This window comes from Rhizobium sp. AB2/73 (assembly GCF_020871915.1).
GTDB classification, from domain to species: domain Bacteria; phylum Pseudomonadota; class Alphaproteobacteria; order Rhizobiales; family Rhizobiaceae; genus Rhizobium; species Rhizobium dioscoreae.
In genome coordinates this window covers 1-111,520 of sequence record NZ_CP067075.1, presented here as the reverse complement: position 1 = coordinate 111,520, position 111,520 = coordinate 1, and the positions used below count along the sequence as shown (strand labels likewise).

The following is a 111,520-nucleotide window of genomic DNA, read 5'->3' as shown; positions in this document are numbered from 1 at the left end:
CCTGCTGGCGGTGCGCGATGGCGTCGCCACTTTCTACCACGTGAAGGTGTCGACTCTCTCGGCGCAGCTGAGTCATCTATTCAATCAGGGCGTGAACGCTGTCGAATTGATGCGGCTGGAGCCGCAGGCGGTCGACAAGCTGGAGGCGCTGGTCCGCGACCTGATGGCGGGGGGCGATCCAGATGCACTTGTTGTCCTTGTACGGGAACGCAAGTACCGCATCGTCTTTGGCATCGTCACCCGGAAGGACCCTGCCGGCAGGTCCCTGAACCTGCCGCTGTTCTCCCGTATCAGCCTGATGCGCGGGATGAAGGCGCTGCAGCTCATGGATGTGCCGGCTAGCGTCATTTTCATCGCGGACCAAGCTGTTGCCGCCGAGGGCCGGAAGAAGAAACGGAAGAAGAAGGAAGTGCTCGAGAAGCCGCGGGAAATGCAGGCCGAAGCGGCAGAGTAGTCGGGCATGCTCGCGGACCGAAAGGCATTTCCGAAGGATCGCGGCATGCCTGAAACCCAGAGCCGGACGCGCTCTGCTTTCGCGTCGTTCGGCGGGCCGCACGTTCTCTCCATGGTCACAGAGGTCGCCACCCGTGCGTTGAGGGCTGTATGGCTGTCTGCAATTGCGGGATTGTCAGTGCGAATCCGTTCAAGACCTTCCCCCCTCTCGGTACATCGAGCGTGAATGTCTCTTTAACGGACAGGACGATATCTACCCTTTCGACGTGAGCCGGAATATACCAGTAGCCCGGCGAGTTGGAGCCCGCGTATATCCCGTCGCGCGGTTTTCAGGCTGACCTCCCAGATGGCCATGATCTCCTTTGCGCCATAGCGGTCGCCGTCAACGATACGCTCAAGAAACCAGTGCTGACGTTCATTGAGATCCACGGGTTCAGTGTCATGTTTAGGGTCACGATCAGGGCCATTTTCAGGGTCACTTTCCCGTACATCCTTTGTGAGCGCGCTGAAGGCCGCTTCTCCGGCAGCATAGGCTTCCCGCGCAGCGGCACGGACAGGACGATCACTTGCCGACGACAATGGATTGGAAGCCGGGCCCTCGATCAGCCCCAGAACAAATGCGCGGATGACGGGGGAGGAGACCATAAGTCGTAAGAAAAACAATGTGTCCGGAGCATGTTGTGCCGACAGCCAGTGCTTGACCGTCCGCTCGCTCGCGTTTGTCTGGTTCATCATTTGCTTGATCGCCCGATGGGTGTCGCCATGCTCCTTGCGCAGCAGATCGGCGATAGTCCGGGCCAACATGTCGCGGCCGCCCAAAACCCCCTTCCACACCGGCAGCTTCCTGCCCGTTTTCGGCAACATCTTCCGCTCCTTCGTCAGCTAGACTTGCAATATCGCGGGAGGCGGCAGAGATGTTGTCGTGCGCTGGGGCGGTCAGTTGCCCGGACCGATCCGGCAGGAACGAGGAAAGGGCGAAGCGTGGCGAACCGGGAGACCTACGACAGAGAACTATCGTCAGCGCAGCCGGCGCGTCCTGTTCGCGCTGCCGAATACGTCCGCATGTCGACCGATCATCAGAAATATTCGACGGAAAACCAAGCCGACGCGATCCGCCAGTATGCCGAAGCTCGTGGAATCGAAATCATCAGAACCTATGCCGATGCAGGAAAGAGTGGCCTAAAGATCGAGGGGCGTGACGCGCTCCGCCAACTGATCGAGGACGTGCAGGCTGGAGATACGGACTTCACCATCGTCCTTGTCTACGACGTCAGCCGATGGGGACGGTTCCAGGACGCTGACGAAAGCGCCTATTACGAATATATTTGCCGGCGTGCCGGCATAGCGGTCCAGTATTGCGCCGAGCAGTTCGAAAACGACGGCAGCCCGGTGTCGACGATCGTCAAGGGTGTGAAACGGGCGATGGCCGGCGAATACAGCCGCGAGCTATCGACAAAGGTATTCGCTGGACAGGGACGGTTAATCGAAAAGGGTTTTCGCCAGGGCGGGCCTGCTGGCTTCGGTCTGCGACGTACCCTCATTGATGAACACGGTGCTGTCAAAGGGGTCCTGCAGCGCGGCGAGCACAAGAGCATTCAGACCGATCGCGTCATTCTGACACCCGGCCCGGTCGAGGAAGTAAACCTGGTTCGCGAGGTCTACCGGGCCTTTGTCCACCACGGAAAGACTGAGAGCCAGATTGCAGTAGATCTCAATGCACGAGGTGTCCTGACTGACCTTGGCCGCTTATGGACCAGAGGAACTGTCCACCAGGTCTTGATCAACGAGAAATATGCCGGCGACAATGTCTGGAACCGCCGCTCGTTCAAGCTGAAGAAAAAGCGTGTCCGGAACGATCCCGACATGTGGATCAGGGCGGAGGGAGCTTTCGAGCCTGTCGTCGCACGCGAGCTTTTCGAGGCGGCAAGAACAATCATCAATGCGCGCTCGTTCCGCCTGAGCGATGAAGAGATGTTGCAGTCCTTGCGAGACCTCTTCCGGCAAAAGGGATTGCTCTCGGGCATTGTCATTGATGAATGTGACGGCATGCCCTCCAGCAGCGCGTATAGTGCGCGCTTCGGAAGCCTGCTCAGAGCCTATCGCCTCGTCGGTTTCACCCCCGATCGGGACTACCGTTATGTCGAAACCAACCGGGAGCTCCGCAAGCTCCATCCCGATGTGGTCCGTGAAGTTCTGGAAAGATTGCGGGCCACCGGCAGCGATGCCCTGCAGGATCTGCAAACCGATCGGGTAATCGTCAATCAGGAATTCACGCTATCGGTGGTCATTGCCCGTTGCCTTCAGACGTCGACAGGGCTTTTGCGCTGGAAGCTCCGCTTTGATACGTCTCTTGGTCCCGACATCACGGTTGTGGTGCGCATGGATGCTGGCAACCGGGCGCCCTTCGACTATTATCTGTTCCCGCGGATCGACGTTTTTTCCGAGAAGTTGCGGCTGTCGGAAGACAACGCCCTTCATCTCGATGCTTATCGTTTCGACGATCTCGAGCTTCTCTATCAAATCGCAACACCCGTTCCCCTGCCGGAGGCCGCGTGATGTCTGCCCTTCGTCCGAACCGGATCGAGATGATCCCGATTTCTCGAATTACGGTCCTGAACCCACGAGCCCGTAACAAGCGCCAGCACCGCGACATCGTGAATAACATCGAGGCCATTGGCCTCAAACGTCCCATCACGGTGAGCCGGCACGATGGCCCCGGTGGTCCACGATATGATCTGGTTTGCGGCGAGGGGCGTTTGGAAGCATTCCAGATGCTTGGTCAGAACGAGATTCCGGCGGTTGTTATCGAGGCCGCCGAGGACAAATGCCTTGTGATGAGTCTCGTGGAAAATATCGCGCGACGCACGCCGCGGCCGATCGACTTGATGCGAGAGATCGGCGCCTTGCGGGCACGTGGATACACCGACGCAGCCATTGCCGAGAAGATTGGCGTCGGCTCATCCTGGGTCAACATGATCGCGTCCCTTCTCGAACGAGGCGAGGAACGGCTCGTCGCCGCTGTGGAGACAGGCCTCATCCCGATCACGCTTGCCATGGAGATCTCTCGGGCGGAAACGGAGGAGGCGCAGAACCTGCTCCTCGACGCATACGAGGCCGGTCAGCTGCGGGGGAAGAAACTCGCCGCTGTCAGGCGGATGCTCGATATACGCATGCGTGCGCAGGGCAAGGGTTTGCCGGCAGGACGCCTTGGACGAAAGGGCAGCGGACGCCGGATGACGGCACATGACCTGATGCAGGTCTATCAACGCGAAGCAGAAAAGCAGCGACTGCTGGTCAAGAAGTCGGATTTCACACAGACACGGCTTCTGTTTATCGTTGAGGCATTGAAAGACCTGCTCGCAGACGAAGGGTTCCTCAATTTACTGCGGGCCGAGGGACTGGCGACCATGCCACGGGCGCTCGTCGCGCGGATCTCAGGAGGACGCGATGAATGATGGGCGGGAAAACGGTGGCAATGGGGATGGGCGAATTCACCTCGCTTTCGATCGTGACATAAGAGCCATTCCCATTTCCGCGATCGTTCCGCTTAAATCGCTCCCGGACGGCGCTCGGGAAAGCAGGAAGTTCGCGCAGGTTCTAAGCTCAATCAAGGCGATCGGGTTGGTCGAGGCGCCGGTCGTCATCGCGAATACCCAGAATGCTGGGACCTGGTTTCTGCTCGATGGACATCTACGGCTGGAAGCACTTAAGCAACTCGGCATTACGGAGGTCGAGTGCTTGATCGCCACCGACGACGACACCTATACCTATAACAAGCGGGTCAACCGGCTGGCGCCGATCCAAGAGCATAGGATGATAGCGCGCGCCATCGAGCGCGGCGTTTCCTCTGCTGACATAGCCGACGCGTTGGGCCTTCAGGTGGAGTCCGTCATTCGCCGCTTTCGACTGCTGGAAGGCATCAGTCCCGAAGCGGCCGAGATGCTGAAGGATACGCCCTGCTCAATGAAGGTGTTCGATGTTTTGCGGCAAATGTCCGCCGTTCGCCAGATCGAGGCGGCAGATCTGATGATAGGTCAGCACAATTTTACCGTCATGTTCGCTCGAGCGATCCGCGCTGCCACGCCTGACAGCCAACTGGTAACGGCCAAAAAGGTGACGGGCGCGGCTGCAGGTACACCATCAGGCCAACAGATTGCCCGTATGGAACGGGAACTAGCCGCGCTTCAGACGCAAGTGAAAAGCGTCGAAGAAACCTATGGCATCGATAACCTGCACCTCACCGTAGCGCGCGGATATGTCGCCAAGCTGCTTGCGAACGGTCGGATCAGCCGCTGGCTTGCGCATCACCGCCAGGAATATCTCGGGGAGTTTCAGAAGATAGCTGAGATGGAGGCGATCAGGCCCCAGTCCGAGACTACGGAACTATAGGATGAGAAACAGCAGCAGGTCGAGTGCGGCCTGTAAACGCCGGTGTGTAAGAGTAGATTTTCTGGCAAGTTTGACATTTCAGCTTTTATGCACGCAACCGCGTGTGGTCACAATCTGGATACTGATTGCATCCCAGAAACCGGCTGTTGTTACGACCCTTCCGCTCCACCAGATGACCCACGCGGCATGCCGGACATTGAGGTAGCGCGTCACCATCAATGGTTTCGAAACGCAGGTTTTCGACGGCGATCTCCGAGAGTTCCCGGATATATCTGGAAGGCTGGCGGCTATTCGTAAGCAAGAACACGCCGCGGCTCGCGCGAGTCAATGCGACATAGAAAAGGCGACGCTCTTCGGCAAACTCGAAGGTTTCAGGCTGGGGCATGACGAGATTGAGCAATTCATCGTCCTCAATCCGGCTCGGCACTCCGTAGTCGCCTTCGCTGACATCGAGCAGGATCGTGTAGTCGGCCTCAAGCCCCTTGGCGCGATGGAACGACGTCCCCGAAACCTCGATATGCTCGAATTTTGGCGGAGCACGTCTGAACGGATCGAGCTGATTATAGCGCCACAGCACCATCACCTTGAGCTTTTCGCGTCCACCGCTCCGCCATTGCCCCGAAATCCCGCCCAGGAACGAATTGAGCCGCTGCAATAACTGATGACACGCCTTGCCAAAATCCGGCCTGCTCCCTTCACCGCTGATCGGAATGACCCGGATCGATCGTGGAATGGCCGGCCGTGTCGACCGCACCGACTTCTTTAGCTGCGCGGAATTTCTCTGCACGAAGCCGGCGGCGGTCTCGGCGATCAGCTGATTACAACGGTACGTCTGCTCCAGACGGCCTTGCCAGCTTGCGCCAAAATTCGCCTCGAACTGCGTGAAGATGGTGATGTCCGATCCGGCAAAGCGATAGATCGACTGCCAGTCGTCGCCGACGGCAAAGATCTTGGTGAACGGTTTTTGATGTTTCAGCGCCTTGATCAGGTTCGCGCGCGGCTCCGAGATATCCTGGAACTCATCGACGAGGATCAGGGAGTAGGGGCTCCGATACGTCCCCGTCTCCACGAGACGTGTGGCGTTGGCGATCATCGAGTCGAAATCGATGCGGTTGGTTTCTTCCAGCTTCCGGGAATAGGATTCCGTGATTTTCCAGATCGCCTGCGCAAATTCCCTGGCACGAGTCCGGTCATGGAGCGATTTGGCACGCTCGAGCAGCATGTCGAGGGTCAGATGGCTGGCGCGGATGTGCTTGATACAAACCGCAATCAGCTTGTGATAGTGCTTGATGACGACTGGCTCGAGAGCCTTGACGATTGCCGTGTAGCTCTTTTGCTCGCACGGAATGCCTCGTTTTGTGATCTCGGCTTCAAGGACTGGAATCAGCGATCCATCGCGCGCTTGTGCCGACGTCGTCTGGAACACGTCCATCCCGGCCTTGCGGTAGCCGGCCATCTTGTGTTCGGCATGGGCGACGTAGTTTTCGAACGGGGAGGAACCGTCAGCATTGATGGCCAGATGCTCATGGATGGTGTTGCTGGCAGGGTAATGGAAGTCCGGATGAACCTGCCGGATCTCGCCGTTCTCTTCTTCGATTGGGATCTGGCGCTCATACTCGAACTCGACGGAGTTCAGCCAGAGCCAGTTCACGATTGTCTGTTCCTGCAGCGATTTCACATACACGCCGGCCATCGTGCAGATGGTCGCATTGCCATTGCGTCGACGCGCAGAGAGGTAGCGATCGTAGTCGGATCTGGTATCGAACACCTCCGCCGGAATATCGGCCTTGGGATGAAGGAGAAGGAGATTGATCCAGAGTCTGGCAAATTCCACGTCCGACCGCAGCAACTCGTCAATGATCTGTTCGATGATCCTGGCTTCGCCCGCAGGATGTTCCACCCAGTCTGCCAACTGGGGTGGGCGGCCTTCGACCTCTTCGATAATGCCGCGACCGAGCGCATGAAACGTGGTCACTTTGCATTGGAGATTTGCGGTGTCGACTGCAAGCTGCCGGGCTATCCGTTCCTTCAGCTCGTCGGCTGCGCTCTTGTTGAAAGCGAGCACGAGAATCTCTTCAGGGCGGTAGAGCTGCTTGTCGAGGACATAGGCGACCTTGCCGACCGTGGTGGCGGACTTGCCCGAGCCGGCCGATGCAACGAGAAGATTGTTGTCCTCCAATCGTATGCAAGCCTCGCGTTGCTGTTCGGACAACGACCGGCCGTCCAGGTCGTCGAAGAAGGATCTGTATCTCGACAGTTCGCTGGAAACGAACGTGTCGTTGTATCTGGTGCGCACGTCCGGATCGGTAATGAAGGAGAGCGATCGCGGAAGCGCCCCTTTCAAGGCGGCCGGCATCAATTCCGGATCGAACAGAGGGTGCGAGAGCGCTGCTGCGGCTTCGCTATCCACACTGGCAATAGCCCGCGCCAGATCGGCATGTGCGAGATATTGGCGTTGGCCCTCCACGATGGCCAACAATTTTTGATCCACTTCGGTCAGACGCTCGGGGTCGGAGCAGATCAGTTCGAAAAGATGGCTGTTGATGAAACTGTAAAGATCGGCCGCCAGTCTGGTTGCGGCCTCTTCTCCAAGACAGGGCAGGGTATAGATCTGATTGCGCGACCGGACTTCGACCGAATGCCAGAGCAGCGACTTGCCGACGGAAATGGCTAGAATGTCCAGGCAAGAGAGAGTGTCAGCGCCGTTCAGTTTAATTTGTATGGTCGCCGGCAACGATGGGCGTAACGTCACCTTCCATTTCCCTTGGGGAATAAGGCGCGCAAAGAAACCAGGCCGGTACGTTCGAACACGATCAGACATCAGATTTTCGTTGCTACCAGAAAGTTCAGCCTGGAAGCCATGCACAATCGATCCAATGCTGCTCATATCGTCTCGCGAATGCCGCCATCTCACGGACATTGGCCTGGGGCGTTTGACAAGCCCGGGCGCAGGTGGTGACCACGTCGCGATAAAAGGCTGGCGAAACCGACCGGATACCCTCGTAGTTCATCAGCAGGTCTGGAAGGCGTTCCGTGATCGCCTCGCCGCGAGGCGCCATGACAATGGTCGGCGGTGTGCTATGTGCACTGATCAAGACGTACCTCCAACTGGGGTCGGCCTGTCCCTGCGCCGGAACGAGTTCGCAGGGACAGGCATCACCGCCCCCGGAAATCTCCTGATAGATCGCTTCGATCGCCTGGGCTTTCCTGGCGATCAGAACATAAGGTCCTGCAGGCGTGTAACCGCCCATGCGCTCGTCGTACTCGATACCCAGGAGGCGTGTCAGGTCGTATCGGGCGGATCCGTCGAGGCTGGCCCGTTCCGTGGTAAACCAACGAAGCTGACGTAGGGTGATTCCGGCCGCGGCCGCGATGTCTTTCGGCGGATTGGGCCAGCAAGCTACCAGATGCTTGGCGATTTCAGGCGTATTGTCGTGTTCTTCGTAGGTCGGGAATTCGTCATCATCATCATCGGTATCCTCTGACGGGTCCTCTCCTAGAAGCAACCACGTTCTGCGGCTCATACCGTCATGATGAAAATAACGGGGCTGATCCGGCGGGAGCGATGTCTCCCAGGATGACAACCATAGACCTGCTTGCCAGCCCCGGTCTTCGAGGAGAACAGACGTTGGTTCGCGCATAGGCAAGTCCAGCCATTGATGGATGCTGTCCTCCAGCTTTCGATTGCTGAGCCTAAGAGGCCGGCGATCCGCTCTCCAGTCGTGGTCCTCGCGTGCATCGTGACAAAGAGCTTCGACGGATTCGGCCAGCGACATGTCTGCCGGATCGTATTTCTTCAATAGCCACGCAGAAGCATCTTGGGCTGATCGCAGAGATGCAGGAACTGTCTTATCCTTGGCGTCAGCAATCTCAAGGCGGACGCCGATCTGGGCCAGATCCTCTGCCAGCCCCGGATCTGCCTGTGCCACGTAGCGATTCATACGAAGAACATCTGGTAGGCCGCGCAATCCCTTTGCGTTCTTCCAGGCGGTCAGCAGTACGCCGCACAATGATTTAGGCTGGTCCACCGGCGAGAATGTCAGCCAGCGGATCGGCAGACCGGCGACGGTGACGCCGTAGAGCATGATAGGATGCAGTCCACGTTGTGCCGCATTCGCCAGCCTTATGGGATCGCGTACAGTAACAATGCCATGCTGAGAGTGGTGGAACAGGAATTTGGCGATTGAGACGTAAAAGTGATGTTCCCGGTTTGGCTGGGGTTTCCGCTCGTTCATGACTGCTCTCAAAGTCATCAAATCAATGTGGGCATCCTACGATTTCGAGGCCTAATCCTAAAGTCATTCCTTGCCCGAAAGAGCGATTGTTCGAAATCCCTATAGCCGGATGGCCCCAGGCGAACTGGAGCGGGGAAGGGCGTTGCTCGTACCGGCGCCAATACGTATTGTGCGTTCGAAGACGCTGCAATCGATTGGAATGGAATGACTTCGCAACTCGACTTCTTTGCAGCTCCTGTTCCCGTAACCAAGGAGCGAGTTGCCCGGCCGCAGGTCATCGCGAAGGACGCATTAGGCATTGATGACGAAGCCATGGCACATCATCTGGAAACCACCGGCAACTACCGCATATTGCGAAAGCTTCAGCCGCGTCCAATCGTAAAATATCCACATCCGGGTTTTCCGCGTCGCGGCATCATCCTCGATACCGAAACGACCGGCCTCAACTACCGCACAGATGAAATCATCGAAATCGGCGTGATCGCCTTCACCTTCAATGATGCTGGAGAACTCGGCGACGTCACTGGTGTCTATGGCGGACTGCGGCAGCCGGCAATCGCCATCCCGGCGGACATCTCCCGCCTGACCGGGATTACTGACGACATGGTTGCGGATCAGGCCATCGATACTGTCCTGTTGAATGCCCTGATCGAGCCCGCCGATCTGATCATTGCCCACAATGCAGGTTTCGACCGCCCGTTCTGCGAAGCATTCTCGCCGGTCTTCGTGCATAAGGCCTGGGCCTGTTCCGTTTCGGAGATTGGCTGGTCCGCGCGCGGCTTCGAGGGCAGTAAGCTCGGCTACCTAATCGGCCAGTCCGGATATTTTCATGATGGTCATCGTGCGGTCGACGATTGTTTTGCTCTGCTGGAAGTGCTCGGGCAGGTGCGACCGAGCATGGTCACCGCGCCATTCGCCGAACTTTATCAGGCCAGCCAGCGGTCGCGGGTTCGCATCTATGCGGAAAACAGTCCCTTCGACATGAAGGACCATCTCAAGGCGCGCGGATACCGCTGGTCTGACGGATCGGACGGCCGTCCGAAATCCTGGTGGATTGAACTTCCCGAGGAGACATTAAAGGGGGAGATGCACTTCCTTCGCACGGAAATCTATCGATGGGATGCCGATCCGCCGGTCAAATACCTGACGGCATTCGATCGCTTCAGGGCCAATTGAATGGTCGGGGAAAGCAATGACGACCATTCTGGGTATTGATGCGGCGTGGACCACGAGCCAGCCGAGCGGTGTCGCGCTGGTTTCCTCCACGGCTGGTAATTGGCGCCTGATCTTTGCCGGATCTTCCTATCGTCACCTTTTGGATCACGGCAACGAAAGCCCGATCTCGAATTCACGCCCTTTTGGTTCCGTCGCAGAACCCGCCGCTCTCCTTGCTGCTGCAGAGGAAACAGCTCAGGCTCCTGTCGATCTTGTTGCCGTAGATATGCCCCTGTCTCTTGGGCCAATCACCGCGCGGCGTGTTTCGGACAATCTGGTTTCTGCAGCCTATGGCGCCCGTCATTGTAGCACGCACACGCCGAGTGCGATCAGACCGGGAAAGATCAGTGACGATCTGAGGGGCGGCTTCGAGCGCTGCGGATATCGCCTACTGACGAAAGAAGTTGGCGTGCCGGGCCTTTTGGAAGTCTACCCGCATCCGGCTCTGGTCGAACTGATGTGCGCCGAAAGGCGGCTGCCTTACAAGCAGGGCAAGGCCCGCAATTACTGGCCATCGGAAACTCCCGCCGGCCGGCGCATCAAACTCTTCGAAACTTGGCAGTCCATCATCGACGGATTGGACCAGGAAATAACAGGCGCTTCTAACGTTTTGCTGCTGCCTTCCCCCGAGGCTCCGGCATGGCAGCTGAAGGCGTTTGAAGACATGCTTGATGCCGTCATTTGCGCCTGGATTGGAATATGTGTCTACGAAGGAACCGCTATACCGTTCGGCGATGACACCTCGGCGATCTGGATTCCTCAATCTAAACTTTTGTCATCGCGGCGGGGCCGGGCATGATCGGATTTCTGAGGCAGTGGATCGAATATCGCCGGGTGATCCGCCGCCGTTGGCAGGAGGACGCCAGGCGGCTTGCCGTTGCGGATCCAGTCAATGCCTATTACGAGGCGCAACGAAGAGCAGCGCGAAGCCGGGCGCAAGGTCATGCCAGCGAATACTGGCATTGGGCCAAGGTCGCCAGCGAGGTTGCCCGAATTGAGCCGCGTGCCGCAATGGACTTAGAGGTCGTCAAGGCGATTGCCGATCAGGAAAACATTGATCGCCGCTGAACACGCGCATGGCACTTCGCGGTCAGTAAATCATCGAGTATTTTCAGCCGTGTGGCGAATGTAACAGATAGGGCGTTGGTTCGATTCCTTTCAAGATCTTTACTGACCGACCACCGAGCTCATCAAGCCTCGGCCGCGAAAGAGCTAGGAGCATAAAAATCCAGTTTCAAGACCTCAGTGGAGCTTGAACTCGCCTTCGACACGGCGCCATTCGTTGGGTCCGATCAGACGCTGATGGGTATAGCGCACGGAATGCAGGGGACCATCGAGGGTGGTCTGCCAGTAATCCAGGAACTTGTGCATCTCAGGAAAATCGGGCGCCAGGTCGTAGTCCTGCCAGACATAGGTCTGCAGCACGGATTCAAAATCGGGAATGCGGTAAAGGATGTGAGCGGTGGTAAGACCGTAGCCGTTGAGCTGACGTTCCAGATCCGATGAAAATCGCATGCTTCATCTCCGTTTTCATGACACTGTGAAGGTGGCGGAAAATTTTGCGGCCATCAACGGATTTTTGAACGCGAATGCGCTGTTTATCGTTCCTTTCCAGCGTGTTAGCAGCCCTTTCATTCGAGTGCTAATTTTTTTATTTCGCCCTCTTGAAATCGAAAAATCGCAAAACCAGATCATTTCGCGCAAAAAGCTCGACCGAGGTTTTGCACCCGCCCGGACTGGTCATCCGGTCCGGCCAGGGGGAACAACGTCATCATTGTTTGTCCATTGGAGGAAAACATGTCGTTCCGACCGCTTCATGATCGCATTCTCGTCCGCCGGGTTGAATCCCAAGAGAAGACCAAGGGCGGCATCATCATTCCCGACACCGCCAAGGAAAAGCCGCAGGAAGGCGAGGTCATCGCCGTCGGTCCCGGCGCGCGCAACGAGGCCGGCCAGATCCAGCCGCTCGACGTCAAGGCCGGCGATCGCATCCTGTTCGGCAAATGGTCCGGCACCGAGATCAAGATCAACGGCGAGGATCTGCTGATCATGAAGGAAAGCGATGTCATGGGCATCATCGAAGCCCAGGCCGAGCAGAAAAAGGCTGCGTGAGCCTTTGCACCACGAAACCATCAGTCAGATAGCTGCCTATTGAGGAGTTAGAGAAATGGCAGCGAAAGAAGTCAAGTTTCACACCGATGCCCGTGAACGCATGCTGCGTGGAGTCGATGTGCTCGCCAATGCCGTGAAGGTCACGCTCGGACCCAAGGGCCGCAATGTCGTCATCGACAAGTCCTTCGGCGCCCCTCGCATCACCAAGGACGGCGTTTCTGTCGCCAAGGAAATCGAACTGGAAGACAAGTTCGAGAACATGGGCGCCCAGATGCTGCGCGAAGTGGCGTCGAAGACCAACGATCTTGCGGGCGACGGCACGACTACCGCGACCGTGCTTGCCCAGGCAATCGTCAAGGAAGGCGCCAAGGCGGTGGCGTCGGGCATGAATCCGATGGACCTGAAGCGCGGCATCGATCTCGCCGTTGATGCTGTCGTCAGGGAGCTGAAGACCAACGCCCGCAAGATCACCAGCAATTCCGAGATCGCTCAGGTCGGCACCATCTCTGCCAATGGCGATTCCGAAATCGGCCGCTATCTCGCCGAGGCGATGGAGAAGGTCGGTAACGAAGGCGTCATCACCGTCGAGGAAGCCAAGACCGCCGAGACCGAACTCGAAGTGGTCGAGGGCATGCAGTTCGACCGCGGCTATCTCTCGCCCTACTTCGTCACCAACCAGGACAAGATGCGGGTCGAACTGGAAGATCCCTATATCCTGATCCACGAGAAGAAGCTGTCGAACCTGCAGGCGATGCTCCCGGTCCTTGAGGCTGTCGTCCAATCCGGCAAGCCGCTGCTCATCATCGCTGAAGACGTCGAAGGCGAAGCGCTTGCGACACTGGTGGTCAACAAGCTGCGGGGCGGCCTCAAGATCGCTGCCGTCAAGGCTCCGGGCTTCGGCGACCGCCGCAAGGCGATGCTCGAAGATATCGCCATCCTGACCGGCGGCACGGTGATCTCCGAAGACCTCGGCATCAAGCTGGAGAATGTCACCCTCAACATGCTCGGCCGGGCAAAGAAGGTGGCGATCGAGAAGGAAAACACCACCATCATCGACGGCGTCGGCTCCAAGGCGGAAATCGACGGCCGCGTCGCACAGATCCGCGCCCAGATCGAGGAAACCACATCCGATTACGACCGCGAGAAGCTGCAGGAACGCCTCGCCAAGCTTGCCGGCGGCGTTGCCGTCATCCGCGTCGGCGGCTCGACGGAAGTCGAAGTGAAGGAGAAGAAAGATCGCGTCGATGATGCGCTGCATGCCACCCGTGCAGCCGTGGAGGAAGGCATCCTGCCGGGCGGCGGCGTCGCGCTGCTGCGTGCCGTCAAGGCGCTCGACAATCTCGACGCCGCCAACCAGGACCAGAAAGTCGGTATCGAGATCGTTCGCCGTGCGATCGAGGCTCCGGTCCGCCAGATCGCCGAGAACGCCGGCGCCGAAGGCTCCGTCATCGTCGGCAAGCTGCGCGAGAAAGCTGACTTCTCCTATGGCTGGAATGCCCAGACCGGCGAATACGGCGACCTTTATGCTCAGGGCGTCATCGATCCGGCCAAGGTCGTCCGTACCGCGCTCCAGGATGCGGCCTCCGTCGCCGGTCTTCTGGTGACGACGGAAGCCATGATCGCCGAGAAGCCCAAAAAGGAAGCCGCTCCGGCCATGCCCGCCGGCGCCGGCATGGACTTCTAAGCTGATCGATACGGGCCTGCCCTGCCCTCGGGGGCAGGCCCCCCTTCAAACAATTCCTCGGACCAGTTTCATCGGCCGGGATCAATGGAGCCAAGCTATGAGAAAGGAGAACATCAGCAAATCGATACCGGAAGAAGCAACGGCAGCGATCAGCGCCGCGCATCTGCTTCATCCGGCCAAACATTTCGACCACCCGCGTGACGTGCTTGCCGCCGATGGCATCGGCAAGGAAGAGAAGCGGGCGATACTTGCTTCCTGGGCGTCCGATATCTTCGCGATCGAGTCCATCCCGGCCCTCCGTCTTTATCCCGGAACAGACAAAGCGGTCTCCTATGACGAAATCATTGAAGCGCTGAAGGCATTGGACAAGGACGATGAGCAAAGTGGAAAACAAAGCTCGTCTCCTACCTTCAATGTCTACGGAGCCAATCGCCGCAGGCTGGACGCACGCCGGCTTGGCGGTCTGGGCCTGTGCAGCTACCGGAAAGGAGACCGCCGCCGCCGGCCATTCGAGATCTAGCCGTTCCATCTGACCTGCCGCGTGCCTCTTTGAGGATGCGGACCTGATTTTTACCGACGACTCTTTGCTCAACTGAGGAGGTTTTGCCGATGAAGATCGCTCAGATCGCACCGCTCGCCGAAAGCGTTCCGCCCAAGCTTTATGGGGGAACCGAGCGCATTGTTTCCTATCTCACCGAAGAACTTGTCGCCCTGGGCCATGACGTCACGCTTTTTGCGAGCGGCGATTCCGTCACCAGCGCCAGGTTAGTGGCGTGCTCGGACGTTGCGCTACGGCTCAACCCGGCCGTCAGAGACCATCTGCCGCATCAGGTCGTGATGCTGGAGGAGATCCGCCGGCGGGCGCACGAATTCGATGTGCTGCACTTCCACATCGATCTCCTGCATTTTCCGCTGATCCGGGATTTCGCAGACCGCACCGTCACGACGCTGCATGGGCGCCTTGACCTGCCGGACCTCAAGCCCTTCTACAAGGCTTTCCCCGATATTCCGCTGGTCTCGATCTCCAACGATCAGCGCCGCCCGATGCCGCCAGTCAACTGGTCCGGAACGGTTTATCATGGTCTGCCGGCCGATCTCCTTCCCTTCACGGCAAAGCCTAAAGGCAGCTACCTCGCCTTCCTCGGACGGATATCGCCGGAGAAACGGCCTGATCGCGCCATTGAGATCGCGACGAAGGTTGGCCTGCCCCTGAAGATTGCAGCCAAGATCGACAACGCAGACAAGGCTTACTGGGAAACGGTGATCGAGCCGATGGTGAAGAGCCATCAGAATGTCGAATTCATCGGCGAAATCAATGAACATCAGAAGGCGGCTTTCCTCGGCAATGCCGGCGCGCTGCTCTTTCCGATCGATTGGCCAGAGCCGTTCGGATTGGTGATGATCGAGGCCATGGCTTGCGGTACGCCGGTCATCGCCTTCCGCTACGGCTCCGTGCCGGAGGTGATCGACAACGGCGTTTCCGGAATTCTGGTCGACAGCGTGACGGAAGCGGCCGAGAACGTCGAATGGGCACTCAGGATGGATCGAAAGAAAGTTCGTGCGACCTTCGAGAAGCGCTTCAGCGCGGAACGGATGGCGCGAGATTATCTCGACATCTATCGGAACCTCCCGGGCGTTCGCACCAAGGCGGCCCCGCTACGCCGCGCCAATGGGCAGGACCTGGATCTCCAGGTCGTGGCATAGGAGGGACAGTGGCATGTCGATCGCTTCTGTGGATAGCGGGCCATCCGTCGCATCGGTAGAGCCAGCCGCCCCGGTGGCACAATTCTTCATCCCGGCGGCCGCCTCGCTCCAGGAGCGACGGCCGCGCACCCTGAAGCATGGCGACACCTTCGCCGTTTTCGATCACAATGGTGATGCGCTTTCCGGGCCCGGCAGCCCGGAGGGCCTGTTCCACCGTGATACGCGCTACCTCTCGCATCTCTATCTGACGATCAACAGCAAGCGGCCGATGTTGTTGTCATCGACGCTGCGCGACGACAACGCGACATTGACTTGCGATCTCACCAATCCCGATCTCTTCGATGACAAGGGAAAGCTCGTTCTGGAGCATGACCTGATCCATCTGCGCAGATCCCGCTTCCTCTGGAATGCACATTGTTATGAGCGATTGAGCGTGAGGAACTATGACGAGCAGCCGCGCCACGTGCGCATCGGGGTCGAGTTCGCGTCGGATTTCGCAGATCTTTTCGAAGTGCGGGGAACCGCGAGAGCCAGGAGGGGGCGGCATCTTCCCGCCGTCGTAGAGCAGAACGGTGTCCTTCTCTCTTATATCGGCTTGGACGATCGAAAGCGAACCACCCGGCTTTCCTTCGATCCACAGCCGAATGAGCTCGGGAGCGGCCATGTCATTTATGATCTCCATCTGGCGCCGCACGAAACCAGATCGCTGTTCATCGAGGTTGCTTGCGACCAGATCCCCGCGGGTCGACCGAGCCACCGTTCCTTTTTCCTGGCCTTGCGGGATGCCCGCCGCGCCTTGCGTGCCTCGTCCTCGCGGGCGGCAGCGATCGCCACGTCCAACGAGATCTTCAACGAGGTCGCGCGGCGCAGCGTCTCCGACCTTTACATGCTGATGACCGACAAGCCGGAAGGGCCATATCCCTATGCCGGCATTCCCTGGTTCAGCACAGTCTTTGGCCGCGATGCGTTGATCACCGCGCTGGAGACACTCTGGCTCGATCCGCAGATCGCCCGCGGCGTTCTTGGGCATCTCGCGGCAAACCAGGCTACGGAGGTCGATCCGGCCGCTGACGCCGAGCCCGGCAAGATTTTGCACGAGGTGCGCTATGGCGAAATGGCCGAACTTGGTGAGGTGCCTTTCCGCCGCTATTACGGCAGTATCGATTCGACGCCGCTTTTCGTGATGCTGGCCGGCGAGTATCTCAAACGGACCGGGGACCTTGTCACCACGGAGCGCCTTCTGCCCCATATCGAGGCCGCTCTCACCTGGATCGACGAGCATGGCGACCGCGATGGCGATGGCTTCGTCGAATATGGGCGGCTGACGGAAGAAGGCCTGATCAACCAGGCCTGGAAGGACAGCCACGACTCCGTCTTCCACGCGGACGGCACATTGGCGAAGGGGCCGATCGCCATCGTCGAGGTCCAGGCCTATGTCTACGGCGCCTGGCAGGCGGCGGCGGAGATCTTCCGGCGGCTTCGCCGGCCGGAACGGGCGGCAAAGTTTCTTGCACGAGCGGAAGGGCTGCGCCAAGCTTTTGATACCAGCTTCTTTGACGAGGACCTCGTCACGTATGTCCTGGCTCTGGATGGGGACAAGCGCCCCTGTCGCGTCCGCTCCTCCAACGCCGGCCATGCGCTGTTTACCGGCATCGCTTATCCTGAACGAGCCGCGCAGGTTACCCCCACGCTGATGAGTGCCTCGTCCTTCTGCGGCTGGGGCATTCGCACCGTTCCCTCCACCGAGGCGCGCTATAATCCCATGAGCTACCACAACGGCTCGATCTGGCCGCACGACAATGCCCTGATCGCCAGCGGACTTGCCCGCTATGGCTATCGCGCTGAAGCGGCGCGGATCTTCGAGGGCCTGTTTGCGGCCTCGACGTATATCGACCTGCGCCGGCTTCCGGAACTCTTCTGCGGTCTGCCGCGCCAGCGCGCACAGGGGCCGACCTTCTATCCGGTTGCATGCTCTCCTCAGGCATGGGCAGCCGCAGCGCCACTTCTCCTGCTGCAATCCTGCCTGGGCCTCGACTTCGATCCGATTGCCCTGCACATCAGCTTCAATGAGCCGCAATTGCCTTCCTTCCTCGACGAGGTGATCCTGCGGCGCCTGCAGATCGGCAATGGCTCGGCCGATGTCGCCATCCGCCGATCCGGCCGGCATGTCGTGGTTGACGTTATCGACCGCCGCGGCGATATCCGGGTGCTGACGACGGCATAGGCGAGGATGCATCTGCAAGGCGGCATGGTTACCCGCCTTGCCTATTCCGGCTCATCTTCGTCCGAAACCAGCAGGCCGACCAGGGTGGCAACCCTGCCGCTCGGCAAAGGACGTCCTTCACCTATCAAGGCTTCGTCATTGTTGACCCACGCGAATGCCTCGGAGAGTTCAGCCTGCGTTGCGCCCGTCGCGATGACATCGGCCACGAGAGTTTCGTCGACAGGGCCAAGGATGGTGATGACATCGTCGGAAGTCATTGTCATATCCATTGCTCCTTTGTGGACTTATTCATATCTGGCCTTCCCCGAATCTGGTGACGGAAACGGAAAAATCAATTTTTTTATGCCGGGCGATTTCACCCCTCTTGAACTCGCAACCGACTGGATTATATCAATATTGTTCGATTGCCCAATGGGGATCGACAAGTCCAGGAGGCGCCATGTGCTCTTGGCGTCTCCTTGTATCCATGTTGCTCACAAGGAGGATATGGCATGACAAACCTCGATTTTTCTCCCCTGTTCCGGTCGAGCATCGGTTTCGACCGGATGTTGAATGCGCTCGAGGCTGCAAGCCGGATCGAGACGATCGACAACTGGCCCCCGTATGACATCGTCAAGACCGGCGAGGACGAGTACCGCATTGCGATGGCGGTGGCGGGCTTCTCGCAGGACGAGCTGACGATCACCCAGGAGCAGAACATGCTCTTCGTCGCGGGCCAGAAGGCAAATGGTGAAGACGTCCAATATCTGCATCGCGGCATCGCCGGCCGCACTTTCCAGCGCCGGTTCGAGCTCGCCGACCACGTCAAGGTCGTCGGCGCCGGCCTCGTCAACGGTCTGCTGACCATCGATCTCAAGCGCGAAATCCCGGAAGCGATGAAGCCGCGCCAGATCAAGATTTCGACCGACATGGCTCTGCCGAAGGCCGAGACGAAACAGATCGAGGCCGACAAGCAGGCGGCTTAAGCCTTTCTGAACGCAACACGCGCGCAAGGCACCGGGCGATGCCCGGCGTCAACAGGGAAGCTTTGCCAACTGATCCAACAGAAAGGAGAAAACATGAGTGTTCGTGATCTGATTCCCTGGGGCCGCAACAATGGCAACCAGGTTCCGAGTCTCCTGCGCGATGACGACCGTGATCCGTTCCTGTCGCTGCATCGCGAGGTGAACCGTCTGTTCGATGACGTCTTCCGCGGCTTCGGTTCGGGCCTGCCGTCCTTCGGCAACGGCTCCGCATTCAGCGCCGGCTGGCCGAGCGTCGAAATCTCCGATACCGACAAGGAGATCAAGGTAACCGCAGAGGTGCCCGGCCTTGAAGAGAAGGATATCGAGGTCCTGCTCAACGACGGTATCCTGACGCTGAAGGGCGAGAAGCGCTCCGAGACCGAAGACAAGGACCGCCAGTTCACCGAGCGATACTATGGCCGCTTCGAGCGCCGCATCCCGCTCGGCGTTGAGATCGCGGAAGACAAGGTCGACGCGCATTTCAAGAATGGCGTGCTGACAGTGATCCTGCCCAAGACCGAGAAGGCGCAGTCGCAGGTCAAGCGCATCGCCATCAAGAGCTGATCGATCCGATCTACCTGGCGGCTGGCCTTTGGCGGTCGCCAGTGTCCTTCGCCAACAGGGAGGGATGAACAATGGAGACTTCAAGAGAGACACACCACGAAATCACAACGCCGACTTTCGCTTCCCGCGCTTCGAACGACAACCTGCGCGGCCGGCTCTCTTTTGGGCGGTCATTATTTCCCGAGGATGCCGTTGCGCGCATCTTTAAACCATCTCGCTCAGTGACGACGTCAGGGACCGCGCGAACCAAGGGATGGCGGCTCGTCTTCGAGCGTCGCAGCGCACCCTTCATCGAGCCTTTGATGGGGTATACAGGCGGCCACGATACGCTCACGCAGGTCGAGCTGGAATTTCTCACCCTTCAATCTGCCATTCGCTACGCCGAGCGGCAGGGCCTGAGCTACGTCGTGCAGAGGCGGGCGACCAAGCCGGCCAGACGGACCAGGCAACCGCTGGTCCAGCGACCGAAGCGGTCGTCTCATGCCTTCTCCGACACGACGCTGGAACGGCTCGGCCTTTCGGCACTTCAGGACAGCTATGATCAGGCGCTCGACGGCGCGGCAACCCGCAATGATCCGTCCGGACCGGAAAGCTGGTCCTCACCGATGGATGTTGTCAGCGACAGGACGCTGTCGCTTCAGGCCAAACGCTCCATCCTGATGAACTGGGCCTGGACCGAGTACCTGGTCGACCAGGCAACCAACGAGGGCATGCCGGAAAACAAACGACCATCGCGCCTCGACGAGGTCGAGCAGGCACTGCTCGCGCTCGAACGTGATGCCGAGCGTTGGAATTCCCATGTCACGATCGATCGAAACGCCGCGTGAGGTGCAGCCATGGACCCGCTTGTAGTCTTCGATTGTCAGAAGATCCTGCCGAACAGATTTGCTCTGGCGCTCGCCGCGGCCGCCCGCAGCCGTGCCCTTAACCGCGGCGCCGAGCCAAGGCTTGACCGGCAGGGCGTAAACGCGAGCGAGCTTGCGTTGCTGGAGATCGCCCACGGGGCGTTTGTTGAGGATGAACTGGCGCCGTACCTGTTCCCATCGTCGGCAGGCGCACCTCTCCTGACGGCTCCGTCCACTACACCCGAGTTTCGCGGCGACGGCCGTTCAAGCGCTGCCGCCGCACCCGTCTCCTCTTTGCAGGAGGCGGTCCATTGATGATGCAACCAACCGATGAGGAGAAAAGAACGATGCTGAAGTCCCTGTCTTCGAACAACCGGACGGCTTTCGATATCGTCAATATCGTTGCCGGTCTTGGTCTTCTGATCTCACCCTGGCTGCTCGGCTTTACCGCCGAGACCTACGCCGCCTGGAACGGCTGGATCGTCGGCGCGGCCGTCGCCCTGATCGCCGTCGCCGCGCTCTACGCCTTTTATGAGGTGGAGGAGTGGGTCAACCTCGTGCTCGGTATATGGGCTGTGGTCGCTCCATGGGTCCTCGGCTTCTCAGCCGTGACGGCAGCCATGTGGGCGCATGTCATTGCCGGCCTTGTCGTCGCGGTATTGGCCGCCGGCAGCATCTGGTTCAGCCATAACAGTCCACTCTCGACCGCATAAGCTGACGAAGAACGGGTCCGGACCTTCGGGCCCGTTCTTTTTATGCCTTTCGTGCCTCGCGCCGGAAAAGAAGAACACCATCAATTCAGGAGCAACCGATGTTCGATCTCGCCCCGAGGCTTCGCACGATTGCCGCGTCCGCAGCCATCGCCGCCGGAGCCGTCCTGTTCACCGTCACCCCCGCCGTCGCGCAGATAGCAGGGCCGGCACCTTCGTCCACCAGCCTTCCGACACTGGCGCCGATGCTTGAGCATGTCACGCCGGCCGTGGTCAATATTGCTGTCGTCTCGCGTTCGTCGGTCGAGAGCAATCCCCTTTACAGCGATCCCAACTTTCGCCGCTTCTTCAATCTGCCGGAGCAGCAACCGCGCGCCAGGATGAGCGCGGGCTCGGGCGTCATCGTCGACGCCGTGAAGGGCTATGTGCTGACTAATCATCATGTCGTCGATGGCGGCACCGAAATCTCCGTCACCCTGAAGGATGGACGTCAGCTGCCCGCAAAACTCATTGGCAGCGACAAGGAAACCGACATCGCGTTGCTCCGGATCGAAGCGAAAAACCTCACCGCGATCCAGATAGGCGATTCCGATCGCCTCAAGGTGGGCGACTATGTCGTCGCCATCGGCAACCCTTTCGGTCTCGGCCAGACGGTAACTTCAGGCATCGTCAGCGCGCTCGGACGGAGCGGCTTGAACATCGAGGGCTATGAGGACTTCATCCAGACCGATGCCTCGATCAACCCCGGCAATTCCGGCGGTGCACTGGTGACGCTCGACGGCAAGCTGGTCGGGGTCAACACAGCAATCCTCAGTCCCGCCGGCGCCAACGTCGGTATCGGCTTTGCGGTGCCCAGCAGCATGGCGATAACGGTGATGAACCAGTTGATCGCCCATGGCGAGGTTCAGCGCGGCAGGCTGGGCATCGGTATCCAGGATCTCACGCCGGATCTGGCGGAAGCCCTCAAGCTCGGCGACCTGCGGGGCGCCCTGATTGCCAATGTCGAACCCGGCTCGTCGGCCGAGCGCGCCGGATTGAAGACCGGCGACGTGGTGACGGCGATCGACGGGCGACCTGTCCACGGCGCCACCGATCTCAGGAACCGCATCGGGTTGACCCCGGCAGGCAGCAAGATCCGGCTGACCGTGAAGCGCGGGGATGACGAGCAGGTTGTTGCCGCCACGATCGCAGCCGAAGATAAGGCCTCAGCAGATCTTTCCGGCACGGCGCTCGATGGTGCCAGAATGCGAGACACGTCGGATGCCGAATCCGCTGAGGTTGGCGCCTCCGGCGTGGTGATCGAAAGCGTAGCTCCCGACAGCCTCGCCGCTCGCTCCGGACTTCGGGCCGGTGACATGATCGTTGCGGTAAACCGGGTCCCCGTCGCTTCGATCACCGACTTGCGACGGGCGATCGACGAAAAACCAGCTATAGTCGCCCTTGAACTGATCCGCGATGGCGGCCGCTTGCTGCTGGTCTTGCGGTAAGGCGAGACGACGACGCCGATCAAGCCGAAACAGTTGCTTGTTCCGCGCCGTCATGACGACCGTGCTGACGATCTCTGGACGGTCTGGAACGTGGTGCAGGAAAATGCCGTCAAGGGCGGCCTGCGCGGCGTGGGACGCGACGACCTCGGCAGGCCGCGCCGCGTGAAGTCTCGCGCCGTCAACGGCATCGATCAAGACATCAAACTCAACAAGGCGCTGTGGCTGCTTGGCGAGCGGATGGCTGCTCTGAAATCGTGAGGCGAACCAGATGCGTCGCTGCATAGGCGGCGCATCGCCCATTCTCGGCGTTTGCCCGTCCCGGCCGCCATCGAAGCGGCGCGGGACAGAGGCGAGGGGTGCCCCTTGCGCCCCACCCCTCGGCGCTCCCCGCCCTCCCATGAAAAACGGAGCGCAAAGGAGCGGGGGCAGTCGGTCCCGCTTCCCCTTCTGGCCACTATGTTGAAGGTAAGCGCTAATTTCGGGGGTTATTAAGAGGCGATTTTGCGGTCTTCGGCCTGGGGATTGCCGATTACTTTATGATTTGAGGTTGGATCGTCGCGAATCAGACGGCGGCTTCAACACTCGAGCGCTTGGGGAAGTTGAAGGGGAGCAGGTCGTCAATATTGTCGTCGGGACGCCGCTGGGGCAGTTCCGCGAGGACGTGTCGCAGCCACGCAAGGGGTTCGATGCGGCATGCGCGGCAGGTCAACATCAGACTATAGATGACGGCACTGGCCTTTGCTCCGTCTACGGTATCGCTAAAGAGCCAGGATTTTCTTCCCGTTGCAAAGATTCTGATGTCTCGTTCCAAAAGGTTGTTGTCGATCGGCATGTTGCCATCTTGGGTGTAGCGGATCAGGTATTCCCACTGGTTCCGCGTATACGAGACCGCATCCTCAAGCTTGCTTTCCGGCAAAACCTTCGGGGCAATCTTGTCGAGCCATTCCTTGAGGGCATTCAGGACGGGAATGCTGTGCTGTTGACGAAAGCGACGAATACAGTCAGCCTGCGTTTCACCATCATTTGGCTTTTCCTCGCGAGCCTGTTTTTCAATCCGGTAAAGTTGCTCGAAGAATTTCAGCGCCTGTTCCGGTGGTCCCCCGCCTTTCTTTCTGGCTCGCAGCGCCTCGACAAAGCGCCGCCGTGAATGAGCCATGCACCCGATATGGGTGGCACCTTTCAAGGTGCGCCAGGCCGCATAACCGTCGCTCACCAATATACCGCGATAATCTCCAAGGAAGGCTTGCGGATATTGCTGCCCTCGACCGGGCTGATAATCGAGCAGCACGATCGGTTCGTCACTATCCTGGCTGCTGCGATACGCCCACATGTAGGATATGCTGGTGGGAGTCTTGTCCTTTTCCTTCAGCACCTGAACCGTGGTCTCGTCGCCGTGGATGAGGGAATGGGATCTGAGCCGCAGTTTTAGCGCGTCATAGATCCGATGCAGATGCTTCTCGCTGGAACCGATCACCCAATGTCCGAGAGCCCCACGACTAACGGGAACGCCAGCCCGTTCGAAGGCCTTGCTCAACCGATAGAGCGGTGTGCCGTCAACAAACTTGTGAACGAGCGCGAAGGCCAGCGTCGAAGCCGTGGCGATGCTGCCCGGCAAAGGTTGCGCAGGCATCGGGGCAATAACGATCGGTGTTTTGATGCCGGTACGGTCGCAGTTTCGGCACGCATATTTGGCACGCGCATTCTGCAAGACCTTGGCCTTCACCTCGATGTGAAGCTGCTCGGTGACCAGTTCACCCATGCGATGCAGCCGGCGACTGCAACATGGACAAATCTTCTGATCGTCGGGGAGGTCGTATTCGACACGTTCGCGTGGCAGGTTTGAAGGAAGCGGTTTACGTCCGCGCTTTTTGCCTTGCCCCGCCTCGGTGTCCGGCAATCCCGTCTCTGGCAATTCAGCGGTGTCCACATCATCGGTATCGGCGAGGTCTTCGTCCGCATCTGCCTCAAGGGCAGCCTGTTCGGCTTCGTTGAAGACGCGATCAACACCCTTCTCACTACGCGGAGCAAAACGGTGCAGTCGCGCCAGGGCCAATTCTTCCTCAAGTTTGAAGACACGTTCGGAGAGCTTCTGGTTCTCCGCTTGCAGCGCAGCTATCTGCGCCATCAGTTCTTCAACAGTGGGGTTGTCGGTTCGATTCATCCCAATGCTTGAATCGAACGCGACCAACGGCGTCAATAAATGAATTCAGATTTTGTTACGATATTCGCATCAACCAGCAATTCTATATTGCCGTACCGGATGGCGAACCATCGCATCGATATCGATACCGTCAAGTAACCAGTGTAATTGTTCCGTCGTAAGCTGCACTATTGTTTCCTGACGCTGTGGCCAGCGGAATTTGTCGTCGGTCAATCGCTTCAATATGAGCACAAAGCCGGATCGATCGAAGAACAAAATCTTCATTCGGTCCCGACGCCGGTTGCAAAATGCAAAGATCGCTGGCGTGAACGGGTCGAGTTCCATCTCCTCCTGGACAAGGACTGCAAGGCTGTTGATCCCGCCCCGGAAGTCGATGGGATCACGGTGCAGATAGACCTGAACGTCAGAGGCAAACTTAAACATCCCTAACCGCTCCGATGACGGCTGTTAATGTCCGTACATCATCGCATTCCAGCGATAACGTCACACCGTTGGGCAAAGTCACATTCAGCTTGGTGACAGAAGAGAGTGACGCCACCTTCGCAGATGCCAGCTGCATCGCGCCAGGATTGCTCGCAGCCAAATCCAGCGCGTGAGCACTATTATGTCCAGGTATGACGCCACTTGTAGCAGGCTCGATGCGAACCGGAATAAAAGCCGACGCCAAAGGTGGCGATGGTGACAAGGCTTCCATTTCCGCTGCCTTGTGCTTACGCACCCATTTGCGCACAAGGTTCGTATTTATCCCGTGATCAATGGCAACGCGCGACAGCGATGCGCCGGGCTCAAGGGCGCAAGCAACAACCTGCTTCTTCCATGCACGATCGTAGTGATGGTTGCCTTGCCGGTCGACAAACAGCACGTGCGGTTTGTCTCCATTCGCTCCCATAGTTCCCATCGGTGTCCACCCTTTCAGTCGGTGGACACCCTTTGCACCACTCCATTCAACCAATGAAGGTGCTTAGAAATGAGCGTTTACCCGCCAAGCGTCTGGAAACCGTGCCGATGTACATCCGCGGCCGTTGGGACGAAGAGTATGGCGACTATGAGCCGGTCGAAAACCTCGCACCCTTCGACGAGATGGAGGATGCGATCCGGGCGATCGAAGCCAACGAGACGGCGGTCAGCATCCTCGTGGCGCAACGCCGGACACACATCGGCGATTGCGAGATCAAGGCGGTGGTCGAGGCACTTCGGCCCGATAGCGATTGACGAGCAGGCGAAAGGCGGCAGACGCCGCCTTTTGCCTTTACCTTGGCGATGGGAGCGCTGCCAGCCGGATCGACCGGCCGGCAGCGCTGATGAAAGGGGGGCAAGCCGCCCCTCTCAACGCTCTCCCCATGAAGGGGCAGGGCAGAGCCCCGCCCCCTCAAACTCCCCCACCCATGGGGAAAGGGGACGGTTCCCTCCTCCCTTTCCCCAAACCCCTATCCCTCTCCCGTCGGGAGCGTCTCGCATGCCGGTTGCCTTCAATCCGCCTTCCAGGGCAACGCGGGCATGTCGCCGTCGGCAACCCGCCAGATCCAGGCCGCCATGTCTGGCCGCGCCTCGATCATCTCGCGAAGCGACGCCTCGAACTGATTCTCGGCATTGGGCGGCACGATATAGAACGCCACCGGCTGAGGGCGGGCTTCCGGCATGATTGCGTTGGCGAGGGGCTGGTCCGCCGGCAGATTGAAGCGCAGACCCTTTACCGTCTTGCCACGCATCCGCGTCAATCTGCCGAGCAGCCGCTCTTCGAAGACGGTCTCGACCGGTAACCACTGTTCGGTGACGGTCATCAGGGCAATTTCATTGATCGTGATAAGGCCAGCCGCACCCGATTCGATCGTCGCGATCATCATCAAATGGAACCGGTCGTCGCTTCGCCAGAGCGCCAGCTCGTCCTCGAACCGACGCTGGACGCGTCGCCAGGTCGGTTCCTCAAGATGCAACCGAAACCCCGGCATATGCTTGACGACGACCTGCTGGCCGCTGCGGGCGGACGCATACTCCTTGACCTCCCCGGCCAGCAGCATGAGCTTCCTCGGACCGCTGCCTGATGCCGTGAGCCCGTTCAACGCCTGCGCCCGGCGCTGTTCGATCGCAGCCTTGTCCTCGGCGCGGAAGGGCTCCGGCACGAACAGCCGCTCCGAAAGCGCCTCGCCGCGCACCGACATGGTGCGGGCGGCTTCGCTAAGATGGTGGTAGACCTGCCACCAATGCCGTTTGCCGGCCCAGTGCGCCGTCCATTCGGTCAGACCGCTCTCATGCCAGAGAAGATGGAGAAGAGCTCGAAGCGATAAGCGCTTGCTGTCGTTCTTCACGCTGTCGGGCGCACTGCCCTCCGATGCAGGCTTGCCCTGAGGTCCGCGCTTCGACAGCGCGAAATCCAGCCTCAGCGCGGCGGTTCCCGCCGGATCGACTTTGATCGCGCTGCCGATCAAGGCGCCGAGGCCGGACAGGTCATAGGGCGGTTCATAGGACGGGCATGACGGATCATGCTCTGCTCCGGAAAGCGGCATCCTCTTGGCGATGAACTGGTCGCCAATTTTCGCGACATACATCTCCAGGCCCGGCTCCTTGCAAAGGCAGAGCGGCCGCAGCTTGTCGCGATAGGCCTGCGCCAGGCGCTCCTGAAGCTCGTCGGCCCCTTCATCGCAAGGCACACCGCCGATGAGGAAGCTCCGCGCCCGTCTGCCGTTCGCGGGCGTCCCGGTTGCCAAAGAGCCCGCCATCAGTAACCGTTCTCCTCCAGATAGAAATCGATGGCGGCCTTCATCACGGCCGCCATCTTGACGTCGTTCTCGTCGGCAGCCCGCTTCAGGCGCGCCTTCGTCGCAAAGTCCAGCGCGACATTGACAAAGAATTTGGCCTCCCGCTGCTTCGCGCGCTTCAGGTTCTTGATGCTGTGCCGGGCCTCCTCCTGGGAAATCGCCCGCTCCTTTGCCCGCTTCTCCCGTTCCGCCGGCGAGCGTTTATTCAGGATGCGGCTCCCGCTTTCCGTCTCGTGCGGAAGCACTTCTACGACCGTTGCCTCCGGGTCGCCCGCAACGGGTTGGCGAGATACATCCGCCTGAAAGTCGGCCCCCTTCGGCGGATTGGCGCTTCTGCCCGCTATGGTGAAATCGCCCAGGCCAAGACTGGCTTTGCTCATGCCGCTTCTCCTCTGGCCACGGCCTGCCGTCTCGTTTCGATCTCCTCGACGAGACTGAGGACTTCCTGACGCGCCTTTCGCACCGGATCGCTCAACTCCTGCATCTGCAAGGTCCCGAGCCCGTTCTGAATTTCGCGATAGACATTGCGTTCGAACAGCTCCGTATCGAGGAGCGCTGTCCGATAGCCAGCTTCCTGCAGACCGGCGACGAACGGCCTGATATAGCGATAGGCTTCGAGATTGCGGCCGGGGACGGTGATCCGCGTGCGCAGATTGAGATGCAGGATCCCGGAGCCCTGCCGATCGTTGATCTCGCTGACGCTCGCCGCCGCCTGTCCAGCCGCCTCTATCTCCTTGATGCCGGGCTGGATGGGCGACAGTACGAGGTCGGCCGAGCCGATGATGGTATCCTGCACGGTGCTGTCGACGCCGGGCGCATCGACGATAATGAGGTCGAAGGCGTTGCGCAGCCGCTCGATCTCCGCCTCGATTGCCCGGCGTGATGCGGCAACGGCCACGTTGATGTTCTCCGGGACGTTGTCCTTGCTATGGCAAAGCCGCCACCAGCCCGACAGATTGAGCCGGCCATCGGCGTCGATGAGGAGAACCCGTTCGCCCCTCAGCGCATATTCGCCGGCGAGCAGCGTCACCAGTGTCGTTTTGCCGGCGCCGCCCTTGTTGCTGACGGCCGCGTAGATTCTCGCCATGCCTGCCTCCATCCAGCCCACCCGGAACCTCGGCGCGGGACTTATCCAGTCACTCAATGAAAGAACAAATATTGTTCTATTTCATCCCGTCGTCAACCTGCTAGGCGACGGCATCACTGCGTGTAGAACGGTGGAAACATGCTTTGGTCACATCGAGTGATCACATCGATTATGTGTGTGGTGTGGAACAGTGGAAACATGGATTATTGATGTAAAGCAATTATATGATGTGATGCCACGATGTTCTTACCCCGTGGCTCGTCATCATGTGTTCGCACGCGGAATTGGCCTGGGGCGGCTCTGACCGGTCGATCGGAAGTTTTGATTTTAGGCTTGCAGGACATATCAAAAACAGTAAACTCTTGTTTGGCAGGATACGCAAATTTGTGATACAAACTTGCTGACGATCGACGGACAAGCCGTCGATGGCGCCTGCGGCGCTTCCTTCAAGGGAGGGTGAGATGGCGGCGGAAAGTGGCGGAGCGGTGAGCCTGGGGAGGGCCGATGAGCGTAAGGAGCGTGTCGTGCATGCTCGCTTCGGCATCTCCGAATTTGCCGCAATCGAGCAAGCCGCCGACGCCGCGGGCCTGACGGTTTCCGGCTTCATGCGTTCTCTGACGCTCGAAGGGGCGGGGGTCCTGCCCTTCCTGACCGACGACGACAGAGCCGTGTTCGAGATGCTAATTTCGGACATGCGGGCGATCGGGGTGAACCTCAATCAGCTCGCTCGCGCGGTGAACGGGAGTGGCCGGCTCGCGGAAGCGAAGCTTGCTGCGGAGCTGATCGAGGTCCAGCGTCTTGCCGCGGCAATCGTGCTGGAACTCAGAAGCCTTGCCGGACGTGGTGCCCGTCGGCATCGGGGAGCGGCCTGATGGAATTCCTGCCCGGCGCCTTCGAGCATGAATGGGAGCGGCGGAAGGCCGTGTTGCTGCAGGAGCGCCAGCGTTTGAAGGCAAATCCCATCGATGAGGAAGAACGCCGCCGCCGTGGCGGTTCTGTCGCGACGGCATCGCCGCTATCCGGTCGGGCGCTGGGCCGCACGGTATTCGGCAAGGCGGGCGGTGGTTCCGGGCGTGGCCATGCGCGAGGTCAAGGAGGCGAGCCGTCGATGCGCTCGCGTTTTTTGGGCCTTGCCTCCGGCAGCCAGCCGGCCGTGGTGAAGCTCGCTTCCTTCGGCGGGGGCGGACGGCTTGGCGCGATGGTCAGTTATGTCTCGCGCAGCGGAGATGTTGCCGTCGAGAACGAGCGAGGGGAGGTGCTCAGCGGTCGCGACGAGCTCTCCGCCATTCGTGGCGAATGGGATCATCTGATGAAGAACCGCGCCGAGAGCCGGGATATCGGCACCTTCGTTCTCGATGTGAAGGATATATTCGACCAGGCGAGCGACGTGCACGAGCAAGTTCGCGCTCTCTTGCGGCGCGGGTTTGGTGACCGGAGCTTCGCCTTTGCGGCCACGGCTCGTGGCGAGGAAGATAGCTATCGGATCGAAGGTGTCGTCGTCCTGCGCGACCGCGTCGGCGAGCGGCTGACCGGTGACAGGAAGGCTTCGGAGTTCGTGCAGCAGCGGCTCGATGTCGGGCGGGACGAACGCGAGGGCGCGGCAAGCTTTCGCTTTACCGGCTATGGCAATGGCACGGATTACGGCACGAGCCGGCTTCGCGATCTCGTCGAGCAGCATAGCGGCGACGTTCGGGACGAGAAAGGCCAGGCAATCGCCGGTGCGAAGGAGGCGGGCGATCTGGTGCAGCAGGAGTGGCGCGACCGGCTTCATAGCCGCAAACCCCGCGATGTCATGCATGTGGTCATGTCGGCGCGGGCCGGGACCGACGTCGTGGCGTTTCATGCCGCGGCCCGCGATTTTCTGGCGCAGGAATTCGCCGGCCATCGCTATGTGTTCTCGCTGCACGATCCGTCCGCGGATCCGAAAGCGGAGGAAGCTGGTGGCAAGCGGCCGCATGTCCATGTTCATGCGATCATTGCGATGCGTTCGGATGCCGGTGATCGCGTCGAGACGACGATTGCAACCTTCCGCCGCTGGCGGGTGACGATGGCGGAAAAAGCCCGGGACCACGGTATTCGCATGGAAATGACTGACCGGCGGGAGCGGGCGAGCAGCCCGGCTTACACCCGGAACCAGGTGCGCCCGACGAGCAGAGCCGGCAGGACCGAGCATGAGGGAACGAGCGATGCGGCGCAACAGCGCTACGATGCGAAGAGGGCGGATCGGCAGGGTTTCGCGAGGACAGATGATAGCAAGGTTTATTCTGCGGCGGCGCGGGAAGAGTGGGCCGCACTGGCCGCGAATGGAGATGTGTCGGAGGCACGAAACTTCGCAAACGAGCAATTAAAGCGATTTGAATCAGCGGCTTCACGGATCGATCAGGGTGAGGCCGAAGCGCAGGAAGACAGAAATTCCCACTCGCAATTCAGAACAATTTTGGTAAAGTTGGTGAAAGCCGTTTCGGAGGGCGAGACCATGCGCCACATGACACGTCAGGAATTCGAGACCTACGAAAAGCGCGTCGAGACGGCGCTCTTCCAGGCCGAGCGCGTGACGCCGGATGATCAGAAGAAGAGCTTCGAGGAGATCGCATCCGCCGCCCGCGAGCACGTCAGTGTCCGGCGTGAACTGATGGAGCTGCAGGAGCGCGGCGTTTCCTCTGAGCGGGAAGGCGAGCGGCGTCCACGCGAGCAGGACGACGATCCGCGCACCCGCTGGGATGAGGCCGTCGTTCGCCATGGACTGCGCACGGCGGAGGCAGCCAATCAGGTTATGCTGGAGGTCGAGCGCTACCGCGAGGAGATCGAGAAAGCCGATGCACGGAAGCTCGATGCCGAGAAGGCGGTGCTTGAGGCCGGCCTGCAGCGGGAGATCGCCAAAGCCGCCGAGCTCGGCGCTGCGGGCAATACACTGATCCGGGAGATCGCCGAAGTCGATGAGGAACTGCGCGTTGCCATTGAGCGGGCGGAGCATTCTCGCGAGAGCCGCAACAGGTCTAAGGTCGATGGGGCGGGGAATGCCGGGGAACGGGCGGACGAGAAGCAGGGTCTCGATCGGGGCGATGAGGCAGGCGGCCGGTCGGCCGGTTCCGAGCAGGATCGTGATGCCGATGATCGGGTTCATTTACGGACGGAACGCCCGGTTGCACGAGCCGGAGACACCACGCGGACGGATCCTGCGCAGCAGCACATTCCCCGGATCGAGGAATTGCAGCGCGAGGCCGACGAGCGCCGGGAACAGGATCGCGACGAGCGCGAACGATAGGAGAGGCAATCATGCGAGACGATCGACGCATCATCGTCAATCCGGAAACGGATCACAAGAGCGAGCAAGGGTGGGCCAAAGTCTCCGGCACGATCTTTATCGCGGTCATGGTGATCGGCGTCATCGACCACGCTTTGACGGTAGCATGGCACTGGGCACAGACCTGGTGGGATGGGATCCTTTCTTTCTTCACGTTCTAGCGCTCCCAGTCCAATCACTCGTATGGAAGACCTGTCATGCTGAATTATGTGCTCCGCTCACCAATGACCTGGTGGTCCGTCGGCATCACGTCTTTGGTGTTCGGTATTGTTATGATTGCAAAGACGTTTTCTCTTCCGGCATTTGTCGACACGGCCTTACTTGCTTTGTTGTTTCTGGCAATGGCCTTGTCGATGCTCGGTATTCTATTCGATATAGCCCCGCCGTCTGTTACCAGGCTCGAAGTGGCGTGGGCGAACCGAAATGCTGGAGTTCTTTATACGGTCCCGGTTGTTTTCGAGGAGGAGAAGGCTCTGCCGCCGATCCTCAACAGGGTCGTTGCTCACAGCGATGACGGCGGTAAGCGTCATCGCCTCCGATCTTCCGAATTGTCGGCGCTAAGGGCTTCGGTGAGGGGCGTCAGCCCATTCGTCGCATAGACGCGTCGTTGTTGAAACCGACGCGAAAGTCATTGCTGTTCTTGGATTTCAAAGGGGCCCAAATGGAAGACGAGCAGATCAGCGAATACATGAAGAATCGCGTTCGTCTCACGCCAGAAACGTTATCCGAGAAATATGTCGGCCTGTTTCTGGGGATGCCTGTCCTCCTCGTTCTGAACATCGGGTGCATTTGGGGTATCGCGTACGTCCTGATGCAACAGATGAGCGAGCAGGCCGGGACGATTGCAGGCTGGCGCGATATCGCATTCGCCGGCACTGTTCTGGTGTGGTTGCTGACTGTCGTGTTCAATCTGGGTGATATCGGGAACGGTGCTCTCTGCACGACAGGCCGAGCCATCATGCCGTTGGCAAAGCTCATCCCGATCGGAAAATGGTTGCGACGGATGGCCCACGACCGCGCTCGCCAGGATCCGCGCGCCTACTATCAGAAGTATCTGGATCGTCAGAGGGAACGGGAAGCACGTGCCGCCGAGCGCACGGCCCGTGAGCATCTCGACGGCCTGGAATATTCCCTTCCCTGGAAACGCATGTCAGATCCGTTCAAACTGCGCCGGGTGCTCCAAATAGCGTTGACCATATCCGAGATCGGCTTCTTCTTGCTCGTTCTCTTCGTCTTGTGGCATTTCGCGCCGATGTTCGGGGATGGCATCGTCGTCAAGGCATTCCGGGTGTTCTTTGTTGGACTCGGCGTCTTTCTCGTTCTAACGGCGATCGTTATCACCGCGGTTCTGCTTCTTCAAAATCGCCTGCACGACATTCAGGTGGATCAAGCGGATTGGCTGTTATCGCGCTTGCGTCGGCTGAAGTGATGACCTGGCACCCGTTTTCCCCGCAGCTCCACTATTCCAAGCCGATCTCCATAGGATCCGGCACAGTTTGGGCAAGGATGTCCTGAATGCTCTTGCGTTGCCGGGGCGCAATCTCCGAAGCCTGTGCCAGGGATGCTTCGACGGCCGATTTGAGTCTGGTCGCAGTCGGCAGGATCCGCTCTTCTGCCTTGGCGACCAGATCGCCGATTGCGGTTTCCGCTCCGGCGCTTGAGGTTGTCTTCGTTCGATCCGAGCGGGCTTTATCGGAGGTTTTCCTTACGCTGCGGGCGACGCGCTTTGGAACAGCCGAAGTTTGGCCTGCCTGGGGAGTGCTCTTCTCTGCGGGGCGCTCCTCGACCGGCCCATCAGCTGCAGGGTCATATTCCCGCGCCAGCGCGGGGACGGGCAACGTCGCTTCGAACTCCAGATCCGGAACGCCCGGCAGCTGTTGCTCGGCATAGGCAGCCGCCGCCTTGTACGGCTGGACGGCATGATATCGAAGCTTGCCGCCAAAGATCGGGCGCTGCCCCTCGACCAGTAGGATCATCCTGTCCTCCGGCATCTGGCGCACCTCCTGCGGCATCATCAGGTCGCGCTCGCGGATCTGCTCGACCTTTGTCCGTCGTGGCAGGCCCATGAACTCGAGCGTGCGGGATTCCGACTGATATCGGATGGTGCGTTTGCCAAGGGCGCGCGAAGCATATTCGGCGGTTGCCTGATCGTTGGCGCCGAGGATGAGCTGCAGGCCGCAATTGCCGAGCAGCGAGTGCCGCGCGGTCTCGCCGTAGATTTCGTCGATGTTCTTCAGATCCTGGATGATGAAGGCCATCTTGATGTTGTAGCCGGCCACATAGGGGAGCTTGTTCAGGACCTCGTCCATCTTCTTCAGCTGCCGGAACTCATCGAGCAGAAAATAGACGGGCAGGGCATTGGGGTTATGTTCGCGGGTGAGGAGATCCATGACCTGCTGGACGAAGAGCGTTAGCAGCGGCCGCAGGATCGTCATGTCGGTGATGTTCGGCGCCAGGTAGATGGTGACCGGCCGGCGTTGCAGCGAGGCGAGATCCATGTCCGTCACGGCGGTCGCGGCGATGACGCGCTCGTTGCGAAGCGGCGCCAGCGCCTTCTGGATATCGAGGAGTGCCGAGCGGGCAGCCCGTTCGTTCAGCGCGATATAGGCGTTGAAGCTTTCTGTCGTGAAGCGCGAGAGATAGGGCTCCTTCTCCTTGATGAGTTTCATCAGGATCTGCAGGTCGACGCCCGCATTGAAGAAGCTGTTCACCTCACCGAGGTTGCAACGGTTTTTGTAGAAAGGGCTTTCCAGCACATAGCTGATGACGCCGGCGATCACCTGCTGGGCGATGCCCTGCCAGACGGCGTTTTCGGAACCGACGGCTTCCGGAATGAGAATGCTTGCCATGTTCTGGATGTCGATCGTGCGGCTGCCACGATCGCTTCGCACAAAATCCAGCGGATTCCAGCGGTGGGTCTTGGCCGCGCCCGGCGAGAAGAGAAAGACCTGGTGCCCCCGGGACTTCCGGTATCCGGCCGTATGCTGGAAAATCTCGCCCTTCAGATCGGTGACGATCATCGAGCCCGAAAACATCAAAGCATTGGGAATGACATAACCGACGCCCTTGCCCGAGCGCGTCGGGCCGATGATCAGATGATGCCGATCGTCCTGCCGGCGCAGAATATTGCGTCCGATGCGCCCGAGGATATGTCCTTCCTTCCGAAACCATCCACCGCGTCGCAGAGACGCAATGTCCTGAAATGCCGCGTCCCCGAGCGGATTCGATGGCCGCCGCAGCCCAGTGACCGCAGCAATCGAGGCGATGCCGATCGCCGGAACGAGAGCGCCGATTGCGGCGAGCTGGAGGGACCGATTGTTGGGATAGGCGATCAGCTGCTGAAAGGGCGCCAGCGGATTGGTGGTGGTCAACAGCTTGAGAATCCGCCCATCTTTCCAGACAAGCTGCAGGATCAGGCTGTAGCCGAGCATCCAGATGGCGACGGCGAAGAGCAGGCAGAACACCAGATAGATGGCCTGGTGGGACTTCTTCATGGCGATCGCCGCGCGAAGTAGATCTCGGAGACGCCCCGCCGGCCGCCGTCGCGCCGAAGCTGGATGACGACAGGGATGACCATGCGGATATAGGACATCAGATCCTGCTTCGAATATCCCGATGACATGCCGGTCTGCATCATCATCATGGCAAGCTGCTCATAGGCGCCCATCGGCGTGTCGGCATGCACCGTCGACATGCTGCCGGGGTGGCCGGTGTTGATGGCGCGCAGGAAGGCGAAGGCCTCGCTACCGCGGATCTCGCCGACGAAGAGGCGGTCCGGCCGCATGCGCAACGATGCCTCGAGCAACGACTGGATCGTCACCTGGGCGGTGCCCTGATCACCACGGGAGGCGAGCAGATGCACGCTGTTGCGATGTGGCGGAAAAAGCTCGCGCGTGTCCTCGAGCGTCAGAATGCGCTCGTGTTCATCGACGCTTTTCAGGCAGGCATTGAGAAACGTGGTCTTGCCGGTCGATGTGCCGCCGCTGATCAGGATCGACACGCGCTCGCGCACGGCCGTCTCGATAAAATCGTGGATGCGGTCGGCATCGAGGAGGGCGATGAGCTTTTCCTCGGTCACGCTCAAGCCCCCCACGGTCACCGCCACCTTGTCGAGGGCGCCGCTGTCGCGATATTGCGCCAGCGTGAAATCGCTCACGACTTGCTTCCTGATCGAAATTGCGCCGCCGTCGGCGGCGGCCGGGGGCAGGACGATCTGGATTCGCTCACCGGAGGGAAGCGCCGCGCTCAGCAATGGATTGCTGCGGCTGACGAACTGGTTGCTGGCGGCTGCGACCCGTTCACCGATATGCTCGATCTCCGCCAAGGTGAGAGCGGGGATCGCATGGAACTGCATATGGTCGGCGCCGATGCGCTCGATGAAGACCTCGCCCGGGCGGTTGACGGAGATCTCCACGACGTGCGTGTCCTCGAGGAATGGTGCCAGCGGCGCGAGCGCCCGCTTCAGGAAATAGTGCGGATCATTGCCGGCTGCGGCGATCCGGATCGAGGCCTCGCTCATGCTTGATCTCCTTCAAGGCTTCCTCGACCGGGTCCGGATACATAGCGGAAAAGTCGAGATCCTGGCGGACATAGACGAAAATGCGCTCGCCCTGATGGACGCTGATCGTCGGTGGAATGTGCAGGTTTTCGCCGAGCGCCTGGTTGGCCATGTCGGAGAACGTCCGGGCGATCGTCTCACGGGCGAGTTCGGCGGCGCGATCGGAATCGGATTCGTTGTTGCTGTCGCTGGAATATTGGTTACTGCCGTAGCCGGTGAGGTAAGACGATCCCGCCCCGACGATCGACAGCAGGATTGCCGATCCAAAGCGCTCCCGCCACTTGTTGTCGACGATGCCCGTCAGGCCGGAGCGGCCCAGACTGTCGGTGCCAATGCTGTTCAGCCGGACCGAGACGCCATCGTCCCGGAGAAGGCGCGTCCAGATCACGAAGATGCGTTTTTGGCCGCGGGTCACATCGGACTGATATTCGCCGATCAGGCGTGTGCCGGTCGGAATGAGCACGCGTTGACCGTCGAAGGAATAGACGTCCTGTGAGGTAATGGCGCGGATCTGACCCGGCAGGTCGCTATTGATGGCCGTCTCCAGGATGCCGGGGATCAGCGTGCCCTCCGGGATAATGGCATCCAGCCGGCCGATCTGGCGCGCTTTCGCCGAGCGATCGCCGATGGCCGATGCTGTCGCCAGGAACTTGCTGTTGCGGTCCTCTCCCGCAACGGTCGGCGTATCGCCGGCAGTTCCCCCGTTCAGACTGTTGTCCGTGCTATCAGCCTTGGTGGAATCCACGATGATCTGCTTGGAAAGATAGCGCTTGGGAAACTCCTCTACGGGCTTCTCCGCCGGCTTGTCCGCTGTCTCGACGGTGACCGGCGGGGCCGGGACATCAAACTCAGTGGTGTCGGCGGGTTCCTCCTTCTTTTCCTCCGGCGGCTCCGGCAGCTGGATGATGTTATCGGCCGGCTTTTCCGCTGGCTTCTGATCGTCGCGGAGAAAGGACGGTGGACGGAATGTGGTGGTGGAAAACTCCTCGTCGCCTCTGAGGGCGTCCTGTGGAGGTTTCTTCGGTGCAAAGACAAAGAGATAGGCAAGCACGGTGCCGATGAGCACAAACACCGCGCCGCCGAACAGCTGCTTGCGTCGCGCTCTCCGGTCGCGGACCTCGCTCTGGTCCGCTTCCAGCATGGCTTCGAGTTCGGGAGATCGATTCATCCGTTGCCGCTCCTTCTTCTTTTGCTCGCCTTGTCGTCGAAGACCGGACCCATCACAGCCGGATCGGGCGCTCCGAAGTCGGGCTTGCGGAGATTGAAGATGCATGTCCACTGATTGCCGTCGCGCAGCGTGTATTGTGTGGCCGTGCCATCGACGACGATGTAGTCGCCCTCGCGGCGGAAATTGCGCAGCGTCTCGGTGAAGTCGGCATTGACGGCAAAGATCGCCGGCACCTTCGGCCCGAATTTGAAAAAGGTCTTCTTGCCGTCATCGAAGATCATCAGCGGCTTCAGCCCTGGATCGCCGGAGAAGGAATAGTCGATATTGACGTTGGCCTTGTCGATGCCGGCGATGTTCGGAAAGGCGGCGCGGGCCTCAGCCTCCTTGCGGAGCGAAGCGTTGAGATCCTTGTCTGGATAGACGAAGCGGATACCAAAGACCTTTTTGTTGTCCTCCGGTGCGAAGTCCGTGAGTTCGAGATAGTAGATACGCTTGGTGGTCACGACGTTCATGTTGGTGGCGGCGTTCTTCGCCTTCGGCTTGACGAACAGGATATTGCCCTTGTCCGTCGGCACCACGTCCCAGCTATCGCTGTCGCCGACGGCGATCGTCTCGAATTTCTCGTCCTCGTCGAAGATGATCATTGTCGAGATGCCGTAGGTCGCAAAGACGCGCACGACATTGTTCGGCTGGTAGACGACGCTGGTGACACGGGCGTCCAGCCGTCCAGCTGACGGCGTCTCGGCCGCCTGGGCGGCTGACAGCGATATCAAGCACAGGATGAGGAAGACGGCCGCCCGGTTCACTGGCCACTCCCGTTGACGGTTTCCTGATCGCGCCTGTAGTCGTAGACTTGGAAGCCAAGAGGGTTTTCGAAACGCCACTCATTCGTCGCAGGGGTGTCGGTGTAGCGATATCGCACGACGGCGATCCAGTGACGGGCGATCGAGTCGGTATCGGAGACTTCGGTCGTCGAAAACCGAACGATCCCGGTGGAGCTGTTGGGGAAGGTGACGGATGCGATCTCGGTCATGACGCGCTTGTTGCGGCCGTAGATTTTCGTCGGGTTATTCAGATTGGTCGAGCTGTAGAGATCCTGCAGCTCGCGCGCGGCATTGCCGGTGGACAGCAGGGCGGCGATCCCGAAATTCTGCTCGATAGCATAGGGATCATATCCCTCGCGGGCGCGGATATAGCGGACGATATTGGCCTGGGTGATGGCCTGCTGCTCGGTCAGCGTGACGGGCCGGGTCAGGCCGGTCTTGACCTCGATATAGCCGGTGTTCTTGTCGACCTCGACGAGATAGGGCTCGAAGCTCTTCAGCGGCACCAGCATGACGAGAGCGACCAGACTGAGCAGCGTGATCGCACCGAAAATCATCGTCACAAACCAGGCGAGCGCCCGAGATCGCTTCGCCCTTTTGACGATCTCCTGTTCCCAGATGTCTCCGCTTTGATAATAGCTTCGTAAATCAAGATCTTTGCTGTCCGCCATATTCTTCCGTCTTCTCGAAAGTGATTGCTCAGGTGGGATTGCCCTGCTGCGATATCCGGCTCTGCATGGCTGATTTGACGCCGGAGTCGTCATCGTCACCACCGCCGCGGAACCGGTTTCTCAGGTTGCCCCCGAGGCGATAGGCACCGCGGCCCGCCGCGACACCACCGCGCGCCGTGGCAAGCGGATATTGAATTCCGAGGCGATGGGCGATGCCCGTCGCAGCACTTCCGACTCCCGATGCGATGCCGCCGGCGATGCCCTGACCGATCGACTGGATGTAAAGCATGACGAATCCGCCGGCGATGCAGAGCAGCAGGAAGCCGGCGACGTCGCCGAGTGTGAGCGTTCGCGTTCCGCTGGCGGCGTCGATCTTCGAAAGCTCAGGGTTCATGGCGGCAATCAGGAAGGCTGCGATCACATAAATGAACAGCGGGATCAGCGCATAGGTCAGGACCTGGTTGAACCAGCCGACGCCGTAGCCGCGGCTGCGTTCGAACAGAAAGCAGGACACGAAGATCGGTGCGGTACCGATCAGCACCCAGAGCATGACCTTGGCGAGGATGAGGATGGCGAGCGCCACGGCGATGAACACGCCGGCGCCGACCATGATCAGCAGGCCGATCATGCTGGGAAGGATCGAGAAGTAACCGGATTGCTCGGCAAAGGCCGAAGCCGCCTGGTTGGCCGTCTGCCAGATCATCGACATGCCGTTCGTCGGTTCGGTGATACCGGTTCCGGAGGCGGCGAGGATTGCCCGGCCGACATCTTCCGGTGTGTCGTTGATCCAGCGATAGACGAAATTGTTGAAGTTGCCCCAGGAGCTGACGAGAACGAGGATCATCACCATGCGGACGATGCGCAGCACGATCTCGCCGACGCCGATGCGAGCCGTGCCCATGACGAGCTGCAGCCCGTACCAGGCGATATAGAGAACGAGCATCAGCCGAAGGACCGGCAGGATCTCGTTGCCGACGATCGTATAGGCCTTCTCCGAAAAGCTGGCGCCGGAATTTTCGATACGGTTGAGGAGGTCGCCAAGGAAATCCTGCATCCTATTCCGACGCTCCCTTGGGAATGCCGATCGCCGCGAATGCCGACGCCGGATCGTTGACCGCGCGCATCGGTCCGCATTCGTGCCTGGGGTCCTCGGCAAACGACGTCAGGTTGGCCGGCCGTTTGCAGGGTGCGGTCTTTTCCTTCACGGTCCCGCAGCCCGACACCATCAGGGATAAGGCCGCCGCGAGGATCAATCGGGGGATGCGCTGCATCGTCAGTTTCCGTAGGCCAGGGCCTTCTTGGAATTGGAAATATCGGTGAGGCGCCGCTGGTTCTCAGCTTGCAGGGACGTGACCGCGCCGTTCATCACGCCGATCATCTCGTTGAGCGTCAGGCCCGACTGGACCTGCAACTGCGTGTTCTGGTCGATGGAGCCCTTGATGTCCTCAGCGGTGCCGATCTGACTTCCCGCCTGCTCGAAGGCGCTGCGCCGTGTCTCGATCGCCTGTTGCGAACCGTTGATAAGGGCGGAGACGCCGAGCACGGTATTGACCAGTTGCTCATAGGATTTGTCGCCGGAGAAGCTGCTGTTCGTCTGTCCCGAAAGTGATTTGACCAGTTGCAGCCCGTTGATGAAGGCGGTCGCCGCCTTGGTGATCTCGCCGCCCATCGAGCCGAAGTTCGGCACCCCGTCTTTCAGGATGCTGTCGAAGGAGGGGATAGCCGAGACGCTGAAGCCGTTGCCGATCGCGAGGTTCTTCAAGGGACCGGCCATGCTGCCGCGATCGCCGGTGACGGCTTTCAGCGTGTCCTGCACCGTCGTCAGGATATCCTTGTTGGTGTCGAGGATCTGGTTGGTCGTGTCCGCGGTTTTCTTGGCGACCTCGTAATTGGTCCGATCGATGACGGGGACGTCGGCCAGCGCTGTGGCCGGCAGGACGAGAAGGGCAATACCAGTCCGGAATGTCGCTTTCATGTTCTTCTCCTGTCATTGCGTTTGCAATTGCAGCTGCACTTTGTCTTCGAGTTCGCGCTTCTCGACGCAGGCCTTTTCTTCGTCGCTCCAGACGAGGTTCTGGCGCGGATCGCACAATTCGGTGACGTCGCGGGGCTTGTCGTCGTCGTGTTTGCGAACCGAACTGCGCGAGGAGCCGGAAAGATTGGCCGATGAAACCGCGTTGCGCGAATTGATGAGATCCGCCATCGCCGTGCCGAGCCGGATGACATTGTTCATCATCTCCAGATTAGCGTTGCGAGCGGTCGAATTGTGGTCCCAGCTGTCCTGGATGGTGCCGGTTTGCAGCTGACCGAGCTGCTGGTACCAACTCGCGACATTGGCAAGGCTGTCCTGCGTCGCCGCCGTCGTGCCCATTGCGTTCAAGGTCGACGAGCGCATGCCGGTATAGGCGGTTTCGCCGCCCCCGAAATTGAGGGGTATCGCCGACTTGTCGGAGCCACCGAAGGCCGGCAGCCATTGCTGCGTGATCGAGGCGACGTAGCCTTGTGTTTCCTTGAAGGGCGGGATACCGCCATATTTGTTGACGTTTCCAGGACCGGAATTGTAGGCGGCAAGCGCAAGCGAGACATTGCCGTTATAGCGCTCGAGCTGCTGCTTGTAATAACGAGCGCCGCCGCGCAGGTTCTGCTCGATGTTGTTTTCATCGACGCCAAGCTGGGCGGCGGTGCCCGGCATCAGCTGGGAGAGCCCAGTGGCGCCGGCCGCGGACTTGGCACAGGGGTTGAAGCGGCTTTCCTGATAGACGAGGGCGAGAAACTGGTTTTCGTCGATGCCTTCCTCGCGGGCGACGCGCCGGACAAGGCCGGAAATCTCCGGATTGGCCTCGGCCGCGCCGACGGGATCGTTGCGCCGGCCGGGACGATACATCGAGCAGGTGACCGATGTGTGGATTGTGTAGCGGTTATGGTCGGTGTCCTCGATGCCTGAGGTGGCCGTATCCCGATCCTTGTGTTCGCCTAGATTTGTATCATCGACGACAGGCACGTCCGCCCAGGCGATCGACGCCGAAACGGCCGACAGGAGTGCTGCGGACAGGAGGGCAGCCCTCATGTATCCTCCTCCCAGCCGCAGAATTTCGAGAGCCAGGCAGACGGGTCATCGCCAAAGGCGTCGCGAAGCCGGGCACATTCCTCGATCGTTTCCTTGCGTCCGGAAAGAACCTTGATCAGGTCGGGCATGGAGCCGAGATCGAGGCGGGCAATCACGCTGTCATTGCCGTGCTTGACGAGGAAGGTGCGTTTTTCCGGCGGCGTGTTGCGGACGAAGTTGAATTCCTTCGCCGTCAGGCCGAAGCGCTGGATATAGCTTTCCTCGTCGGCCCGCGGATTGGGGAAATGGATGTTGGTCGCCGACTGCTCGATGAGAGTGTGTGCGGCTGGCGAGCGGACGATGTCGGCGGCCGACTGCGTGCCGAAGCCGACGATGCCGTTCTGCTTGCGGATCGTCTTCATCTTGTCGACGATGAAATCGCTGAAGACCGGATCGCGCAGCAGGCGCCAGCCTTCGTCCATGAAGATCATCACCGGCGTGCCGTCGAAGAGCTCGTCGAGCCGGTGGAAAATGTACATCAGCGCCGGCGTGCGCACCTCGTCATTGTCGAGGATGCTGGTCATGTCGAAGCCGAATGCTGAGCGACCGGAGAAGGACAGGACATCGTGGGGTGCGTTGAAGAGCCAGGCCTTCTCGCCCTCGATCCAGGGCCGCAGCCGGGAATGAAGATCGTTCGGATCGGCGCGCGACCGGCCGGTGAGCAGACCAGCGAGGTTGGCGAGGTTTCGCTCGGCAACCGGCTCCTGCATCAATCGGACAAGCGCGCGTTCGAGCGTGTCCTCCTCTTCCTGGACAAAGACGCTGCCATCGCCCTTGCGCAACATTGCCTTGAGGAGGCGCAGCAGAAATTCACGGTTCTCGCCGGTGTTTTCGAGCTGCAGCGGACTGAAGCCGGTCGGCGTGCCCGGTGTCAGCACCTCATAGGCGCCGTTCATCGCCCGGATGAAGATTTCGCCACCGCGATCCTTGTCGATGAAGACGGCGCGCGGCCTCGGCCGCACGCGGAAGGCCTGCGCGAGCAGGAAGGTCAGCGCCACGGTCTTGCCAGATCCGGTTGGGCCGGTGACCAGGAAATGGCCGATGTCGCGCTGATGAAAGTTGAACCAATAGGGGGTCTGGCTGGTCGTTTCGAGGATGGTGATCGGCGTCCCCCAATGGGTGCCCTCCCGCTGCCCGGATGCGAAATTGTGCATCGAGGAAAGGCCGGAGAAATTGGAGCTGGAGAGCATCGCCTTGCGCGCGATATAGGCATGGTTGCCGGGAAGCTGTGCCCAGAAACATGCCTCCATGTTGAGATCTTCGCGCAGCCAGTTGATGTTCATGTCGGTCAGGCATGCGCCAAGGTCCGATACGGCCTTGTTGACGCCGTCGACATCGCGGGAGAGGCAGAGCAGTGACAGGTGATGGTAGCCGAACACTGCCTCCTGGTTGAGCAGGCTGTTCAGCGCGAAATCGATGTCGTTTTCGACATCGCTTCCCGCCTCGTCCGATGCGCCGATCTGTCGCCTCAGCCGGGTGATGCGTTCCTGGGCAATCGGCTTGTCGGCGATCGTGAAGGATTGCGTCAGGATGAATTCGTGATTGACCTGCAGCAGCCCGTCCAGCATGCCCGGGCCGGTGAAGGGCGGGTACTCCTTGATCGACAGCATGGCGCCGAAGCGGTTGTCCTCGGGCACGGCACCCTGCGCCTGCAAGGTCCGCCTGGAAAAATGCAGCCGTGATGTTCCGACGTAATTGGCGATGCCCATGCGCGGCAAGCGCATGTATCGCGGCACGCCGCAGGTGAGGATCGTATTGAGGAACGCGCAGGGCTCGGAATAGGGAGCATCGTCGCGATAGGCGATACCGAGGGTCCGGGCACCATATTTGCTGAGATCGCGCACGATGCTGCCTGCGAGTTCCTCGAGCTCGCTGATCGCCTCGCGAAGTTGTTCCTCCTCGGCCTCCCGTCCGGCGGCCCGGTTCAGGAAACGGCGAACGTTGTCGCCGGCGGCGAGCGCACCGCGCAGGCCGGAGCGCAGTACGGTCAGATAGATCTCGTTGGTAAACATCCGTTTCTGGCCGAGCGCCGCCATGTAGCGTTGGTCGAGGACTGTGCAAAAGCGGTCCTCGAACGCTCCGTCCATGACGGCATCCACCTGCCGGCGAATTACGGTTGACCATAGCGAAAAGCGACTCGAGCCGAGCGCCCGGATCATCGTGTTCTGAACGACCGAGCGCATGTTGAGCTCCGCCTGGTCCTCCGTCTGGAAAAAGAGGCCGTCGAGCTTCAGCACCAGCATCAGGGCGCCGCTCTCCAGTCGGATGACAGTATCTGCGACGTGCCTGATATAGGGAATATGCGTCGACATCGGCCGCTCGCGATGACCGATCGAACCAAAGCCGAGCTCGTCGCGGATCGCTTTCAACATCGTCATGGTCCGTAGGAGTTCGCACCCCAGAACGTCTTGTTCCGGGTTCGGGGCGTCATCCGGGTTGCGACCTGCAGGACTTCGAGGATCCGTGCATCCCAGGCGCAGAGGGTAAACAGCGTCATGTAGGTGGCGGGCGCGGTCAGAAACGCCCAGATGGAATTGCTGGCGAGCCAGGCGATGATGGTGGCGCCGACGATGATGACACCGGCAAGATAGGGCACGCCCCAGAGCGTCGGCGACCGCGTCAGCCCGATCACCAGCGGCGTGAGAACCGGCTTCTCCGAAGCCTCGCCGATCATGTTCCCGACCCCACGAGAGCGATCAATGCATCGACCATCCCGGGTGCTCCGAATACGAAGCCGATACCGAGCGCGGCACTGCCGGCGATGATCCAGCTCAGGCGGCCCATCCAGGCGAGGAAACCGAGGGACATAACGGCAATGATGCCGCAAAGTCGGCCGAAGGGGCCGTTGACGAAGTCGACGACAGCCTGAAAAATAGCTTGAACAGGCGTAAATGCTTGGCCGACGGACTGGGCATGGGCGGCGTCGGCGAATGCCAGTTGCGCAATCGCAATGGTAAGCCCGACAGCCAACAGGCGGCGGCGGTGAAGGCGGGATAAACGAAACAGTTTCCTCATGTCCTTGTCCTCTCGCATGTCAGAATTTCATGACTCCGGCGACGAAGCGTCCGGCGGACACCCCGCCGATGACGCCGTTGTCTTTCGGCTGGTGATCGGATTTGTTTGAAGTCGGGTATTTGCCTGGCGAGCGCAGACCGAGCTGGAAGTTCAGGATCTCTGCCAGGTAGCCGATCGTTTCGCTGTACGGCGGGATACCCTCGTGATCGCGGACCGCTTGTGGTCCGGCGTTATAGGCGGCCGCCGCCAGAAGGGGGTTCTGGAATTCATCCAGCAGGGCGCGCAGGTAGCGCACGCCGCCGTCTATGTTGGCTTCGGGATCGCAGGCATCCGCCACCCCGAGCTCGCGCGCTGTGTCCGGCATCAACTGCATTGGTCCGCGCGCACCCTTCGGGCTGTTGCGCACCCGGTCGAAGCGGCTCTCCGCCCATACCACGGCCGCCGCGAATTCCGGCGCCACGCCATAGCGTTGGGCCGCCGTCTGGGTCAGGTGGGCAATCTGATCCGGCGCAAGCGGCGACGTCGGGCACTTTGTTGCGGAGACATATCCAATATTGATATCTCTCCGTGACGACAAATCCGGTAAAGTCTCTCCGGTCTCTTTGTCGCTTCTGCCGTTTAAGATATTACTCTTTTTATTCGATATGCCAGGCACGACAACCGGCACCACGGCGCCATTGGGGTCAAGGTCAAAGGAAAGGGAAGGATTAGCGGAACCCAAGTCCGAGAGATTTGATGTCGTGCTGAGGTTTGCCTGAGTATCGCCAAAAAATCGTTTATAATCATATTGAATTGTGTCATCCGCAGCCGCTTGATGGCCGGAGAGGGCGACCATCAATGTCGCCGGAAGCGCGATTCTGAGCAAGCAATGCATCTGGCGATCCGCCTCGATTCCTATGCTTCAGGCCATGTCCTGAGAGGCCGAAAGCGTGGATTTGTGATTGCATGACGTTACTATTTAAGGTAACTCGTACATCAAAGAAATCGAGTCGAAAAGAGGGAATCTGCATCACTCTGTCAAACGATGAGATACTAAATATGGATATGTCTTGCTTTCGAAGTGTGACGGGCGCGTTCTTGTCGGCGCTGCTTCTTGCTGGCCAGGTGCAGGCGGCGGGTTCTGTCAATCAGGACTACGTCCGTTCGCTTGCGGCGCCCGGAAAGACCGTCCTGGTCGTCGAATATTATGACGGGGATAGGAAAGCGGTTTCCCGGAAGGGCTATTCTTCGGCTGAAGGATTCAAGGCGATCTCACCGACCGACGTCAGGGTCGATGACAAGGTGTCGTTGCACCTCTATGGCCTCGAACCCTGCCAGGGAGAGATGGTCAATCGCAGCGAAGGGTTCGCAGGAACCTGCGAGGACTATGGCCGGGAGCAGCTTGCGATCAAGCTGAAGGCCGCCAGGGTGATCTTCTGCCGGGCCTTTCTGACGGAGGAAAGGGCTGCGAAGCAGGATGTCACCTGCTTCGGCTACTACAATTTTCCAGGCGCGCTCGACACGGTAGACAATATCGAGGAGCAACTCGTTTCGATCGGAGCGTTGAGGCTGGCGCGTAAGCCGGATGGCAGCCCGCTTCGGGGCGATCTCGCCGACGCCGAAAAGATCGGGCGTGGGGGCTTTGGCATGTGGGCTGATCCCCGTGTCCAGGAGCAGGCCAAATGAAGTGCGCTCCGCCGCTTGCTCCCCTGGCGATCTGCGCCATTGTCGTCTCTGCGCAAGCGGCCGACTACTTGCCCCTTGATGCCGGCGTCACGCTCGAAACGGGCGACAGCTGGATCGATCATGGCGAGCACTATCGCCTCTATGGCGTCCAGTCCTGTTTGCGCGGGACATACTTCACCGACCGTTCCGGTGGGCGGCAGGATTGTGGCGAGGCCTCGATCGCCGTGCTTGCGGCGTTCATCAAGGATATCCGGCCGCAATGCGCCCCGGTGGCGATCGAAGGCGATACGCGGTTCGTGCTGTGTTATGGCACGGTGGGAAGCGAGCGCCTGGATCTTGCGACGGCGCTTATCACCGAAGGTTACGCCTTCGCTGCGCTCGATGCGAAGGGGCTGCCGGTTCACGCGCCTTACGCGGTTGCCGAGCAGCAGGCGAGGGCGCGGAAAGCAGGTCTCTGGCAGTTTCCTGACGTCCAGCATCCCTCCCTGCTACTGAGCAGGGTGGCCCGCCAACGGGAGGGCCGATAGGATGAGGCGTCTGACCGCTCTTGCCGCTATGATCCTTTCGATACCTGCTCCGGCGGGCGCCGCGGACCCTGTCGGCAGACACTTCGCCGACGGAGCGCCCGTACCGGAGCAGCATGTCGTGGTAAAGGGGCGAGCGACGCCGATCGATGGGACGACGCTCTGGTTCCCCACACATGGGCAATCGGTGCGCCTCGCCGGCATCGATGGCTGCGAATTGCCGCAATGGGCCTTCGATCCGAAGAGGGTCGGGGATGCGAGCACAGCTGCTCTGGCTCCGGTGCCTTGTGGTGCGCTGGCGAAGGCCTGGCTGAAGCGCACGGTCGGTTCAAGATCGGTCACCTGTGACGTCCGCGGTTCTGGCACCAATGGCATGCCTGTCGGGACATGTCGGTCCGGCAGTCGGGATCTCGCTTTCGAAATGCTGCGCGTCGGCTGGGCACGGCTCTCTTCAGGTACGTTCGTCGACCCGACCTATGCGAATGCCCAGCGTTACGCCGTGTCGGCGCGCTACGGCATCTGGGGAACCTATGTCCTCGATATGAACGAGTGGCGGGCCAAGGCTGTCGACCGCACGCTCGACCGTCGGCCGGCGGCGGACATCAATCTGCTCAAAGAAAGAAAAGTGGAATTCACGCCGCCATTTGCCGACGCGCGGCGAGCGCCGGCCAGAAGGGATCGCTGAACCGCCAAGCCGAGGAGGAGTGTCCATGAGGTGGATTTTGATTTTCGCTGCAGCATCGATGACCCTGGCGCCCTGGGCGCAGAGACAGGCTCTTGCCAGCGAGTGGGGCTGCGAGGTGCTTCTCTGCGCAGCGTCCGATAATCCCTCCTGGCATTCGATTGCGACGTGCTCGCCACCGATGAACAAGCTGATCAGCGCCATGAAGCGGCCCGGCTTCTCCTGGCCGACATGTCCGGAAGGCGGCTCCGGTAAGCCGGGCTATGAGCGATATGCCGACTGCCCTTCCGGATGGAATCCGGCCCAGGCCGAAAACGATGGCGACAGGGGCGGTGGATCCGATTTGTCGCGCTGCAGCCGCGTCGTAAACGCATGTGGTCAAGGGCGGTTGAATCACCTCGGAGCTAGTCCCCAACCGGCGGATGGGGTCACGCGCGTTTATTCAGGCGAGCATTCCTCCTGCACCTATACGGAATTTATGGCGCGTCCGTTGCGGGATAAGCCATATTATTTCGATATCCGGGACGATACGACGAAAACCACGAGCCGCTATTTCTTCGACCTGCAAAAGTAGGTGAATTTCCACAACGGCATCAGGACAAGGGGCGCCGGCCGCGTTTGAGCGTCACCGGAGGCTCTTCTCCTGCGCCGGGCTCAAGAAACAGAGCATGGACGGGAACATCGAGCACCAGCGCAATGCGCTCGGCAGAGTCGATGCCGAGATTGACCTGCTTCCGTTCGATTTGTGAGATCGATACCCGTTCAAGTCCCGCTTCGAAAGCAAGACGCTCCTGCGAGAGGTCTCGCAGGACACGAAGCTTGCGCACGTTCCAGGCCAGCAAATCACGTACCGTCATTCGCTGACATGAGCATTGCGTATTAAATTAAATAACTGGCTATTCTATACAAAATTGCCCGATCCTGCTATTGTGTCCATAGATGCCAATCGCGATGGCGGGAGACTGTCTGCGGAAATCTCAAGCCACTGGATGTGAGAAGAAGGTACTGAAAGACGTCACTTGGGTAAGATCTTGTCCAACGCGTCCGGTAGATGCAGGCCGAGTAGATCGCTTCCTCCAGCGGCTACAATTAACGCCATTGCAAAAAACCGGCGCCGATCATCGTCGCGCTCCATCTCTCTGCAGCACTCGATAAGTCCATCGACGACAAGGCCTGCCTTCGATCGGAGAGCAGCGAGAGATTCGTCTGACTGTGGGGTCTGCAGAAACCTCTGTGCTCTGGCGTCTTTTCCGATCGCGAGGAGTTCTGCAAGAAGTGCCTCAAAGCGATCTGTCTTTTGACCATGTTGTTCGATCACAATATACCTGCCCTGCCAGAACTCATTTCGCGTCGCGGTGGCAGTGCGACCGGTAACGATCAAGTCCTGCGCGCGTGCTCTGCAATGTTTTCTGAAATTCGAGAGAAAGGTTTGCTTTGAGCTGCGCTAAACGTGATATGCGTTTCAGAATGAAGCGCTCAGAGCGATGGAAATGACCTCGAAGACAGAAAGCTATATCAAGACCGCGGGCCTGATCGAGGTACGCGATTCCGAAATTGAAAACCCGATTTGTCGGCAGCCTGCGTTTGACGGCATCGCCGAATTTGGGGAGATGGACAAGAAGATCGGCGAGGCGCTACGCCTTGCCCGCGAGGAACGCGATCTCACCCGGCCCGAACTTGTTCCTCTTCTTGGTCTAACCCCACAGGTTTATGGCCGCTACGAGCGTGGCGAAGCAAAGATGCATGTGACCCGCCTGGTCCATTTGAGTGAGCTTCTTAAATTTTCGCCGCTGGACGTGATCTTCGCCGCTGCTCCGCATCTGTGGGGGGGATCGGAGGACGAAGCGCAGACCCGCCATAAACTGATGAAATACATCGAAGAACTCCCTTCCGAAAAAGTGAAGTTACTGTTGGAGATTGCCGAAGCGTTCATGGCGCTTCATCCGGCGGATCACGTAAGGAAGTGACACCCCGACATGAAGGCGTGAGGCTGCAAGACCGCGCCTGCCTTTCACGCGCGAACTTCCCGCTAGGTAAAGTACCTACTTGAGGTTTAATTGGTCAAGGCAACTTTTGAAAGAAAAATCTTTTCTTTGCCTAAATTCCAGATTCACGTTTCCGTGAATTCTGTAAGAATTATGCATTTAAAACAACGAATTGCTGCGAGAAATGACTTGCCCCTATTTTAGGACGGCATCTCGACGATCTAAACTTAAAATTGTGTCACATAATCTATCTTATGGAACTTTTTTCTGCCGTAACGCCAAAAAACGGCCAACGCTGGGAGGTTTTATTCCATAGGGTGGGGCTCGAATACGAAAGGTTTGGCAAATTGTGGCAGGCCGCAGCACAACTTTGCGGACCGCGCGATCGCGCCACCAGATCGATGCCATGGGCTTTCGACGAGGCTGCTTTCAAGTCTGGATATCGGCGCTAGGAGGAGGAGCCAAGCGTAGTAAATATCTGCGAGCGAAGAAGTGATGGAGCTGCGAATCGCGATTGTCATGACGCCGACGTCCTCAAGACAGGAAGGAAAAGGCGGAATGTCGCGCCGCCACTAGCCTTGTTCTCGGCGGTTATTTCTCCGCCATGATGCTCGGCGATCGTCCGTGAAATCGATAGACCCAGCCCAAGGCCCGTGTCTTTGGTGGTAAAGAAGGCATCAAATATTCGGCCAGAATGCCCTTCGGGCAATCCTGGCCCCGTGTCGCTGATCTTCACCTCGACGGCCCCCGCGCCCGCAGCCTCGATCGAGACATCAAGCTTCTTCACCGCGGAATTTTCCATGGCCTGAATTGCATTCAGAAGAAGGTTCAACAAAACCTGTTGTATCTGGACCTTGTCTCCGACGATGGCCGGAACGTCGTCCGAGATACTCGTTTGGACAGATACTCTCTCTCGTTTTATCAAATGCTCCACCAACGGCACGACCTCTCGGACCATATCCGCGACGTGTACGCTCTCAGCGGAACGGCTGTCTTTGCGGAAGAGTGATCTAACCCGCGTCACCACTTCGTTCGCCTTGCGGGCCTGTTCAACGATCGCGACTAGGTTATTACGCGCGTTGGGAATATTCGGCTGAGCCCGATCCAACCAGCGTATGCTAGCGCCGCCCGTGGCAATGATCGCCGCCAAAGGTTGGTTGACTTCGTGGGCAATGGATGCTGCAACTTCGGCCATCATCGCTGTCCTCGACACATTTGCAAGATCGCTTTCCAATTGCCGAAGCTTCTCGGCCACTTGCAGCTCAGCCGTAATGTCTTGGATGACCGATATGTAAAATGGGTTGGCAAAGCCGTTCGAGCGTTTCGCGAGGAACTTGAAACTGCGGACGTGTTCCCCTCGGAGCAAAATCCTGAAGTGGAAAGCAATCTCCGCGACGCCTTGCGTTGCGGAGGCCAGCGTCTCCTTGACTTGCTGGATATCTTCCGGGTGTACCTTTTTTAAGAATGCAGTTTTCGAGGGTTCAGTGCCTTCATTGATACCGAGAAGATTGAAGGTCTCTTTGGACCAGTACGTTTGCGTCCAATTAGGATTGAAGCCAATGCTCCCGGTGCTTGTCAGCGCCTGCCCCTGTGCCAAAGAAGACTCGTTCAGCTTTAGAGCCTCTTCTATATTCCGGCGGTCTTCGGTGTCCACGATCACGCCATACCAACGAGATACGTTTCCGCTCCGGTCGAATGTCGGGCTTCCATAGGTGGTGACCCACCGATAGCCACGCTGGGGGTCTCCTATCCTCATCTCGTTCACACCGGGTACATTGTCCGCCAGCACCGCTCTCCACTTCGCTTCCAGCCCTGGCCAATCTTCCGGGTGGACCCCGACATGCCAACCCCAACCCTTGGCTTGGTCCCAAGACAGCCCGTAGTAGGACAACAGGCGACTGTTGGCGTAATCCATGTGGCCGTCGGGTTTGGTGCTCCAGATCATGGCTGGAACCTCCTCAAGAAGGTCGCGGAGTTCTTCCGGTTGCAGTGCCGCCGGAACATCCACTTGGGACACCGGACCGGCTTCCACGCCTACGAAAACAACTTCACCCGAGCCCGCGCCGAGAGCCTTTACTTGAACCCATTCGAAGCGATCCTTTGAGGTGGCGACTCTCAATGCAAGGCTCGCCGTCTCTCCGACAATCATTGACGACAGCTTCTCACGGTCATCCATGTGGAAGGCGCGTAGCCAACCTAGAGCCGCCGACTGCTCGTAATCCAATCCGGTTACGGATTGCCAGTAACCGTTCACGAACGTGCATCCGCCCTGCGTCACCGTCCAAACCAGCACCGGCAGTTGGTCAAAATCCACGCGACGACTTCTCCGAGTAAAACGGTGGCTGGATGCACAATTCGAAACTTCCAGCACCGGTAATGGCTGACGGCAGAATGCCAAAGTAAAGCATCTCGGAAAAGAGCCTATAGCGAGCGCGGTACGCGATCGTACGTTCTGCGGGCGCGGGCGTCTGCTCTCGGATGTTGAATGCCGTCTCCTGGCAACACGTAGGCCCCGCGACGCACCGAACCTGGCCACCAAGCTCGGTGCCGAATATCGGCACGGGCCCGATATCACCGGGTCCCGTGACCCATGGTTTTACGCGGCCGAGACGTTCGAAAACAACATGTTTAGCCCTTCGGCGATCGTCGGATGTGCGAGAATGCCATCCCTTAGGGCGGTATAGGGCAGCTCTCCGAGCATTGCCATTTGAACGACACTCATAACCTCGCCCGCTGTCACACCAAGCATGCTGAAACCGAGGATTTGATCATCGCCCGCCGCAACCAGCGCCTTCATGAAGCCGGTGCGTTTGGAAAGTGTCCTTGCTCGTGGGACGGCGTCCATGGGTAGCTTCGCCGTCCTGTACGGTATGCCCCTGCGTTTGGCTTCGGTCTCGTTCAAGCCGACGCGCGCGAATTCGGGGTCGATGAACACACAATAGGGAACCAAACGATCCGAGGTTTTCTTCCCACCGCCCGAAAGCGCGCTTTTGACGATACGATAATCGTCCAGGGATGCATGTGTAAACATCGGCGTTCCAGCCACCTCCCCCATCGCCCAAGTGTCGGTCGCCGTCGTCCGAAGTTGTTCATCAACCTTGATGAATCCCCTGGAGTCCAGTTCGACACCGGCGAGGTCCAGACCTATGTCGGCCGTTCTTGGTTGACGTCCGGAGGCGACCAGGATGTGAGAGCCTTCGAACGACCGTCCATCGGCGGTCGTCACTGTCACCGATTGCCCGGACTTTCCAGACACGTTCACGATTTCATTTCCGAGGACGACCTCAATGCCTTCACGTTCAAGTACCTTCAAAACTGCATCACTGACGTCTGGATCTTCCCGCGGCGCAAGCACGCTGCCCCTGTCGATAATCGTCACCTCGGACCCAAACCGCCGAAACGCCTGGCCGAGCTCCATGCCGATATACCCACCACCGATCACTACTAGCTTCGATGGAAGGTCACCAAGCTGCAGCGCTTCAACGTGCGTGATAGGATCGGCGGCAGCAAGGCCTGGGATATTGGGGACAACCGCTTTTGTTCCGAGGTTAATGAAAACGCGGTCACCAGCGAGGCTACGAATTCCGTCGGCAGTTTGCACCTCGATCGTCTTGGGGGCGACAAACTTGCCCCATCCAATTACAAGCTGGAGGCCGCTTGCGTCGAAGCCCGCCTGATTTGTTGCCACCATTTCCGAGACGACTGCGGCAGTGCGATTCCTGACTATATCCAGACTTGTGAAAACCTTGTCCGCCTGTGCTCCGAACTCCGCGAGGCCTTTCAATGCGTGGGCGACTTCCGCGCTTCGGATAAACGTTTTACTGGGGATGCACGCGACGTTGATGCAGGAGCCGCCGATCATGCCTGCCTCGACAACCGCGACTGATTTCCCGGCTTTCGCCAGATCCATTCCCAGCGTTTTCCCAGCCTTGCCGCCGCCCAATATCAGGATGTCAAAGTTTTCTATTTGAGTCATACCGTTCTCCTCGAGTTTCCTCGGCGATAGAGGCATACTTGGGTGGCTGTGGTATTGTAGATTTCGGTCGCGATCCCCGGCGGCGACAAAGCCACCGCAGTTTCTGCAATCGCAACCGATCCCTTCGAACCGGTGCCAAACAGATTGTTGCTCGCGAAAGAACGGGATTCGAGACGTCCTCAACTCGTCCCACGGTTTTCGCGAAGGATCGTCATGGGGTGCGTCGTGCCGGTCTCACCATCTAGCTTCTGTTTTGACGACTGACCGAGTAGCCACCGTCGACAGTGACGATCTGGCCAGTGGTAAAGCTAGCCTTCATAAGGTAGACAAAAGCTTCGGCAACATCTGATGTTTCTCCGACCCGCCCCACCGGCAGGGATCTTCCGAACTCGGAGAAGTAGCTTTCTCTGGCATCCGCGGGCATTCGGTTCCACAACGGGGATCGAATGACGCCCGGGGCGACTGCATTGACCCGGATCGGTGCCAGTTCGAGCGCGAGTGATCGAATCAAACCATTCACAGCGCCCGAGACGCCCGCGCCTATAGAATAACCCGCAGCCGGCCGCTCAGGCAGGGTGCTTGATGTGAATGACATCGAACCTCCTCTACGAATGATTCCACGTATGTGCTTGGCAACAAGCGCCGCGCCAATGAAACGCACGTCAAAGTAGCTCTGAATATCAGCGACGCTTGCTTCGTCCAGATTCTTCTGCACAACGCTGTCGCCTGCGGTGTAGACGAGATGATCGACATCGCCAACGGCGTCGAGCGCTCTCGCAATGTCACCTTCGCTTGTGACATCTCCCACCAATATTCGAAAGCTGTCGTCTCCCATCGCTCTTGCTGATCTTAGTTTGTCGGGGTTACGAGAGATGATAGTCACATCAGCGCCCTCGCTTCGCGCCATGCGCGCAGTTTCCAGACCGATACCTGAACTCCCACCGAAGATGACGACGGATTTGTTTTCTAGCTTCATGAAAAACTCCCGGGGACTGGCGGGCGGATTCACGTGATTTCCGAGATCGCCACCTGTCTGTGAGTTGCACACGCCGATCCTGCCGGACCCGCCACACGAGGAGTAGCCGCGGGATCCCCTGAGGTCTTGTATTTTTCGCTCGTTGGAATTCGCACCCGCTGGAAGCGCAAATTACAATAACAGCAATGCCGACGAGCATATGAGGAAGTCACCAACAAAAACACGAGATAGGAATTTTCGATGACGCCCACAGGCTTTTCATCATCCATCACCAACCTCATGGCAGGTTTAATTATACTCCTTTCGCCGCTGCAGTCGCGTGCGGAGGCCTCAGCAACGAAAAGAGTCATCACGCTCGCTGGAGCTGAAGCAGTGATTGCAGCTGCGAAGGAGTTTGCTTCGCACTCCGGCTGGTCCGGTGTTATCGCAGTTACGGACCCTTCGGGAGTTCTGGTGTCGATGGAACGTATGGATGATGCATCCGTGCCGGCGGGCGTAACAATCGCCCCCGGCAAAGCGCGCACCGCTGCGCTGTTCCGGAAGCCCTCTGGGGATCTCGAAAATGCTGTCAACGGCCAAAGGCCGGCCGCTGCCACCGCCGGAGATTTCGTGATGATGCAAGGTGGGCTTCCGATTATGCAAAACGGCGAGATCATCGGCGCAATCGGGGTATCCGCCGACACGCCGGATCATGACCTTGCCATCGCGCGAGCCGGTGCGGCCGCTGTCCATTGAACAGTGCGTAGGAGACCACGTTTCCGAACGCAAATTACAATACGTTATTCGATCGCGAGTCCATCCTGCTCCTCGCTTTCATAGCGAGGACGCGGGCGGTGGCTGCCTCGCCTTCCCTCAGCCTCAGTCTGTTCTCAAAAGCAACTGCGCACCGGAGCCTCAATGAACATCCAGTCCGATATTAGATACGGCGAGAAACAGCAAATTGATGTGTATATCCCGAAAGAACCCAACGGTGCTGCGGTATTGATGCTTCACTGCGGCTGGTTTCAAAGCGACGCAAAGGAACCTGCCGGCACCGCCCGGATGCTTTGTGAGGCGGGCGTCTGCGTCTTTGTTCCCACATATAGAATGCCCCCTCACACCCTTTTCTCAGCGGCAAGGAGCGACGCTCTAGCTGCGTTGAACTGGATGCTCGGCTCAGAATTTACCTTTGACCGGAACCGCGTCACGGTCTGGGGTTTTTCCGTCGGCGGCACCTTGGCAGTCGAGGTCGCGTTGGCCGCGGGCATCGCAGCCGTGACCTGGTCTGCGATGATCGACTTGAAGGGCTTCATCGACGACACGGCCGCTATCGCGGACGATGACTATTGCAATGACTTCTTCGGAGCAGCGCGAGACGATATCGAGACCGGGGGGCGTAACGACTTGGTCCTACGGCATCTCGTTCTTCAGTTGGTCGCAAACAACAAGAGCTGGTTGGCGACGTCGACGCCAATCTGCCGCGCTTCACGTGAGGCAGGACCCCTGCTGATGATCAACGCTATCGATGAGCTTGTGCCGCCTCAAGGCGCAATGGCACTTCAAAGGGCACTGGCCCAAGTCGGGGTAGCCTCCACTGTAAGCATTCTTGCTGGCAAAAATCATGGGCGACGCAACATCCCGACCGCCTTTCCTCAGGCCTTGGACTTCACGCTAGCGCAGCTTCGGCCCAAGTCCCCGCATAGGAGATGATGATATTCGAGACTGGAAAAGGGCACGCTTCGGCTCTTCTCGAACGCGGCTGGAATTGCCTTGAACAGCGAGTGGCAAGGTTCATTTTAGCCCGCCGCCTTCGCTTCCATTTCGGCGCAGAGACGGGGCCTTCGCGGCGGCGCTCCATTAATCCCTGCCGCCGAAGGCAGCAGATGCATCCAGTACCAGTCACCCTTCGGAATGCCGAACTTCAACCGCCAAGAAGTCTCGGCGGGTCTTCAATTAGATATCGACATTCCACAAATGAATCGAAAATTCCATTTCACATGTGAAAAGTCACCGCCGAAGAGCTTCGGCAGTGACGCTCTTACAGAAGAGCCTTACGGAATCGAGACGCGGTCCCGGCCGACAATGCCTTCACCATTGGCATCGCGCTTGGCCAGCAATTCTCTTGCAGAATGCACCAATACCAGCCAAGCGCCGGCGAGAAGCGCCACGTCTTTGAGTACGAGTCGGCCAGCACCGGACAGGTAAGGAAACCCATGCTCCGCATCTCCCAGCGCCGGGACCCATGCCTCGGGCGTGGTGAAGAGAAACGACAGCGTAACGAAAGGGGTTGCGAGTGCCAGTAGAGCTCCAAGCAATCCGGACCAGAGGGAGACGAAGCCGGACAGGACCAGTAGGCCGATCATGATTTCCACGACGCCCAACCCGGTGGAAAACGTATAGGTTCGATTGCCGGTCTGCCAGTCACGCTTCACCAGATCCAATTCCCCTTCCCTGGTGAGATGCGCTTTGTAATCCTCCGGATATTTGTAGAAGAAGGACATCACAGGGCTGTTCGCCACGAACGGCGTAATGCTGTCAGCTTCGAACGGCACGAACTTCAGCCCGCCGATCCATAGAAAGATAATCGCTATCGCGATCCTCATAGCTGCGATGCCGATCGAGTTCGACCGGCGATCTGCGATGACGGATAGTCCCGTCGTGACCCACTTTTCCATTTCAATCTCCTTGATTCCGCTGCATCGGCGACTGGAACACCGTGCGAGACTCTGAGCGTTCCCGTTTGCGGACCCCACTCAGTGCGACAAGAATGACAAGGTGAACGAAGAAGAGATTGTAGAATGTGACCGTCAGCCTCGGATTAATTTGCGTTTGCACCGATAGCAGCGGTTTCAGGTGGCGATACCGCCAAGGGCTTTCCGAACCGGCCAATGTTTGCGTCTCCCCATTCACGAAGCGCGTAAAGCACGGGTTTCATGCTCTCGCCAAGGGGCGACAAGCGATACTCGACCTTGGGCGGCACCTGCGGATAGACCTTTCGTTCGATCAGTCCGTCCTCTTCGAGCTCGCGCAGTTGGGTTGTCAGCATGCGCTGCGTAACACCGGGAATCTTGCGGCGAATCTCATTGAAGCGCAGCACCTCGTCAATGAGGTGAAACATGATAACCGACTTCCATTTGCCGTCGATCAGCGCGATCGCGGCCTCCACGGAGCAGCCGGGAGTGCAGTCGAAGCGGGAATGGCGGACCTTGGCCATAATGGTATCCTTTTTGACACTATGTGCGATCGATGTGCGTATTGGATCAAATGAGCGGTATCGTAATATCTGTCGTATTGCAAATGGAGACAAGCTCATGAAAGCGATAGCCTACAAACAAGCCGGCGCTCTGGATCGATCCGATGCGCTGGTCGATGTCGAGATTGAAAAGCCTGCTGCGACAGGCCACGACATTCTGGTCAAGGTCAAAGCCATATCGGTAAACCCGGTGGATTTTAAGATCCGCAAGAACGTCTCGGCGATCGAGGGAGCCTGGAAAATCCTCGGCTGGGACGCGGTCGGCACCGTGGAGGAAGTCGGCGACAAAGTTGTTACGTTCAAACCAGGTGACGAGGTCTTTTATGCGGGCTCGCTAATCCGCCAGGGAGCCAACAGTGAATATCACCTCGTCGATGAACGGATTGTGGGCAAGAAGCCGGTCACGATTTCAGATACCGAGGCTGCCGCGCTTCCACTGACCGCGATCACGGCGTGGGAAATGATGTTCGATCGGCTCGACATCAGGAAACCGGTGCCCGGTGCGGCGAACGCGATTGTGATAATCGGCGGCGCTGGTGGTGTCGGTTCGATCGCAATTCAACTCGCTCGCGCGCTGACCGATGTAACCGTCATCGCCACGGCTTCCAGGCCAGAGACGCAGGCTTGGGTCAAGGAACTTGGGGCCCACTATGTGGTGGACCATACCAAGCCGCTCGCCGAGCAGGTGAAAGCTCTTGGAATAGGCGATCCGTCGTTCGTGTTTTCGACCACGGAAACACACACGCACTTAGACCAAATCATCGACCTCATTGCACCTCAAGGCCGGGTCGGTCTGATCGATGATCCCGACGCGCTGAACATCGTCGGTTTCAAGCGGAAGTCCGTTTCGGTCCACTGGGAGTTAATGTTTACCCGGTCCATTTTCGAAACTGCTGATATCGCCGAACAAGGCAAGCTCCTGAACGAGGTCGCTGGACTGATCGACAGCGGAAAAATCAGAACCACGGTGACCGATGTCATCCGACCCATCAATGCGGCCAACCTCAAGCATGCGCATTCGATTCTCGAAAGCGGCAAGGCTAAAGGCAAGATTGTGCTCGAAGGATTCTGACTGAAAGGGCGGCCGCTGGCCGCCCATTTCGTTCGTTTGCGGAAGACCGACCACCTTTTCCGAAATATCCCGAGAGCGCTGTTACAATTGGAGTCATTTATGGAAGACATCGACATCATTCACTTGGTCGCGAAAATAAAAGTTAAACCCGAGCGGCTCAACGAGCTCTTGAAGGCTATCGAAACGATCTTGCCCACTGTGCGGAACGAACCTGGGTGTATCAAATATGACCTCCATCGCGATCGCAATGACGTTACCCAACTCGTGATGCTGGAGACTTGGAAAGACAGGCCAGCCTTGGATGCGCATGTGGCCGCGGCATCGTTCCAGAAATTGAAGCCGATGTTGGATGACTCGCTGGTGGAACCAATGTCTCTGCTGTTTCTCAAGAAGATTGCTTAGTTTCGAAACGTGCAGTTCACCGCTTTCTGTGGGAGCGGTGACCTCGTTTTTCAGAGTTGGCAGTCGTTCCCTCACAGCTCAATGTTACAATAATCAACGTCATCTCTTCCTCATAGTGCCGCCGTTGGCGCGCCCAAGCGCCGAACGAACGCAATTGGCAAGGTGGATGACAATGAAGACGACTTTTCTCGGGTTGGCCGCAGCATTTATTGCCGGCACAGCCTGCGCGCAGGAATTACCCGCCCCAACTCTCACAGACTCGAATTCGATCGCCGCCGCACCGGGCAAAGGTTTGATTTCGGACGTCAGCGGCCACACCGGCGCGCTCCCCGTACTTTACAATTTCGACAAGCAGCCGATCGAGCAAATCTCGCCTCTTGTGCAGAGGCAGTACCTTAGCGGCGTGCAATCGACGATCGTTAGGTGGATGGTGAAAAAGGGCGGTGTGTTCCCCCTCCACCACCACCTGAACGAACAGATCACTTGGATCACCGAGGGGCGCTGCGAGGTCTTTTCCCAAGGTAGGCAGTTCGTACTGACAGCCGGAACGGTGTTAGTCATCCCACCGAACGTTCCGCACGAGTTCCACTGCACGGAGGATACGGTCGATATCGATTTCTTCGCTCCCCAGCGCCAGGATTGGGCAGACGGCGTTCAATCCGTCGCGTCATCTCCGAGATAACCTTACTTCAAGTAATTGCATCGGAGACTGCGATGACCACCAACCTATCCCGCAGACGCTTTTTGTCTTCGGTCGCGTCCATCGTGGCCATTTCCACAGCTACCGCGGCGTCGGCGCGGACTTTCAGTGCTGCACTACCATGGACCCCCGTGTCGGGCGCGCCGCCGGTTCCGGTCTCGATTTCCGGCTGGCTCTTCTTTACGCCGGAGGAAGCCCGGGCCGTGGAAGCGATCGTCGATCGCCTCATACCCGCGGACGACCTCAGTATCGGAGGGAAAGAAGCCGGATGTGCAATCTACCTCGATAGACAGTTGGCTGGAAGCTACGGTCACTCGTCTCGCCTTTACACCAAAGGCCCTTTTCTCTCGGGTTTGCACACGCAAGGCTATCAGGGAGAGGCAACACCGAACTCGCAGTATCGACGCGGCTTGGCAGCGATTGACGCTTATGTACGAACAAACCTGCAGGCGAAGTCTTTCGCGGATCTGAGCACCGCACAACAGGACGATTTTCTGAAGGCGCTTGAAGCCGACAAGATCCAGCTATCGAACGGAGTTGTCGGTAAGGTCTTCTTCGGCCTGATCCTTAATGGCGCGATGGAAGGCTTCTTCGCCGATCCGCTCTACGGCGGGAACAAAGACATGGCATCCTGGAAGATGCTCGGTTTCCCGGGGGCGCGCTACGACTATCGCGACTTCGTATCCAGACACAATGAAACATATCCGCTCCCGCCGGTGTCGATCCTCGGGGCCACCGACTGGGCGATGAAATAGGGGGCCGAGATGACCAAATACATGCCTAGAAAAGACGTCGTGATAGTCGGCCTGGGATGGACGGGCGCTATCATGGCGCAGGAACTGACCGATGAAGGCCTAGACGTCGTGGCGCTCGAGCGTGGACCGTGGCGAGACACGGCCACCGACTTCAACATCGGATACATCCAGGACGAGTTGCGCTACGCCATCCGAAAGGACCTGTTCCTTCAGCCGGCGACAGAAGCCATGACCATGAGGAACAACTCCACGCAGGTGGCTCTCCCAATCAGAGAATACGGGTCGTTCCTTCCCGGGAACGGTGTCGGCGGAGCGGGAGTTCACTGGAACGGCCATTCCTGGAGGTTCTGGGACAGCGATTTCCGGATCAAAACTCACCTGACAGAGCGTTACGGCGCGAGCCGGCTTGAAGGGCTCACCGTACAGGACTGGGGCATCTCGGGCGACGAAATCGAACCATATATGGACCGCTTCGAGTACCTAGCCGGCATTTCCGGCAAGGCGGGCAACATCAGAGGCGTGATCCAGGAAGGCGGAAATCCGTTCGAGGACTCACGATCTCGCGACTATCCTCTCCCGCCGATGGAGATGACCTATGCGCCCACATTGTTTGCTGAAACCGCTCGTTCCATTGGCTGGCATCCGTTCCCGACCCCTTCGGCGAACCTGTCTAAGGCGTATGTCAACCCACTTGGCGTCGCCATGGGAGAATGCACGTTCTGCGGCTTTTGCGAGCGGTTCGGCTGTGCGAACTATTCGAAGAGCAGCGCTCAGACGACAATCCTGCCGGTGCTGATGAAGAAGCAGAACTTTGAGCTGCGCACGGACAGCGAAGTGCTCCACATTAACCTCCATTCCGACGGTAAGATGGCCAAGGGCGTTACTTATACCGACTCGTCGGGAGAAGAATACTTCCAGCCGGCTGACATAGTCCTGGTATGCGCCTTCATTCTTCACAACGCCCGGCTAATGATGCTCTCAGGGATTGGCGAGATTTACGACCCCAAAACCGGCAAAGGAACGATCGGGCGAAATTACGCCTATCAAACGGCAGCCGTCGCAACGCTTTTCTTCAAGGAAAAGAATTTCAACCCGTTTGTCGCCGCCGGCGCGCTTGGGCAAACCGTCGACGATTTCAACGGTGACGCGTTCGACCATTCGAAACTCGACTTCGTCGGCGGCGCGGGAATCAACTGTCTGCCGAGCAATGGCCGCCCGATCGGCAATCGGCCCGTGCCGGAAGGGACACCGAAGTGGGGCAGCGAATGGAAGAAGGCGACACAGGAAGCCTACAAAGGAAACTTCACAATATTTCAGCAGGGGTCAAGCTATCCGACGTCCTATAACCATCTTGACCTTGATCCGACTTACAAGGATCGCTTCGGCAGACCTCTCCTACGAATTACGTTCGACTTTCCGGACAACGATTTACGGATGTCGCACTTCATATCAGATCGCGTAGAGGAACTTGCGAAGGCAAGCGGATCTTATCATTACGAGGTGCCTCGCCTGAAGCGAGGCTGGGACACGGTGCCCTACCAGACAACCCACAACACGGGTGGGGTCGTCATGGGTGAGAATCCGGAAACAAGCGCAGTGAACCGGTACCTTCAGAGCTGGGATGTACCGAACGTATTCGTGATCGGGGCATCCGCGTTCGCTCACAACGCGGGAAAAAACCCGACCGTGACGGTCGGCGCGTTGGCCTACTGGGCGGCCGACGCAATTCGCAATAAATACCTTAATAACCCTGGCTTGCCTCTGGTGTCGGCATGAGAGCCACTTCATTTATCGCGGCAATTTGTGCATCGCTTTTGACGACAACCGCCTTTGCTCAGGCTCCGGATCAGGCTGACGAAATCATTCGTGGCCGATATCAGGCAATTCTAGGCGACTGTGCGGCGTGCCATTCGAAAGAGGGAGCAGAACCGCTCTCCGGGGGGAATCCGCTACAAACGCCTTTCGGCCCTATTGTTCCACCCAACATAACACCGGACAAACAGACCGGTATAGGTCAGTGGTCTGAAGGCGAATTCAAGCTCATGATGCGGACGGGTATCGGGCATGGCGGCAAACGGCTATATCCCGCAATGCCATACCCTTCCTATACGAAGATGAGCGATCACGATCTGTCTGACCTTTGGAAGTATCTTCAAACGGTGGAACCGGTCAACAATGCAGTTGAAGCCAATCAACTCCCGTTTCCCTTCAATATCCGTTTTTCTCTCCTGGGATGGAACTTGCTGAATTTTTCGGAAGGCGAATTCAAGCCAGACCCTGAGAGATCCGCCGACTGGAACAGAGGTAAATATTTGGTCGATGGGGCCGCGCATTGCTCTACGTGTCATACCCCGAAGAACCTGTTGGGAGCTGACAAGGGGGCGCAGTACCTGCAAGGCGCTTCGCTTCAAGGATGGTTCGCACCTGACATAACGAATTCACGTACCACTGGACTAGGTTCGTGGTCCAAGGACGACATCGTCGCCTACCTCGAAACTGGCATAAACAAAACGACAATCGCTTCCGGCCCCATGGCGGAGGCAGTGCAAAATTCAACATCCAAAATGGAAAGCTCCGACCTCCAGGCGATCGCCGAATATTTGAAGAGTACACCCGGAGAACAGGAGCCGACCACTCGGACTCCTGTAGCGAAGAACGTCATGGAGACGGGCCAAGCAGTCTACCGTGACAACTGCTCGGCTTGTCATGGGGCCGACGGAAAAGGCTCCCTGCCCCTATTTCCTGCCCTCGCCGGCAATCAAATCGTCTTGCAGAAGAGTTCGGAAACCCTTTCCAGGCTTGTACTGTTCGGAAGCCAGGGAGTCGGCACGAGCCTGCGTCCGACGACACCCTCGATGCCCTCTCTGGCATGGCGACTGAGCGATCAGCAAATCGCGGACGTCCTTACCTACGTGCGCAATAGCTGGGGCAACTCCGCCAACGCCGTAGCTTCGGACGATGTGGCCCAGGTTCGTCCGAGATGACTTGCTAGCCTCGGTCGGTTCCACGACCGAGGTGTATAACGGATGACGAGGATTGCGCTACTCAGAATCAACTGAAGCAACGGAGCCGCCAAAACGTATGACGCCGACGATTACCATCATAAATCCAGCGATAGTCCCTTCCTCGGCTCCTAACTGATGCGCCTTCGCCACGCCAGCTCCGTGGCATGGCATGGATATGTCGGAAGGAGACGGAGCTGTCATTGGTGGCAAAAGCAAGGCTGGATCTTTCCGAATAGAACCCACCCAAACAACCTGTTCGGTTTTTCGCGCTTATCACAGAAAGCGCGCAGTCCTACTTCGGTTCCGAAGCTAATAGGAGCACTGGAAATGACTCGCGAACCGACCGCCATCGTATCCCACCCGGGCGAAGGTCATATTGTCGAAGCGTTCGGCACAAATATTCTGAGGATCAAATCTCCGCAGACGCAAGGCGCGACGTCGGTAATAGAGGTCGTGTTTCCGGCAGGCGCGGCGACTCCGCTACACGTTCATCAGCACGAGGACGAAATGTTTCGGATCCTCTCCGGACGTTTCGGCTTTTGGTGTGGCGAGAAGTACGAAGAGCTTGACGAGGGCGGGATCATTTTCCTTCCCCGCAACATAGCCCACCGCGTAAAAAATGTCAGTGCATCGGACGGACGAGTCATGGTTGTCCTGACTCCCGGAGGGTTCGAAGAATTCTTCGTTCGCGTCGCGGGAGGCGGTGATCCTCAAGCCGCGGCTACTGATTTTGGTTTGAAGTTTCTGTGAGAAGGTGTGCGAATGTCGACAAACGCCTCCAGCGTACTCATCGCCCATGAACACATCGGCTTTCTCGCAAGCAAGTTGGCAGAGCGCTACCAGGTATTCAAAGCGTGGGAGCCGATCTCGCAAAGTGCACGACAGGAAATCACGGCAATGATCGTCGCGGGAGAGGTAGCGCTCCCGAACGAATTCGTCACGTCTTTTCCGAACCTCCGGCTTATTGCGTGCTTCACGACCGGCTATGATGGCGTGGATGTCGCTTGGGCGGCATCGCATGGCATTGAGGTAACCCACGCGGTCGGGGCGAACAACGAGGATGTCGCCGATCACGCTCTGGGTTTATTGATCGCTTGGCAACGTGACATCATCAAGGGAGATCATCTTGTTCGGACGGGCGGCTGGGATCCGAAAGTTAAGAACATCACCCGCTCTCTCGAGGGTCTTTCTGTGGGAATTGTCGGGATGGGAGCAATAGGTCGGGCAATTGCTGATCGTTGCATTCCATTCCGAATGAACGTCCAATGGTGGGGGCCGCGTGCTAAACCGGAGGTTCCCTTCGAACGAGCCAACGATTTAACGTCACTGGCAGCAAGCAGCGACGTTTTGGTAATAGCGAGCCGCGCGGAAAGCACCAATCGACATATGATTGATCGGTCAATCCTGGAGGCACTGGGGCCTGAAGGTCTGCTCATCAACGTGGCGCGTGGGAGCTTACTAGACGAGGAAGCACTGATCGACGCGTTACGATCGTATCGCGTTGCCGGGGCGGCACTCGACGTCTTCGAGAACGAGCCGACCGAGCCGGGAAGATGGCATGACGTTCCGAATGTTATTCTGACTCCTCACACAGCCGGCGCGACGAAGAGTGTTCTTCCTAAACTAATCGGGCAACTTCAATCTAACTTGGACGCTTATTTTGCGGGGGAGAGTTTGGTGACCCCCATTGCGGCCTGACCCCTCAGGCAGCCTCAACACCGGTACCGGTACCTTCGCTGAATGCAACGGATAGCGCTTTGGCAAGGAAAGAAACAAAATGCCGGATCTTTGCCGTGATGTGGCGGTTGGCCGGATAGACTGCATGTATCGGGAGATCGGCCGATTTCCATTCCGGTAACAGATGCACCAAGGAGCCGGTTCGCAATTCGTTACGCACGACATATTCGGGCAGCAGCGTTATGCCGGCCCCTGCCCGCGCTGCCTCGCGCAGGCTGATGCTGTCATTTGTTTCGAGACGTGGGGTGAATTGAACGGAACAGTGCTCGGCATCCGCTGTTCTCACAAAACGCCAGTTCTGTCCCCAACTCAAAGGAAGAAAATGGAGGCACGCGTGAGCGGAGAGATCGCTGGGATACGCAATCTCACTGGCGTGAGCGAGATAGTCAGGAGACGCGCATAATACTAGGCCACACGATGCCAATTTTCTTACGATAAGCGTGTCCGCGAGTTCCATTGTTCCCCTGATGGCGATATCGAACCCCTTTTCAACGAGATCGACCGGCTCCAGCGACAGGTCCATGAAGATGTTGAGGCCAGGATTCTGCAGAAGATAATCCGCGATCATCGTCGCTAGGTATTGCTGGCCGAGGTCGGGAGAAACAGATAGACGTATCGTACCTATCCGCTCGTCCTGATAAAATTTGGCTTCACGCTCGGCCTCCTTGACCTGAGCCAGTAGTCCGGTAAGCGCGTTCCTGTAAACGAGCCCTGCCTCGGTCAGTGCAACATTTCGGGTAGTACGTTGAAGGAGCCTCACGCCGAGCCTTTGCTCCAGCTCCTGTATTTGTGTCGTAACCGTTGCTCTCGACACCCCAAGCGCTGTTGCCGTCCGGGAAAAATTCAGGGTTTCCGCAAGCGATAGAAAGACCGACAAACCAGCCAGCGGATCATTGATCTTCATATGAGAACCACTCGTTGTGTCGTGAACGCGATTTTTTGGGAGCGAACCATGCAGGACAAGCCGCAGAGGGAACGGCGAACGCCGTTCCCTCCCACAAGCCGAACGTTCTGCCTTACGATTTGATAAACGCGAGGATATCGGGATTGATGACGTCCGCGTTCGTCGACAGCATGCCGTGAGGATAGCCTGGATAGACCTTCAGAGTTCCGTTCTTGAGATATTTGACGGCGAGCTTGGCGGAGTCTTCGATCGGAACAACCTGATCGTCATCTCCATGAAGTACCAGAGTTGGAACGGTGATAGCCTTGAGATCGGCGGTTTGATCCGTTTCCGAGAAGGCCTTAATGCCGTCGTAGTGCGCCTTCGCGCCGCCGATCATGCCTTGTCGCCACCAGTTTTGGATGAGACCCGGATAAACCTTGGCGTTGGGACGGTTGAAGCCGTAGAACGGCCCGGACGCCACATCCATGTAGAACTGCGCGCGGTTGGCGGCGAGCGCCTTGCGATAGCCGTCGAAGACTTCGATCGGCGTTCCGCCGGGGTTGGAGGCCGTCTTCACCATGAGAGGCGGAATTGCGCTGACAAGCACCGCTTTGGCGACGCGGCCCTGCTTCTGGCCGAACTTCGCGACATACCGAGCAACTTCACCGCCACCCGTCGAGTGGCCGATATGAACCGCATTCTTGAGGTCGAGATGCTCGTAGACCGCCGACGCATCTGCCGCGTAGTGGTCCATATCGTGTCCGTCCCAAACCTGGTCGGAGCGGCCGTGACCTCGTCGATCGTGGGCGACAACGCGAAAACCCTCAGCCAGGAAATAAAGCATTTGCGTGTCCCAATCGTCGGATGACAACGGCCATCCATGATGGAAGACTATCGGCTGCGCGTCCTTCGGACCCCAGTCCTTGTAAGCGATCTTCACGCCGTCTTTTGTCGTAACGAAATCCATTGTCGAGTTTCCCTTCTTTACCTTGGTTTCGGCGGCCGACGCGAAAGTCGGTACCGCCATTGCTGCCGTCAGCGCCACTCCCGCGACGAGTGCGTCGCGGCGGCTGATTTCGAATCCGTTGCTCATGTCTTGTTTCCTTTGGTTGCCGTTATCGTTCATGCCAGCGAAACGGCCGGACTGTCGGAACTGCAGCGGTCTCCTCGCTTTCGGAGGCCTCCCGCCGCATGCCGGACGCGCCATTGTTTCGGCGTGACCCCAGTGTGCCTTTTGAACACCTTCGAGAAATGCGCTTGGTCTGTCAGCCCACACGCCGGAGCGATCTGACACAGTGGTTCATTGGACTTTTCGAGGAGCCGCTTCGCCGCTGCGATTCGTCGTGAGAGTACGTAGTCGTACGGTGGCCTGCCGAAGGTCGCCTTGAACCTTTTGGAGAAGCGACTGGCACTCAGGCTCACTTGCTTGCCCAGCTCCCTTACGCGCAGACCGGAGTCGATATGATCTTCGATGAAGGTTTCGATTTTCCTGACCTGCCAATCCGCGAGTTCTTCCCCCCAAGGACATTTGGGTCGGCCTACAGGTGTTCCGTGCCGGGACGGAGACACGTCTGCGTCGTCGAAGGTTTCATCCTGAGATACATCGTCGATTGATCTCAGAGAAAGTGTGACCCCTTCAGTCATATTCGTATCCTCGCTGCAAATTTGAACGCGAGGTTGGTTCAAAGCGAACGCAGGGGCCAGTTAAGCTATGTTAAGAGGCGTTATCCCCGTGTTGCGGAAGGCGTCACAAATTTGTCTGCAAGAGTTTCCGCCGGAAAACTACAATACTGCTTCCGGAGATACCCTTATAAACGATAGGCCTCGTCGCCGAGGATAAACCCACCTATCCCAATGGTCAGTTGCAGGCGAGACCTACGCACGATTGCGCCGATCGCCTCCCCCATGATCCCATGCGCCTGCTCCGCACACGGCAATGTCGCCGGCGGATTCTGGGGCAAGATTGTGACAATCAGCAAGCACATAGGCAATCTGGACAAGGTGACACCCTTGTCTTTCAAGGGCTTTGAGCTCGACGTTCGCCGTCGCAAGCTGACATATCGCGGCACCCCTGTGGCGATCGGCTCTCGCGCGTTCGACATCCTGTGCGCCTTGGCGCAGCGGCCGGGAAATATTGTGGGCAAAGGCGAGATTATTTCATTTGTTTGGCCTGATACCCATGTCGACGAAGGGGCGTTGCGGGTGCATCTGAATGCACTGCGTAAAGCGCTTCGCGCTCACTGCTGCGAAGAACTTGTGGTTAACATCGCCGGGCGCGGCTACTCTTTGGCATCCGAGATATCTCATGCACAAACAACAAAGTCGGATCTGGGTTTCACCACCCGACTTCCATGGCTGCCGTTCAACCTTATCGGACGCGCAGAGCTTCTCCATCGCTGGACCGGCGAGGAACAAGCCAGGGGAAACACCATCGTCGGCGCGGCGGGCATCGGCAAGTCCTCAATGGCGATAAGCTTGGCTAGGGCCATATCCGACGACTTCGACGCGGTATTCTACGTAGATTTGTCTCGTGCATCGACGTCGGTTATCCCTGAAATCGTTTCGTCCATGGGCCTTCCCGACGATGTTCTGGATGTATCGGAAATCTGTCGGGTTCTTTCGTCTTGCAAGGTGCTTCTGGTTCTCGATGGATGCGACCGCGATCGCGATAATATTGCCGTCGTTATTGACGAACTCTTGTTCTGGACGCCGGGTTTGCATGTCATCGCTACCGCTCTGGAGCCGCTCGGCTTCAGGGGGGAACGTATTAAAGTCCTACGGGGACTGGCGACGCCTTCCTCGGCGGCACGAGAAGAGATAGTGGCTTCTCCGGCAGTTTCCCTTTTCATATCCGCGGCTGGCGAATTTGACGACCTGGCGTTCCAATCGGATAAAGTGCTGCAGCTCGTTGCCGAAATAGTGCGGTCGCTTGGCGGAATTCCTGCTGCGATCGAGTCGGTAGCCAGAGAGCTTCGCTCGTCAACGATCGAGCTTATTCACAAGACTGTTGTCAAGCATGCGTCGCATGTTGAACAGGCTTGCATTTTTTCATTGGGGTCCGATCTAGCCGTGACGACCGAGGCTCCTTTCGAGCGCAATTTATGGTCCGCGTCGTTCGGCAGGAGAACCATAAGGCCGTCCCCAGTAGTCAAGTCAACGCCGACGCACGAGTTGGTTGAAGGCCTCCATGACCGGCGGAGCGGCTACCGCTTCCTACAAACCGTCATCGCTTCTGAGGTATCACATAACGTCGTCGCGTTGAGAAGCGGAAGACCGCCTCCGCCATCCTTGCTGGGGGAGCGACGACGGCAAAACCATTTAGAAGAATCTCCAATTAATCCTATATGAATTATGCGTTTGTCAACTGGCAGGCGCAAGCCAATATTAGACCTGCTGACTGCGACCACCTCTCGGTTTTCCCATCTTGCGGGAGTGCCCCGAGAGGCAAGACGCGTCCCAGGCGTCCCTCTCTGCCGGGTAGGGCCGCTCCACGAACCGGAGTTAAAAACATGTCACTCGACGTTGCCTTCAGAGGGTTGCGCGAAAAGACGCGCGGCAATTCTCTTTTCTGTTCTTCAAGCAAGAAGATTCAAAACGCCGTGCCGATCGTCGCGCTGGTGGTTGCCATCCTGCTATGGGGGGCCAACTGGCCGGTCATGAAAATCGGGTTGCATCATGTGACACCGATATGGTTCTCCGCTCTGAGGTTCGGAACCGGCGCGCTGACTCTTTTTGTTGTCCAAGCTGCCCGCGGTCAAATCCATTTTCCCAAACGAGGTGACTTGCCCTTCATCGCCTCGATCGGAATGCTTCAGATGATCGCATTCACGGTCCTCGGAGCGATCGCAATGACGCACCTGCCAGCGGGTCGATCAGCGATCCTCAGCTACACGACACCGCTTTGGGTGGCCCCGGCGGCCGTGCTGTTCTTCCACCAGCATCTGAGCAAGAACAGCGTTGTCGGCATCGCGGTTGCGGCGATCGGAGTTGCCATCCTGGTCAATCCCGAAGCGATTGACTGGAGTGATCCCGTCGTTCTCACGTCGAACATGCTTTTGATCGTCGCATCGATGTGCTGGGCCGCGTGTATCCTACACCTGAGGTACTTCAAATCTCCGTCGGATGCGTTCGCCTTGGCACCGTGGCAGATGCTCGCCGCGACGGTCGTTCTGGTTCCGCTCGCTTGGATGGCCGAAGGTAATTTTACGGCCGATAATACAATAACGTTTTTTGAAACGACGCTATTCGTCGGACCGATTGCTACGGCGTTTTGTTTCGTGGCCGTGAACGCAGCAAGCAGTTGGCTTCCGGCTACGACAATGTCCACCGCCATGCTCGGGGTTCCCGCGACTGGCGTGGCACTGTCGATTTTGTTCCTTGGAGAGAGTCTGACAATGACATTGGGAATAGGCACGTCAGCGATTGTCGCCGGGATTGTCCTCAACACGATCCCACAAACAAGAACCAAAGATCGTAGGTTTACAGATCAATGAAAGCCGTCGGATTCTACCGAAATCTCCCCATCGCCGATGACGAGTCCCTCGTCGACATTGACCTTCCGATCCCGGTTCCGCAAGAGCGCGACCTGTTGGTCAAGGTCAAAGCCGTTTCCGTGAATCCCGCTGACGTGAAGCAGCGGCAAAACTCGACGCCGGCCGATGGTGCCGCGAAGGTCGTGGGGTATGACGCGGTCGGTACAGTGATCGCGGTAGGCTCCAATGTCAGCCTTTTCAAAGCGGGCGACGAAGTCTTTTACGCGGGTGCAGTCAACCGCCCCGGAACATACGCCGAATATCATGCTGTCGATGAGCGGGTCGTGGGTCGAAAGCCACGGACCCTTACTGATGTCGAGGCCGCCGCGCTTCCTCTCACCTCCCTTACCGCCTGGGAGTTGCTTTTCGACAGATTGAAGGTGCCATACGGCTCAAAGCGTGGTGACGACGCCATTCTGATTATCAACGGCGCGGGCGGCGTCGGCTCTATTTTGATCCAGATGGCACGCCGGCTAACAGGCTTAAACGTCATTGCCACGGCGTCTCGCCCAGAGACAGTGGAGTGGTGCAGAGCCATGGGAGCGCATCACGTGATCGACCATCGGCAACCGCTTTCGGAGGGGCTGAAATCAGTTGGGATTCCCGATGTGCGCTACGTCGCGAGCCTGACAGCCAGCGACCAGCACCGAGACGCGATACTGGAAGTACTCAAGCCGCACGGTGCTATGGCGCTTATTGACGATCCTGCGTCATTCGACATCGTGCCGTTCAAGCGAAAGAGCCTGTCCGTTCACTGGGAGCTTATGTTCACGCCGACGTTGTTCCAGACCCCGGATATGTCTGAACAACATAAGATTTTGACTGAGGTTTCTGCGCTCGTAGAAAGCGGCGTGCTGAAAACAACGATGCACGAATACATGGGCGCTATCAACGCCGCCAATTTGAAGAAAGCCCACGCGCGGCTCGAAAGTGGCAAGGGCATCGGAAAGACAGTGTTGAGCTACTAGATTAAAAGGAACGACGATGAAACGATATATTTCCGCCCTCGCTGCCTCCGCAGCAATTGCACTGCTTGCTGCGACACCGGCTTTGGCAGACGAACTCCGGACACCGGAGACAATCACGACGTTCGACAACGCTATGCCGACGGGCGTCACGGTCTCGGCAAAAGGACGTATATTCGTCAATTACCCGCGTTGGGGCGATGACGTCCCTTTCACCGTGGCTGAGGTCGTGGACGGCAAAGCCGTTGCGTTTCCCGACGCCGAATTCAACAAGGCAGATCCCAAAAATCCGGCCGCAAGCCTGATCAGCGTTCAGAGCGTCGTGGTAGACCCCAGGGACCGGCTCTGGATCCTCGACACTGCTGCACCCGGCTTCCAAACACCGATCGCGGGCGGACCCAAACTTGTAGCGATCGACCTCCAGACGAACAAGATCATCAAGACGATCGTGTTTCCGTCCAACGTGATCCTGCCCTCAACCTATGTGAACGACGTGCGCTTCGATTTGAGCAAGGGGACCGAAGGCGTAGCCTATGTCACCGACTCTTCGCTCACCGGACCAGGCGGGATCATTGTTCTTGATCTTGCGACGGGGAAGGCCACGCGGCGGCTATCCGGCCACCCCTCGACTTCGGCGGAAAAGGATTTCGTCGCCGAAATCGACGGAGTCAAGATGCTGGCTCGGCCCTCTGCGGGCGTCGCGAAGCCTTTGCATATCGCGAGTGACGGCATAGCTATCTCCCACGACGGGGCCTCGCTTTACTTCTCTTCGGTTTCCGGACGCCATATGTACTCAGTACCCACTGACGCTCTGCGCGACGAGTCGGTAAGCGAGGCTGCGCTCGGCGGCATGGTCCGTGACCTGGGTCTCAAAGGAGCTTCCGATGGACTCGAGAGCGACGACAAGGGACGCGTTTACGGCGGCGATTACGAAAACCATCGGATCCGCATGTTGGAAAGTGGAAAGTGGCATACTATCGCCGAAGATCCGTCGATACAGTGGCCGGACACTCTATCTGTGGCAAATGACGGCCACATGTACTTCATCGTCAATCAACTTGATCGGCAACCCGGCTTTCACGAAGGAAAGGACCTGCGCGTGAAGCCCTACAAGTTGCTCAGAATCAAAGTAGATGGTGGCCCCGTCCTCCTGAAATGAGATCGATCGGCCCCGGCTACCGCCGGGGCTTATACATTGCGAGGCCGGTGCATCAGTTATGATGCACCGGCCTCGTTTGTCATTGGGGTGCTTGCAACACCTTGGTGACGATGCGCAAAGCGGTTGGTCCTTGCCGGGCCTGAACTTTCGTTCGTAAAAAAGCAGAACCCTTTGTGCATTTCGAGGCTTCGTCGAACCGTTGAGAGAGCTTCGCGCTCGCGTATAAGGGAGACTATAGCCTCATGACCTATACTAACCGCTTTGTCGGCATCGACATATCGAAATCGTCGTTCGACATCTGTGTGCTTCCCGACAAGCACTCGGCCAGCTTCTCCAACGATGCTGGCGGCATTACCCGGTTCATCGCCTTTGTCGCGCGGCTGGATGGCGTCGAGCGCCTGGTTCTGGAGCCTACTGGCGGTTACGAGCGCGACGTCGTGAATGCGCTGCTGGCCGCTCATCTGCCGGTCGCCAAGGTCAATGCCAAACAGATCAGGCAGTTCGCGCGTGCCTGCGGCCAGCTTTCCAAGACCGATGGGATCGATGCATTCGTCCTGGCCGACTATGCCAGACGCATGGAAACCAAGGTTCTCGCGCCATCCTCGCCGGCACAGGCGAGGCTGATCGATCTAGTGTCGCGCTATAGGCAGCTATCGCACATGATCGTGCAGGAGAAGAACCGGCGCGAGAAGCTCGGTGCTCAGACCGATGCCAGGGCAAAGGCGTGGATCGAGGAGACACTTGCATTCTTGATGCAGCAGCGCCAGTCGGTGGTCGATGCAATGGAAGCCTGCCTCAAGTCGGACAAAGACCTTGCCGGCAAGGCGCGCGTTCTCATGTCCTTCAAGGGCATCGGACTGCGAACCGCATGCTTCCTGATCGCCGGGCTTCCCGAACTCGGCCTGATGAACAAGGGGCAAATCGCCAAGCTGGTCGGCGTCGCGCCGATCAACCGCGACAGCGGCCTGATGCGCGGCAAACGCATGATCGCCGGCGGAAGAAAGCCGGTTCGAGACGCCCTTTATATCGCCGCCTTACCAGCCATCCGATTCGATCCCCGCATGAAGGCAGTCTTCGAAGCCCTGAAGGCTAAGGGCAAACCCGGAAAGGTCGCTCTCATCGCTGTCATGCGCAGGATCATCATCATTCTCAACGCTAGAATGCGCCACCATAACGCAACGATGCTTGACGCATAACACCGTTGCTTTTTTGTTGAAGGGGCCCCTGATGTCAAAAAGAGCTGCCGCAAGGGTTGGCAGCTCAGGACATTCGCGACGGACAGCCCGCCCGGTTCCGTATCGCCGCCCTTTCTTGAGGCCGAGCGATGGCTCCAGCTAGCCCATCCTTCACGTCTCGCCAGCGGCGGGTATGTCAAGCGACACCTCGTCCCCGTGCAGCCTGCTTTTCAGGCTGATGCTTCCGCCCAGAGCCTCAATGGTCGCTTTTGTCAGCGCGAATGCCAACGCGATATCGGCGCTGCTCGAGCAGACGATATCGGCCGTTGAGGTGCATTGAATTCTGGCGACGGTTGTTCTGACATTGAGACGGACATACCCACTACGGATTTGGGTCAACTCAATAGCGATCGCCCTCGTCGATGAACGTTCAGCCGGCGGCTCAAGGTATATTGCGAGGATGTCAGATAATATATGACTGAGTTCACTTCTGTTCGTCAGCACCGCGGGAAGATCATCGACTTGACTTACATCCAGAGCAACGTCGGTCGTCCGGAGTTTCATAACCAACGACGATAGAGCCTCCTGGATAATGTCCGGGAGCCGCACTTGCTCAACCGTGAAGGGCGCTGAATTCAGAAATGACCTTGCTCGAAGGGCAATGTTATTCAGCCGCTCGGAACTCGAGACGATCCGTTCCGCCGCAGCCACCGCGTTTGGGATTTCCGGCGGACTCATTCTTAACCAACGAAGGCAAGATTGCGCGTTCAACAGGAGAGCGCCCAGCGGCTGAGCAAGCGCATGGCCCATAGAGGCCGAAAAAGCTCCGGCTGTCGCTATTCTCGTAGTTCTAGCATGCTCGGCTTGCAGAGCTCTGAAATGAGGATGCAGCGAGAACTCCGCCGTCAACTCCATCACGGCAACGACGACGCGCGGGTCTCGCGCCTCATTCCATTCCGGGAAGGTGAAGATGACGCTGACACTCAACGGATCACCTGAGCCCGAGGCGACCACGCAGCGACCCTCGAAACGCGGTGCCCCGACGAAAACGGCCTGCAGCAACTCGCGGAGCGGAAAGCCTTCACTTACATAAAGAGAGGCGATGGCAGATGACGCCTCCGGAAAAGTCTGAACGTCGAGAAACCTCAGGGAAGAGAAATTCACCGAGGTCGTCTTGATCTTAGTGGCGAGCGAGGAAACCAGCGAGTCTCCATGATATCCCAAAGCCCGGTCGAGATCGTTATGTCCCTCCCCTCTCAACTCTGAGAAGTGTTGTAACAGTTCTCCGAAGTCCTGTTCCCATAGGGGTACGCCGCTTCCATTGAACAGCGCCCTATAGCGGATTTCGTTTGATTTCGCTTCGTCCCTCGAGGCAAGCAGAAGCTGTCGCTGCAAATATGAATCGTGAAGGGCGGTGGCCGTGACGGAAATCGCGGCGAGGCTGGCCACCAATCTGAGGACTGGCGCGAATCCGTTTGGACTATGGTGATTGATGAGAAAGGAGAGCAGTGCGAATCCTGCGAACGCTGCGGCCGAAAACCATATCGTCTTCCCCGCAGCACGCTCGTGCATCAAGATCAGCGGTAGCACATATAGAACCGCAACAGCGCTCTCGAGCGGGCTGATCGTATCTAAGAGGAAAATGAGAGCGGCCACAACCCAGCCACCGAACACTACCGCCTTGTTTGGGAGACCCAGCAGGGTACCTGGAAACTTCTTCACTCTGTCCGTCCTTTGCTATGCAGGACGAAGAGTTAGTGCATTGATTGGCTGCCGGTCGTTCGACATCGCACGAAAATCTCGACACCCACCTTGGGGCGAATAGCACCTAGCCTCATAGACAGTAACGAGCATTTGACGGAAACGATATTGTCGAGTGGTCAAACCACGGAGACATTCAATGCCAACAGAACGCGCGCTGACCACGCGGAATGCCCCACTTGCAACTCCCAGTGGCCTTCCCCTCAACGCCACGTCGGAAATCGCCGCGGCCCTCACAATGCTGCTTGCCGATACTTTTGCACTTTATTTGAAAACGAAGAATTTCCACTGGCACATGAGCGGCCCGCATTTTCGCGACTATCATCTAATGCTGGACGATCATGGCGAGGAGCTATTCGCGATGACGGACGATATCGCGGAGAGAGCAAGGAAAATCGGCGGGACAACGATACGCTCGATCGGCCATATTGCGAAGCTTCAGCGTGTCCGAGATAACGACGCGGAGTACGTGTCGCCTCAGGATATGCTCGCCGAGCTGCACAGGGACACCTTGGACCTGGTCACATCGATGCGGGAAACCCACGACGTAACAAACGACTACAACGATGTCGCTACGACCAGTCTTCTCGAAAATTGGATCGATCAGGCGGAAAAGCGCGCCTGGTTCCTTTTCGAACTTACCCGCGGCTGAGCGCGTCAGGCATTCGATCCGTATCCCAGGGAGCCCTTTTCGATGACAGTTGAAGCCCAATCCCAGAAAGACCCTCCGGTCAAACTTGAAGACAAGGAACAAGACGAGTTTCTGCAGGAAGCACTTGAAGAGACCTTTCCTGCAAGTGACCCGATATCTCCCGGTCATCCATCGCACGCCAAACCGCCGGCAAACCGGCTAGAGTGATATCGAAGCTTACAGCGTGGTCGCCGGACCTGGATCGGTACGTCGGCCAACCGTTTCGGGGGCCGGGGCTGGAAGTTCCGCCCGCCTCCATTCAGCAGGTGTGAACCCGCTGAACCTCTTGAAAGTCGTTGAGAAGTGCGCCTGGGAATCGTAGCCCAAGCCAAGCGCGATGTCGACAATTCTTTTGGTCGTTCCCAGAAGCTCTCGCTTGGCTTCCTCTATTCTAAGCATCGTTACGTATTCATGAGGGCTATAGGAGGTGGCGGCCTTGAATGCGGCGGCAAAATGCATTCTCGACAATCCAGCTACGCCGGCCATATCCGCGAGCTTTACACTATTGCTCAAGTTTGCCTTGATGTGGTTTTCAACGCGCTTGAGCCTCCATGCGGGGAGACTACGCACTCGCGGGGCACCGAGGTCCGGATCAAATACTGCCAAGAGAAAATCTCGAGCGACAGATGGTCGCTCTTTCCAGGTGACGGCGAGAAAGCGCTTGCCGAAATTCTCGATGTGATCTCCCCTCACGGTGAACTCAACATCCCCTCGATGTAGGGCCGCATATTTCGCGCCGGCGAGAGTGACCGCATCAACAAAATGGCTTTTTTCGAAAGGCAGGACAAGAACGTCGCTGCGCGACAGGATATCGGCCGCGCGGATATGGTCCGAGCCGAAAACCTTCGCCGTGCCCGCTGACATGCCCCCATCGAAATCGATCTCGCCGTCCTTGTAAATTCTGATATTGCTGTCGGCGAGCGCGGTCAGCAGGACGATCTTCTCCGAAGGGAAGCGGAGCTCTCGGAAAATCCGACCGGAATGGTTCATCAGCCTCATAGCGCCTGCGGTCAAACAAGAGGTTGGTGCATCGATAATCGGGTGCCCATTAGCGATTGAGGACTTGTTTGTCAGCTTCGCAGTCACAGCTTGCCTCGTCTCCGATTGAGCGACGGAATACGCGCAAACGGATGATGCGCGACTACGCCTTCGATCGGACATGGCGGGCCTTGAACCGAACAGATGTCAGCGCGGCGCGGTTAACGTAGAGAGGCTTCGCGGCCCCAGATGAACTGAAGGACATCTCACCAGTTGGGCTCGCCTTCGGAGAGGCGTCCCGGTTTAACCGGGACGCCGAATGGCTAACGCTTCGCGGCCTCGGCAAGCTTGTCAGTAGCGGTATCGGTCGTCCACACCGCATTCGCAAACCACCTGAAGTTAACCAGAGCAGCCAGATAGGCGTCCCCTTCAGGGAGTTTGCTTCCTGCCGTAGCATCGCGAATAACTCCGACTTCGAAGCCGTGTTCAACGAAATGCCGCAGATGCGACTCGACGCAAAAATTGGCTGCCATTCCGGCCAGAATAACCTTGTCGACGCGTTTCTTTCGCAACTGAAAAATCACGTCGTTGGTCTGTGGCCCGGCGATCTTGTGCGGAGAGCAAACGATGGTTTTGCCATCATCAATGTACTGCTTGTATTCCGGCATCCAGTCTGCGCCGGAGCCGTCGAATCCTTCTAAAGACAGCGGATCCCGCCGATCGAACATCCGGATTTTGTGCATCAAGGTCTCGCCGGTCGCGGCGAAGTCCCAGCGATGGTCGAATGGATAGTAGTAGTGCGGCGAGATGACGACATCGATGCCCGCACTCTTTGCAACTTCAAACAACCTCCCGATATTTTCAACGGTGTTGTGCTCGCGGATGCTATCACCGAAGGCTCCCCACGCCGCGCCCTTGGGGCTGAGGAAGTCGATCTGCGGGTCGGTGATGACTAGCGCCGTTGTCGCGATGTCGATATTCATGTCGATCTGCGGCAAAGCCGGGCTTTCCGGATCGGCGTACGCCGGCGGTATCACACTCTTGTTCATGGTATTCCCTCCTTGATTGCCGATGCGATATTAGCCGCAGCATCTAGCGACGGTTATAGCACTCTCCGGTAGTCGGGATTAGCCATAGGGATAGACACTCATTCGCGCCTCCAGAAGAATTTCGAATTGTTGTTATCGCAATTATGCGTTTGTTTAATCATGCTTTGCGCTTCATGCTCCGCCCTCTTGCGAGGATAGGGATATGCGAGCACTGGTTCTGAATTCTCACGGCGGCGTCGAAAACTTTTCCATAGAGAATATTGAGCGTCCGGATACCGGGCCAGGGCGAGTGCTCGTGAAGGTCGCATCTGCATCGTTGAACCAGATCGACATCAAAATCAGGCATGGGCTCCCGATCGGGCCCGATTTGCCGGGCGTCTTGGGTTGTGATTTCGCAGGTGTGATCGAGGAGGTCGGCAGTCAGGCGGGCGACTTTTCGGTCGGCGACGAAGTCTTCGGCTGCGCCGGCGGAGTGAGGGGGCATGGGGGCAGCCTCGCGGAATATATAGCCGCTGACTATCGGCTCGTCGCGAAAAAGCCCCCTCGATTGACGATGCGCCAGGCCGCGGCGTTGCCTCTTGTCTCGATCACTGCGTGGGAGGCAATCGAAAGGGCCCGTATTTCCTCTTCCGATCATGTTCTTGTGCACGCCGGAACAGGTGGAGTGGGGCACATCGCTGTCCAGCTTTCGAGGCATGCGGGAGCGAGGGTTACGGCAACAGTGGGCGACGAGGCTGGTGCCAGCCTCGCAAAAAGCCTCGGCGCGTCGGACGTCGCATTTTATCGCTCGGAGGCTCCGAGCGATTATTCAAAGAGACTTACAGGTGGAAAGGGCTTCTCGGTTATCATCGATACAGTGGGAGGCGCTAACCTTGAACGATCCTTTGAGGCCGCCAGTCTCAATGGCCGGATTTCAACGACGACTTCGCGGGTTAAGGCGGACCTTTCGCCTCTACATGCAAAGGCCTTGTCCTTAAATGTCGTCTTCATGCTCTTGCCTATGCTCTCCAATGTCGGAAAAGAGAAGCATGGTGCGATCCTCCGGCAAATTGCCACGCTGGCCGACCATGGCCATCTCCGCCCATTGATCGACCCCAACCATTTCACTCTGTCCAGCGCGGCCAAGGCTTATGAATACCTCGAAGGAGGAGCAGCCAAAGGGAAAGTCGTCATCGACATCGAGTCACAGGCGGCATAACAGCAGGATTTTACAAGACTCTCACAATCTTTCGGGTCCACGTCAGGACAGAAACAACGCGAGAACAAGAAGTGGAAAAGCACATGGTGGACGCCGTAAGAGTAGGACATATCGATTTATCGTTCCACGACGCCGCCGCGCGCGAGGTAGAGGCCATCCTCACGCGGCATGGCCACACGATCGAGCGCAGCGCCGCACCGCACGAGAAGATGTTCGAGAAGATCGGACGGAACGAGGTCGACATCCTTTGCTCGGCCTGGCTGCCGGCAAGCCACGATATCTATCTAAAGCCGATCGAGGACCAAGTTCGGAAAATCACTGTTCTTTACGAACCCTACTGCATCTGGGGCGTCCCCGATTATGTCTCCGAAGCAGATGTCGGCTCTGTTCCCGACCTGCTCTCCGAGCCAGCCCTCTCGAAAATGGAGCGGCTGATCCAGGGAATCAATCCGGGCGCAGGTATCAGCCGTTTCTCAAAGGAGATCGTGAAGCAGTACGGATTGGATAGCGTCGGATACCATTTTGAGACAGGTTCTGAGGCGGACTGCTTCGACAGGTTCGAGAATGCGTACAGGGAAAAGCGGTGGGTCGTTATTCCCCTCTGGCATCCGCAGTATCTTCACTACAGATATTCGATCCGCGGCCTCTCCGAGCCAAAGGCCCTTCTCGGCGGCGCAGATCAGGCGACGCTCATCGTCCGGCGTGACGCAGAAGCTCGCATTGGCGAGCAAGCGCTTTCCGAGCTGTCGGATCTCTACCTCGGAAATGCCAAGGTGAGCGAACTGGATGACCGTATCAGGCACAACCAATAAGATCGCATCCTTGCCTCTTTATTTTCCCCCGCTAAAGTGCCGACCTTGATTACTCTCTCGGGACAAGCGATGCCTTATCAAGATCTGGAGATCGACCTTCTTCGAGCTTTCGTGGCGGTGGCCGAGACCGGAAGTTTCACCGCTGCGGCTGACGTCGTCGCGCGCTCGCAGTCTGCGGTGTCCCAGAAGGTGCTTCGCCTGGAAGAGATACTGCAGCGTAAGGTATTCGAACGTAGCAGCCGCTCGCTGACGCTGACGAGGGACGGCGAGCGGATGCTTGTTAGCGCGCGACGAATGCTGGAGCTGAACGATTCGATCATGCAGGAGATGACACAACCTCCAGCCATCGGATCGATCCGAATCGGCATTTCGGAAGATTTTGTGCCCTATCAACTTCCCAAAGTCGTTGCCCGCTTCGCACGTGTTTATTCGGGAGTTCATCTCGATTTAACAACGGGACTCAGCGGGGATCTGCTTCAGGCCTACGACGAGGGGAAGCTCGACGCTGTGATAGCCAAACGGGAAGGAACAGCGCCACGCGGAAGGGTGATATGGCGGGAACCCTTGGTCTGGATGGCGTCGAAAGACTACGAACTGGATTTCACGCGCCCGGCGAAGCTGGTTATGCTTCGCTCGCCGTGCAGCTATCGCGACATCATGGTGGCGGCACTAGACAGCGTGCGGCGAGAGTGGGTCGCGGTCTGCACGGCCAGCAGCCTAATGGGCATCCAAGCTGCCGTCGCGGGTGGCCTCGGCGTTACTGTTCTCGCCCGCTCTTTTGTGCAGGACGATATGCAAGTTCTACAGGCTCCGGATCATTGGCCGGCTCTGCCGATGACAGAAATCGGGGTACTCGGCGAAGACGGCCCGGGAGGGCACATTGTCGAGGCGGTCGTCGCCTATTTGACGGAATATCTGTCTCGGCAGTCGGGTCGGTACGGGCAATGACATAGCCGCTAGAGTTCCCGTACCGCCGGATCGAGACGATCGTTTTGTTTGAAGCGGATCATAAGCAACACACATTCCTCGTCATCCAACGTCCCGGATCTATGCCCGGTGTTTCCGTCTATGGTCGCGGTCCCGAGGTCAGCACCCCAATGAATCTCGCCGGGGCCCATCTCCACGCGCTTCCCATCCTGGGTCTCGATAAACCAGCGTCCCTTCAGCGCGACAACCCACTGCGGTCCAGGGCTCTCGTGCCATTCGCCCGTCCAGCCCGCCGGGAGAATCGTAAACAGGACGGAGTCGAGATCGCCCTCGAAAACTTTCATCCAAAGCGGCGCTGCTTTACCACCAAGACTCCTTTCCACAAATCCGTTCAAGCACGCTTCGCTCAGCGTGCTACGCCCGTCGGCCCCGGTCACGAGGGTGAGGTGCCGAACGCCGTGTGATCGTTTAGACAGGTGAGAGGTCATAGCACCCGATCTCATTTCACCTGCCCGATTTGCTTCAGGAAGGTCAAATTGTCCTCGAGATGCCAATTGTCGGTCACCTTGCCCTTCTGCACCCTCAGAATATCGGTTGCGATGAAGTCAACGGTTTGCCCTTGTCCTTTCGTGCTGCCGAACGCCCCGGAGAAATGACCCGTGAATCTGAGATGCGATACGACTCGGTCCTTGGCATAGATTCGCTGCACAACTTCGACTTGGAGATCCGGCACCGCGGTGCTGAAGGCTGCGTAAGCCGTGGAAGGGCCGGTTGGCCCCTGTGGGCGACCTGGCGGAAGGGTGTGATCGACGAATGCAGGGGAAAGGGCTTCGTTCAAGAGCGCAGAGCTTCCGTTGACCCAAAATCCATAGAAGGCGGTTGTCGGCCGTTCGACGCTGGACAACTGCTTTTTGCTCATCCCGTCGGCAATGATGACAGACTTGGGTCGTGTCATGGCGATCGCCGCCTTGTCGGAAATGTCCGCGGCTGATGCGGCCGACGGCGCAGTCATAGCGAGAATCATCAAAGTGTAGACAACCGATGGGCGGCGATCGAGGATGGTTTTTTCGAACATCGTCGCGTATCCTTTGCATAATTTGTTCGGAGCGTGTCTGCGGGAGGCAGGGCGCATTGATTATTTGTTGGGACACAATCTACACATCCTCGGAATGCCGACCATTGGCCACTGGTCCACGACGCCCCATCCATTTGTCACCCCCCCCTAGCCCTTGGTCTATGTATTTTTGCACGTATCTGATCCGTTAAATGTCAAAGTCACCTTGTAGATCAGGGAAACTTGGCCCAAAGTCCGGATGGCCTCAACGAGAGTATTGAAAAGACCGTGACCCTTCATCGCATGAACAGGCTAGGCAGAGGCGGCCGGCGGGTCACTAGGAGACAACGTTTTGCGGACGCCGCCTGGAGTAATGCGAAGGAGCTATTCCTTCTGATTGACGTGTGCGGGAAGATCGTTGACGCAAACCCGGCGTTCCTACGTGAGGTTCGGTCGGATCGAAATCTCAATGGTCACTGGATAGAAGATCTGTTGGATCACCATTCCGCCAAGAAATTCGTTGCTTCCTGTAGAAAAGCCGTCGAGTGCAAAAAAGAACAGCAGTTGACGGCAAGCTTTCTCCATGCCGGGTCGAAAAGCTTCTCTTGGAGAATCAGCGCCGCGTCGCACCGCAATGCTATCGCAGTAGGCTCGACGGAGCCAGATTCCGTGGAGACGGACATTGACGACCTTTACCAGTTGCTGGACCTGAGTAACGACGCGATCGTTGTTCGGGAACTGTCGGGTAACGTCCTCTTCTGGAATGGTGGTGCCGAGCGGCTATACGGGTACACCCGTCAACAAGCGATCGGACGTAAGCTGTCTACCCTCCTGGATGCGGATAGCAGTAGCGATCTTCACGCGGTTGGAACGGCGCTCTTGCTGAGTACAGGCTCCTGGAAAGGGGAAATTGCTCAGCGGACCGCCAGCGGGATCGTCATCAAAGTTTCCTGCAGCTGGACGCTCAGCGAGAGAGATGGGTCGTGCCGAGTCATCGAAATATGCTCGGACATCACGTCCGCTTCGAAAACCAAGGAAGCGCTCGACAGAAGTGAAGCCCGGTTTCGATCGATATTCGAGAACAACTCGGTAGCTTTGCTCGAAATGGATTTCACCCGGGTGATTCAAGAGCTGGCTGCCGCGCCGGGCTTGGCGGATTCTGTCCGGAACCGTCCGAACGAGATTGAGAAAAATATCTCCCAAGGACTTCTCGCACAGATCAGGATCAACGACTGCAATTCGGCGGCAGTGCGCATGCTCGGACTTTCGCACAAGTCGGAGGTCCTCGGCGGGGCGCAGCGCTGGATCAGCGCCAGCGACTGCAACATCCCCGCCATGTTGAAGGCGCTGCTTGAGCGGGATTCAATCTTCGAGGATGAGTGCACGATCCGCGGTGCCGACGGCGAGAGTCTGACCGTCGCGATCGGCTTTTCCTTCTCCGCTAAGGACTTCGAACTAGACAGGATCCTCGTAGCGGTCCTCGATGTGACCGGCGCTCACGAACACCGGGAAGAACTGACGCGAGCACATTTCAGGCTGGCGAAGGAGGGTCGCGCCGCGGCAGTAGGCGCGTTCTCTGCCTCGATTGTTCATGAACTGAACCAGCCCCTCGCCGCCCTGTTGATGAACGTAAGCGCGAGCATAAGGTGGTTGAACCGCCCCGAGCCAAACATTGACGCAGCACGCAACTCCGCGATGCATGCGAAGATTGAGGGCGAGCGAGCGCGATCCATTCTGGAGCAGACAAAGGCCAGGATGACCACGGAGCGCATGAAAGTGATCCGCTATGAACTTCCGGAGCTGGTCCGGAATACGGTGACCATTCTTGCGCGTGACCTCGAGGCCGCAGATGTAGAAATCGACGTGAAGATCGCGCAGGACATCCGCGAGATGGTGGGCGATCCGGTCGGAGTGCAACAGGTGCTCGTCAACCTGATCAACAACGGCATAGAAGCGATGACGGGAGTAATCGTTGACAAACGCCTTACGCTGACCGTCGCCCCCGCAGAGCATGGGTTCGTCAGGCTCTCGGTCAGCGATACCGGGCACGGGATAGTTCCGGAAAGCGAGGGCCACATCTTCACGCCCTTTTTCACGACCAAACCGTCGGGCATGGGGATCGGCCTGGCGATCTGCGTGTCGATCCTGGAGATCGCCGGGGGATCGCTTTCCGCCAGGAACAACACCGACCGGGGTGCGACATTCGACGTTATTCTTCCAGTCAGCTCTCCGGAAACAGGTGAAGCGCGCCGATGACCGAGAACACCGACTGCATTAGTTCCCGCTCTTCCACCGGTTTGACCAGGAAATATCTAGCGCCGCTTGCAATCGTTTTCTTCATCGTGGCCTGATCGTTTTGAGACGTCACGAAAATTATTGGCAGTGCGGGGGCTATCTCTCGCAAAATCGATTGTAGTTCCGTACCCATCAGTCCCGGCAGGCGCTGGTCGAGGATCAGACACCTGCATAGAACGCCATCCTCGGACTCGAGGAAGTCTTCGGCCGACGAGTACAACCGTGTCCCCAGCCCATATGAACTGATAAGATCGCCGTAAGCGATCCGGACACCCGCGTCATCCTCGACGATCGCGACGTCCAGTCCGTCAAGGGGTTCTGTCTCCCCACCGGCACGTCTCGCCATGTATACGGCCCATCCGCTATTCGAACGCCAGCTTCAAGAGTAGTTGAGGATCTCGGCCTTCCGAACCAAATCCGCCAACGATCGAGCTTGCATTTTCCGCATTACGTTGCTGCGATGAAGTTTCACGGTAACTTGGCTTATCCCGAATTCCGCAGCTATCTGCTTGTTCATAGACCCGTTGACCACGGCTTTCATAACCTCACGTTCGCGAGGCGTCAGGCTGTCGAGAAGCTTTTCCAGCGCCGTTCTCGACTGGCTTTCCTTCCTCAGCACCTCGTCGCGCTCGATCGCTCCGGCGACGGCATCGATCAAGTCCTGGTCCCTAAAAGGCTTGGTCAGGAAATCGATCGCTCCTGCCTTCATCGCGCGGACCGACATCGGAATATCGGCATGCCCGGTCATCACGATCACAGGAATCCTGTTGCCATCCCTTTGTAGGGCAGACTGGAAATCCAATCCGCTCATGCCGGAAAGCCGGACGTCCAAGACAAGGCAGCCGGCGGATAGAAGATCATCGCTAGCTTGAAGAGCTTTCGGCGACTCGTAAGCCACTGCTTCTATGTCGACAGATTTTAATAGATCGACTAGCGCTCGCCTTATGTCCGGGTCGTCGTCGATTATTCTGACCACGGGCGCGTACGAGGAGACAGGAATGTGCTGCATGGACTACCTCAAGTCAAACCGTCTCGGATGAGTTTCGGTCGGCGACGTTAATCAAGCCTTCGGCTCGTTGAACAGGCGCGATCGAACCGCAGGGCTATCCACTCGCACGCAACGGCGGAATGCAATCGTTCGACCGACGCCAGCACGCAGGCATCGTGAGATTAAACTCTTTTGCAAGGGCCGCAACCTATTCCTGGGGATAGGGTGGCGTGGGAGATTGGATACTAACCTCAAGGCGAGTGCCGCCGATACCTTGATCCCAATTTCTGTCGAACGAATCCACGCGTACATTTCCGTGGATGATCGTCGGCTGTCGGCGGTCGAACCGCAGGAGGCCGCATTGGCACCGAAACTGGCACAAATCTCTCCCGTCATCCTTTCACTCGAGGCTGCGAGATCAATCACGGACCGCGCGATCGAAAAAGTGGCCGAGGTCGGCATACCCTACACTATCACCGTTCTCGACGGCTCCGGAAATCTGGTTCTGTCTACACGCATGGACGGTGCGGCCCTCGCGTCGCTGGAAAGTTCGGCCGCGAAGGCCCGTACCGCCATTTTCTTCGGGACTGCCACCAAGGACCTTGCCGGAGCCGTCGCGAGCGGCCAACCGCTGGCCACTATCGAGACTTCGATGCGCCAGCCGTTGGCATTCGTTTCGGGTGGCGTGCCTATCCGCGACGCTGACGGGGTCGTGATCGGCGCGGTGGGAGCGGGCGGCGCGGCTCCCGATCAGGACCACGTGGTAGCGGAGTATGCTGCCGCTTCATATGCGGTATAAGGCATGCCCCCTGCAACGCACCTCCGGAAACCGGATTTGCTGACTGGTTTCGCTCAGGTTGGCCATTCCGACCAGGGTGGCCGACCTGACGCGATGCAGATTCAATACTGGCGCGACCACGTATACGTCGGACATCTGTTCAGCGGCGGTTTCTCGGTCATAGATGTCAAAGACCCGAGCAAACCGACTGCTCTGGAGTTCCATGCTGCGCCATTGAATACATGGAACATTCATTTGCAGGCTGCGGATGACCTGCTGTTGGTCATCCACGCGAAAGACCTCTGGAAAGAATTTGATGTAGAGACCAGCTACTACTCTGGTTCGCTGGGATCGAGGCTTGCCGGCTTGCGGGTTGAGTGGAGCGCGGGCGTTGCCATTTATGATATCTCTAACCCTTCGAGGCCCAAGCAAATTTCGTTTCTGGGAACGACGGGGGTCGGGGTTCACCGGCTTTGGTATTCGGGCGGGCGATATGCTTATGCATCGGTGCTTCCGGACGGTTATTCCGACTATATCCTGAAAGTGATCGACTTGGCCGATCCGACGCGTCCACAATGGCTCGGGAGCTATTGGCTTCCGGGCATGCACGCGGCGGGAGGTGAAAAGCCGGCGTGGAACGCCTCTCGCTGGCGCTACGCTCTTCATCACGCCATCGTCTCGGGTGGCAAAGCCTACGCCTCATGGCGGGATGGCGGATTGAGCATCCTCGACGTGAATGACCCTCACCAACCTACGTCGATCGCGCACCGCAATTGGTCGCCCCCTTTCGGTGGAGGAACACACACGGCCCTACCCCTACCCGGCCGTGAACTCCTGATTGTCGCGGACGAGGCCACGGCCGATAATCTGGCGGACGGACTCAAGCATGTTTTTATTTTCGACATACGCCAGCCTGACAACCCGATCAGCATATCCACGCTGCCAACGCCGAGCGAGTTGGACTACGCCTCCAAGGGACGTCATTTCGGCCCTCATAACTTGCATGAGAATCGTCCCGGCAGTTTCGTGTCGGAATACATCGTATTCGCGACCTATCAGAACGCAGGTCTGCGAGCCTTCGACATAACGGACGCTTTTGCTCCCAAGCAGATCGGAGCGTTCGTACCAGCAGCACCCGCTCGGCTTGTCGATCCGCGACCAGGCGGAATTCCGGTCATCCAGACCGCCGATGTTTACGTGAGGGCAGACGGAATCGCTTTCACGACCGATTACAACGGCGGCTTGGACGTCGTCGAATTCACTGGCCAATAGGGCCGCTACCAAAGGAAACCATTATGAAGGCTATCGGATACTACGCCTCAACACCCGGCAACCAATTGTTGGATTTAGAGGTGCCCCCACCCGAGCCCCGTCCAACCGACATCATTGTGCGTGTCAAAGCGGTCTCCATCAATCCGGCGGACCACAAGATAAGAGAACGCGTGTCGCCCGAGGGAGGCGCGGTCAAGGTGTTGGGTTTCGACGCCTCGGGTGTCGTGGAGTCGGTGGGGACCGCCGCAACACTGTTCAAACCCGGCGACGAGGTCTTTTATGCCGGCGACATGACGCGCAATGGGACAAATGCCGAACTCCATGCGGTCGACGAACGAATAGTCGGCGTCAAGCCGAAATCTCTCGACTGGGCCCAGGCGGCCGCCATGCCCCTGACCTCGCTGACGGCTTGGGAGGTGCTGTTTGATAGATTGAAAGTGCCCTATGGCAACATGTCGCACCAGGGTACGCTCCTAATCATCAACGGAGCCGGTGGTGTGGGGTCGATCCTCATACAGATCGCCTCGTTGCTCACCGGCCTCAAAGTTGTCGCTACAGCCTCTCGCCCGGAGACCGTCGAATGGGTGACGCAGATGGGCGCGCATCACGTTATCGATCATCACAAGCCGTTCCGGCCGCAACTCGAGGCGCTCAGCATCAGCCAGGTCGAATACGTCGTCGGGCTGACGGGCACAGATAAACACCTGCCGCAGATTTACGACGTCATTGCTCCGCAAGGTCATGTCGGTGTTGTTGACGATTCGCCCGCGCTCGACATCGCGTCGTTTCAAATGAAAGCCGTCACCTTTTCTTGGGAGCTGATGTTCGTTCGGCCAATGTTCGCGACGTTCGACATTCTCCAGCAACACAAGATTCTCAATCAGATCTCCAGGCTGGTCGATCGCGGTTTGCTGAAGAGCACGATGACTTCGTTTCTCAGCCCGATAAGCGCTGCCAATCTTGCCAAGATCTATGAGCTGTCGAGCTCCGGCAAAGCTATCGGAAAAACGGTACTAGAGGGTTTCGAGTGATTACGAAAAAAGAGGAAGGGCCGAAATGCACCTAAACTACCACGTCGCGCCGCACGAAAACGGGTGGGCCTACAAACTGGGCGACGTCTGGTCGGAGACTTTTCCGACGCACGGCGATGCGCTGGCCGCCGCGCAAATTGCCGCGGAACGCCAGCAAGTCGCTGGCAAAGATGCCCACATCGTGTATGAAACAACTGACTACCGCTGGAAGGCGGAAGATGTTCTCGGCACTGATCGGCCGGAGGTTGAAGTGCTTGACGATTACTCCGGCGCTGCATAGGGCCGAGAATTACGTCCGGGCGGTGTTCCATGCGGTCGCCGCCCGTAACCATCGCTCATCCATGGCTCCTTCAGACCCGGAGTGCCGAAACCGACACCGGAGCGTCCCACCCCCGAACCCTGAAATCTCCGACGTGAGAGAGTCCGCAACCGTCATCGACCATATCGGCGAAGGCTTGGGACACCAGGACGGGGGATCCTACTTCCTTCGTAAGGGCCTCGAGGCGGGAAGCGATGTTGACCGCCGGGCCGATGACGGTGAAATCCAACCTACGATTGGATCCTATGTTGCCGTAGGCGACGTCTCCGACGTGGACACCTACACCGTAACTGAGATGCGGCAAACCCTTGCTAGAGTTGGCACGGTTCAATTCCCACATGGCTGATTGCCCCTCGCGCACAGCGCAGATCAAATTCGTGCATGCTTTCGGTTCGTTGAGGGGAAATACGGCGAGGAGCCCATCACCCATAAACTTCAGGATCTCGCCCCCGTGAGCCTCGATCGGTGTCGTGACGGCATCGAAATAACCATTCAAGATCGCCAACACGCTTTCCTGATCCCAATGGCTCGAGATTTCGGTGAAGTTGCGAAGGTCGCAGATCATGATCGCCGCCGATATCGTTGACGCGGTTCCACGCCTGGTCGCGCCGGCAAGTATTTCGGCACTGGCCTTTGGTCCTACGTATGTATCCAAAAGCGTTCGCGCGACGACGTTCTTAATTCTAATCTCGCTGAGAAGCGTAATTGGAGGAATGAGATCGGTCAGGAAAGCAAGGTGATCTTCGCTGAAGCCTTCAGGCCCGTCGCTTGCGAAGGTGAGAACGTGACGTTTTCCGAGGGTGTGCTCAATTGGCCACGCCGCGTAATCGGTAAGGCCTTCATCCGCCAGTTCCTTGTACAGTGGATATTCCTCCGATCCCTCCGCGAGCCGCCGGAGATTTTTGCGGACGAATCGAGACCCGGCATATATTTCGCTGGCGGGACTTCGCCGGAACTGCTCGGTCTGCTCGACACCGTAGTCGAACGTCGTGATCTTGGCCTCCACCGATCCCTTCCTCCACAAGATGCGCGCTCCCAGCCACTCCGGGTGGTGGGTTCTGAAATGGAGGGTCGATCTGGCCACCGGAATGCCCTTCTCAATCAATTGTTCGCATAGCTCTACCAGGATTCGATCGATGTATCGTTCCGCCTGCGTCCCACGCATCAACCAGTCGATCAATTCGCGCTTTTTCGACGGCCAAATCTCGGCGTGGTGTCTGTGGAGGTCTTGAACCATTGGTGTCACCTAAAAGCTGCTGCCGCATGACGGGACACCGCGCGACACAAGTGCGCGGGCTACGGGATGCCCCGGCCATCACTCTGGCCCATCGCGTTCGTCGGCGACACTAGACCTGAGGCCAGTGCCACCTGACGCAACGAACAGGTTGGGCGAATTACGACCATCTCAGCTGCAGATAAACCGATCCCGGCGCGCCCGTGGGGCCTCATCGCAACGTCGAGATGACCTATCCACGTAGACAGCTATTCTCATGGGAAAGCGGAAGCCTTCATCGACGGGGAATGGCATGAGCTTGGTGCCGGCGAGTTGATCGACATCGCATCGGACGAAATGCATGCCTGGCGGAATTCATCCACAGAGGACGCCCACCTCGTATTGATCAGGACAGAGAAGATGCGAATGTTCTTCGAGACGATCGCACGCCCATTGGAAGCCAGAAAATAGATTTGGGTCCGATCCGCAGATCGCTGTACCGGCCAGCGGTCTTTTGAAATGCCGCAATTAAAGGCCTGACAGAAGACTGCGCTCGATCACAGGTTCATATGGGCAAAACTTCTTGCATAACGGGCGGTAACCACAGAAGTGCTGGTGACCGCCCCGATAATACAATAAATGTTTTGTTAGAACGCCCATCGTCCTGGCATCGAAGGTTACTTCGAACCTAATAGAACCGGAGGACGTCCAATGAATTCCCGCAAAAGTCTACACCTCTCTCGCCGTGGTTTCTGCTTGTGCTGCGTAGGGGCCGCCACCGTCGGACTGACCGGCGGATGGCTCTCCCCTCCCCAAGCTTATGCCGAGGCTCATCGCCTAGTTGGCATGATCAGGGATGCTGCCGCGAAGGCGAATATCACAACACATAAGCTTCGAGGAAACGTGTCCATTTTGGAAGGTTCCGGCGGGAATATCGCCGTACACGCCGGCCCCGACGGAAAACTGCTGATCGACGCCGGCATTACCGCTACAAGGCCGCGGATTGAAAAGGCGTTAGCGGCGCTCGGCCCTCAGCCGATTGCGAACCTAGTCAACACGCACTGGCACTTCGACCATGCCGACGGAAATGAATGGCTCCATTCGGAGGGCGCGTCTATCGTGGCCCACGTCAACACGAAGAAGCATCTCATGGAAGCGCAGCGGGTTGTCGATTGGGATTTTACCTTCCCGCCTTCGCCGGCAGGCGCGATCCCCGGCGAAACCTTCGACGCCGATAAATCGGTCACTCTTGCCGGCTGCAAGCTGGACCTCATTTGCTACGAGCCAGCCCACACTGACAGCGATATCGGCGTTCATTTTGTAGATCAGAACATCCTGCATGTGGGGGATACCTATTGGAACGGTATCTACCCGTTTATCGACTACTCGACCGGCGGCAGCATCGACGGGACTATCACCGCTTGCGCGAAAAACCTGCAACTCGCCGAGAAAGACACGGTAATCGTCCCCGGTCATGGAAGCCCGATCAGCAAAAAGACCGAGCTGAAGGAGTTCTACGATATGCTCGTTGCGATCAGAGAGAACGTATCCAAACTCAAGCAACAAGGCATGTCGTTGGGTGAGACCGTCGCCGCGCAACCGACTAAGAAATTCGATCGCAAATGGGGACAGTTTGTCATAACACCGGCGCTATTTACCGAGCTGGTATATCAAGGCGTTTGATGAAGGGGGGGCCGTCAATCAACTAGTTCGTTATATTTCACAGGCTTGCCTGTCCGAGTCCGTGGATAGCGCGATTGGTTAAGGCCTTCCGCTTAACGTGAGTTCGTCGAATAATTCGATGGAGACTCATGTGACAGCGCTGGTCGAGGTCTGCAATGCATTGTATGCGGCCGCCTCGATGGGCGAGACGATCGAAGCCGCGCATGCCAGAATCGTCTCCTGCAGCGCCTTCCCATTTTTTCTCACCCGTGTAGCCTGCGTGGGATGAATTAGTCCGGGACGGGGCGCCTGTTCGTGCCTCCAGGTGGTCACAAAAGTCAATGCCACATTAGACCGCGAGCAACTTCGTCGTAAGCGCGATTTTCGATTCCTATTGAAGTAGAAGGGATTGATTGCGGTTGCGTCCACCATAGGCGTTGCGGACGCAATCCTTGCGTAGCTATCGGCTCAAGCTTTGGCCTGAGCTTTGGCGAAGTTGAAGGGCAGCAGGTCGTTGATGTCGGCTTCGCGATCGCGCTGTTGGAGCTCCGTGAGCACGTGGCGGAGCCAGACGTAGGGATCGATGCCGCAGGCGCGGCAGGTCAGGACAAGGCTATAGACGATGGCGCTTGCTTTGGCGCCGGCGGGCGTGTCGCTGAACAGCCAGCTGTTGCGTCCGGTGCAGGTCGGGTGGACATTCTGCCCATATCGAGCAAGAGCTCATAGTCCATTATCGCTGGCACGCGCTTTACGGGCGTTGCGTGCGGCGGCTTTACGATGAGACTCGGCGTGGGATGGAGACGGTCGTCGGTGAAGTAGAGCCTGGGGTGGCGCTTTGCTTTCCGGCCTGGATCTTCGATCCGATAATTTGTTCAGCAATGCAGATCGGACAGCCCTACGGAAAAATCGAGGGTCTTGCGGATCTATGTCTCTTGCTTGAGAGGCACAGACTCAGGCGAAGTTTCTCAGACGACAGCACCGTCGTCGAGGAGGATCGTCATGAGGAAGTCATTCGACCTGATCTTAACACCCCGCCCGCCGCGCCAGCTCTGCATTCTACTGGACCCGCCCGAGCTGAATGGGATCAAGGCCACCGAACGAAGCGCGGTCACCATAAGGTTGGCGCGGCTTCTCATGGAAGCCGCCGGCGCAAGAACGGGGGAGAACGGCAATGACTGATGTCGATATTTTGCCGCCTTCAATATTGAAGCGCAAGGCTGTGGTTTATGTTCGCCAATCGTCGCAAGCCCAGGTCCAGCACAATCTTGAGAGCCAGCGGCGACAGTATGAGCTGGTCGATGAAGCCCGCCGGCGCGGATTCCGAGACGTTGAAGTTATCGATGATGACCTTGGCCGTTCCGCAAGCGGAACGGTCGCTCGCCCAGGATTTGATAAACTCATCGCCGGGCTATGTGCCGGCAATGTCGGCGCCGTTCTGTGCCTGGATGCGTCGCGTTTGGCTCGCAATGGACGTGACTGGCACCATTTACTTGAACTCTGCGGGCTGGTTGAGGCAAGGGTTATTGACCTTGAAGGGTAAACGCTCAATTTGGTTCACCTATGAAGAGGATCGGTTTTACTGGCCGAACCGTCGGGAGGCGGTAGCGCATCTGACGACGGAACAGCTACATTGGCTGCTCGACGGCATCGACATCGAAGCCGTGTCCCCTCACCCGCTGCGGCAGTATGCCAGTGCTGGGGCACAGGTACCGCAGAACTTTGATACGCCTCTGCTGCCTGAACGATCGCCGGGATAGGTGCGGCCAAAAAATCGTTGACGTTGCCAGGGTGTTCCGATTCAAAACTGGAATGAACAGCACGAACCATCCAAGCGTCGAAGCCTGCTGGCACAGCTTGCGGCAAACGCGGCCGAGATTGCCGCGTTGAAGGCGCGCGTCAGCAAGCTGGAGGAAGAATTGCGGCTGGCGCAGCAGCACCGCTTTGGGCCCAGCAGCGAACAGCATATGGACCGGCTGTTCAACGAGGCCGAACAGGACGCCGACAACACCCCTGACGTCGATGGAGATCTGGACGCCGACTTAACCGGCCTCGACACCGCCGATCTTCCCGACACGGGCCTGCCGGAGCTCGGAAAGCCTGAGGGCCGCAAGCGCGGTCGTCGGCCTCTGCCGGCCGATCTGCCACGCGAGCGCGTCGAATACGACCTGCCTGAGGATCAGAAACTCTGCCCGTGCTGCAAAAATCCGCTGCATCGGATCACCTGGGCACTGATTGCCTGCGGCGGTGCTTACGCAATCCCGGAAAGAGGCTGATAGTCTCACCGGGTGGGGAGCGGCAGATCTGGTTGGAGGTCATGGGAAAAAGCGGAACAGGACCGGAGCGGGAAAACCAGTTGTCAACGGAACGACATCGAGCGCAATCCGCCGATTTGGACCCGATCCACGAACTCGCCATGAGGGCCCGCGGTGTAAATGGCCGAATTATGAGGCCGGATACACGTAGGAACTCAACCGCTCCGTCCCTTCGACAAACGTCAGAAAATGCTTGCTAACCCGGGGGCGTCCATACACGTTGACGCTTTATCGATGGATTTGCGAGTGCGCGTTGTCGCGCGCACCATTCGGTTCCTGGACATCGCAAACCTTCATCGCTGGCCTTCGATTTTGGGAATGGTCGCACCCTGGATTGTCGACAGACCGATGAAAAGGCGCATCTTTGAAACCTGGATCGAGACCCAATTCGCTCCGACGCTGACGACGGGCGATGTCGTCATCCTCGACAACGTCGCCTTCCACAAGAGCCCTCGAGCCGAGGAACTGGTCAAGGCAAAGGGAGCCTGGCTGCTGTTTCTACCGCCATATTCGCCAGACCTGAATCCGATTGAAATGGCCTTTGCAAAATTGAAAGCGCTCTTGCGAAAGCGCGCCGCCCGTAGCTTCGAGGCAATCGCCAATGCTCTCGGCGAAATCATTGATTGATCTCTTCTCCGTCGCCGAATGCAGAAACTACTTCAAAGCTGCAGGCTATGAGGGCAATTAAACGAGACAAGCTTTAGGCGGAGCCGCCAGCGGCTCCTCCCAAGGCTCAGTGATGCCCTTGGGCACCAACGGCCATGCACCTTGGAAGCTCACATCCCGCAACCATTGTTACGGGAAACAGGTGAGCCTGCTCGTTAGCATTGCACTGCAATGAGGAACTGACATAACGCTCATAAAGGTCGATGGAGGGACGCGCGGGATCGCTGAAGTGATGGATGTATGTTCCGTTGCTGCTCAATTCCGTCTTCAGCGTCGAGCAGGTGTCCGCGGCCTCCGCGACGGACACCATCAAGCTTGCCCCCAGTGCGATAACAATAGATGCGCGAGCCCCCAATTTCGGTGCTGCGAGGATGGCTTCTTTGAGTTTGGTGCGTTTAGCCATGTCGATATCCTCTTCGTTGGAACAGGAACGCAGGGTATGTCGCGTCCTGCACGAGGGACAGTTGGACAGTGGTATCTGCTTTCGATACTCGGGATTGGTTTGCCGCATACCTAGGAACAAGGTCCACCAAACTGAAGGTGAAGGTTTGCTACGGCGGAGGATGTTGATATTCGCGGTACATCCGCAACTCGAAGACGCTGTCACAGAACTGCAAATTCGCATCAACTCGACCGGGCCGCGGAAAGACACCCTCGATCGTTGATGTCGAATCGGCCGTAACGAGATTCGCGCTGGCAAATGAATGCCGAGAGTTGTTTCAAGGGGCCGAATCCCAATTCGCCCCCGATTCGAGAGCGGATATTACAATAAATCGGGAGCTCCGGTGGCAATGCTAAGCGAGCCAAACGAAGGAGCTTCCCAATGTCTGCACTTTCAATCGCAGAGACGGTTGTCCCGGCACTCGGAGAATTCCCGAGCTTCGCCGAGGGCGACAAGATTAAAACCTCGACTCGCGAGCCCGTCGGTCATTATCGCCTTCCCACCTATCTGCGCGGCAAGGCCGGAGTGATCGAGAAGGTAATCACCACGATGGCGGTCGATAACGAAGAGGAAGCTTACGGCAGGAACGCCGGCTCCAAGGGCTACTACTACCGCGTCGCCATACCGATGTCCGAAATCTGGCCGGACTACCAGGGTTCGGCGAACGACGGACTCCGAATTGAGATATTCCAGAATTGGCTTGAAAGGATCTGAAAATGCATGAGGATCATGACCACGCCCCCGAAAGGCACGCCCATGACCATGATCACGATCATCCGCATGCGGAAATCGCGATTACGGAACAGCCCGGCTATTACGAGGTAATGGAAACGGCGATCCGAGAATTGCTGATCGATCGAAAACTCTTTGGCGCGGACGAGATCCGGCGTCAAATCGAGGTCCTGGATTCACGTACCCCCGCGCTCGGCGCGAAGATCGTCGCTCGTGCCTGGACGGACGAAAACTTCAAACAACGCCTGCTTCAGGACGGCCGCAAAGGTTGCGAGGAACTGGGCATTTCTTTCTACGATGACACCCAGTTGATCGTTCTGGAAAACACGAAAGACGTCCACAACTTGATCGTCTGCACGCTGTGCTCCTGCTATCCGCGTCCGGTTCTCGGTTTGCCGCCGGATTGGTACAAGCTGAAGCCCTATAGGTCGCGTGCCGTGCACGAGCCGCGAGCGGTTCTGCGGGAGTTTGGTACGACAATCCCTGATGACGTCGAAATTCGAGTCAGCGACTCGACGGCCATGGTTCGCTATCTCGTGCTGCCGATGCGGCCCGAGGGCACAGAACATCTTTCCGAAGAGCAACTAGCAGACCTGGTTACTCGCGATGCGATGATCGGTGTCGTCCCCGTTGAATACAAGAGGGCAGCATGATGGGTACTGAAACACTTGTAAAAAGACTCTCGAACGACATCGGCGGCATCGATGGCGGAAAGATTGAACGCGTGGAGCACGAGTTGCTCCCTTGGGAAAAGCGTTGTCATGCACTCGCGGATGTTCTCGATTTCCGTAAGATCATCAATACTGAAGAGAAGCGTCGCGGTGTCGAAGCCCTCGGATCGGAAATGGTGGCAAAGCTCACCTACTACGAGCGGTGGATCGTCGCTTTTTCCAACATCCTGTTCCAGAAAGGCATTCTGACGCCCGGCGAGCTGGCTGCTCGGATGGCGGCCGTGGAGGCTCGTGCAGCGACCGATGCCGCGCGGATGGAATATCCGAATGGCTGACCAGGTGGCCACCGGTCAGCGATGCTTCTTCGAACACGATCCGTCGTGCCCGTTGTATCGTAGGGCATTCGTCGAATTTCTTGGAACGTGCCTGCTTGCGATTGGCATGGTTGGTTCCGGGCTGGCTGTACAAAAACACCTCGGATCGGAGCCGGTTGTTGCCGGCTTCGCTATCTCGGTTTCGATTGCCGGCGCATTGGTCGGCCTTATTGTCTCACTGGGGAAAGTTTCCGGTGGGCATTTCAATCCGTTGATCACGTCGGCGCAGTGGCTTCGCGGCGAGCGGCATGGCGACTGTACCATCGCTTATGTGGTCGGACAGACGATGGGCGCGGTCCTGGGAGCAAAGATTTGCGGGTTGATGTTTGGTGAGCTGCCCAACCCGGCGCATATCGGACTCGCCAGCCCAGGTACGATCTTGAGCGAGATCGTCGCATCGGCTGGACTGATGATCGTGGTGATCGGCTGCATCCGCAGTAGCAAATGGGAGACCGGCCCGTTTGCCGTTGGGGCTTGGTTGACCGCAGCTATTCTGGCAACGCCATCGACCTCTTACGCAAACCCCGCCGTGACAATCGCCGCCGCGGTGGCCGTCGGGCCGGTTGCACTTTCCACGAAGACGGCCGCGGCGTTTGTTGTTGCGCAACTGGTTGGGATGCTCGTCGCCATGATCGCCACACGCATAGCATTTGCCGGCCAAAGCATGGTGTCGGATACCCGGGTTGCCAATGGAGGAAAGCCCCATGATGCAGCCTGAAGGAATGTCCATTTACCCAACGACGCTACCGCCAGCCGAGGCGATCGAACAGTTCGAGGCTATCGTCAAATCGATGGGTATGAAGATTTTCGCCAAAATAGACTTCTCGATCGACGCCGCAAATGTAGGGCTGAAGCTTGAGAGCACAATGCTTCTAGTTTTCGGCAATCCCCGGGTCGGAAGCCTGCTTTTGCAGGAAAATCCATCCGTCGGAATCGACTTGCCGCTGAAAGCGTTGGCATGGACGGCAGATGACCGCCACTGGTTTGCGTATGACCTGCCCTCGTTCCTCGCACGTCGTCACGGCATTGAACAGCGAGGCATCATCGAAAAGATGTCACAGGCTTTGGAAACTGCCGCACATGTGGCGGTTGTCGATCGATCCAAGCATCCATCCAAGAAGGAGACAGAACAATGAGTGCACGTACCGATACCCGATCCGCTGCGACAGCGAACCCCTCCAGGGTTGTGTCGCTATTTGCCTTTGCAATATTAGGGATGGTCTTAGTCGGAGGAGTTGGCTTCCTCGGCTCGCCGACCATCCACGATGCTGCACACGATGTGCGCCATATGCTCAGCTTTCCGTGCCACTGAGAGGCGGCTAAGATGAATTACTTTCGGAGCCTGTTCTTGACCGCGCTCCTCGCAGGGCTGGCGGGTGGAATCCTTTCGTCGGCAGCGAACATCACATTGACCGTTCCCTTGATCTTGAAAGCCGAAGTCTTCGAACGCGAGGCAGATCACAAGGCAGAGGCCCTCACTTCTTCATCCGAGCAACACGATCACGAGCACGAAGCGCCCGCAGAGGCTCGCGATTTGCTCACACTGATAGCAACGCTGCTTGCATATATCGGTTTTGCACTGCTACTCACCGTTTCAGCGGATATGCTCGGAATGATGAACGATTGGCGGTCCGGATTCGTCGGCGGCCTCGCAGGCTTTGTGGTGTTCAGCCTCTTGCCCGCGCTCGGTCTGCCACCCGAGCTCCCCGGCATGCCTGCAGCAGCGTTGGAAGCGCGGCAACTCTGGTGGTTGGGTACAGCAGCTAGCGCGGCTGCCGCAATAGTCATCTCGGTGCGATTCAAGAGAATGGAAGCTTATGCGGTGGGCCTCCTTTTCGTTTTTCTCCCATTTGCCTTAGGTGCTCCAGTCGCTCCGAAGGTGGCCACACCGGTACCCAGAGAGCTTTACCGTGAATTCGTGCTTCATACGCTGGTTGTCAGCCTGATGAGCTGGGCTCTGGTCGGCCTCTGCGTAGGCTGGCTGAGAAGCCGATCCGGTTTTGAACGACCAAGAGCTGCGACGTTCTATTGACGGATCTGTACAATTTGCTGAACAGGCTATTCGAAGGTCGCACATTGCCAATCCAGCCGCAATCGGTAGGCAGGGTTTTCCGGAAAACAGGAAAATGATAATGTATAAAGAATGGACGGCAAATGGCGCATGGTTCGATGTCGTGGGCCCAAAAGTCAGGTTGCTGAGCGCTTCTCAACAATCTCCTTCCGAATTCAGCGTCCTCGAGGCACGGCTTGCTCCCGGCGTGTTTGTGCCGCTGCACAGTCACGAGGATAGGGAAGCGTTCTACGTCGTCTCCGGAAAAGCAGAAGCTTACGTCAATGGGGCCTGGCAGGAGCTTTGTGCCGGGGAGTTGATCGACATCGCACCGGACAAAATGCATGCATGGCGTAATTCATCCACGCAGGACACGCATCTGGTGCTGATCACCACCGAGAAAATGCGGATGTTCTTCGAGACGATCGCACGCCCCTTGGACGCCGGAATTCCTTCCGCGGCCGACATGGCGGCACTTGTGCAAGCGTCCCAAAAATACGGCTATCGGCTGGGATCGCCAGCCGATAACGCTTCGATCGGGCTGACACTCGGATAAGCGTTCGAACAGATCGGACGTATTCGCAGCGGATGCTCGCTCCACATCGCTCGTGACGCTATTTCAATAGTTAGGATCAAAGATGTCTCAGGATGATACCAGTCGGACGATGAAAACCCGCCTACGACCTATCGACAGAGAGGGGTTGATCGCCTTTGCAGAGCGCGGAAGAGCCAACCCAGAAAGGCGGGGCATCAACGTGGTTCGAACTGTTTGCGAAGGGCAATTTCGCTCCCTGAGCTATGTCGGCGAGCACCGGCCCGTTATCGTTGACGAACCGCTTCACTTGATGGGGCAGAACACCGCGCCCGCCCCCGGGGAAATTGTGCTCTCCGGTCTGGGAGGGTGCATCGCCGTTGGAATAGTCGCGATCGCAGCTTGGAAGAACGTGGAACTGACACGCTTGGAGATCCATCTCGAAGCGGACATAGGAAATACCGCCGCTTGGGGTGCCGGCGGCGCATCACGGGAGCCCTCCGAAATGGGATTCCAGGTTATTCGCATCAAGGTCGATATCGAGGGCGATGCCCCTCGCGAAGTTCTGGACGAGATCGTGCAGCGTGCGAATTACTACTCGCCTGTAGCGAACACGATGCGCAACCCGATACCTTTCGAAATCGCATTGCTTCCGGAAACAAGCGAATCCGAGGTGTAGCGCCGGTCGTTTCGATGACGCAAGCTATACTAATTGGTTTCTATTTAGGTGACCCCTGAGGTACTTGCGATGCTGGATAAAGCAAACGTTCTCCTTGTTCACGGAAGTTGGGCCGATGCCTCGTGTTGGAGGCTTGTAATTCCGGAACTGCTTCAGGCAGGTTTGGGAGTTCAGGCCGTCCAATTGGACATGAGATCCTTTGAGGACGACGTCGAGACAGTCGAGCGCGCGGCGACTGCTCTTGGTCACAATTTGGTGGCCGGTCACTCGTATGGGGGAGCGGTCATCTCGGCCTTAGACCCGTCCGCTCTCGATATTCGAGGTCTTGTTTATGTGGCCGCGTCCGCTCCGGAGGAAAGCCAAACGCTCTCCAGTCTAATGACTGCCTATCCGAGCGAAGTGACCGTGAAAACGGTTATCGACAGCGCTGGCTATGTGTGGGCGGCGGATCGGGACAATTTTGAATTAGCGATCGGGCAAGATTTGGACGCGGAAACACTAGACGTATTGTATGCGACACAACGTCCCATTCACATCGAAATATTCGAAGCGAAGATTTGCGACCCTGCGTGGCGGCACGTAGAAAGCCGGTATTTGGTGGCTAAACAGGACCATCTGTTCAGCCCGTCCACTCAGCGGATTCTCGGAAACAAAATCGGGGCGACGACGGTGGAGGTGAATGGCGGGCACATGTTGCCCCTAAGTCACCCATCGAATGTTGCCAAAACGATCATTGATTTTGCCAGGAGCCTAGAGAGGCATTCCAGGAATTCGTAGCAGGAAGATACAATAACGGATCCATCTGCAGAGCAAAATACGCGTCTCGGCAGCACGAAAAGGTCGCGTGATCTCGCGGGAAGCGACAGTATGGGTTCCCATGTCGATCAACGGGCAAAAAGCCGGACGAGGACTATTGTCATGCCTACTGGCAACGTTTGTCGACCGCACGATGCGGCGGTCTTCGGGTTCGGAGCCATTCTTGTTGTGGGATGCCTCTGGTTCCTCGATACTGCCGACAACTCCCAGGTCCTGCCCGCCTTGTATGCCGGTTTTGCTATGTTGGGAACCGCGAACCGATGCAAACGAATAGCCATAACGTGGGCAATACTTTGTGTGGCTTCTGCAGCCTCAGCTCATGTTTTGCAGCTGACGACAACCGGGCAGTTCCATGGACTTCGCCTTGCTGCTGACCTCGCCATCATAGCGGTCGTGGGCCGAATTAAACTGGAAAGCTCGACATTCGCGAGCAACCGCGAAGAGCTTTCTCGATCACTCCAGGACCTAAAAGCGTTTGCGGACTCGGTCCCTCAAGTCTTATGGGGAACCCGCGCCGACGGTTACTGCGACTTCTTGAACGCCCGCTATGCCGAGGTGTTCGGCATTCCTATCGCCACTGCTATCGAAGACCAGTCTTGGGCTTCGCCTGTACATCCCGACGACAGAGGTAAGATGTACGAGACATGGCGTCAGGCCATAGACAGCGAAGCCACTGATTTCCGCGCTTACGGTCGTTTTCGCTTTCGTGACGGGACGTATCATTGGATGCAGTCAGTCGGTCGCTCCATAAGGTCCGAAACCGGAGAGGTCGCGCGATGGTACGGCGGACTCGTCGATGTGAACGCAGAAATCGTCGCTCGACAGACGATCGAACGCCTGAATTCCGAGCTCCAGGACGTGATCGACAAGCGGACAAGCCAGCTCGAAAATCTGGAATGGCGACTTCAGATGCTTTTCGAAGACAAGAGCATCGGCATCCTTGAACTGTACGTTGGCTCCGTCGATAGCATGCTTGAAAGGTTCTCTGACTCTAAGGGGCAGCCCAATCTCTATAACTACCATTATATTCTCACCGAACGACGTCATCAGATAGAGACACTGGAACTTGATGAAAAGGCCAGAACGCTGTTGGGATATCGCGACAGGTCCGATTTTGACCTTTCGCTGAAAGATGAACCAAACGGTCCCGCGTATTCCATTGTACTCACTATTATCGAAGCAATCTTTTCCGGCAGGAACGAAGCAAGAGGGACGATCAGCATCGCGAGGAAGAACGCCCCCCCGAACAATTGACATACGAGGTGAAGATACAGGCCGATGGGCGATCCCTTGTGATCATCGCGAATGTTCCCCAGCGTGACGAAACAAAAAAGGCGATCATCGAAGCGCGAAGGGAACTTGTCCGTGCGAACCGCGCAGCCGTCACCGGTGCCCTGTCAATTGCTGTCCTCCACGATATCAGCCAGCCGCTCACCGCATTGTCTATTGATGTTGGTACCGCAATACGAATGGTCGATCCACGTCAGCCTAGCGGTCAGAAAGCGCTGAAAGCACTGGAACGCGTGCGCGGAAATGCCCAGTGTCAATCGGCATCGTAACGGGACCCCTTATCGGCTCCCAAAAGGGACCCCTGCCTCTGGTTGCATCGGGTCAGCGCGCGTAGGCCCGGAGCTCTCCATTTAGCGCAGGGGCCTGCGGGCGCGGGTTGTTTGTCTTTTCGGCTTTAGCTTTGAGAGCGGTTTTTGAAGCGCCAGGATTCATTCCCGGTCTCAACGATTTCGCAATGGTGGGTTAGCCTGTCGAGGAGGGCGGCGGTCATCTTGGCGTCGCCGAAGACGGCCGGCCACTCGCCGAACGCCAGGTTCGTCGTGACGATGATCGAGGTCCGCTCGTAGAGCCTGCTGATCAGATGGAAGAGGAGCTGGCCGCCGGCCTGAGCGAATGGGAGGTAGCCGAGTTCGTCCATGATGACGAAGTCGAGCCTGGTGATGAAGTCGGCCAGCCGCCCCTGCTTTCCGCTACGTGCCTCCGTCTCGAGCCGATTGACGAGGTCGACGACGTTGAAGAAGCGGCCGCGTGCGCCGTTGCGGATTAGGGCGCGTGCGAGCGCGATGGACAAATGGGACTTCCCCGTGCCGGTTCCGCCGACCAGAACGATATTGTGCTGCTCGGCGAGGAAGGCTCCTGTCGCAAGCTGGCGCACGAGCCCTTCGTTGACCGGCGTGTCGGTGAAGTCGAAGTCGTCGATGTCCTTGGCCAGCGGCAGCTTGGCGACGGTGATCTGGTATTTGATGGAGCGCGCCTGCTTCTCGGCGATCTCCGACTGAAGTAGGTCGCCGACGATGCGTGGCGGTTCGTGCTGCCGCTTGATGCCGGAGGCCATGATCTCGTCATAGGCGCTGCGCATGCCGAACAGCTTCAGCGTGCCCATCATGTCAAGGATTTGGGATCGTTCCATATCAGCTTGCCCTCCTAAGGCTGTCGTAACGGGCGCAATCGGCCAGAGGCTCGTGGGTCAGGCGAAGCACGTCGGGAATGGAAAGGATGGCGGCCGGCTGCGGATCACGCTTGCGGGCCAGGATGTTGATGATGACGGCAGCCGAGAATACGCCCTGATCGAGCGCCTCCTGGCAGGCCGCTTCGACGGCGGGGAGTCCGTCCAGGCCCACACATTCGAGGATCGACACCATCTGCCGGTCGCCGTCATGCATGGCCTTCAGCCGGCGGCGCACCTTCTCCATGGCGGCGGGCAAAACCCAGTCGTGGAATGGCGCACCGTTGCGCAGCGCTCCCGGTTTGCGGGTCAGGACCGGCACGTAATGCCACGGATTATAGATCGTCTCGCCACGGCCGAAGCAGCGATCGTGTTGGCCGATCTCCACGCCATCCTGCCGGATGACGATGCGATCGGCATAGGCATGTATCTCGGCCGGGCGGCCGACTGCCGTGGACAGCACCGAGTATTTGTTGTTGTCGAAACGCACGAGGCAGGTCTTGCCGATCGAGGCCTGCACTGCGTGGAAGCCGTCGAACTTGCCGGGATAGCCGACCAGGTGCGGCCGTTCCCCATCGAACACCTCCCAGATCGTGCGCTCCGTTTGATCGACATGCTTGTGGGCGCGGGCATAGCTGATGCACTTGTCCAGTAACCAGCCATTCAGCTCATCGTAGGATTTGAAGCGTAGCCGCGGCGTGAAGAAGCGTTCCCGCACCAGATTGACCTGGTTCTCGACCTGGCCCTTCTCCCACCCCGACGCAGGCGTGCAGGCCACCGGCTCGATCAGGTAATGGCTGCACATCTGCAGGAAGCGGCGATTGTACTGCCGTTCCTTGCCGACGAAGACCGTCTCCACCGCGGTCTTCATGTTATCGTAGATGCCGCGCGTGCAGGCCCCGCCGAAGAACGCGAACGCCCGGTCATGGGCATCGAAGACCATCTCCTGCGTCTCGCGCGGATAGGCTCTCACATACATCATCCGGCTGTGGCAGAGCCGGACATGCGCCACCTTCACCGTCGTCGTCACGCCGTTCAGCACGACGATCTCGTGGCTCCAGTCAAACTGGTAAGCCTCGCCCGGCGCATAATAGAGCGGCACGTAGGCTTCCGCCGTTACGGAGCCGCGTTCCTTCGCCCAGGTTCGGGCGTAGCGCCGGACTGTGTCGTAACCGCCCTCGTAGCCGAGGTCGCGCAAGTCCTCGAATATCCGGATCAGTGTCAGCCGTTCGCGAGAGGATTTGGCCTCATTGGCGAGCAGCATTCCATCGAGCTGATCGCGCCAGGGCCCGAGCTTCGGCTGAGGTTGACGGGTCCGCTCATATTTGAACTCCGTCTCATCGCTGCGCAGAACCTTCCGCACCACTTTCCGCGATATGCCAAGCTCCCGGCAGATCGCCTTGATCGACTTGCCCTGCACACGGGAAAGTCGACGTATCTTTAGAATTGTCTCCACAACAAGCATCCAAATAAAAAGCCTCCGATGAAACCGGAGGCTGTTGTAACCCCATCGCAGATGGGGGTCCCGTTTGGACGCCGATCACCCCAAATGCGGGGTCCTTATTCCATGCCTAATCACAGCCCAGAGACTGATTGAGATTACAACGCATACGCGCGAGCGAATCCGGCAGCACCATCGCATAGCCGAGGCGGTCGATGTCGCCGTTGTCCTGCGGGAGGCGACTCGCTTGCTTGAGATGGATGCCAGCCGCCAGACCATCGAAATGCATGTCGAAGCACCTCAAGAAATTCCCCGCGTCTTCGCTGATCGCGGCGAGCTTCAGCAGGTCTTCGTGAACTTGCTTCTAAACGCCCTCGATGCGGTCGCCGAGGTCAATGGCAGACGGACGGTAACTGCGATTGTTGGCGTCGAGCCGCATGAAAGGCCAGTCTTGGTTGAAATATCGGATTCCGGCCCAGGAATCCCAGCAGAGAATCTCGGAAGAGTATTCGAACCATTTTTCACCACTCGCGCGAGCGGAATGGGCTTCGGGCTCCAGATCAGCCGCGCAACGGTCGAGGCCATCGGCGGACGGATTTTTTGTCGCAACGGTGATGCGGGCGGCGCTATCTTCTCAGTTGTACTTCCATGGGCGACTGACGTTGGTGACGCCGCAACGTCATTGTGAGAAGCTTCATTTGTCAAACTTGAGCAGTTTGTGGAAGCTGGACCGAGTCACACGCTGCGGCCAGCCAGACGGAAAACAGATCTTACTATCTCGTCAACGTCGGCGGCCTTGCTGATGAAGGCAGATGCGCCGCCTTCAATCGCCCGCCGCTTCGTCATTTCGTCATCCTGCGACGTGATGAAGATTGTTTTGATATCGTTTCGCGCGGCGCTTATCCTCGCCTGGAGTTCAAGACCGCTCATGCCAGGCAGGCGCTGGTCCAAGACGACGCAGACTACATCTGCCGATTCAAGGTATTCCAGAAACAATTCCGCGCTTTCGAAAAGGACTGTTTCACAATCGTACGACGCGAAAAGATCGCAATAGGCCTTTCGTACAGCAGGATCGTCTTCAACAATCGCGACGGGGACGTTTTTCAATTTATCATTCTATCGAAGCGATGGTTCCCGGGTTGCCGTCCGCTATCGCCTCCCGTGGGGGCAAGGGTGGATGGTACACTTAGAGCCAAAGTATTATCTTCTTTTGTCGGAGGCACAACTCCTTAGTGGCCGATAATGCCCCTTTTTAGTCCTATTGCGACCGCATGAGCACGGTCGTTTGCCGCCAATTTGCTCAAAATGCTCTTGATGTGTCCTTTAACCGTCTCCTCCGCGATCAACAGTACGGATCCAATTTCACGATTTGAATTTCCTTCGGCCACCAAAGAAAGAACTGCGACCTCGCGCGGAGTCAAGGGCTCGTCGTCCGCATGATTTGCTAGGGTGGTCGCCACCTCGGGGGCGACATGCCTCCTCCCCGTAACGACGGAACGAATCGTATTGATCAACTCGCGGCGAACGGAAGTCTTCAACAGGTAGGCCTGAGCACCGGCGCTCAGCGCCCTGCTCGCGATCTGCTCCAGATCATAGGTCGTCAGGACGATTATGCGCGCTGCCGGAAAACGACTTTTTATATCTCCGATAACATCGATCCCGTGGCGCTTGGGCATCTGCAGGTCGAGCAGAAGAACGTCGGGCTGCAGTTCTTCGAATTTGCGTATGGCCTCATCACCATCGGCAGCTTCTCCGACTATCTCGATATCGGGATGTGCTCCGATCAACGCGGCTAGACCTTCACGGATCAACAGGTGATCGTCGGCGGTCATGACCCGTATAGGGGTTCCACTATTCAACTCCGCCTTCCCTACTCATCATTGAGCTCCTACCGAACAAGAACGGAATGACACGATTTTGAGCGACCACCGACCAATCGTTCAGCGAACAAAGTTGCGCGTCCGCCACCGTTCGCCGGCACCGTAGACTTGTCATCAGATCTGTCCACCCTCGAAGGAGGGTGAATTCGACTTTTGCGGTCTCCCCCCTCTTTCGAGGGTATACAATACGCCCTCATCACCGATAATTCCCCAAGGATCAAGCCCATGCGGCGGGCCAGAGCACCGCGGTATCGGAAGGAGACGTTTATGGAATCGTCCAAGATCAGCTTGACTGGTACGGAAGCCGTTTCTCTCGCCATCGACATGGGGGGCGAATCACTCTCCGGCGAACAAGCAGCTCGCACCGAGCCACAAGACATCGCGGAAACCTTGTATATCCTAAAGCTCGGTCTCAGGACAAACCTACGCTGGCTTGATAGAGAAAGTCCCAACGTCGACGCGGCAGTCCGGACATCAACGCGGCTGTGCGAGTGTGTCGAGCAGCTTGAAGTCTTGATGCGACGCAGGTCCATGTAGACAATTCCCGACATCCGGGCGTGCTTCAACTTCCTCATAAAGACTTCTTAGCCGAGCCTGCGGTGTGGCAACATCGCCCAGCGCAAGACTTTTCGCCATAAACGAACCGAATATTTTGCTCTTAGAGTGGTCCCGCTGTCGGATGTCTCCAAAGTAAGCGTGATGCCCACCGCCCGAGCCCGTTCTTTCATGCCCTTTATACCGAAGTGGTTGTGTTTGCCTTGGCTCCCAGGCGCGATCCCTTTTCCGTCGTCCGAAACCGAAAGGAAGATACCTTTGGCCGTACATTCGAAAGTGAAGTCGATCTTGCTCGCATGAGCATGGCGGAACGCATTCCTCATTGCTTCGCAAGCAATCATGAAGAGGGCGTCTTGTGCAGGTAGAGGCAGCGCCGGCATCGTACCTTTCGCAAAAATGGTGAACTTCGGGCGCGTCGATTCTTCTTGGCTGGCGCTCAAATCCTCTGCCTCGGCTCGCACAGCGGACAGGAAGTTCGAAAACCGTCCGCGTGGATCCCGCAAACTTTGTATCGCTTGGCGGCTCTCGATCAGCGCCAGGTCACCGCGATCAAGCAGAGCGTCCAACGTAGACGTCGCTTCGTCGGGCCGTATAGCGATGAGCTGGCGGACAGCCTGCAGCCGAAATATGAGGCCTTGGAACGTTTGCAAAAGCGTGTCGTGAAGCTCGCGCGCCACGCGGTTTCGCTCGCTCAAACGCTCCTCTAGTCGGATTTCGTATTGAGACGAGATTTTTCTCACGCGAAACTTCCATGCATACCAAAAAGTGAGCAGGGAAATGGACGCAACCAACGTCAGGAACCACCAAGTCATCCACCACGGCGGAAGTACGACGATCGACAACGTCGCGCCGACCTGTCCCCACTCGTTACCCATAAGGGCTGCCTGGACTTCTAGATTGTATGTTCCCGCGGGAAGGTAAGCGAAACTCAGTGATCTCGTCTCGCTCGCGGTGAGGTGCCAGTCTTCATCCAGCCCGTGAAGCTTGTAACGGTAGCGGGTTGCTGACGGCGCACGATACGAAAGGGCTGCGAAACTGACGCTGATGCTGGAACGGTGGGGTATATCCAGATGCTTTGTCGCGCTATTGGTTTGCAGCGTTTGCCCGTCGACTTCCACGCTCGTGAACACTACCGGCGGCTTGAGACTTCCGCGCCCCGGCGCGTCGATGTTGGACATGACCGCTCCAGCGTAGCCGGCAAAATAGAGCGTTCCGCGAGGCGACCGATAGCACGCGTTCCATCCGGTCATATCTTCGCCAGGCAAGCCGTCTGATGTCAGAAACCTTTGGGTATCGTCTCCAGAGGGATCAATCTTGCCGATACCCTGATTGGTGCTCACCCACAGCTCGCCATTCTCATCCTCAAGAATGCAGCTGATCGCGTTCCCCGGCAAACCATCCTGTTCGAAAATTGCGTTAAACTTCCCTTCGGTTTCGGAGTGGTTCAATCCATTCTGGGTGCCTACCCAAAGCCTGCCGCTCTTATCTGTGAAGGTACTGTTGATGGTGTTGTTGGAGATCGAGAATGGGTCGGCAGGATCGCGAAGAAACCGTTCGAAAGATTTTGTCCCCAGCGAAAATCGCACCAAGCCAAGTGCAGTCCCGATCCAAAGGTTATTACGCGCGTCGGCCGTGATGTTGAAAAACGCGTTCGCGCTCTCGTTCTCCATTCGGAATGCGGTGAATTCGCCCGTGCGAACATCTAATCGATCGAGACCGTCCCAGGTAGTGATCCACATCGTTTCGGAATCGACGATTAGAACGCGCGTTACCACATCGTTGCTGATGGATTTCGGATTTGCCTCGTCGTGACGAAATATTCTCACGCTTGCCGTTTTCGGATCAAACGAGATCAATCCGGCGTGCACGGTACCAAGCCATAGCACGCCTGTGTCATCCTGAGTTATGGAGATAACATCCACCTCCGTGCCGGGACCGAGCAGATCGATGTGCTGCGTCGACCCGTCCGCGGGATTGAGGCGAATTAGAGCTGTATTCGCACCGAGCCAGACAATGCCGTCCTTATCCTCAAAGATCGCGTTTACAAATGACTCGCCGAACTTGTTCGGCTGCGACGGGGTGGGCCAAAGCTTGCGAAATTCGGGTTTCCACGGAGAGAACGTCGCCGGAGGTGAAGCCTCGAAACCAACCCAGATATTTCCCTCTCGATCTTCCGAAAGAGTGGTCAACCGATTCCCAGGTATTGTTTGCGGGTCGTTCGGGTCGTTGGTATAACGATCGAAAGTGAAGGTCTGTCGATTGAAACGCAGGAGGCCGGAACCGTAGGTCGCGATCCACATATCGCCGTTCGTGCTTTCCAAGACGTTCATAACGCCCGTTACCTTGGAATTTCCGGATGCATTCGTGATCTCAAGTCGGCGTACAGAATTCGTTTGGCGATCATAGAGCGCCAGGCCGCTCCCGGACGCATAGTAGATCCAAAACAGCCCATGAGAATCCTCGTAGAATCCGAATTGTGACCAAACTTCGGGAGACAGCGGTATCCTGTTGGATACCTTGCCTGTCTGTTCGTCCATAGCTTCCAGGCCGTTCGCGGTAGCGACCCAAAACACGCCGGAGCGGTCCCTCCCCGTCGACTTAATGTCGCTCGACGAGAGCCCCTCTGAGTTACGATCATCGTGCCGGAATTTACGGATATTCCCGCTGGCGACGTCGAGCCGATAGAGCCCCTGTTTAGTGGAAAGCCATAATGTCCCCGCACTACTCTCAAAAATGTTGATGATGGTCGGATGATCGCTATCGATGGAATAGTGGCGGAAACTGCCGGAGTCTTGATCGAAGACGTTCAAGTCTTCATCGGTGGCGACCCACAGATTCCCTGAACTGTCTTTGAAGAGAGCGTAGATCAGAACACCGCTGAGGCTCGTAGGGTCGCCGATCTTCTGGGTGAATACCTTGTACGAATAGCCGTCATACCGGTCGACTCCGTACGAGGTTCCCAGCCATACGTAGCCGGTATTGTCCTGAACAATATTTGCGACACGGGTTTGAGAAAGGCCTTCCGGTGAAAGCCGACGAAACGTCAGATCGCTTTTGTCGAAAACGCTTACTGGAACCGACTGGGGTTCGATTGACGCCAGCCGCGGTTGTTGCCCCGCCTCAGGTGCCGCTATCGAAAGGTTCGGGAAAAGTAACTGTGCGATAAGGACGATCAACATCAGC

119 protein-coding genes and 6 pseudogenes (1 of these 125 cut by a window edge) are annotated in these 111,520 nt (G+C 58.0%); 76 read left to right on the top strand and 49 right to left on the bottom strand.

Annotation, left to right across the window (positions count from 1 at the left end):
- A protein-coding gene (locus I8E17_RS34520) for a TIGR04141 family sporadically distributed protein (protein WP_085421374.1) crosses the window boundary here: on the top strand, positions 1-454 show its 3' end. The gene continues 1,529 nt to the left of window position 1, outside the view; 454 of the gene's 1,983 nt are visible here — the last part of the coding sequence; the start codon falls outside the window, past its left edge; its stop codon occupies positions 452-454.
- A gap of 233 nt (positions 455-687) precedes the next feature.
- Here I8E17_RS34520 and I8E17_RS34515 read toward each other — a convergent pair whose 3' ends face one another.
- Positions 688-1,317 (bottom strand): hypothetical protein, encoded by a 630-nt coding sequence (locus tag I8E17_RS34515; RefSeq protein ID WP_085421373.1) that lies wholly within the window; start codon positions 1,315-1,317, stop codon positions 688-690.
- A gap of 117 nt (positions 1,318-1,434) precedes the next feature.
- On the opposite strand from I8E17_RS34515, the gene I8E17_RS34510 reads away from it, so the two are divergent.
- From I8E17_RS34510 to I8E17_RS34500, 3 genes are read left to right on the top strand one after another with little or no spacing between them, the layout of a single operon-like run.
- Positions 1,435-3,009: a recombinase family protein gene (locus I8E17_RS34510; protein WP_257714022.1), complete on the top strand. Its 1,575-nt coding sequence runs from the start codon at positions 1,435-1,437 to the stop codon at positions 3,007-3,009.
- The gene (locus I8E17_RS34505; protein WP_085421471.1) at positions 3,009-3,908 is read left to right on the top strand and encodes a plasmid partitioning protein RepB C-terminal domain-containing protein; all 900 of its coding nucleotides are present in this window, start codon (positions 3,009-3,011) and stop codon (positions 3,906-3,908) included. The genes I8E17_RS34510 and I8E17_RS34505 overlap by 1 nt, the downstream gene beginning before the upstream one ends.
- Positions 3,901-4,842, top strand: coding sequence for a plasmid partitioning protein RepB C-terminal domain-containing protein (locus I8E17_RS34500; RefSeq protein WP_085421470.1), 942 nt, complete (start codon positions 3,901-3,903; stop codon positions 4,840-4,842). The genes I8E17_RS34505 and I8E17_RS34500 overlap by 8 nt, the downstream gene beginning before the upstream one ends.
- A gap of 85 nt (positions 4,843-4,927) precedes the next feature.
- Here the strand turns inward: I8E17_RS34500 and I8E17_RS34495 are convergent, their stop codons facing one another.
- Together I8E17_RS34495 and I8E17_RS34490 are read right to left on the bottom strand one after the other, a co-directional pair.
- A complete protein-coding gene (locus tag I8E17_RS34495; protein WP_085421469.1) occupies positions 4,928-7,663 on the bottom strand; it encodes a UvrD-helicase domain-containing protein in 2,736 nt (911 codons plus the stop codon).
- Positions 7,664-7,688: 25 nt separating this feature from the next.
- Entirely contained in the window at positions 7,689-9,077 is a 1,389-nt protein-coding gene (locus I8E17_RS34490) for a hypothetical protein (protein ID WP_219511862.1), read from the bottom strand.
- Positions 9,078-9,281: 204 nt separating this feature from the next.
- On the opposite strand from I8E17_RS34490, the gene I8E17_RS34485 reads away from it, so the two are divergent.
- From I8E17_RS34485 to I8E17_RS34475, 3 genes are read left to right on the top strand one after another with little or no spacing between them, the layout of a single operon-like run.
- Positions 9,282-10,253: a 3'-5' exonuclease gene (locus I8E17_RS34485; RefSeq protein ID WP_219511860.1), complete on the top strand. Its 972-nt coding sequence runs from the start codon at positions 9,282-9,284 to the stop codon at positions 10,251-10,253.
- A gap of 16 nt (positions 10,254-10,269) precedes the next feature.
- Positions 10,270-11,091, top strand: coding sequence for a DUF429 domain-containing protein (locus I8E17_RS34480; RefSeq protein ID WP_160872171.1), 822 nt, complete (start codon positions 10,270-10,272; stop codon positions 11,089-11,091).
- Positions 11,088-11,360 (top strand): hypothetical protein, encoded by a 273-nt coding sequence (locus I8E17_RS34475; RefSeq protein ID WP_160872172.1) that lies wholly within the window; start codon positions 11,088-11,090, stop codon positions 11,358-11,360. Before I8E17_RS34480 ends, I8E17_RS34475 begins: the two co-directional genes overlap by 4 nt.
- 174 nt (positions 11,361-11,534) lie before the next feature.
- Here the strand turns inward: I8E17_RS34475 and I8E17_RS34470 are convergent, their stop codons facing one another.
- On the bottom strand, positions 11,535-11,807 hold the full coding sequence (locus tag I8E17_RS34470; protein ID WP_085421486.1) for an usg protein: 273 nt from the start codon (positions 11,805-11,807) through the stop codon (positions 11,535-11,537).
- 282 nt (positions 11,808-12,089) lie between these two features.
- Between I8E17_RS34470 and groES the strand changes: the two genes are divergently transcribed.
- The 5 genes from groES to I8E17_RS34445 all read left to right on the top strand — a co-directional run bounded on the left by groES (position 12,090) and on the right by I8E17_RS34445 (position 18,016).
- Entirely contained in the window at positions 12,090-12,404 is a 315-nt protein-coding gene (gene groES, locus I8E17_RS34465) for a co-chaperone GroES (protein ID WP_160872173.1), read from the top strand.
- Positions 12,405-12,459: 55 nt separating this feature from the next.
- Positions 12,460-14,088 carry a chaperonin GroEL gene (gene groL / locus I8E17_RS34460; RefSeq protein ID WP_160872174.1) on the top strand — a complete coding sequence of 543 codons (1,629 nt, stop codon included), beginning with the start codon at positions 12,460-12,462 and terminating at the stop codon, positions 14,086-14,088.
- A 97-nt stretch (positions 14,089-14,185) separates the two neighbouring features.
- Positions 14,186-14,608 (top strand): hypothetical protein, encoded by a 423-nt coding sequence (locus I8E17_RS34455; protein WP_160872175.1) that lies wholly within the window; start codon positions 14,186-14,188, stop codon positions 14,606-14,608.
- A gap of 89 nt (positions 14,609-14,697) precedes the next feature.
- Positions 14,698-15,792, top strand: a complete 1,095-nt coding sequence (locus I8E17_RS34450) for a glycosyltransferase family 4 protein (RefSeq protein ID WP_160872176.1) — start codon at positions 14,698-14,700, stop codon at positions 15,790-15,792.
- Between the two features lie 13 nt (positions 15,793-15,805).
- Positions 15,806-18,016, top strand: a complete 2,211-nt coding sequence (locus tag I8E17_RS34445) for an amylo-alpha-1,6-glucosidase (protein ID WP_160872177.1) — start codon at positions 15,806-15,808, stop codon at positions 18,014-18,016.
- A 41-nt stretch (positions 18,017-18,057) separates the two neighbouring features.
- Here the strand turns inward: I8E17_RS34445 and I8E17_RS34440 are convergent, their stop codons facing one another.
- Positions 18,058-18,279: a hypothetical protein gene (locus I8E17_RS34440; protein ID WP_160872178.1), complete on the bottom strand. Its 222-nt coding sequence runs from the start codon at positions 18,277-18,279 to the stop codon at positions 18,058-18,060.
- A 228-nt stretch (positions 18,280-18,507) separates the two neighbouring features.
- Here I8E17_RS34440 and I8E17_RS34435 point away from each other — a divergent pair, with 228 nt between their 5' ends.
- The 7 genes from I8E17_RS34435 (at position 18,508) to I8E17_RS34405 (ending at position 22,884) form a co-directional block, all read left to right on the top strand.
- The gene (locus I8E17_RS34435) at positions 18,508-18,981 is read left to right on the top strand and encodes an Hsp20 family protein (RefSeq protein ID WP_160872179.1); all 474 of its coding nucleotides are present in this window, start codon (positions 18,508-18,510) and stop codon (positions 18,979-18,981) included.
- Between the two features lie 93 nt (positions 18,982-19,074).
- Positions 19,075-19,584 (top strand): Hsp20/alpha crystallin family protein, encoded by a 510-nt coding sequence (locus tag I8E17_RS34430; protein WP_160872180.1) that lies wholly within the window; start codon positions 19,075-19,077, stop codon positions 19,582-19,584.
- A gap of 71 nt (positions 19,585-19,655) precedes the next feature.
- Positions 19,656-20,411: an NADH dehydrogenase ubiquinone Fe-S protein 4 gene (locus tag I8E17_RS34425; RefSeq protein ID WP_160872181.1), complete on the top strand. Its 756-nt coding sequence runs from the start codon at positions 19,656-19,658 to the stop codon at positions 20,409-20,411.
- Positions 20,412-20,420: 9 nt separating this feature from the next.
- Positions 20,421-20,744: a DNA-directed RNA polymerase subunit omega gene (locus I8E17_RS34420; RefSeq protein ID WP_160872182.1), complete on the top strand. Its 324-nt coding sequence runs from the start codon at positions 20,421-20,423 to the stop codon at positions 20,742-20,744.
- 32 nt (positions 20,745-20,776) lie between these two features.
- Positions 20,777-21,142 carry an SPW repeat protein gene (locus tag I8E17_RS34415; RefSeq protein ID WP_160872183.1) on the top strand — a complete coding sequence of 122 codons (366 nt, stop codon included), beginning with the start codon at positions 20,777-20,779 and terminating at the stop codon, positions 21,140-21,142.
- Between the two features lie 98 nt (positions 21,143-21,240).
- Positions 21,241-22,626, top strand: coding sequence for a DegQ family serine endoprotease (locus tag I8E17_RS34410; protein WP_160872184.1), 1,386 nt, complete (start codon positions 21,241-21,243; stop codon positions 22,624-22,626).
- Positions 22,627-22,659: 33 nt separating this feature from the next.
- A complete protein-coding gene (locus I8E17_RS34405) occupies positions 22,660-22,884 on the top strand; it encodes a DUF932 domain-containing protein (protein WP_229002331.1) in 225 nt (74 codons plus the stop codon).
- 304 nt (positions 22,885-23,188) lie between these two features.
- On the opposite strand, the gene I8E17_RS34400 is transcribed toward I8E17_RS34405, so the two are convergent.
- The 3 genes from I8E17_RS34400 to I8E17_RS34390 form a co-directional block, all read right to left on the bottom strand.
- Positions 23,189-24,787: an IS66 family transposase gene (locus I8E17_RS34400; protein WP_113367574.1), complete on the bottom strand. Its 1,599-nt coding sequence runs from the start codon at positions 24,785-24,787 to the stop codon at positions 23,189-23,191.
- A 69-nt stretch (positions 24,788-24,856) separates the two neighbouring features.
- On the bottom strand, positions 24,857-25,210 hold the full coding sequence (tnpB, locus tag I8E17_RS34395) for an IS66 family insertion sequence element accessory protein TnpB (protein ID WP_113367575.1): 354 nt from the start codon (positions 25,208-25,210) through the stop codon (positions 24,857-24,859).
- Positions 25,203-25,649, bottom strand: coding sequence for a transposase (locus I8E17_RS34390; protein WP_162750996.1), 447 nt, complete (start codon positions 25,647-25,649; stop codon positions 25,203-25,205). Before I8E17_RS34390 ends, tnpB (I8E17_RS34395) begins: the two co-directional genes overlap by 8 nt.
- Before the next feature lie 143 nt (positions 25,650-25,792).
- On the opposite strand from I8E17_RS34390, the gene I8E17_RS34385 reads away from it, so the two are divergent.
- Entirely contained in the window at positions 25,793-25,999 is a 207-nt protein-coding gene (locus I8E17_RS34385) for a hypothetical protein (protein WP_113367576.1), read from the top strand.
- A gap of 257 nt (positions 26,000-26,256) precedes the next feature.
- Here I8E17_RS34385 and I8E17_RS34380 read toward each other — a convergent pair whose 3' ends face one another.
- From I8E17_RS34380 to I8E17_RS34370, 3 genes are read right to left on the bottom strand one after another with little or no spacing between them, the layout of a single operon-like run.
- Positions 26,257-27,504, bottom strand: coding sequence for a DUF1173 domain-containing protein (locus I8E17_RS34380; protein ID WP_113366845.1), 1,248 nt, complete (start codon positions 27,502-27,504; stop codon positions 26,257-26,259).
- Positions 27,504-27,923 carry a hypothetical protein gene (locus I8E17_RS34375; RefSeq protein ID WP_113366846.1) on the bottom strand — a complete coding sequence of 140 codons (420 nt, stop codon included), beginning with the start codon at positions 27,921-27,923 and terminating at the stop codon, positions 27,504-27,506. The genes I8E17_RS34380 and I8E17_RS34375 overlap by 1 nt, the downstream gene beginning before the upstream one ends.
- Complete coding sequence (locus I8E17_RS34370) at positions 27,920-28,630, bottom strand: ParA family protein (RefSeq protein WP_113366896.1); 711 nt, start codon at positions 28,628-28,630, stop codon at positions 27,920-27,922. Before I8E17_RS34370 ends, I8E17_RS34375 begins: the two co-directional genes overlap by 4 nt.
- A 461-nt stretch (positions 28,631-29,091) precedes the next feature.
- Between I8E17_RS34370 and mobC the strand changes: the two genes are divergently transcribed.
- The 5 genes from mobC (at position 29,092) to I8E17_RS34345 (ending at position 33,363) form a co-directional block, all read left to right on the top strand.
- On the top strand, positions 29,092-29,502 hold the full coding sequence (gene mobC, locus I8E17_RS34365; RefSeq protein ID WP_113366847.1) for a plasmid mobilization relaxosome protein MobC: 411 nt from the start codon (positions 29,092-29,094) through the stop codon (positions 29,500-29,502).
- A complete protein-coding gene (locus I8E17_RS34360) occupies positions 29,502-31,895 on the top strand; it encodes a conjugal transfer protein TraA (protein ID WP_113366848.1) in 2,394 nt (797 codons plus the stop codon). Before mobC ends, I8E17_RS34360 begins: the two co-directional genes overlap by 1 nt.
- A gap of 11 nt (positions 31,896-31,906) precedes the next feature.
- Positions 31,907-32,095, top strand: coding sequence for a hypothetical protein (locus I8E17_RS34355; RefSeq protein ID WP_113366849.1), 189 nt, complete (start codon positions 31,907-31,909; stop codon positions 32,093-32,095).
- A gap of 36 nt (positions 32,096-32,131) precedes the next feature.
- Entirely contained in the window at positions 32,132-32,533 is a 402-nt protein-coding gene (locus I8E17_RS34350) for a hypothetical protein (protein WP_113366850.1), read from the top strand.
- A 62-nt stretch (positions 32,534-32,595) separates the two neighbouring features.
- Positions 32,596-33,363 (top strand): hypothetical protein, encoded by a 768-nt coding sequence (locus I8E17_RS34345; protein WP_113366851.1) that lies wholly within the window; start codon positions 32,596-32,598, stop codon positions 33,361-33,363.
- 31 nt (positions 33,364-33,394) lie between these two features.
- On the opposite strand, the gene I8E17_RS34340 is transcribed toward I8E17_RS34345, so the two are convergent.
- From I8E17_RS34340 to I8E17_RS34280, 13 genes are read right to left on the bottom strand one after another with little or no spacing between them, the layout of a single operon-like run.
- Positions 33,395-35,428 (bottom strand): type IV secretory system conjugative DNA transfer family protein, encoded by a 2,034-nt coding sequence (locus tag I8E17_RS34340; RefSeq protein ID WP_113366852.1) that lies wholly within the window; start codon positions 35,426-35,428, stop codon positions 33,395-33,397.
- Positions 35,425-36,453: a P-type DNA transfer ATPase VirB11 gene (virB11, locus tag I8E17_RS34335; RefSeq protein WP_113366853.1), complete on the bottom strand. Its 1,029-nt coding sequence runs from the start codon at positions 36,451-36,453 to the stop codon at positions 35,425-35,427. The genes I8E17_RS34340 and virB11 overlap by 4 nt, the downstream gene beginning before the upstream one ends.
- Positions 36,413-37,660: a type IV secretion system protein VirB10 gene (virB10, locus tag I8E17_RS34330; RefSeq protein ID WP_113366854.1), complete on the bottom strand. Its 1,248-nt coding sequence runs from the start codon at positions 37,658-37,660 to the stop codon at positions 36,413-36,415. The genes virB11 and virB10 overlap by 41 nt, the downstream gene beginning before the upstream one ends.
- A complete protein-coding gene (locus I8E17_RS34325) occupies positions 37,657-38,466 on the bottom strand; it encodes a TrbG/VirB9 family P-type conjugative transfer protein (RefSeq protein WP_113366855.1) in 810 nt (269 codons plus the stop codon). The genes virB10 and I8E17_RS34325 overlap by 4 nt, the downstream gene beginning before the upstream one ends.
- Positions 38,463-39,155: a type IV secretion system protein gene (locus tag I8E17_RS34320; RefSeq protein ID WP_113366856.1), complete on the bottom strand. Its 693-nt coding sequence runs from the start codon at positions 39,153-39,155 to the stop codon at positions 38,463-38,465. The genes I8E17_RS34325 and I8E17_RS34320 overlap by 4 nt, the downstream gene beginning before the upstream one ends.
- A 28-nt stretch (positions 39,156-39,183) precedes the next feature.
- Entirely contained in the window at positions 39,184-40,209 is a 1,026-nt protein-coding gene (locus I8E17_RS34315) for a type IV secretion system protein (protein WP_113366857.1), read from the bottom strand.
- Position 40,210: 1 nt separating this feature from the next.
- The gene (locus I8E17_RS34310; RefSeq protein WP_113366858.1) at positions 40,211-40,426 is read right to left on the bottom strand and encodes a hypothetical protein; all 216 of its coding nucleotides are present in this window, start codon (positions 40,424-40,426) and stop codon (positions 40,211-40,213) included.
- A 2-nt stretch (positions 40,427-40,428) separates the two neighbouring features.
- A complete protein-coding gene (locus I8E17_RS34305; protein WP_113380130.1) occupies positions 40,429-41,130 on the bottom strand; it encodes a type IV secretion system protein in 702 nt (233 codons plus the stop codon).
- A gap of 12 nt (positions 41,131-41,142) precedes the next feature.
- A complete protein-coding gene (locus I8E17_RS34300) occupies positions 41,143-42,222 on the bottom strand; it encodes a lytic transglycosylase domain-containing protein (protein WP_113366860.1) in 1,080 nt (359 codons plus the stop codon).
- Positions 42,219-44,633, bottom strand: coding sequence for a VirB4 family type IV secretion/conjugal transfer ATPase (locus tag I8E17_RS34295; protein ID WP_113366897.1), 2,415 nt, complete (start codon positions 44,631-44,633; stop codon positions 42,219-42,221). The genes I8E17_RS34300 and I8E17_RS34295 overlap by 4 nt, the downstream gene beginning before the upstream one ends.
- Before the next feature lie 2 nt (positions 44,634-44,635).
- The gene (locus tag I8E17_RS34290) at positions 44,636-44,935 is read right to left on the bottom strand and encodes a VirB3 family type IV secretion system protein (protein ID WP_113366861.1); all 300 of its coding nucleotides are present in this window, start codon (positions 44,933-44,935) and stop codon (positions 44,636-44,638) included.
- Positions 44,932-45,276 carry a TrbC/VirB2 family protein gene (locus tag I8E17_RS34285; protein ID WP_113366898.1) on the bottom strand — a complete coding sequence of 115 codons (345 nt, stop codon included), beginning with the start codon at positions 45,274-45,276 and terminating at the stop codon, positions 44,932-44,934. The genes I8E17_RS34290 and I8E17_RS34285 overlap by 4 nt, the downstream gene beginning before the upstream one ends.
- 19 nt (positions 45,277-45,295) lie before the next feature.
- Positions 45,296-46,111 carry a lytic transglycosylase domain-containing protein gene (locus tag I8E17_RS34280; protein WP_229002339.1) on the bottom strand — a complete coding sequence of 272 codons (816 nt, stop codon included), beginning with the start codon at positions 46,109-46,111 and terminating at the stop codon, positions 45,296-45,298.
- Between the two features lie 203 nt (positions 46,112-46,314).
- Here I8E17_RS34280 and I8E17_RS34275 point away from each other — a divergent pair, with 203 nt between their 5' ends.
- From I8E17_RS34275 to I8E17_RS34260, 4 genes are read left to right on the top strand one after another with little or no spacing between them, the layout of a single operon-like run.
- The gene (locus I8E17_RS34275) at positions 46,315-46,941 is read left to right on the top strand and encodes a hypothetical protein (protein ID WP_229002338.1); all 627 of its coding nucleotides are present in this window, start codon (positions 46,315-46,317) and stop codon (positions 46,939-46,941) included.
- Positions 46,938-47,468 (top strand): thermonuclease family protein, encoded by a 531-nt coding sequence (locus tag I8E17_RS34270; protein WP_113366863.1) that lies wholly within the window; start codon positions 46,938-46,940, stop codon positions 47,466-47,468. Before I8E17_RS34275 ends, I8E17_RS34270 begins: the two co-directional genes overlap by 4 nt.
- A 1-nt stretch (position 47,469) precedes the next feature.
- Entirely contained in the window at positions 47,470-48,150 is a 681-nt protein-coding gene (locus I8E17_RS34265; protein WP_113366864.1) for a thermonuclease family protein, read from the top strand.
- A gap of 25 nt (positions 48,151-48,175) precedes the next feature.
- Complete coding sequence (locus I8E17_RS34260) at positions 48,176-48,721, top strand: hypothetical protein (protein WP_113366865.1); 546 nt, start codon at positions 48,176-48,178, stop codon at positions 48,719-48,721.
- Positions 48,722-48,740: 19 nt separating this feature from the next.
- Here the strand turns inward: I8E17_RS34260 and I8E17_RS34255 are convergent, their stop codons facing one another.
- Positions 48,741-49,004, bottom strand: a complete 264-nt coding sequence (locus tag I8E17_RS34255; RefSeq protein WP_113366866.1) for a helix-turn-helix transcriptional regulator — start codon at positions 49,002-49,004, stop codon at positions 48,741-48,743.
- A gap of 633 nt (positions 49,005-49,637) precedes the next feature.
- On the opposite strand from I8E17_RS34255, the gene I8E17_RS34250 reads away from it, so the two are divergent.
- A complete protein-coding gene (locus I8E17_RS34250; RefSeq protein ID WP_229002337.1) occupies positions 49,638-50,114 on the top strand; it encodes a helix-turn-helix transcriptional regulator in 477 nt (158 codons plus the stop codon).
- A gap of 535 nt (positions 50,115-50,649) precedes the next feature.
- On the opposite strand, the gene I8E17_RS34245 is transcribed toward I8E17_RS34250, so the two are convergent.
- The 3 genes from I8E17_RS34245 to I8E17_RS34235 all read right to left on the bottom strand — a co-directional run bounded on the left by I8E17_RS34245 (position 50,650) and on the right by I8E17_RS34235 (position 55,084).
- Positions 50,650-52,446: an ATP-binding protein gene (locus I8E17_RS34245; protein WP_162750919.1), complete on the bottom strand. Its 1,797-nt coding sequence runs from the start codon at positions 52,444-52,446 to the stop codon at positions 50,650-50,652.
- Positions 52,447-52,728: 282 nt separating this feature from the next.
- Positions 52,729-54,108, bottom strand: coding sequence for an FAD-dependent oxidoreductase (locus I8E17_RS34240; protein WP_113366869.1), 1,380 nt, complete (start codon positions 54,106-54,108; stop codon positions 52,729-52,731).
- A 241-nt stretch (positions 54,109-54,349) separates the two neighbouring features.
- Positions 54,350-55,084, bottom strand: coding sequence for an SDR family oxidoreductase (locus I8E17_RS34235; RefSeq protein WP_113366870.1), 735 nt, complete (start codon positions 55,082-55,084; stop codon positions 54,350-54,352).
- A 240-nt stretch (positions 55,085-55,324) separates the two neighbouring features.
- Between I8E17_RS34235 and I8E17_RS34230 the strand changes: the two genes are divergently transcribed.
- Entirely contained in the window at positions 55,325-55,819 is a 495-nt protein-coding gene (locus I8E17_RS34230) for a heme-binding protein (RefSeq protein ID WP_229002336.1), read from the top strand.
- Between the two features lie 162 nt (positions 55,820-55,981).
- Positions 55,982-56,773, top strand: a complete 792-nt coding sequence (locus I8E17_RS34225; RefSeq protein WP_113366871.1) for an alpha/beta hydrolase — start codon at positions 55,982-55,984, stop codon at positions 56,771-56,773.
- A gap of 341 nt (positions 56,774-57,114) precedes the next feature.
- Here I8E17_RS34225 and rclC read toward each other — a convergent pair whose 3' ends face one another.
- Positions 57,115-57,738: a reactive chlorine resistance membrane protein RclC gene (gene rclC, locus I8E17_RS34220; RefSeq protein ID WP_113366872.1), complete on the bottom strand. Its 624-nt coding sequence runs from the start codon at positions 57,736-57,738 to the stop codon at positions 57,115-57,117.
- Between the two features lie 143 nt (positions 57,739-57,881).
- Positions 57,882-58,277 (bottom strand): helix-turn-helix domain-containing protein, encoded by a 396-nt coding sequence (locus tag I8E17_RS34215; protein WP_113366873.1) that lies wholly within the window; start codon positions 58,275-58,277, stop codon positions 57,882-57,884.
- A gap of 97 nt (positions 58,278-58,374) precedes the next feature.
- Between I8E17_RS34215 and I8E17_RS34210 the strand changes: the two genes are divergently transcribed.
- The 6 genes from I8E17_RS34210 (at position 58,375) to I8E17_RS34185 (ending at position 64,229) form a co-directional block, all read left to right on the top strand.
- Positions 58,375-59,388 carry a zinc-binding alcohol dehydrogenase family protein gene (locus I8E17_RS34210; RefSeq protein ID WP_113366874.1) on the top strand — a complete coding sequence of 338 codons (1,014 nt, stop codon included), beginning with the start codon at positions 58,375-58,377 and terminating at the stop codon, positions 59,386-59,388.
- A 99-nt stretch (positions 59,389-59,487) separates the two neighbouring features.
- Positions 59,488-59,790: a putative quinol monooxygenase gene (locus I8E17_RS34205; protein WP_112803230.1), complete on the top strand. Its 303-nt coding sequence runs from the start codon at positions 59,488-59,490 to the stop codon at positions 59,788-59,790.
- Positions 59,791-59,962: 172 nt separating this feature from the next.
- On the top strand, positions 59,963-60,472 hold the full coding sequence (locus I8E17_RS34200) for a cupin domain-containing protein (protein WP_112803232.1): 510 nt from the start codon (positions 59,963-59,965) through the stop codon (positions 60,470-60,472).
- 32 nt (positions 60,473-60,504) lie between these two features.
- Positions 60,505-61,245: a gluconate 2-dehydrogenase subunit 3 family protein gene (locus I8E17_RS34195; RefSeq protein ID WP_112803234.1), complete on the top strand. Its 741-nt coding sequence runs from the start codon at positions 60,505-60,507 to the stop codon at positions 61,243-61,245.
- A 9-nt stretch (positions 61,246-61,254) separates the two neighbouring features.
- Positions 61,255-63,021, top strand: a complete 1,767-nt coding sequence (locus I8E17_RS34190) for a GMC family oxidoreductase (protein ID WP_113366875.1) — start codon at positions 61,255-61,257, stop codon at positions 63,019-63,021.
- Positions 63,018-64,229, top strand: a complete 1,212-nt coding sequence (locus I8E17_RS34185; RefSeq protein ID WP_112803238.1) for a cytochrome c — start codon at positions 63,018-63,020, stop codon at positions 64,227-64,229. Before I8E17_RS34190 ends, I8E17_RS34185 begins: the two co-directional genes overlap by 4 nt.
- A 62-nt stretch (positions 64,230-64,291) precedes the next feature.
- On the opposite strand, the pseudogene I8E17_RS34180 reads toward I8E17_RS34185, so the two are convergent.
- A pseudogene (locus I8E17_RS34180) lies at positions 64,292-64,412 on the bottom strand (LrgB family protein); the annotation flags it as partial.
- A gap of 165 nt (positions 64,413-64,577) precedes the next feature.
- On the opposite strand from I8E17_RS34180, the gene I8E17_RS34175 reads away from it, so the two are divergent.
- Positions 64,578-65,000: a cupin domain-containing protein gene (locus I8E17_RS34175; protein ID WP_162750920.1), complete on the top strand. Its 423-nt coding sequence runs from the start codon at positions 64,578-64,580 to the stop codon at positions 64,998-65,000.
- A gap of 12 nt (positions 65,001-65,012) precedes the next feature.
- Positions 65,013-65,948, top strand: coding sequence for a 2-hydroxyacid dehydrogenase (locus tag I8E17_RS34170; protein ID WP_112803243.1), 936 nt, complete (start codon positions 65,013-65,015; stop codon positions 65,946-65,948).
- Between the two features lie 4 nt (positions 65,949-65,952).
- Here the strand turns inward: I8E17_RS34170 and I8E17_RS34165 are convergent, their stop codons facing one another.
- The 3 genes from I8E17_RS34165 to I8E17_RS34155 all read right to left on the bottom strand — a co-directional run bounded on the left by I8E17_RS34165 (position 65,953) and on the right by I8E17_RS34155 (position 68,517).
- Entirely contained in the window at positions 65,953-66,891 is a 939-nt protein-coding gene (locus I8E17_RS34165; protein ID WP_113366877.1) for a LysR family transcriptional regulator, read from the bottom strand.
- A 112-nt stretch (positions 66,892-67,003) separates the two neighbouring features.
- Positions 67,004-67,966 (bottom strand): alpha/beta hydrolase, encoded by a 963-nt coding sequence (locus I8E17_RS34160; RefSeq protein WP_113366878.1) that lies wholly within the window; start codon positions 67,964-67,966, stop codon positions 67,004-67,006.
- 29 nt (positions 67,967-67,995) lie between these two features.
- A complete protein-coding gene (locus I8E17_RS34155; RefSeq protein ID WP_113366879.1) occupies positions 67,996-68,517 on the bottom strand; it encodes an AraC family transcriptional regulator in 522 nt (173 codons plus the stop codon).
- A gap of 321 nt (positions 68,518-68,838) precedes the next feature.
- Between I8E17_RS34155 and I8E17_RS34150 the strand changes: the two genes are divergently transcribed.
- From I8E17_RS34150 to I8E17_RS34130, 5 genes are all read left to right on the top strand, one after another.
- Positions 68,839-70,221, top strand: coding sequence for a winged helix-turn-helix domain-containing protein (locus I8E17_RS34150; RefSeq protein WP_162704066.1), 1,383 nt, complete (start codon positions 68,839-68,841; stop codon positions 70,219-70,221).
- A 161-nt stretch (positions 70,222-70,382) separates the two neighbouring features.
- Positions 70,383-71,366, top strand: coding sequence for a DMT family transporter (locus I8E17_RS34145; protein ID WP_112803251.1), 984 nt, complete (start codon positions 70,383-70,385; stop codon positions 71,364-71,366).
- Positions 71,363-72,373 carry a zinc-binding alcohol dehydrogenase family protein gene (locus I8E17_RS34140; protein WP_112803253.1) on the top strand — a complete coding sequence of 337 codons (1,011 nt, stop codon included), beginning with the start codon at positions 71,363-71,365 and terminating at the stop codon, positions 72,371-72,373. The genes I8E17_RS34145 and I8E17_RS34140 overlap by 4 nt, the downstream gene beginning before the upstream one ends.
- Before the next feature lie 16 nt (positions 72,374-72,389).
- Positions 72,390-73,529 (top strand): L-dopachrome tautomerase-related protein, encoded by a 1,140-nt coding sequence (locus tag I8E17_RS34135; RefSeq protein ID WP_112803255.1) that lies wholly within the window; start codon positions 72,390-72,392, stop codon positions 73,527-73,529.
- Between the two features lie 242 nt (positions 73,530-73,771).
- Positions 73,772-74,725, top strand: coding sequence for an IS110 family transposase (locus I8E17_RS34130; RefSeq protein WP_229002335.1), 954 nt, complete (start codon positions 73,772-73,774; stop codon positions 74,723-74,725).
- A 150-nt stretch (positions 74,726-74,875) separates the two neighbouring features.
- Here the strand turns inward: I8E17_RS34130 and I8E17_RS34125 are convergent, their stop codons facing one another.
- Positions 74,876-76,426: a hypothetical protein gene (locus I8E17_RS34125; protein ID WP_113366880.1), complete on the bottom strand. Its 1,551-nt coding sequence runs from the start codon at positions 76,424-76,426 to the stop codon at positions 74,876-74,878.
- A 178-nt stretch (positions 76,427-76,604) separates the two neighbouring features.
- Between I8E17_RS34125 and I8E17_RS34120 the strand changes: the two genes are divergently transcribed.
- Positions 76,605-77,117, top strand: coding sequence for a DNA starvation/stationary phase protection protein (locus I8E17_RS34120; RefSeq protein WP_113366881.1), 513 nt, complete (start codon positions 76,605-76,607; stop codon positions 77,115-77,117).
- A 42-nt stretch (positions 77,118-77,159) separates the two neighbouring features.
- Positions 77,160-77,324, top strand: coding sequence for a hypothetical protein (locus tag I8E17_RS34115; protein WP_219511886.1), 165 nt, complete (start codon positions 77,160-77,162; stop codon positions 77,322-77,324).
- Between the two features lie 9 nt (positions 77,325-77,333).
- Here I8E17_RS34115 and I8E17_RS34110 read toward each other — a convergent pair whose 3' ends face one another.
- Positions 77,334-78,146, bottom strand: a complete 813-nt coding sequence (locus tag I8E17_RS34110; RefSeq protein WP_162750921.1) for an AraC family transcriptional regulator — start codon at positions 78,144-78,146, stop codon at positions 77,334-77,336.
- A 311-nt stretch (positions 78,147-78,457) separates the two neighbouring features.
- Positions 78,458-79,183: a cysteine hydrolase gene (locus I8E17_RS34105; protein ID WP_113366883.1), complete on the bottom strand. Its 726-nt coding sequence runs from the start codon at positions 79,181-79,183 to the stop codon at positions 78,458-78,460.
- Positions 79,184-79,385: 202 nt separating this feature from the next.
- On the opposite strand from I8E17_RS34105, the gene I8E17_RS34100 reads away from it, so the two are divergent.
- The 3 genes from I8E17_RS34100 (at position 79,386) to I8E17_RS34090 (ending at position 82,141) form a co-directional block, all read left to right on the top strand.
- On the top strand, positions 79,386-80,381 hold the full coding sequence (locus I8E17_RS34100; RefSeq protein WP_113366884.1) for a zinc-dependent alcohol dehydrogenase family protein: 996 nt from the start codon (positions 79,386-79,388) through the stop codon (positions 80,379-80,381).
- Between the two features lie 71 nt (positions 80,382-80,452).
- Positions 80,453-81,193, top strand: coding sequence for a glycine betaine ABC transporter substrate-binding protein (locus I8E17_RS34095; protein WP_307777831.1), 741 nt, complete (start codon positions 80,453-80,455; stop codon positions 81,191-81,193).
- A 69-nt stretch (positions 81,194-81,262) separates the two neighbouring features.
- Positions 81,263-82,141, top strand: a complete 879-nt coding sequence (locus tag I8E17_RS34090; RefSeq protein ID WP_112803512.1) for a LysR substrate-binding domain-containing protein — start codon at positions 81,263-81,265, stop codon at positions 82,139-82,141.
- Between the two features lie 8 nt (positions 82,142-82,149).
- Here I8E17_RS34090 and I8E17_RS34085 read toward each other — a convergent pair whose 3' ends face one another.
- Both I8E17_RS34085 and I8E17_RS34080 read right to left on the bottom strand, forming a co-directional pair.
- Positions 82,150-82,515 carry a cupin domain-containing protein gene (locus I8E17_RS34085; protein WP_229002334.1) on the bottom strand — a complete coding sequence of 122 codons (366 nt, stop codon included), beginning with the start codon at positions 82,513-82,515 and terminating at the stop codon, positions 82,150-82,152.
- A 104-nt stretch (positions 82,516-82,619) separates the two neighbouring features.
- Entirely contained in the window at positions 82,620-83,252 is a 633-nt protein-coding gene (locus I8E17_RS34080; RefSeq protein ID WP_229002333.1) for an ester cyclase, read from the bottom strand.
- A 414-nt stretch (positions 83,253-83,666) separates the two neighbouring features.
- On the opposite strand from I8E17_RS34080, the gene I8E17_RS34075 reads away from it, so the two are divergent.
- Positions 83,667-85,430, top strand: coding sequence for an ATP-binding protein (locus I8E17_RS34075; RefSeq protein WP_162704068.1), 1,764 nt, complete (start codon positions 83,667-83,669; stop codon positions 85,428-85,430).
- Here I8E17_RS34075 and I8E17_RS34070 read toward each other — a convergent pair.
- Entirely contained in the window at positions 85,396-85,815 is a 420-nt protein-coding gene (locus tag I8E17_RS34070; RefSeq protein ID WP_112803272.1) for a response regulator, read from the bottom strand. The two genes, I8E17_RS34075 and I8E17_RS34070, sit on opposite strands and share 35 nt — an antisense overlap.
- A gap of 33 nt (positions 85,816-85,848) precedes the next feature.
- On the bottom strand, positions 85,849-86,478 hold the full coding sequence (locus tag I8E17_RS34065; protein ID WP_112803274.1) for a response regulator transcription factor: 630 nt from the start codon (positions 86,476-86,478) through the stop codon (positions 85,849-85,851).
- Positions 86,479-86,695: 217 nt separating this feature from the next.
- Here I8E17_RS34065 and I8E17_RS34060 point away from each other — a divergent pair, with 217 nt between their 5' ends.
- The 4 genes from I8E17_RS34060 to I8E17_RS34045 are packed head-to-tail and all read left to right on the top strand — an operon-like array spanning position 86,696 to position 89,818.
- On the top strand, positions 86,696-87,256 hold the full coding sequence (locus tag I8E17_RS34060; RefSeq protein ID WP_162704069.1) for a heme-binding protein: 561 nt from the start codon (positions 86,696-86,698) through the stop codon (positions 87,254-87,256).
- Positions 87,257-87,292: 36 nt separating this feature from the next.
- Positions 87,293-88,507, top strand: a complete 1,215-nt coding sequence (locus I8E17_RS34055) for a hypothetical protein (protein WP_307777830.1) — start codon at positions 87,293-87,295, stop codon at positions 88,505-88,507.
- Positions 88,508-88,530: 23 nt separating this feature from the next.
- Positions 88,531-89,538 carry a zinc-binding alcohol dehydrogenase family protein gene (locus I8E17_RS34050; RefSeq protein ID WP_112803279.1) on the top strand — a complete coding sequence of 336 codons (1,008 nt, stop codon included), beginning with the start codon at positions 88,531-88,533 and terminating at the stop codon, positions 89,536-89,538.
- 25 nt (positions 89,539-89,563) lie between these two features.
- Positions 89,564-89,818, top strand: a complete 255-nt coding sequence (locus I8E17_RS34045) for a DUF2188 domain-containing protein (RefSeq protein ID WP_112803280.1) — start codon at positions 89,564-89,566, stop codon at positions 89,816-89,818.
- 70 nt (positions 89,819-89,888) lie between these two features.
- Here the strand turns inward: I8E17_RS34045 and I8E17_RS34040 are convergent, their stop codons facing one another.
- Positions 89,889-91,094 (bottom strand): adenylate/guanylate cyclase domain-containing protein, encoded by a 1,206-nt coding sequence (locus I8E17_RS34040; protein ID WP_112803282.1) that lies wholly within the window; start codon positions 91,092-91,094, stop codon positions 89,889-89,891.
- Positions 91,095-91,781: 687 nt separating this feature from the next.
- On the opposite strand from I8E17_RS34040, the gene I8E17_RS34035 reads away from it, so the two are divergent.
- Positions 91,782-92,753, top strand: coding sequence for an MBL fold metallo-hydrolase (locus I8E17_RS34035; protein WP_113366885.1), 972 nt, complete (start codon positions 91,782-91,784; stop codon positions 92,751-92,753).
- A gap of 130 nt (positions 92,754-92,883) precedes the next feature.
- Positions 92,884-93,021: a hypothetical protein gene (locus I8E17_RS34030; RefSeq protein WP_162750922.1), complete on the top strand. Its 138-nt coding sequence runs from the start codon at positions 92,884-92,886 to the stop codon at positions 93,019-93,021.
- Between the two features lie 179 nt (positions 93,022-93,200).
- On the opposite strand, the pseudogene I8E17_RS34025 reads toward I8E17_RS34030, so the two are convergent.
- A pseudogene (locus I8E17_RS34025) lies at positions 93,201-93,413 on the bottom strand (transposase domain-containing protein); the annotation flags it as partial.
- Between the two features lie 318 nt (positions 93,414-93,731).
- On the opposite strand from I8E17_RS34025, the gene I8E17_RS34020 reads away from it, so the two are divergent.
- From I8E17_RS34020 to I8E17_RS34000, 5 genes and pseudogenes are all read left to right on the top strand, one after another.
- Positions 93,732-93,911 (top strand): hypothetical protein, encoded by a 180-nt coding sequence (locus I8E17_RS34020; RefSeq protein ID WP_113366886.1) that lies wholly within the window; start codon positions 93,732-93,734, stop codon positions 93,909-93,911.
- Positions 93,904-94,269 (top strand): annotated as a pseudogene (locus I8E17_RS34015) (recombinase family protein); the annotation flags it as partial. The gene I8E17_RS34020 and the pseudogene I8E17_RS34015, both read left to right, overlap by 8 nt.
- Positions 94,154-94,489: an IS66 family insertion sequence element accessory protein TnpB gene (gene tnpB / locus I8E17_RS34010; RefSeq protein WP_307777832.1), complete on the top strand. Its 336-nt coding sequence runs from the start codon at positions 94,154-94,156 to the stop codon at positions 94,487-94,489. The pseudogene I8E17_RS34015 and the gene tnpB (I8E17_RS34010), both read left to right, overlap by 116 nt.
- Before the next feature lie 84 nt (positions 94,490-94,573).
- Positions 94,574-94,948, top strand: a pseudogene (locus I8E17_RS34005) (transposase); the annotation flags it as partial.
- A 352-nt stretch (positions 94,949-95,300) separates the two neighbouring features.
- Positions 95,301-95,732, top strand: a pseudogene (locus I8E17_RS34000) (transposase); the annotation flags it as partial.
- A 45-nt stretch (positions 95,733-95,777) separates the two neighbouring features.
- On the opposite strand, the gene I8E17_RS33995 reads toward I8E17_RS34000, so the two are convergent.
- Positions 95,778-96,113, bottom strand: a complete 336-nt coding sequence (locus I8E17_RS33995; RefSeq protein ID WP_113366888.1) for a hypothetical protein — start codon at positions 96,111-96,113, stop codon at positions 95,778-95,780.
- Between the two features lie 420 nt (positions 96,114-96,533).
- On the opposite strand from I8E17_RS33995, the gene I8E17_RS33990 reads away from it, so the two are divergent.
- From I8E17_RS33990 to I8E17_RS33935, 12 genes are all read left to right on the top strand, one after another.
- Positions 96,534-96,866 carry an SH3-like domain-containing protein gene (locus tag I8E17_RS33990; protein ID WP_112803290.1) on the top strand — a complete coding sequence of 111 codons (333 nt, stop codon included), beginning with the start codon at positions 96,534-96,536 and terminating at the stop codon, positions 96,864-96,866.
- A 2-nt stretch (positions 96,867-96,868) separates the two neighbouring features.
- Entirely contained in the window at positions 96,869-97,537 is a 669-nt protein-coding gene (locus tag I8E17_RS33985) for a nitrile hydratase subunit alpha (protein ID WP_113366889.1), read from the top strand.
- Positions 97,534-97,890 carry an SH3-like domain-containing protein gene (locus I8E17_RS33980; protein ID WP_112803294.1) on the top strand — a complete coding sequence of 119 codons (357 nt, stop codon included), beginning with the start codon at positions 97,534-97,536 and terminating at the stop codon, positions 97,888-97,890. The genes I8E17_RS33985 and I8E17_RS33980 overlap by 4 nt, the downstream gene beginning before the upstream one ends.
- Positions 97,883-98,647, top strand: a complete 765-nt coding sequence (locus I8E17_RS33975) for an aquaporin (protein WP_113366890.1) — start codon at positions 97,883-97,885, stop codon at positions 98,645-98,647. Before I8E17_RS33980 ends, I8E17_RS33975 begins: the two co-directional genes overlap by 8 nt.
- A complete protein-coding gene (locus tag I8E17_RS33970) occupies positions 98,634-99,065 on the top strand; it encodes a DUF302 domain-containing protein (protein WP_113366891.1) in 432 nt (143 codons plus the stop codon). Before I8E17_RS33975 ends, I8E17_RS33970 begins: the two co-directional genes overlap by 14 nt.
- Positions 99,062-99,241: a CbtB domain-containing protein gene (locus tag I8E17_RS35355; RefSeq protein WP_113366892.1), complete on the top strand. Its 180-nt coding sequence runs from the start codon at positions 99,062-99,064 to the stop codon at positions 99,239-99,241. Before I8E17_RS33970 ends, I8E17_RS35355 begins: the two co-directional genes overlap by 4 nt.
- Positions 99,242-99,253: 12 nt before the next feature.
- Complete coding sequence (locus I8E17_RS33960; protein ID WP_113366893.1) at positions 99,254-99,961, top strand: CbtA family protein; 708 nt, start codon at positions 99,254-99,256, stop codon at positions 99,959-99,961.
- Between the two features lie 100 nt (positions 99,962-100,061).
- Positions 100,062-100,535: a cupin domain-containing protein gene (locus tag I8E17_RS33955; RefSeq protein ID WP_162704074.1), complete on the top strand. Its 474-nt coding sequence runs from the start codon at positions 100,062-100,064 to the stop codon at positions 100,533-100,535.
- Between the two features lie 82 nt (positions 100,536-100,617).
- Positions 100,618-101,190 carry an OsmC family protein gene (locus I8E17_RS33950; RefSeq protein ID WP_113366894.1) on the top strand — a complete coding sequence of 191 codons (573 nt, stop codon included), beginning with the start codon at positions 100,618-100,620 and terminating at the stop codon, positions 101,188-101,190.
- Positions 101,191-101,259: 69 nt separating this feature from the next.
- The gene (locus I8E17_RS33945; protein WP_113366895.1) at positions 101,260-101,967 is read left to right on the top strand and encodes an alpha/beta hydrolase; all 708 of its coding nucleotides are present in this window, start codon (positions 101,260-101,262) and stop codon (positions 101,965-101,967) included.
- A gap of 90 nt (positions 101,968-102,057) precedes the next feature.
- Positions 102,058-103,260, top strand: coding sequence for a PAS domain-containing protein (locus tag I8E17_RS33940; protein WP_113451330.1), 1,203 nt, complete (start codon positions 102,058-102,060; stop codon positions 103,258-103,260).
- A gap of 38 nt (positions 103,261-103,298) precedes the next feature.
- Positions 103,299-103,565, top strand: a complete 267-nt coding sequence (locus I8E17_RS33935; RefSeq protein ID WP_219511884.1) for a hypothetical protein — start codon at positions 103,299-103,301, stop codon at positions 103,563-103,565.
- A 125-nt stretch (positions 103,566-103,690) separates the two neighbouring features.
- Here I8E17_RS33935 and istB read toward each other — a convergent pair whose 3' ends face one another.
- Both istB and istA read right to left on the bottom strand, forming a co-directional pair.
- Complete coding sequence (istB, locus tag I8E17_RS33930; RefSeq protein ID WP_003501246.1) at positions 103,691-104,425, bottom strand: IS21-like element helper ATPase IstB; 735 nt, start codon at positions 104,423-104,425, stop codon at positions 103,691-103,693.
- Positions 104,403-105,926, bottom strand: a pseudogene (istA, locus tag I8E17_RS33925) (IS21 family transposase). Before istA ends, istB begins: the two are co-directional and overlap by 23 nt.
- A 232-nt stretch (positions 105,927-106,158) precedes the next feature.
- On the opposite strand from istA, the gene I8E17_RS33920 reads away from it, so the two are divergent.
- Positions 106,159-106,590, top strand: coding sequence for an ATP-binding protein (locus I8E17_RS33920; protein ID WP_229002340.1), 432 nt, complete (start codon positions 106,159-106,161; stop codon positions 106,588-106,590).
- Between the two features lie 47 nt (positions 106,591-106,637).
- On the opposite strand, the gene I8E17_RS33915 is transcribed toward I8E17_RS33920, so the two are convergent.
- Together I8E17_RS33915 and I8E17_RS33910 are read right to left on the bottom strand one after the other, a co-directional pair.
- On the bottom strand, positions 106,638-107,009 hold the full coding sequence (locus tag I8E17_RS33915) for a response regulator (RefSeq protein ID WP_112803311.1): 372 nt from the start codon (positions 107,007-107,009) through the stop codon (positions 106,638-106,640).
- A 122-nt stretch (positions 107,010-107,131) separates the two neighbouring features.
- Complete coding sequence (locus I8E17_RS33910; protein ID WP_112803313.1) at positions 107,132-107,734, bottom strand: response regulator transcription factor; 603 nt, start codon at positions 107,732-107,734, stop codon at positions 107,132-107,134.
- 315 nt (positions 107,735-108,049) lie between these two features.
- Here I8E17_RS33910 and I8E17_RS33905 point away from each other — a divergent pair, with 315 nt between their 5' ends.
- Complete coding sequence (locus I8E17_RS33905) at positions 108,050-108,319, top strand: hypothetical protein (protein ID WP_113367307.1); 270 nt, start codon at positions 108,050-108,052, stop codon at positions 108,317-108,319.
- A gap of 47 nt (positions 108,320-108,366) precedes the next feature.
- On the opposite strand, the gene I8E17_RS33900 is transcribed toward I8E17_RS33905, so the two are convergent.
- Entirely contained in the window at positions 108,367-111,516 is a 3,150-nt protein-coding gene (locus I8E17_RS33900) for a two-component regulator propeller domain-containing protein (protein ID WP_162750971.1), read from the bottom strand.
- Positions 111,517-111,520: the final 4 nt, after the last annotated feature.

Bases quoted from the DNA above. Each gene is read 5' to 3' on its own strand.
- I8E17_RS34515 (WP_085421373.1), bottom strand. From the start codon at position 1,317: ATGTTGCCGAAAACGGGCAGGAAGCTGCCGGTGTGGAAGGGGGTTTTG.
- I8E17_RS34505 (WP_085421471.1), top strand. From the start codon at position 3,009: ATGTCTGCCCTTCGTCCGAACCGGATCGAGATGATCCCGATTTCTCGA.
- I8E17_RS34500 (WP_085421470.1), top strand. From the start codon at position 3,901: ATGAATGATGGGCGGGAAAACGGTGGCAATGGGGATGGGCGAATTCAC.
- I8E17_RS34495 (WP_085421469.1), bottom strand. From the start codon at position 7,663: ATGTCTGATCGTGTTCGAACGTACCGGCCTGGTTTCTTTGCGCGCCTT.
- I8E17_RS34490 (WP_219511862.1), bottom strand. From the start codon at position 9,077: ATGAACGAGCGGAAACCCCAGCCAAACCGGGAACATCACTTTTACGTC.
- I8E17_RS34485 (WP_219511860.1), top strand. From the start codon at position 9,282: ATGACTTCGCAACTCGACTTCTTTGCAGCTCCTGTTCCCGTAACCAAG.
- I8E17_RS34480 (WP_160872171.1), top strand. From the start codon at position 10,270: ATGACGACCATTCTGGGTATTGATGCGGCGTGGACCACGAGCCAGCCG.
- I8E17_RS34475 (WP_160872172.1), top strand. From the start codon at position 11,088: ATGATCGGATTTCTGAGGCAGTGGATCGAATATCGCCGGGTGATCCGC.
- I8E17_RS34470 (WP_085421486.1), bottom strand. From the start codon at position 11,807: ATGCGATTTTCATCGGATCTGGAACGTCAGCTCAACGGCTACGGTCTT.
- groES (WP_160872173.1), top strand. From the start codon at position 12,090: ATGTCGTTCCGACCGCTTCATGATCGCATTCTCGTCCGCCGGGTTGAA.
- groL (WP_160872174.1), top strand. From the start codon at position 12,460: ATGGCAGCGAAAGAAGTCAAGTTTCACACCGATGCCCGTGAACGCATG.
- I8E17_RS34455 (WP_160872175.1), top strand. From the start codon at position 14,186: ATGAGAAAGGAGAACATCAGCAAATCGATACCGGAAGAAGCAACGGCA.
- I8E17_RS34450 (WP_160872176.1), top strand. From the start codon at position 14,698: ATGAAGATCGCTCAGATCGCACCGCTCGCCGAAAGCGTTCCGCCCAAG.
- I8E17_RS34445 (WP_160872177.1), top strand. From the start codon at position 15,806: ATGTCGATCGCTTCTGTGGATAGCGGGCCATCCGTCGCATCGGTAGAG.
- I8E17_RS34440 (WP_160872178.1), bottom strand. From the start codon at position 18,279: ATGACAATGACTTCCGACGATGTCATCACCATCCTTGGCCCTGTCGAC.
- I8E17_RS34435 (WP_160872179.1), top strand. From the start codon at position 18,508: ATGACAAACCTCGATTTTTCTCCCCTGTTCCGGTCGAGCATCGGTTTC.
- I8E17_RS34430 (WP_160872180.1), top strand. From the start codon at position 19,075: ATGAGTGTTCGTGATCTGATTCCCTGGGGCCGCAACAATGGCAACCAG.
- I8E17_RS34425 (WP_160872181.1), top strand. From the start codon at position 19,656: ATGGAGACTTCAAGAGAGACACACCACGAAATCACAACGCCGACTTTC.
- I8E17_RS34420 (WP_160872182.1), top strand. From the start codon at position 20,421: ATGGACCCGCTTGTAGTCTTCGATTGTCAGAAGATCCTGCCGAACAGA.
- I8E17_RS34415 (WP_160872183.1), top strand. From the start codon at position 20,777: ATGCTGAAGTCCCTGTCTTCGAACAACCGGACGGCTTTCGATATCGTC.
- I8E17_RS34410 (WP_160872184.1), top strand. From the start codon at position 21,241: ATGTTCGATCTCGCCCCGAGGCTTCGCACGATTGCCGCGTCCGCAGCC.
- I8E17_RS34400 (WP_113367574.1), bottom strand. From the start codon at position 24,787: ATGAATCGAACCGACAACCCCACTGTTGAAGAACTGATGGCGCAGATA.
- tnpB (WP_113367575.1), bottom strand. From the start codon at position 25,210: ATGTTTAAGTTTGCCTCTGACGTTCAGGTCTATCTGCACCGTGATCCC.
- I8E17_RS34385 (WP_113367576.1), top strand. From the start codon at position 25,793: ATGTACATCCGCGGCCGTTGGGACGAAGAGTATGGCGACTATGAGCCG.
- I8E17_RS34380 (WP_113366845.1), bottom strand. From the start codon at position 27,504: ATGGCGGGCTCTTTGGCAACCGGGACGCCCGCGAACGGCAGACGGGCG.
- I8E17_RS34375 (WP_113366846.1), bottom strand. From the start codon at position 27,923: ATGAGCAAAGCCAGTCTTGGCCTGGGCGATTTCACCATAGCGGGCAGA.
- I8E17_RS34370 (WP_113366896.1), bottom strand. From the start codon at position 28,630: ATGGCGAGAATCTACGCGGCCGTCAGCAACAAGGGCGGCGCCGGCAAA.
- mobC (WP_113366847.1), top strand. From the start codon at position 29,092: ATGGCGGCGGAAAGTGGCGGAGCGGTGAGCCTGGGGAGGGCCGATGAG.
- I8E17_RS34360 (WP_113366848.1), top strand. From the start codon at position 29,502: ATGGAATTCCTGCCCGGCGCCTTCGAGCATGAATGGGAGCGGCGGAAG.
- I8E17_RS34355 (WP_113366849.1), top strand. From the start codon at position 31,907: ATGCGAGACGATCGACGCATCATCGTCAATCCGGAAACGGATCACAAG.
- I8E17_RS34350 (WP_113366850.1), top strand. From the start codon at position 32,132: ATGCTGAATTATGTGCTCCGCTCACCAATGACCTGGTGGTCCGTCGGC.
- I8E17_RS34345 (WP_113366851.1), top strand. From the start codon at position 32,596: ATGGAAGACGAGCAGATCAGCGAATACATGAAGAATCGCGTTCGTCTC.
- I8E17_RS34340 (WP_113366852.1), bottom strand. From the start codon at position 35,428: ATGAAGAAGTCCCACCAGGCCATCTATCTGGTGTTCTGCCTGCTCTTC.
- virB11 (WP_113366853.1), bottom strand. From the start codon at position 36,453: ATGAGCGAGGCCTCGATCCGGATCGCCGCAGCCGGCAATGATCCGCAC.
- virB10 (WP_113366854.1), bottom strand. From the start codon at position 37,660: ATGAATCGATCTCCCGAACTCGAAGCCATGCTGGAAGCGGACCAGAGC.
- I8E17_RS34320 (WP_113366856.1), bottom strand. From the start codon at position 39,155: ATGGCGGACAGCAAAGATCTTGATTTACGAAGCTATTATCAAAGCGGA.
- I8E17_RS34315 (WP_113366857.1), bottom strand. From the start codon at position 40,209: ATGCAGGATTTCCTTGGCGACCTCCTCAACCGTATCGAAAATTCCGGC.
- I8E17_RS34310 (WP_113366858.1), bottom strand. From the start codon at position 40,426: ATGCAGCGCATCCCCCGATTGATCCTCGCGGCGGCCTTATCCCTGATG.
- I8E17_RS34305 (WP_113380130.1), bottom strand. From the start codon at position 41,130: ATGAAAGCGACATTCCGGACTGGTATTGCCCTTCTCGTCCTGCCGGCC.
- I8E17_RS34300 (WP_113366860.1), bottom strand. From the start codon at position 42,222: ATGAGGGCTGCCCTCCTGTCCGCAGCACTCCTGTCGGCCGTTTCGGCG.
- I8E17_RS34295 (WP_113366897.1), bottom strand. From the start codon at position 44,633: ATGTTGAAAGCGATCCGCGACGAGCTCGGCTTTGGTTCGATCGGTCAT.
- I8E17_RS34290 (WP_113366861.1), bottom strand. From the start codon at position 44,935: ATGATCGGCGAGGCTTCGGAGAAGCCGGTTCTCACGCCGCTGGTGATC.
- I8E17_RS34285 (WP_113366898.1), bottom strand. From the start codon at position 45,276: ATGAGGAAACTGTTTCGTTTATCCCGCCTTCACCGCCGCCGCCTGTTG.
- I8E17_RS34280 (WP_229002339.1), bottom strand. From the start codon at position 46,111: ATGGTCGCCCTCTCCGGCCATCAAGCGGCTGCGGATGACACAATTCAA.
- I8E17_RS34275 (WP_229002338.1), top strand. From the start codon at position 46,315: ATGGATATGTCTTGCTTTCGAAGTGTGACGGGCGCGTTCTTGTCGGCG.
- I8E17_RS34270 (WP_113366863.1), top strand. From the start codon at position 46,938: ATGAAGTGCGCTCCGCCGCTTGCTCCCCTGGCGATCTGCGCCATTGTC.
- I8E17_RS34265 (WP_113366864.1), top strand. From the start codon at position 47,470: ATGAGGCGTCTGACCGCTCTTGCCGCTATGATCCTTTCGATACCTGCT.
- I8E17_RS34260 (WP_113366865.1), top strand. From the start codon at position 48,176: ATGAGGTGGATTTTGATTTTCGCTGCAGCATCGATGACCCTGGCGCCC.
- I8E17_RS34255 (WP_113366866.1), bottom strand. From the start codon at position 49,004: ATGACGGTACGTGATTTGCTGGCCTGGAACGTGCGCAAGCTTCGTGTC.
- I8E17_RS34250 (WP_229002337.1), top strand. From the start codon at position 49,638: ATGACCTCGAAGACAGAAAGCTATATCAAGACCGCGGGCCTGATCGAG.
- I8E17_RS34240 (WP_113366869.1), bottom strand. From the start codon at position 54,108: ATGACTCAAATAGAAAACTTTGACATCCTGATATTGGGCGGCGGCAAG.
- I8E17_RS34235 (WP_113366870.1), bottom strand. From the start codon at position 55,084: ATGAAGCTAGAAAACAAATCCGTCGTCATCTTCGGTGGGAGTTCAGGT.
- I8E17_RS34230 (WP_229002336.1), top strand. From the start codon at position 55,325: ATGACGCCCACAGGCTTTTCATCATCCATCACCAACCTCATGGCAGGT.
- I8E17_RS34225 (WP_113366871.1), top strand. From the start codon at position 55,982: ATGAACATCCAGTCCGATATTAGATACGGCGAGAAACAGCAAATTGAT.
- rclC (WP_113366872.1), bottom strand. From the start codon at position 57,738: ATGGAAAAGTGGGTCACGACGGGACTATCCGTCATCGCAGATCGCCGG.
- I8E17_RS34215 (WP_113366873.1), bottom strand. From the start codon at position 58,277: ATGGCCAAGGTCCGCCATTCCCGCTTCGACTGCACTCCCGGCTGCTCC.
- I8E17_RS34210 (WP_113366874.1), top strand. From the start codon at position 58,375: ATGAAAGCGATAGCCTACAAACAAGCCGGCGCTCTGGATCGATCCGAT.
- I8E17_RS34205 (WP_112803230.1), top strand. From the start codon at position 59,488: ATGGAAGACATCGACATCATTCACTTGGTCGCGAAAATAAAAGTTAAA.
- I8E17_RS34200 (WP_112803232.1), top strand. From the start codon at position 59,963: ATGAAGACGACTTTTCTCGGGTTGGCCGCAGCATTTATTGCCGGCACA.
- I8E17_RS34195 (WP_112803234.1), top strand. From the start codon at position 60,505: ATGACCACCAACCTATCCCGCAGACGCTTTTTGTCTTCGGTCGCGTCC.
- I8E17_RS34190 (WP_113366875.1), top strand. From the start codon at position 61,255: ATGACCAAATACATGCCTAGAAAAGACGTCGTGATAGTCGGCCTGGGA.
- I8E17_RS34185 (WP_112803238.1), top strand. From the start codon at position 63,018: ATGAGAGCCACTTCATTTATCGCGGCAATTTGTGCATCGCTTTTGACG.
- I8E17_RS34175 (WP_162750920.1), top strand. From the start codon at position 64,578: ATGACTCGCGAACCGACCGCCATCGTATCCCACCCGGGCGAAGGTCAT.
- I8E17_RS34170 (WP_112803243.1), top strand. From the start codon at position 65,013: ATGTCGACAAACGCCTCCAGCGTACTCATCGCCCATGAACACATCGGC.
- I8E17_RS34165 (WP_113366877.1), bottom strand. From the start codon at position 66,891: ATGAAGATCAATGATCCGCTGGCTGGTTTGTCGGTCTTTCTATCGCTT.
- I8E17_RS34160 (WP_113366878.1), bottom strand. From the start codon at position 67,966: ATGAGCAACGGATTCGAAATCAGCCGCCGCGACGCACTCGTCGCGGGA.
- I8E17_RS34155 (WP_113366879.1), bottom strand. From the start codon at position 68,517: ATGACTGAAGGGGTCACACTTTCTCTGAGATCAATCGACGATGTATCT.
- I8E17_RS34145 (WP_112803251.1), top strand. From the start codon at position 70,383: ATGTCACTCGACGTTGCCTTCAGAGGGTTGCGCGAAAAGACGCGCGGC.
- I8E17_RS34140 (WP_112803253.1), top strand. From the start codon at position 71,363: ATGAAAGCCGTCGGATTCTACCGAAATCTCCCCATCGCCGATGACGAG.
- I8E17_RS34135 (WP_112803255.1), top strand. From the start codon at position 72,390: ATGAAACGATATATTTCCGCCCTCGCTGCCTCCGCAGCAATTGCACTG.
- I8E17_RS34130 (WP_229002335.1), top strand. From the start codon at position 73,772: ATGACCTATACTAACCGCTTTGTCGGCATCGACATATCGAAATCGTCG.
- I8E17_RS34120 (WP_113366881.1), top strand. From the start codon at position 76,605: ATGCCAACAGAACGCGCGCTGACCACGCGGAATGCCCCACTTGCAACT.
- I8E17_RS34115 (WP_219511886.1), top strand. From the start codon at position 77,160: ATGACAGTTGAAGCCCAATCCCAGAAAGACCCTCCGGTCAAACTTGAA.
- I8E17_RS34110 (WP_162750921.1), bottom strand. From the start codon at position 78,146: ATGAACCATTCCGGTCGGATTTTCCGAGAGCTCCGCTTCCCTTCGGAG.
- I8E17_RS34105 (WP_113366883.1), bottom strand. From the start codon at position 79,183: ATGAACAAGAGTGTGATACCGCCGGCGTACGCCGATCCGGAAAGCCCG.
- I8E17_RS34100 (WP_113366884.1), top strand. From the start codon at position 79,386: ATGCGAGCACTGGTTCTGAATTCTCACGGCGGCGTCGAAAACTTTTCC.
- I8E17_RS34090 (WP_112803512.1), top strand. From the start codon at position 81,263: ATGCCTTATCAAGATCTGGAGATCGACCTTCTTCGAGCTTTCGTGGCG.
- I8E17_RS34080 (WP_229002333.1), bottom strand. From the start codon at position 83,252: ATGCGCCCTGCCTCCCGCAGACACGCTCCGAACAAATTATGCAAAGGA.
- I8E17_RS34070 (WP_112803272.1), bottom strand. From the start codon at position 85,815: ATGGCGAGACGTGCCGGTGGGGAGACAGAACCCCTTGACGGACTGGAC.
- I8E17_RS34065 (WP_112803274.1), bottom strand. From the start codon at position 86,478: ATGCAGCACATTCCTGTCTCCTCGTACGCGCCCGTGGTCAGAATAATC.
- I8E17_RS34050 (WP_112803279.1), top strand. From the start codon at position 88,531: ATGAAGGCTATCGGATACTACGCCTCAACACCCGGCAACCAATTGTTG.
- I8E17_RS34045 (WP_112803280.1), top strand. From the start codon at position 89,564: ATGCACCTAAACTACCACGTCGCGCCGCACGAAAACGGGTGGGCCTAC.
- I8E17_RS34040 (WP_112803282.1), bottom strand. From the start codon at position 91,094: ATGGTTCAAGACCTCCACAGACACCACGCCGAGATTTGGCCGTCGAAA.
- I8E17_RS34035 (WP_113366885.1), top strand. From the start codon at position 91,782: ATGAATTCCCGCAAAAGTCTACACCTCTCTCGCCGTGGTTTCTGCTTG.
- I8E17_RS34020 (WP_113366886.1), top strand. From the start codon at position 93,732: ATGAGGAAGTCATTCGACCTGATCTTAACACCCCGCCCGCCGCGCCAG.
- tnpB (WP_307777832.1), top strand. From the start codon at position 94,154: ATGTCGGCGCCGTTCTGTGCCTGGATGCGTCGCGTTTGGCTCGCAATG.
- I8E17_RS33995 (WP_113366888.1), bottom strand. From the start codon at position 96,113: ATGGCTAAACGCACCAAACTCAAAGAAGCCATCCTCGCAGCACCGAAA.
- I8E17_RS33990 (WP_112803290.1), top strand. From the start codon at position 96,534: ATGTCTGCACTTTCAATCGCAGAGACGGTTGTCCCGGCACTCGGAGAA.
- I8E17_RS33985 (WP_113366889.1), top strand. From the start codon at position 96,869: ATGCATGAGGATCATGACCACGCCCCCGAAAGGCACGCCCATGACCAT.
- I8E17_RS33980 (WP_112803294.1), top strand. From the start codon at position 97,534: ATGATGGGTACTGAAACACTTGTAAAAAGACTCTCGAACGACATCGGC.
- I8E17_RS33975 (WP_113366890.1), top strand. From the start codon at position 97,883: ATGGCTGACCAGGTGGCCACCGGTCAGCGATGCTTCTTCGAACACGAT.
- I8E17_RS33970 (WP_113366891.1), top strand. From the start codon at position 98,634: ATGATGCAGCCTGAAGGAATGTCCATTTACCCAACGACGCTACCGCCA.
- I8E17_RS35355 (WP_113366892.1), top strand. From the start codon at position 99,062: ATGAGTGCACGTACCGATACCCGATCCGCTGCGACAGCGAACCCCTCC.
- I8E17_RS33960 (WP_113366893.1), top strand. From the start codon at position 99,254: ATGAATTACTTTCGGAGCCTGTTCTTGACCGCGCTCCTCGCAGGGCTG.
- I8E17_RS33955 (WP_162704074.1), top strand. From the start codon at position 100,062: ATGTATAAAGAATGGACGGCAAATGGCGCATGGTTCGATGTCGTGGGC.
- I8E17_RS33950 (WP_113366894.1), top strand. From the start codon at position 100,618: ATGTCTCAGGATGATACCAGTCGGACGATGAAAACCCGCCTACGACCT.
- I8E17_RS33945 (WP_113366895.1), top strand. From the start codon at position 101,260: ATGCTGGATAAAGCAAACGTTCTCCTTGTTCACGGAAGTTGGGCCGAT.
- I8E17_RS33940 (WP_113451330.1), top strand. From the start codon at position 102,058: ATGGGTTCCCATGTCGATCAACGGGCAAAAAGCCGGACGAGGACTATT.
- istB (WP_003501246.1), bottom strand. From the start codon at position 104,425: ATGGAACGATCCCAAATCCTTGACATGATGGGCACGCTGAAGCTGTTC.
- I8E17_RS33920 (WP_229002340.1), top strand. From the start codon at position 106,159: ATGGATGCCAGCCGCCAGACCATCGAAATGCATGTCGAAGCACCTCAA.
- I8E17_RS33910 (WP_112803313.1), bottom strand. From the start codon at position 107,734: ATGACCGCCGACGATCACCTGTTGATCCGTGAAGGTCTAGCCGCGTTG.
- I8E17_RS33905 (WP_113367307.1), top strand. From the start codon at position 108,050: ATGGAATCGTCCAAGATCAGCTTGACTGGTACGGAAGCCGTTTCTCTC.
- I8E17_RS33900 (WP_162750971.1), bottom strand. From the start codon at position 111,516: ATGTTGATCGTCCTTATCGCACAGTTACTTTTCCCGAACCTTTCGATA.